Annotated in this window: 106 protein-coding genes and 1 pseudogene (2 of these 107 cut by a window edge); 70 read left to right on the top strand and 37 right to left on the bottom strand. The window is 39.9% G+C overall.

All coding sequences use genetic code 11. The annotated features are described in order from the left end of the window. The 3 genes from tal to C9J42_RS12090 all read left to right on the top strand — a co-directional run. A protein-coding gene (tal, locus tag C9J42_RS12105) for a transaldolase (RefSeq protein ID WP_107292530.1) crosses the window boundary here: on the top strand, positions 1–388 show its final stretch. 563 nt of this gene lie to the left of the window's left edge; the window shows 388 of its 951 coding nt (coding positions 564–951); its start codon lies off the left edge, out of view; its stop codon occupies positions 386–388. 77 nt (positions 389–465) lie between these two features. Then, complete coding sequence (gene tkt, locus C9J42_RS12100) at positions 466–2460, top strand: transketolase (RefSeq protein ID WP_107207344.1); 1995 nt, start codon at positions 466–468, stop codon at positions 2458–2460. Positions 2461–3044: 584 nt separating this feature from the next. Beyond that, positions 3045–3359, top strand: a complete 315-nt coding sequence (locus C9J42_RS12090) for a hypothetical protein (RefSeq protein WP_045083097.1) — start codon at positions 3045–3047, stop codon at positions 3357–3359. Between the two features lie 110 nt (positions 3360–3469). Here C9J42_RS12090 and C9J42_RS12085 read toward each other — a convergent pair whose 3' ends face one another. Next, positions 3470–3910 (bottom strand): bifunctional diaminohydroxyphosphoribosylaminopyrimidine deaminase/5-amino-6-(5-phosphoribosylamino)uracil reductase RibD, encoded by a 441-nt coding sequence (locus C9J42_RS12085; RefSeq protein ID WP_107246481.1) that lies wholly within the window; start codon positions 3908–3910, stop codon positions 3470–3472. A gap of 188 nt (positions 3911–4098) precedes the next feature. Here C9J42_RS12085 and C9J42_RS21440 point away from each other — a divergent pair, with 188 nt between their 5' ends. From C9J42_RS21440 to C9J42_RS12075, 3 genes are all read left to right on the top strand, one after another. Further along, positions 4099–4404, top strand: coding sequence for a hypothetical protein (locus C9J42_RS21440; RefSeq protein ID WP_146144065.1), 306 nt, complete (start codon positions 4099–4101; stop codon positions 4402–4404). Positions 4405–4758: 354 nt separating this feature from the next. Then, positions 4759–6084, top strand: a complete 1326-nt coding sequence (locus C9J42_RS12080; protein ID WP_107246483.1) for a peptidoglycan DD-metalloendopeptidase family protein — start codon at positions 4759–4761, stop codon at positions 6082–6084. Between the two features lie 316 nt (positions 6085–6400). Then, on the top strand, positions 6401–7453 hold the full coding sequence (locus C9J42_RS12075) for a succinylglutamate desuccinylase/aspartoacylase family protein (RefSeq protein ID WP_107207348.1): 1053 nt from the start codon (positions 6401–6403) through the stop codon (positions 7451–7453). 111 nt (positions 7454–7564) lie between these two features. Here the strand turns inward: C9J42_RS12075 and mrcB are convergent, their stop codons facing one another. Continuing rightward, positions 7565–9910, bottom strand: a complete 2346-nt coding sequence (mrcB, locus tag C9J42_RS12070) for a penicillin-binding protein 1B (RefSeq protein ID WP_107246485.1) — start codon at positions 9908–9910, stop codon at positions 7565–7567. Positions 9911–10340: 430 nt separating this feature from the next. Here mrcB and C9J42_RS12065 point away from each other — a divergent pair, with 430 nt between their 5' ends. Next, entirely contained in the window at positions 10341–10787 is a 447-nt protein-coding gene (locus tag C9J42_RS12065; protein ID WP_107246486.1) for an exoribonuclease R, read from the top strand. Positions 10788–10877: 90 nt separating this feature from the next. Here the strand turns inward: C9J42_RS12065 and C9J42_RS21620 are convergent, their stop codons facing one another. Continuing rightward, on the bottom strand, positions 10878–11039 hold the full coding sequence (locus tag C9J42_RS21620) for a hypothetical protein (RefSeq protein ID WP_198038485.1): 162 nt from the start codon (positions 11037–11039) through the stop codon (positions 10878–10880). A 224-nt stretch (positions 11040–11263) separates the two neighbouring features. Beyond that, on the bottom strand, positions 11264–12127 hold the full coding sequence (hdfR, locus tag C9J42_RS12060) for an HTH-type transcriptional regulator HdfR (protein ID WP_107207351.1): 864 nt from the start codon (positions 12125–12127) through the stop codon (positions 11264–11266). Positions 12128–12346: 219 nt separating this feature from the next. On the opposite strand from hdfR, the gene maoP reads away from it, so the two are divergent. From maoP to C9J42_RS12045, 3 genes are all read left to right on the top strand, one after another. Continuing rightward, positions 12347–12700: a DUF413 domain-containing protein gene (maoP, locus tag C9J42_RS12055; protein WP_107207352.1), complete on the top strand. Its 354-nt coding sequence runs from the start codon at positions 12347–12349 to the stop codon at positions 12698–12700. Positions 12701–12815: 115 nt separating this feature from the next. Beyond that, positions 12816–13841, top strand: coding sequence for a glutathione synthase (gene gshB, locus C9J42_RS12050; protein ID WP_107207353.1), 1026 nt, complete (start codon positions 12816–12818; stop codon positions 13839–13841). Then, positions 13828–15807: a flavohemoglobin expression-modulating QEGLA motif protein gene (locus C9J42_RS12045; protein ID WP_107207354.1), complete on the top strand. Its 1980-nt coding sequence runs from the start codon at positions 13828–13830 to the stop codon at positions 15805–15807. The genes gshB and C9J42_RS12045 overlap by 14 nt, the downstream gene beginning before the upstream one ends. A 345-nt stretch (positions 15808–16152) precedes the next feature. Here C9J42_RS12045 and C9J42_RS12040 read toward each other — a convergent pair whose 3' ends face one another. Continuing rightward, entirely contained in the window at positions 16153–16623 is a 471-nt protein-coding gene (locus C9J42_RS12040) for a glycine zipper 2TM domain-containing protein (protein WP_107207355.1), read from the bottom strand. A gap of 190 nt (positions 16624–16813) precedes the next feature. Next, positions 16814–17728: a DUF808 domain-containing protein gene (locus C9J42_RS12035; RefSeq protein ID WP_107207356.1), complete on the bottom strand. Its 915-nt coding sequence runs from the start codon at positions 17726–17728 to the stop codon at positions 16814–16816. Between the two features lie 709 nt (positions 17729–18437). Between C9J42_RS12035 and speA the strand changes: the two genes are divergently transcribed. Both speA and speB read left to right on the top strand, forming a co-directional pair. Then, positions 18438–20357, top strand: a complete 1920-nt coding sequence (gene speA / locus C9J42_RS12030; protein WP_107246489.1) for a biosynthetic arginine decarboxylase — start codon at positions 18438–18440, stop codon at positions 20355–20357. A gap of 95 nt (positions 20358–20452) precedes the next feature. After that, positions 20453–21385, top strand: coding sequence for an agmatinase (gene speB, locus C9J42_RS12025; protein WP_107207358.1), 933 nt, complete (start codon positions 20453–20455; stop codon positions 21383–21385). A gap of 357 nt (positions 21386–21742) precedes the next feature. On the opposite strand, the gene C9J42_RS12015 is transcribed toward speB, so the two are convergent. The 5 genes from C9J42_RS12015 to C9J42_RS11995 form a co-directional block, all read right to left on the bottom strand. Next, the gene (locus C9J42_RS12015) at positions 21743–22102 is read right to left on the bottom strand and encodes a diacylglycerol kinase (protein WP_008988692.1); all 360 of its coding nucleotides are present in this window, start codon (positions 22100–22102) and stop codon (positions 21743–21745) included. A gap of 43 nt (positions 22103–22145) precedes the next feature. Continuing rightward, positions 22146–23780 carry a phosphoethanolamine transferase EptA gene (gene eptA / locus C9J42_RS12010; protein ID WP_107207359.1) on the bottom strand — a complete coding sequence of 545 codons (1635 nt, stop codon included), beginning with the start codon at positions 23778–23780 and terminating at the stop codon, positions 22146–22148. A 467-nt stretch (positions 23781–24247) separates the two neighbouring features. After that, positions 24248–26908, bottom strand: a complete 2661-nt coding sequence (gene ygjK, locus C9J42_RS12005; RefSeq protein WP_107292531.1) for an alpha-glucosidase — start codon at positions 26906–26908, stop codon at positions 24248–24250. A 751-nt stretch (positions 26909–27659) separates the two neighbouring features. Further along, the gene (locus C9J42_RS12000; protein WP_107287961.1) at positions 27660–29063 is read right to left on the bottom strand and encodes a phosphoethanolamine transferase; all 1404 of its coding nucleotides are present in this window, start codon (positions 29061–29063) and stop codon (positions 27660–27662) included. A 198-nt stretch (positions 29064–29261) separates the two neighbouring features. Continuing rightward, the gene (locus C9J42_RS11995; protein WP_107207362.1) at positions 29262–31088 is read right to left on the bottom strand and encodes a sodium:proton antiporter; all 1827 of its coding nucleotides are present in this window, start codon (positions 31086–31088) and stop codon (positions 29262–29264) included. 383 nt (positions 31089–31471) lie between these two features. Here C9J42_RS11995 and C9J42_RS11990 point away from each other — a divergent pair, with 383 nt between their 5' ends. Continuing rightward, complete coding sequence (locus C9J42_RS11990) at positions 31472–31693, top strand: hypothetical protein (RefSeq protein ID WP_107207363.1); 222 nt, start codon at positions 31472–31474, stop codon at positions 31691–31693. A 274-nt stretch (positions 31694–31967) separates the two neighbouring features. Then, positions 31968–32186: a hypothetical protein gene (locus C9J42_RS11985; protein WP_107207364.1), complete on the top strand. Its 219-nt coding sequence runs from the start codon at positions 31968–31970 to the stop codon at positions 32184–32186. A gap of 98 nt (positions 32187–32284) precedes the next feature. Here C9J42_RS11985 and dbpA read toward each other — a convergent pair whose 3' ends face one another. Beyond that, entirely contained in the window at positions 32285–33670 is a 1386-nt protein-coding gene (dbpA, locus tag C9J42_RS11980; protein WP_045152533.1) for an ATP-dependent RNA helicase DbpA, read from the bottom strand. A 386-nt stretch (positions 33671–34056) separates the two neighbouring features. On the opposite strand from dbpA, the gene C9J42_RS11975 reads away from it, so the two are divergent. Then, positions 34057–34614, top strand: coding sequence for a type II secretion system protein (locus C9J42_RS11975; RefSeq protein ID WP_107246563.1), 558 nt, complete (start codon positions 34057–34059; stop codon positions 34612–34614). A gap of 58 nt (positions 34615–34672) precedes the next feature. Here C9J42_RS11975 and C9J42_RS11970 read toward each other — a convergent pair whose 3' ends face one another. Beyond that, a complete protein-coding gene (locus C9J42_RS11970) occupies positions 34673–36202 on the bottom strand; it encodes a sodium:alanine symporter family protein (protein WP_107207366.1) in 1530 nt (509 codons plus the stop codon). Positions 36203–36311: 109 nt separating this feature from the next. Between C9J42_RS11970 and C9J42_RS11965 the strand changes: the two genes are divergently transcribed. The 6 genes from C9J42_RS11965 (at position 36312) to C9J42_RS11940 (ending at position 42113) form a co-directional block, all read left to right on the top strand. Then, complete coding sequence (locus C9J42_RS11965) at positions 36312–36554, top strand: hypothetical protein (protein ID WP_107207367.1); 243 nt, start codon at positions 36312–36314, stop codon at positions 36552–36554. A 623-nt stretch (positions 36555–37177) separates the two neighbouring features. After that, entirely contained in the window at positions 37178–38194 is a 1017-nt protein-coding gene (gene trpS, locus C9J42_RS11960) for a tryptophan--tRNA ligase (RefSeq protein ID WP_107287962.1), read from the top strand. A 40-nt stretch (positions 38195–38234) separates the two neighbouring features. After that, positions 38235–39953, top strand: coding sequence for a VRR-NUC domain-containing protein (locus tag C9J42_RS11955; RefSeq protein WP_233219386.1), 1719 nt, complete (start codon positions 38235–38237; stop codon positions 39951–39953). A gap of 92 nt (positions 39954–40045) precedes the next feature. Continuing rightward, entirely contained in the window at positions 40046–40390 is a 345-nt protein-coding gene (locus tag C9J42_RS11950; RefSeq protein ID WP_107287964.1) for a hypothetical protein, read from the top strand. Between the two features lie 280 nt (positions 40391–40670). Continuing rightward, positions 40671–41243: a DUF2913 family protein gene (locus C9J42_RS11945; RefSeq protein WP_107207371.1), complete on the top strand. Its 573-nt coding sequence runs from the start codon at positions 40671–40673 to the stop codon at positions 41241–41243. A gap of 318 nt (positions 41244–41561) precedes the next feature. Continuing rightward, on the top strand, positions 41562–42113 hold the full coding sequence (locus tag C9J42_RS11940) for a DUF2799 domain-containing protein (protein ID WP_107287965.1): 552 nt from the start codon (positions 41562–41564) through the stop codon (positions 42111–42113). A 230-nt stretch (positions 42114–42343) separates the two neighbouring features. Here C9J42_RS11940 and C9J42_RS11935 read toward each other — a convergent pair whose 3' ends face one another. The 9 genes from C9J42_RS11935 to C9J42_RS11895 are packed head-to-tail and all read right to left on the bottom strand — an operon-like array spanning position 42344 to position 49240. Then, positions 42344–42787 carry a F0F1 ATP synthase subunit epsilon gene (locus C9J42_RS11935; RefSeq protein WP_005366515.1) on the bottom strand — a complete coding sequence of 148 codons (444 nt, stop codon included), beginning with the start codon at positions 42785–42787 and terminating at the stop codon, positions 42344–42346. 16 nt (positions 42788–42803) lie between these two features. Beyond that, the gene (gene atpD, locus C9J42_RS11930) at positions 42804–44189 is read right to left on the bottom strand and encodes a F0F1 ATP synthase subunit beta (RefSeq protein ID WP_107207373.1); all 1386 of its coding nucleotides are present in this window, start codon (positions 44187–44189) and stop codon (positions 42804–42806) included. 21 nt (positions 44190–44210) lie between these two features. Further along, the gene (gene atpG, locus C9J42_RS11925; RefSeq protein ID WP_107207374.1) at positions 44211–45083 is read right to left on the bottom strand and encodes a F0F1 ATP synthase subunit gamma; all 873 of its coding nucleotides are present in this window, start codon (positions 45081–45083) and stop codon (positions 44211–44213) included. 58 nt (positions 45084–45141) lie between these two features. Continuing rightward, positions 45142–46683 (bottom strand): F0F1 ATP synthase subunit alpha, encoded by a 1542-nt coding sequence (gene atpA, locus C9J42_RS11920; protein ID WP_107287966.1) that lies wholly within the window; start codon positions 46681–46683, stop codon positions 45142–45144. A 13-nt stretch (positions 46684–46696) separates the two neighbouring features. Continuing rightward, positions 46697–47245: a F0F1 ATP synthase subunit delta gene (locus tag C9J42_RS11915; protein WP_107287967.1), complete on the bottom strand. Its 549-nt coding sequence runs from the start codon at positions 47243–47245 to the stop codon at positions 46697–46699. 14 nt (positions 47246–47259) lie between these two features. Then, positions 47260–47730, bottom strand: a complete 471-nt coding sequence (gene atpF, locus C9J42_RS11910) for a F0F1 ATP synthase subunit B (RefSeq protein WP_107207376.1) — start codon at positions 47728–47730, stop codon at positions 47260–47262. A 52-nt stretch (positions 47731–47782) separates the two neighbouring features. Beyond that, positions 47783–48019 carry a F0F1 ATP synthase subunit C gene (atpE, locus tag C9J42_RS11905; RefSeq protein WP_004730405.1) on the bottom strand — a complete coding sequence of 79 codons (237 nt, stop codon included), beginning with the start codon at positions 48017–48019 and terminating at the stop codon, positions 47783–47785. Positions 48020–48072: 53 nt separating this feature from the next. After that, complete coding sequence (atpB, locus tag C9J42_RS11900) at positions 48073–48840, bottom strand: F0F1 ATP synthase subunit A (RefSeq protein ID WP_107207377.1); 768 nt, start codon at positions 48838–48840, stop codon at positions 48073–48075. 1 nt (position 48841) lies between these two features. Beyond that, the gene (locus C9J42_RS11895) at positions 48842–49240 is read right to left on the bottom strand and encodes an ATP synthase subunit I (RefSeq protein ID WP_107207378.1); all 399 of its coding nucleotides are present in this window, start codon (positions 49238–49240) and stop codon (positions 48842–48844) included. 1394 nt (positions 49241–50634) lie between these two features. Here C9J42_RS11895 and C9J42_RS11890 point away from each other — a divergent pair. Then, on the top strand, positions 50635–51696 hold the full coding sequence (locus tag C9J42_RS11890) for a helix-turn-helix domain-containing protein (RefSeq protein WP_107246522.1): 1062 nt from the start codon (positions 50635–50637) through the stop codon (positions 51694–51696). A 161-nt stretch (positions 51697–51857) separates the two neighbouring features. Then, positions 51858–52079 (top strand): VF530 family DNA-binding protein, encoded by a 222-nt coding sequence (locus C9J42_RS11885; protein WP_005366553.1) that lies wholly within the window; start codon positions 51858–51860, stop codon positions 52077–52079. A gap of 290 nt (positions 52080–52369) precedes the next feature. On the opposite strand, the gene ltrA (C9J42_RS11875) is transcribed toward C9J42_RS11885, so the two are convergent. Next, positions 52370–53842, bottom strand: coding sequence for a group II intron reverse transcriptase/maturase (gene ltrA, locus C9J42_RS11875; RefSeq protein WP_107288191.1), 1473 nt, complete (start codon positions 53840–53842; stop codon positions 52370–52372). 831 nt (positions 53843–54673) lie between these two features. Between ltrA (C9J42_RS11875) and C9J42_RS11870 the strand changes: the two genes are divergently transcribed. Together C9J42_RS11870 and C9J42_RS11865 are read left to right on the top strand one after the other, a co-directional pair. Further along, entirely contained in the window at positions 54674–55231 is a 558-nt protein-coding gene (locus C9J42_RS11870) for a DUF6402 family protein (RefSeq protein WP_146144066.1), read from the top strand. Further along, positions 55231–55614, top strand: coding sequence for a DUF6201 family protein (locus tag C9J42_RS11865; RefSeq protein WP_107302034.1), 384 nt, complete (start codon positions 55231–55233; stop codon positions 55612–55614). The genes C9J42_RS11870 and C9J42_RS11865 overlap by 1 nt, the downstream gene beginning before the upstream one ends. Before the next feature lie 382 nt (positions 55615–55996). On the opposite strand, the gene C9J42_RS11860 is transcribed toward C9J42_RS11865, so the two are convergent. Both C9J42_RS11860 and C9J42_RS11855 read right to left on the bottom strand, forming a co-directional pair. Continuing rightward, the gene (locus C9J42_RS11860) at positions 55997–56212 is read right to left on the bottom strand and encodes a DUF465 domain-containing protein (protein ID WP_107207383.1); all 216 of its coding nucleotides are present in this window, start codon (positions 56210–56212) and stop codon (positions 55997–55999) included. Between the two features lie 152 nt (positions 56213–56364). Further along, entirely contained in the window at positions 56365–57606 is a 1242-nt protein-coding gene (locus tag C9J42_RS11855) for an NAD(P)/FAD-dependent oxidoreductase (protein ID WP_107302033.1), read from the bottom strand. Between the two features lie 247 nt (positions 57607–57853). On the opposite strand from C9J42_RS11855, the gene C9J42_RS11850 reads away from it, so the two are divergent. Next, a complete protein-coding gene (locus C9J42_RS11850) occupies positions 57854–58732 on the top strand; it encodes an alpha/beta hydrolase (RefSeq protein ID WP_107288051.1) in 879 nt (292 codons plus the stop codon). A gap of 10 nt (positions 58733–58742) precedes the next feature. Here the strand turns inward: C9J42_RS11850 and C9J42_RS11845 are convergent, their stop codons facing one another. Both C9J42_RS11845 and C9J42_RS11840 read right to left on the bottom strand, forming a co-directional pair. After that, a complete protein-coding gene (locus tag C9J42_RS11845) occupies positions 58743–59810 on the bottom strand; it encodes a methyltransferase (protein ID WP_107288052.1) in 1068 nt (355 codons plus the stop codon). 127 nt (positions 59811–59937) lie between these two features. Continuing rightward, positions 59938–60336 carry a hypothetical protein gene (locus tag C9J42_RS11840; RefSeq protein WP_107246528.1) on the bottom strand — a complete coding sequence of 133 codons (399 nt, stop codon included), beginning with the start codon at positions 60334–60336 and terminating at the stop codon, positions 59938–59940. Positions 60337–60567: 231 nt separating this feature from the next. Here C9J42_RS11840 and C9J42_RS11835 point away from each other — a divergent pair, with 231 nt between their 5' ends. The 17 genes from C9J42_RS11835 to C9J42_RS11755 all read left to right on the top strand — a co-directional run bounded on the left by C9J42_RS11835 (position 60568) and on the right by C9J42_RS11755 (position 76149). Then, complete coding sequence (locus tag C9J42_RS11835; protein ID WP_107261735.1) at positions 60568–61299, top strand: beta-ketoacyl synthase chain length factor; 732 nt, start codon at positions 60568–60570, stop codon at positions 61297–61299. Next, complete coding sequence (locus C9J42_RS11830) at positions 61296–62114, top strand: 1-acyl-sn-glycerol-3-phosphate acyltransferase (RefSeq protein WP_107246532.1); 819 nt, start codon at positions 61296–61298, stop codon at positions 62112–62114. The genes C9J42_RS11835 and C9J42_RS11830 overlap by 4 nt, the downstream gene beginning before the upstream one ends. 5 nt (positions 62115–62119) lie before the next feature. Further along, complete coding sequence (locus tag C9J42_RS11825; protein WP_045148502.1) at positions 62120–62380, top strand: phosphopantetheine-binding protein; 261 nt, start codon at positions 62120–62122, stop codon at positions 62378–62380. A 15-nt stretch (positions 62381–62395) separates the two neighbouring features. Continuing rightward, positions 62396–62650, top strand: coding sequence for an acyl carrier protein (locus tag C9J42_RS11820; protein WP_107302032.1), 255 nt, complete (start codon positions 62396–62398; stop codon positions 62648–62650). 3 nt (positions 62651–62653) lie between these two features. Next, entirely contained in the window at positions 62654–63217 is a 564-nt protein-coding gene (locus C9J42_RS11815; RefSeq protein WP_107246535.1) for a hypothetical protein, read from the top strand. A 60-nt stretch (positions 63218–63277) separates the two neighbouring features. Then, complete coding sequence (locus tag C9J42_RS11810) at positions 63278–64675, top strand: AMP-binding protein (protein WP_107302031.1); 1398 nt, start codon at positions 63278–63280, stop codon at positions 64673–64675. A 14-nt stretch (positions 64676–64689) separates the two neighbouring features. Further along, complete coding sequence (locus C9J42_RS11805) at positions 64690–65064, top strand: 3-hydroxyacyl-ACP dehydratase (protein ID WP_107261749.1); 375 nt, start codon at positions 64690–64692, stop codon at positions 65062–65064. Next, positions 65057–66748 carry a glycosyltransferase gene (locus tag C9J42_RS11800; protein ID WP_107302030.1) on the top strand — a complete coding sequence of 564 codons (1692 nt, stop codon included), beginning with the start codon at positions 65057–65059 and terminating at the stop codon, positions 66746–66748. The genes C9J42_RS11805 and C9J42_RS11800 overlap by 8 nt, the downstream gene beginning before the upstream one ends. Continuing rightward, complete coding sequence (gene hutH, locus C9J42_RS11795; RefSeq protein WP_107207394.1) at positions 66735–68294, top strand: histidine ammonia-lyase; 1560 nt, start codon at positions 66735–66737, stop codon at positions 68292–68294. The genes C9J42_RS11800 and hutH overlap by 14 nt, the downstream gene beginning before the upstream one ends. Before the next feature lie 122 nt (positions 68295–68416). Beyond that, positions 68417–68857, top strand: coding sequence for a thioesterase family protein (locus tag C9J42_RS11790; RefSeq protein ID WP_107302029.1), 441 nt, complete (start codon positions 68417–68419; stop codon positions 68855–68857). Further along, positions 68841–69512, top strand: a complete 672-nt coding sequence (locus C9J42_RS11785) for an outer membrane lipoprotein carrier protein LolA (protein WP_107207396.1) — start codon at positions 68841–68843, stop codon at positions 69510–69512. Before C9J42_RS11790 ends, C9J42_RS11785 begins: the two co-directional genes overlap by 17 nt. Continuing rightward, positions 69496–71859, top strand: coding sequence for an MMPL family transporter (locus C9J42_RS11780; RefSeq protein ID WP_107261722.1), 2364 nt, complete (start codon positions 69496–69498; stop codon positions 71857–71859). Before C9J42_RS11785 ends, C9J42_RS11780 begins: the two co-directional genes overlap by 17 nt. Positions 71860–71874: 15 nt before the next feature. Next, the gene (locus tag C9J42_RS11775; protein WP_107288057.1) at positions 71875–72480 is read left to right on the top strand and encodes a DUF3261 domain-containing protein; all 606 of its coding nucleotides are present in this window, start codon (positions 71875–71877) and stop codon (positions 72478–72480) included. Between the two features lie 40 nt (positions 72481–72520). Next, on the top strand, positions 72521–73735 hold the full coding sequence (locus tag C9J42_RS11770) for a beta-ketoacyl-[acyl-carrier-protein] synthase family protein (RefSeq protein ID WP_107302028.1): 1215 nt from the start codon (positions 72521–72523) through the stop codon (positions 73733–73735). Next, entirely contained in the window at positions 73728–74204 is a 477-nt protein-coding gene (locus C9J42_RS11765) for a hotdog family protein (RefSeq protein ID WP_107207400.1), read from the top strand. Before C9J42_RS11770 ends, C9J42_RS11765 begins: the two co-directional genes overlap by 8 nt. After that, on the top strand, positions 74201–74926 hold the full coding sequence (locus tag C9J42_RS11760) for a 3-ketoacyl-ACP reductase FabG2 (protein WP_045152507.1): 726 nt from the start codon (positions 74201–74203) through the stop codon (positions 74924–74926). Before C9J42_RS11765 ends, C9J42_RS11760 begins: the two co-directional genes overlap by 4 nt. After that, positions 74923–76149, top strand: coding sequence for a beta-ketoacyl-ACP synthase (locus C9J42_RS11755; RefSeq protein ID WP_107207402.1), 1227 nt, complete (start codon positions 74923–74925; stop codon positions 76147–76149). The genes C9J42_RS11760 and C9J42_RS11755 overlap by 4 nt, the downstream gene beginning before the upstream one ends. A gap of 94 nt (positions 76150–76243) precedes the next feature. Here the strand turns inward: C9J42_RS11755 and C9J42_RS11750 are convergent, their stop codons facing one another. Next, the gene (locus tag C9J42_RS11750; protein ID WP_107207403.1) at positions 76244–76609 is read right to left on the bottom strand and encodes an STAS/SEC14 domain-containing protein; all 366 of its coding nucleotides are present in this window, start codon (positions 76607–76609) and stop codon (positions 76244–76246) included. Positions 76610–77157: 548 nt separating this feature from the next. On the opposite strand from C9J42_RS11750, the gene ectA reads away from it, so the two are divergent. The 3 genes from ectA to C9J42_RS11735 are packed head-to-tail and all read left to right on the top strand — an operon-like array spanning position 77158 to position 79392. Then, positions 77158–77715 carry a diaminobutyrate acetyltransferase gene (gene ectA, locus C9J42_RS11745; protein ID WP_107207404.1) on the top strand — a complete coding sequence of 186 codons (558 nt, stop codon included), beginning with the start codon at positions 77158–77160 and terminating at the stop codon, positions 77713–77715. A gap of 10 nt (positions 77716–77725) precedes the next feature. Then, complete coding sequence (gene ectB / locus C9J42_RS11740; RefSeq protein ID WP_107288061.1) at positions 77726–78991, top strand: diaminobutyrate--2-oxoglutarate transaminase; 1266 nt, start codon at positions 77726–77728, stop codon at positions 78989–78991. Positions 78992–79005: 14 nt separating this feature from the next. Further along, the gene (locus tag C9J42_RS11735) at positions 79006–79392 is read left to right on the top strand and encodes an ectoine synthase (protein ID WP_107294298.1); all 387 of its coding nucleotides are present in this window, start codon (positions 79006–79008) and stop codon (positions 79390–79392) included. A 95-nt stretch (positions 79393–79487) separates the two neighbouring features. Here the strand turns inward: C9J42_RS11735 and putP are convergent, their stop codons facing one another. From putP to C9J42_RS11710, 5 genes are all read right to left on the bottom strand, one after another. Next, positions 79488–80984: a sodium/proline symporter PutP gene (putP, locus tag C9J42_RS11730; RefSeq protein ID WP_107288062.1), complete on the bottom strand. Its 1497-nt coding sequence runs from the start codon at positions 80982–80984 to the stop codon at positions 79488–79490. A 69-nt stretch (positions 80985–81053) separates the two neighbouring features. Beyond that, positions 81054–81779, bottom strand: a complete 726-nt coding sequence (locus tag C9J42_RS11725) for an aldehyde dehydrogenase family protein (RefSeq protein WP_107207407.1) — start codon at positions 81777–81779, stop codon at positions 81054–81056. Further along, positions 81769–84951, bottom strand: a complete 3183-nt coding sequence (putA, locus tag C9J42_RS11720; RefSeq protein WP_107302027.1) for a bifunctional proline dehydrogenase/L-glutamate gamma-semialdehyde dehydrogenase PutA — start codon at positions 84949–84951, stop codon at positions 81769–81771. Before putA ends, C9J42_RS11725 begins: the two co-directional genes overlap by 11 nt. A gap of 228 nt (positions 84952–85179) precedes the next feature. Continuing rightward, positions 85180–85926 carry an AraC family transcriptional regulator gene (locus C9J42_RS11715; protein ID WP_107207409.1) on the bottom strand — a complete coding sequence of 249 codons (747 nt, stop codon included), beginning with the start codon at positions 85924–85926 and terminating at the stop codon, positions 85180–85182. 125 nt (positions 85927–86051) lie between these two features. Continuing rightward, complete coding sequence (locus C9J42_RS11710; RefSeq protein WP_158260210.1) at positions 86052–86612, bottom strand: hypothetical protein; 561 nt, start codon at positions 86610–86612, stop codon at positions 86052–86054. A gap of 789 nt (positions 86613–87401) precedes the next feature. Between C9J42_RS11710 and C9J42_RS11705 the strand changes: the two genes are divergently transcribed. From C9J42_RS11705 to C9J42_RS11635, 15 genes are all read left to right on the top strand, one after another. Continuing rightward, positions 87402–88838 carry an aldehyde dehydrogenase family protein gene (locus C9J42_RS11705; protein WP_107207411.1) on the top strand — a complete coding sequence of 479 codons (1437 nt, stop codon included), beginning with the start codon at positions 87402–87404 and terminating at the stop codon, positions 88836–88838. A gap of 12 nt (positions 88839–88850) precedes the next feature. After that, positions 88851–89774 (top strand): acyl transferase, encoded by a 924-nt coding sequence (locus C9J42_RS11700; RefSeq protein ID WP_107207412.1) that lies wholly within the window; start codon positions 88851–88853, stop codon positions 89772–89774. A gap of 36 nt (positions 89775–89810) precedes the next feature. After that, positions 89811–90875 carry an alkanal monooxygenase gene (locus tag C9J42_RS11695; protein WP_107207413.1) on the top strand — a complete coding sequence of 355 codons (1065 nt, stop codon included), beginning with the start codon at positions 89811–89813 and terminating at the stop codon, positions 90873–90875. Positions 90876–90923: 48 nt separating this feature from the next. Continuing rightward, positions 90924–91901 (top strand): alkanal monooxygenase, encoded by a 978-nt coding sequence (locus C9J42_RS11690; RefSeq protein WP_107246550.1) that lies wholly within the window; start codon positions 90924–90926, stop codon positions 91899–91901. A gap of 22 nt (positions 91902–91923) precedes the next feature. Further along, positions 91924–92610 carry an LLM class flavin-dependent oxidoreductase gene (locus C9J42_RS11685; protein WP_107207415.1) on the top strand — a complete coding sequence of 229 codons (687 nt, stop codon included), beginning with the start codon at positions 91924–91926 and terminating at the stop codon, positions 92608–92610. 96 nt (positions 92611–92706) lie between these two features. After that, positions 92707–93828 (top strand): long-chain fatty acid--CoA ligase, encoded by a 1122-nt coding sequence (locus tag C9J42_RS11680; protein ID WP_107207416.1) that lies wholly within the window; start codon positions 92707–92709, stop codon positions 93826–93828. Between the two features lie 13 nt (positions 93829–93841). Continuing rightward, positions 93842–94549: an NAD(P)H-flavin reductase gene (gene fre, locus C9J42_RS11675; RefSeq protein WP_233217699.1), complete on the top strand. Its 708-nt coding sequence runs from the start codon at positions 93842–93844 to the stop codon at positions 94547–94549. Between the two features lie 126 nt (positions 94550–94675). Then, complete coding sequence (locus tag C9J42_RS11670) at positions 94676–95335, top strand: riboflavin synthase (protein ID WP_107207418.1); 660 nt, start codon at positions 94676–94678, stop codon at positions 95333–95335. 32 nt (positions 95336–95367) lie between these two features. Then, entirely contained in the window at positions 95368–96465 is a 1098-nt protein-coding gene (gene ribBA, locus C9J42_RS11665) for a bifunctional 3,4-dihydroxy-2-butanone-4-phosphate synthase/GTP cyclohydrolase II (protein WP_107207419.1), read from the top strand. A gap of 59 nt (positions 96466–96524) precedes the next feature. Next, positions 96525–96995: a 6,7-dimethyl-8-ribityllumazine synthase gene (gene ribE, locus C9J42_RS11660; protein ID WP_107207420.1), complete on the top strand. Its 471-nt coding sequence runs from the start codon at positions 96525–96527 to the stop codon at positions 96993–96995. A gap of 98 nt (positions 96996–97093) precedes the next feature. Next, complete coding sequence (ribA, locus tag C9J42_RS11655; RefSeq protein WP_107207421.1) at positions 97094–97690, top strand: GTP cyclohydrolase II; 597 nt, start codon at positions 97094–97096, stop codon at positions 97688–97690. Between the two features lie 957 nt (positions 97691–98647). Beyond that, positions 98648–99697 (top strand): HlyD family secretion protein, encoded by a 1050-nt coding sequence (locus tag C9J42_RS11650; RefSeq protein ID WP_107246552.1) that lies wholly within the window; start codon positions 98648–98650, stop codon positions 99695–99697. A gap of 23 nt (positions 99698–99720) precedes the next feature. Next, positions 99721–100716, top strand: a complete 996-nt coding sequence (locus C9J42_RS11645) for a DUF2955 domain-containing protein (protein ID WP_107207423.1) — start codon at positions 99721–99723, stop codon at positions 100714–100716. Next, a complete protein-coding gene (locus tag C9J42_RS11640) occupies positions 100697–101155 on the top strand; it encodes a MarR family winged helix-turn-helix transcriptional regulator (RefSeq protein WP_107207424.1) in 459 nt (152 codons plus the stop codon). The genes C9J42_RS11645 and C9J42_RS11640 overlap by 20 nt, the downstream gene beginning before the upstream one ends. 23 nt (positions 101156–101178) lie before the next feature. Next, positions 101179–101964 carry a PhzF family phenazine biosynthesis protein gene (locus C9J42_RS11635; protein ID WP_107207425.1) on the top strand — a complete coding sequence of 262 codons (786 nt, stop codon included), beginning with the start codon at positions 101179–101181 and terminating at the stop codon, positions 101962–101964. Positions 101965–102028: 64 nt separating this feature from the next. Here the strand turns inward: C9J42_RS11635 and C9J42_RS11630 are convergent, their stop codons facing one another. The 3 genes from C9J42_RS11630 to C9J42_RS11620 form a co-directional block, all read right to left on the bottom strand. Beyond that, positions 102029–102457: a VOC family protein gene (locus tag C9J42_RS11630; protein WP_107246553.1), complete on the bottom strand. Its 429-nt coding sequence runs from the start codon at positions 102455–102457 to the stop codon at positions 102029–102031. Between the two features lie 104 nt (positions 102458–102561). Continuing rightward, complete coding sequence (locus C9J42_RS11625; protein ID WP_107302025.1) at positions 102562–104193, bottom strand: SgrR family transcriptional regulator; 1632 nt, start codon at positions 104191–104193, stop codon at positions 102562–102564. 17 nt (positions 104194–104210) lie between these two features. Next, positions 104211–104417, bottom strand: coding sequence for a hypothetical protein (locus C9J42_RS11620; protein ID WP_107246556.1), 207 nt, complete (start codon positions 104415–104417; stop codon positions 104211–104213). Between the two features lie 309 nt (positions 104418–104726). Here C9J42_RS11620 and C9J42_RS11615 point away from each other — a divergent pair, with 309 nt between their 5' ends. The 9 genes and pseudogenes from C9J42_RS11615 (at position 104727) to C9J42_RS21435 (ending at position 114201) form a co-directional block, all read left to right on the top strand. After that, positions 104727–106106 carry an endonuclease/exonuclease/phosphatase family protein gene (locus tag C9J42_RS11615; RefSeq protein WP_107302024.1) on the top strand — a complete coding sequence of 460 codons (1380 nt, stop codon included), beginning with the start codon at positions 104727–104729 and terminating at the stop codon, positions 106104–106106. A 624-nt stretch (positions 106107–106730) separates the two neighbouring features. Beyond that, entirely contained in the window at positions 106731–106880 is a 150-nt protein-coding gene (locus C9J42_RS21840) for a LysR family transcriptional regulator (RefSeq protein WP_370445017.1), read from the top strand. A gap of 333 nt (positions 106881–107213) precedes the next feature. Beyond that, positions 107214–107654 (top strand): redox-sensitive transcriptional activator SoxR, encoded by a 441-nt coding sequence (gene soxR / locus C9J42_RS11600; protein ID WP_107207431.1) that lies wholly within the window; start codon positions 107214–107216, stop codon positions 107652–107654. A gap of 423 nt (positions 107655–108077) precedes the next feature. Further along, positions 108078–108578 carry a GNAT family N-acetyltransferase gene (locus C9J42_RS11595; RefSeq protein WP_107207432.1) on the top strand — a complete coding sequence of 167 codons (501 nt, stop codon included), beginning with the start codon at positions 108078–108080 and terminating at the stop codon, positions 108576–108578. A 110-nt stretch (positions 108579–108688) separates the two neighbouring features. Then, positions 108689–109765 (top strand): hypothetical protein, encoded by a 1077-nt coding sequence (locus C9J42_RS11590; protein ID WP_107302022.1) that lies wholly within the window; start codon positions 108689–108691, stop codon positions 109763–109765. Then, entirely contained in the window at positions 109740–110186 is a 447-nt protein-coding gene (locus tag C9J42_RS11585) for a hypothetical protein (protein ID WP_107207434.1), read from the top strand. The genes C9J42_RS11590 and C9J42_RS11585 overlap by 26 nt, the downstream gene beginning before the upstream one ends. A gap of 786 nt (positions 110187–110972) precedes the next feature. Then, a pseudogene (gene ltrA / locus C9J42_RS11580) lies at positions 110973–112445 on the top strand (group II intron reverse transcriptase/maturase). A gap of 421 nt (positions 112446–112866) precedes the next feature. Next, positions 112867–113490: a hypothetical protein gene (locus C9J42_RS11575; protein WP_107294903.1), complete on the top strand. Its 624-nt coding sequence runs from the start codon at positions 112867–112869 to the stop codon at positions 113488–113490. 141 nt (positions 113491–113631) lie between these two features. Beyond that, complete coding sequence (locus C9J42_RS21435; protein ID WP_146144300.1) at positions 113632–114201, top strand: hypothetical protein; 570 nt, start codon at positions 113632–113634, stop codon at positions 114199–114201. A 355-nt stretch (positions 114202–114556) separates the two neighbouring features. On the opposite strand, the gene C9J42_RS11565 is transcribed toward C9J42_RS21435, so the two are convergent. Then, positions 114557–115343, bottom strand: partial view of an acetate/propionate family kinase gene (locus tag C9J42_RS11565; protein WP_107208282.1) — the 3' portion only. 419 nt of this gene lie beyond the right edge of the window; the window shows 787 of its 1206 coding nt (coding positions 420–1206); its start codon lies off the right edge, out of view; its stop codon occupies positions 114557–114559.

Below are 115343 nucleotides of genomic sequence, written 5' to 3'. Positions count from 1 at the left end.
GAAAGAAGGTCGTGATTTTGCACCACAAGAAGATCCAGGTGTGATTTCTGTAACGAATATCTATAACTACTACAAAGAACACGGTTACAATACCGTAGTTATGGGCGCAAGCTTCCGTAATACTGGTGAAATTCTTGAACTAGCAGGTTGTGACCGTTTAACGATTAGTCCACAACTTCTTCAAGAACTAGAAGAAGCACAAGGTGAGGTTGTTGAGAAACTAAAAGCAACAACTGATCTGAAAGATCGTCCGGCAGCAATGACACATGCTGAGTTCCTATGGGAACATAATCAAGATCCAATGGCCGTTGAGAAACTAGCGGAAGGTATCCGTAACTTCGCAATTGACCAAGGTAAACTTGAAGCTATGATTGCAGAGCGTCTTTAATCGCTTAATTAAGTATTCCAGAAAGCGGCCTTTGCCGCTTTCTTAAGTTTAAATCTCATATATTTGGTGGAAACACTATGGAACATAAAATGTTAGCGAATGCGATTCGTGCTCTAAGCATGGATGGTGTACAACAAGCAAATTCTGGTCACCCTGGCGCACCTATGGGTATGGCAGATATCGCTGAAGTACTTTGGCGTGGTCACATGAATCACAACCCACAAAACCCACAGTGGGCTGATCGCGACCGTTTTGTATTATCAAACGGCCACGGTTCAATGCTTATCTATTCGCTACTTCACCTTACAGGTTACGATCTTTCTATCGATGATCTGAAGAATTTCCGTCAACTTCACTCTAAAACACCGGGTCACCCAGAATACGGTTACGCGCCAGGTGTTGAAACAACAACAGGTCCTTTAGGCCAAGGTATTACTAATGCGGTTGGTATGGCACTTGCTGAAAAAGCAATGGCTGCACAATTTAACCGTGAAGGTCATGACGTTGTTGATCACTACACATACTCTTTCCTTGGTGATGGCTGTCTAATGGAAGGTGTTTCTCACGAAGCATGTTCACTAGCAGGTACATTAGGTCTTGGTAAACTGATCGCATTCTGGGATGACAACGGTATTTCTATCGATGGTCACGTTGAAGGTTGGTTCACTGACAATACGCCAGAGCGTTTTGAATCTTACGGCTGGCATGTCATCCCTGCTGTTGATGGTCACGATGCAGCAGCAATTAATGCAGCAATTGAAGCAGCTAAAGCTGAAACAGGTAAGCCAACACTTATTTGTTGCAAAACAATCATTGGTTTTGGTTCTCCAAACAAATCTGGCTCTCACGACTGTCACGGTGCTCCACTAGGCGCTGATGAAATTAAAGCAGCACGTGAATTCCTAGGTTGGACTTACGGCGCATTTGAAATCCCAGCAGAAATCTATGCTGAATGGGATGCGAAAGAAGCAGGTAAAGTGAAAGAAGCAGCATGGGATGAGAAGTTTGCCGCATACGCTGCTGCTTACCCTGAATTAGCTGCTGAATTCAAACGTCGTATGAACGGCGAGCTACCAGCAAACTGGGAACAAGTGACATCGGAAGTTATTGCAGATCTTCAAGCAAACCCTGCAAATATTGCTTCTCGTAAAGCATCACAAAACGCACTTGAAGCATTCGGTAAAATTTTACCTGAATTCATGGGCGGTTCTGCAGACCTTGCACCATCAAACCTAACCATGTGGTCTGGCTCTAAGTCAATCACTCCAACAGATGCTTCTGGTAACTACATTCACTACGGTGTACGTGAATTTGGTATGACTGCAATCATCAATGGTATGGCACTACACGGTGGTTTTGTTCCTTACGGTGCAACATTCCTAATGTTTATGGAATATGCACGTAATGCAATGCGTATGGCTGCACTGATGAAAATTCAGAACATTCAAGTTTACACGCACGATTCCATCGGTTTAGGTGAAGATGGTCCTACACACCAACCTGTAGAGCAGATTGCTTCTCTACGCCTAACACCAAACATGAGCACATGGCGTCCATGTGACCAAGTTGAATCAGCAGTGGCTTGGAAATACGCAATCGAGCGTAAAGATGGCCCAACATCGCTAATCTTCTCTCGTCAAAACCTAACACAACAAGATCGTGATGCTGCACAAGTAGCTAACATCGCTAAGGGTGGTTACATCCTTAAAGACTGTGAAGGTCAACCTGAGCTAATTTTAATTGCAACAGGTTCAGAAGTCGGTATTGCAGCCGAAGCTTACGCGCAACTAACGGCTGAAGGTCGTAAGGTACGCCTTGTTTCTATGCCTGCAACAGATCTATTTGACAAGCAAGATGCCGCATACCGTGAAAGCGTATTACCTTCAGATGTAACAGCACGTATTGCTATTGAAGCTGGTATTGCTGATTTCTGGTACAAGTATGTTGGTTTCGATGGCCGTATCATCGGTATGACAACATTTGGTGAATCAGCACCAGCTGAAGAGCTATTTAAAATGTTTGGCTTTACAACAGATAATATTGTTGAAACAGCAAAAGAATTATTAGCATAATCGCTTAATAATCATGAAAAAGCCGAGCTTTAAAGCTCGGCTTTTTACTTTCATAAAATGTACTAAATGTTACATATTCAAAGCAACTGATTAGAGACATTAAGCTGTAATAGCTCTTCCCCATTCACTTCAAAACGCAACTTTAAGTGCCCTTCAGTTGATAAGTCTTTAATTAATTTAATCCCTTTACCAGCAAATCTCCGGCTTATTAGTTCATGTATGTCATTGATTAAATTAACCTTATCTTCATTAGATAACACTGATTGTGATGTGACTTTATAGGTGTTAAAAAACATAATTTAAGCTCTGTTCAGACATTTAATCACCCTATGTCAAGTTGCATATTTTGACAATTTTATTTTTGTTTATACATGTAAAGATTAATTAATTTCTTACGTAGAACATTTAACACTTAAAATGAATAAACCTTAATTAATAGACCTATTTCGTTATATCAGCAATTACCAAAAACAAAACTTTTGATTATAAAAACGTGTATTGTTCAATATTTAAATTAAGCGTAAATTTAAATCCATAGACAGACACCAACTTATTTTTAACGCTGTTTATCAAAGGATTTAGTTATGGCACATTTTAATAGTCAAGAGCACAAAGGTTCACAAGGCGGTCATCAACATGGCGCTGAGTTCGAGCATGAAAAAATGGAACGTCGTTACGATGACGGTGCTGAGCATAAACATAACCGTGATCATCATGAAATGCGTGATCATGAGAAAAGTCACCCACATACACAACATGGTGGTGATCCTGTAGGTCATAAGCACCCAGAACAAACTCATGGCGATCGTCATGAACATGATGAGCATCGTCATCATAAAACTAAAGAGCATGACCATAAAGAGTCATCTCGTTTACACCACAAAACATCAACTAAATAAGACTATTTAGTTGAGATAAAGTTCTTATTTAAATAAGAATAATATAAAAAGATTAAGAGCCCAATTAATGAAAGTCTATTTTTATTAATTGGGTTTTTCTATTTATGTTATCAATTTCTAATTAAGTAAGGCTCAATAAAATCTAACACTTCATTTTCACAAAGCCCAACTTCAACCTCGATACCCGCCTCTTTTAAAACCGCGATACCTTTACCACTATTGCGACTGTCTGGATCCAGCGTTGCAACAACAACTTTCTTAATACCTCGTTCAACCAATGTATGTGCACAAGATGGGGTACGTCCGACGAATGAGCACGGTTCTAATGTCACATAAGCAGTAACATCCGTAAAAGGACCGTCATAATTAGCTAGCGCCATCGCTTCAGCATGGTGTTGCCCTGGCGGCTGAGTAAATCCTTCACTCACAACCTCACCATCTTTAACTAATACACATCCAACAGGAGGATTCGGGCGACAGGCTGGTAATGATTGATGAGATAATAAAAGTGCACGCATCATAAATGCTTGTTCTTGAAAATCGTGGTTCATGGTTTCAATACACCTTCGAATAAAACATCTAGTGTATGCTGAATCATAAAAAAAAGCATTTGTGAATAATAACGTATTTATTTTTAATAAAATGTCACTGAATTATGAATGAAATATGAATACTTGCATCATGCTTAATTCAGAGGAAATATCGTTTACTGTGTCCTTCTTAATATAGAGAGACAACCATGAAACGCGTTATCACGACTCTAGTCTTATCATTAACACTGCATTCGTTATCAGCTTTTGCCATGACCGCCAGTTCTCCACAATATACCCAACAGATCACAGATAGTACGATTAAGTATCTGGACCATACTCAACAATTAAATTCCAATCAGCAACAACAAAGCCATGTGTTGACGACAATAAATAACAATAATTACTTATCAACCACAGGGCATAAGGAAGGGCATTTAGAAAGAAACCGGTGGGAAGAAACCCGTATAAGCCGAAGCAACAACCGCTATCGAGAAGAACATAGAAATAAATAATCTCATTCATCAGCCCAAGTTTTGAATCATTCAGTTCAGCCTTGGGCTTTTAGTCAATAACGTAACGAATATTATATCAACACCAACACAAGAATGGTTTTAGGCCCATAACAATTGTCAATAAATCATCGGAACAATGTCTATCATTTAAACAGTAAAAATATAAAACATTGTAAAATAACTAACTTATGTAAGATATTATCTACTTTTAATAAAAATACACCGTAGAATTACTAATCACAACATTAGTTCATTTACGGTTCAGAAAAGCTATGTTTTTATACTCCATCGCAAAAATAAGCTAGTGCCGATTGCACTCACTAAAAATAAAAAACTGACGAGCATTCCAGATTTATGTCTACGTTAAAAACGACAATCTTGAGCAAATTTATTAATTTTCGCTATATTAGCCTTGCAGGTATTTCTCTTATTACTGTAGCTGCAGTTTTATCTATTAATACAACATCAACCCCTCATAAACAGACGGAAGTACAGCTACCCATTTCAACCACACCTGAAGTTGTTCTCCCTGCATTATCACCAAAAGCAATGCAAAAGACAGTCGACATACCGCCGAGTTATGAATATAAGATCAAAAAAGGCGATACCTTAAGTGAGATTTTTTCACGACTGTCGATCCCCTATTCTGATGTCCAATCGATTATGGAAGCCGATTTAAACACGCTTCAAATTGATAAGTTAAAACCCGGCGATATATTACGTTTTTGGATTAATGAAAGTGATCACCAGCTGAATAAATTAGAGCTTGAGTTCAGTTTAGCGCAGCGAATTGATTACATTCGTACTAAAGATGGTGATTTCGATGTAAAAGAGATCACATTACCTGGGGTATGGCGTGAAACAGTTGCGACTGGAACAATTCATGGCAGCTTTAGCGCATCAACTCGTAAAGCGGGGTTATCACACAGTGAGACTCTAGAAATCATGTCTTTACTAAAAGATAAAATGAATTTTAATAAAGACTTAAAAGCAGGTGATACCTTTGAAGTTGTCACTAAACGCAAATATATTAAAAACCAAGCCACCAATGATAGTGAATTACAAGCGATCCGCATTTATTCAGGTAAACGTTTAATTTCAGCCTATTTACACACTGATGGAAATTTTTATGACCAAAATGGTGATAGCTTACAACGTGCATTCCTTCGTTACCCTTATCCGGCGTCGAAGCATTTCCGTATCAGTTCGCCATTTAACCCAAACCGTATTCACCCAGTTACAGGCCGTCGCCAACCACATAATGGTGTGGATTTTGCGACACCATCAGGTACACCAGTACTCGCAACAGGTGATGGCGTTGTAACGTTAGTGACTAACCACCCTTATGCGGGACGTTATGTCGTCATTAAACACAGTGCTAACTACAGCACTCGTTACTTACATAACAGCCGTATTTTGGTTAAGAAAGGTCAACATGTTAAACGTGGTCAAGAAATTGCGCTATCAGGAAGCACAGGCCGTGTAACAGGCCCACACATTCACTATGAATTCTTAATTCGAGGAAAAGCAGTAAATCCAATGACAGCAAAAATTCCATTGGCAGCGTCTGTTCCTCGTAAAGAAAAGAAAGAGTTTGAAAGCGAGGTCGCTAAATATAATAGCTTAATTAAACAATCGGTCGAACAAGATAAAAACCAAATCGCAAGTGTGAATAAATAATACACCAAGCTTTAGTTCAATCATCATAAAACACACGAAAAGCACTTCTTAAATAGAAGTGCTTTTATTTCAGCTCAAACATAACAACTCGCAACAAGTATCTATTACGATAATAACAATTTAATATAACAACAAAGATACATTTAGAAACATTTTACTCGGTAAACATCACTATTTTTGTGACAATGTTATCTATTTATAAAATGAATTTACGCTTATTCTTTTGCCATTGTATGCGCCATGATTGACCTCCTTGTGTTATCGGCATCCAACAATTTTCTATTCTTATATACACTACCGAATACAGGAAGTATCTATGGCTAAGAAAACGCCACCTTTTGAATTTGCCGGCTTATCGATTGACGCGGGTAAACACATTAATTGTGAATTAGAAATTGCTCGTCTTTATACTCATTCACCTCTTTCGGTTTCTGTTGATATTCTTCATGGTAAACACCCAGGTCCCGTATTATTAATCAATGCGGCGATTCATGGTGATGAATTAAATGGTATTGAGGTTGTACGTCAAGTTATTGAAAAAATAGATTTAAACAAACTTCACGGAACGATTATTGCGGTACCTGTGGTTAACGTTTTTGGCTTTATTCATAAATCTCGCTACTTACCCGATCGTCGAGATTTGAACCGTTGTTTCCCTGGCTCTGAACGGGGCTCAATTGCAGGACGCATGGCTTACCAATATTTTAATCAAGTGGTTCGTCGTGCATCGCATGTTATCGATCTACATACCGCTGCAATTTACCGTACTAACTTACCTCAAATTAGAGCTAACCTTGAAAATCCATTAGCTAAAGAGATGGCAATGGCATTTGGCTCGCCGGTTGTCGTTGACGCAAGTCTGCGCGAGGGCTCATTACGAGCAGCTGCTGAAGCATTTAACATACCCGTGATCACATTTGAGGCAGGTGAGGCGTTACGTCTTGATCCACATGCAGTAGGATCTGGCGTTCAAGGCGTATTAAAGGTAATGCGTCATCTAAATATGCTGCGCACTAGCCGTAGCAAAAAAGTTATTGAACCAATGGTGCCAAAAGCGACCCGTTGGATTCGTGCCGACTATGATGGCTTGCTTCGATCCCATGTGGCCTTGGGGGAGAAGGTATCGAAAGATCAAGTCATCGCCACTATTAGCGATCCTGCTGGCAGCAGTGAAGCACCTGTTATTGCGCCACAAGGTGGGATCGTCATTGGCCAGCAAACATTGCCTTTAGTTAACGAAGGTGATGCTATTTTCCATATTGCTTTCTTTGAAGAGCCCGATGGCTTAGTTGAAGAGCAAGTGGAAAGTTACCTTGATGATGCCATCGAAGAATTAGATGATGAGCTAAAATGGGGTATGACAAACTGATTTAGCAGTTCGATCTTCAGTGTAAAACATACAGATATAAAAAAGGCTAAGTGCGAACACTTAGCCTTTCATTTTTATATTAAGCCAATAATGGCAAAACAAAAAATATCATTACCAATCAAACAACTTATCAAAGAAGCCTTCGACTTTTTTCTGCACTTCTTTCGCTTGTTGCTTCACAGCTTGTACCTGACAGTTTTGTTTAAGATCACCATTCGGATCCCAAATAGGCATTCGTGTTGTACCTGAACAATCTTCAATATAGGTACCGTTCGCCGCTACCGTATATTTCTCTCCTTCCAATTCTGAAGGTTGAGTTAAGATTAATGGCTCAGGTTTACGATGCTGAATGTAATCAGTATATAAACGCAATGCGCCTGTCGCACCCGTTAGGTGGGCAGTTTTATTGTCATCACGTCCCATCCATACTGTTACCACTTCACGCCCATCGATACCGACATACCAACTGTCTTTACCATCGTTTGTCGTGCCCGTTTTACCTGCCAAATGGCTATTTGGGAACAATTTATTCAATGAATGTGCGGTACCAAATTTTACCGTATCTTGCAGTGCATACATAGTTAACCATGCAGCCTGACTTGGCACTACCGATGAAGCTTTAGGCCAATTTTGGTAGAGTACTTTGCCATCTTCATCAACCACCGCATTTAATGCCGTTAATGGCGCTAAATAGCCATTATTACCAATGGCTTGGTACATCTGAGTAACTTCTAATGGCGACAAGGCGATCGAACCTAAAAATAACGACGGTACTTGAGGGATCTCTTCAAACGGAATCCCTAATTTTGTTAATGTTTTTGAGACTTTTTCAACTCCCAAAGCCATACCTAGATTAACCGTCGGAACATTGTACGATTTGGCTAACGCCACAAATAAAGGCACTTCACCACGATATTTACGATCATAGTTTCGAGGACTCCATACCGCACCATCTTGCATCTTAATAGAAAGAGGCTGATCTTTGAGTGAAGTTGCAAGCGTGTACTGCTCTGGGTCTTCTAATGCTGATAAGTAAATAGAAGGTTTCACTACCGAGCCAATTTGACGTTGTGCATTTATTGCACGATTATAACCAGGGAAATTAGGGTTACTTCCTCCAATCATAGCGCGAATTTCACCTGTTGTACGGTCAGCAATCACCATCGCGGTTTGTAAGTTTTTACCCGAACGTTTTTCCACTAACGGGATCATTTTCTCGACAGATTCTTCAGCCAACTTTTGCGATTGAGGATCGAGTGAAGTAAACAGACGTAAGCCTTTACCTTCTTCAAAAGCATCACCTACTTTTTGCTCTAACTCACGTTTAAGTTGATCAAAGTACGCAGGCTGACGTTTCGCAAGTTGTCCTTTTGATTGAACATCCAACGGTAATTTTATTGCTGCTTGATATTCTTTATCCGTTAACAATTTATTGTCTAACATGATTTTTAATACCACGTTACGACGATCTTTCGCGCGCTCAGGGTTGCGCCAAGGGTTGTAGTAAGACGGACCTTTTACCAAACCAATTAACAGTGCTAATTGATCAGGACGCAATTCCGACAATGGGCGATCAAAGTAATAACGAGATGCCAAAGCAAAGCCATGAATACCACGTCCACCATATTGAGCGAGATAAACTTGGTTCATGTAAGCATCAAGTACTTCTTCTTTACCATATTTATAATCGATGATAATCGCCATATAGGCTTCTTTAAATTTACGCCATAAACTGCGCTCACTCGATAAAAACATATTTTTAGCAAGTTGCTGTGTTAGCGTACTACCACCTTGAACTGTGTGCCCAGCTTTGATATTAGCGACAAAAGCACGAGCAATACCCACTAAAGAAATACCATCATGCTCATAAAAGTGACGATCTTCAGTATCAATCAGACCTTCGACTAATAACTTAGGCATTTTATCTTCAGGGAGATAAATTCGTTGCTGGTCATTTTTCGCTTCTAACATGCCCAACATTTTAGGATCAATATGAAGGAAACCAAGCTCTTTATTTGTATCAAGATCCTTGATTTGGCTGATCCCTTCGCTGTTGAATGTCACAACAACATGACGAGCACCTTCTGCACCCTCTTTAAAGTTAAATGGTCGACGAACAAATTCAACAGACCAGCCATTCGCTTTATATTCACCACTTTGATCAGGCTTCGCGACCTTTTGATAACCCAATACTTTTAACTCATTCACTAACGAGTTATAGCTAACTGGCGCTCCTGGTTGAAGGGCAAGCTCGCGAGCATAAACCACCGAAGGTAATTGCCACAGTTGACCTGAAAACTTCTCACTGATGGTTTTGTTTAAGTTATTCCCAAGATAAGCCATGCCCAAGCCACCAATAATGGCAACAGTAAGAATACTACGCTTAATTAATTTACGCGTTGATGATGGCTGTGGCTTATCCTGTTGATTATCAGGCTGATGTTTATTTGATGTCATTCATTTTTCCAATTTAACAACTACGACTTTACTAAAAAATAATTATCAAACAATAAGATAAATAAGATGGCTGTTAAATTACTACCTTATATAAAATCAATATAGTTGGGCTAAACATAATCCTAATTATCAATGATCATGTCATCCTAGTGTCAGTTCTATATTGTATGATTTTTTTATCAAGGCTGGCAAAAAACATTATTTTATATGGCGCGTTCGTTGAACATCTATCTCTGTAATAATGAGATTAACCTATCCTCAAAAGACAGCGTTTGATTTCGTATCATTAGGCATGACAAATGCTTTGTGGCGTAATAAGCGGTTAATTCATCTGGCTTTGGGTCGCAATTTATTCGCAAATCATCCACAATAACGCCTTTAAGAAAGCCAGCGATCAATTCCGATCGGGCACAGGTACCATGAGATAGCTATGCAACGTGATTATACTTTAAACTGCCTATTAACAATGCCTCGCCATGAGCTTGAAGAATTTAGCTTACGCGTAATCAGCCGCATGGTGCCGGAAGATGTAATGCAGGAAATATTCACTTTTGAACAAGAAGAAGTGGATAGTGAAGAACGCCTTAAGTCAGCACAATTTGATGCAATGCTACGCATGACAGCGGTTGCTTTGGGTGAAGTCAAGGAAGCATTTTCAGAATCGGATAACGCTAAGCAAAATATTGAACGTATGACACGCTTAATTCTTTGGCATTTTTACGCTATCTCATTCCAGCTAGAGGAAGCTGTCACATTAGAGCAGCACTGTGCTGAAGTTGAAAAGATTTTAGCCAATGCGCCTGACAACGCATTTGGTTGGATAAGTGTACTGACAGAATTACTTCATCGTTACGCAGCATTAAGCGAAGAAAAATAACCATTCCTCGCATCATTAATAGTTAAATAAAAAGGCGTACCCTTAGGATACGCCTTTTTTTAAATTTTTTATTGCCGATACTAAATACTATTAATAATCGAAATCGCTGTACTCCGGACTCTCAAAACGTGAACGTGTCATACGACGTTTCTTTTTGTTACGAGATTGATTCAAATCTTGAAAATCATCATTAAATTCAGAGTTGAATTTTGATTTGCTGCCCTTGTGAAACTTTTGGTCTAACTTAGCCATTTGCGATTCCTGAACTACATCCAGAGTAAGTAATTAATAAATAGAACACAGGCAATATTAATGCTCTATTGTGACAAAAATACGTCGCTTTTTTGTAAAATCAGTGACAACTGCCTTGTTTGTTTTCCACTTGATTTATTGCTTAATTCGTATTTTTTCTAAGACTAATTCAGGAACTCGCTCTCTGTACAACAAGATATTTTACTGCTTATCAGCAAAAAAACTTATCCATTGTTTTCGGTCACATTCTTAAAAGGAACTTCGACCAAAGCGTTGATCAAGTCCTCTTTTTCGTTATCTTCTCGCCATACTAAATATAAGCTTTGATCCATAACTGGCGCGTCTTTTACGACATGAAGTAAGCCTTTTTTCTTAGCACTTTCGACAACAGGCGATGGCAGATAACCAACTCCAGCATTCGCTAAAATATAATCAAGCGCCATTTTAACAGAATGTGTATGCATAATTGGTGTACGCTGAAGCTCAGCAATACGACTGTGCTCAACAGAAAATCGTGTGCCCCAATCTAAAAAGACAAGTGGAATATCACGCGTATCATGTAAGCAACAATTACTTTTATTAGTCACTAACTGTAATTGGTAATCTCGAACTTTACGTACATTGAGATTTTCAATTTTCGGTGGTTCGCTGGTAATAAAGAGATCGATGCTCTGATCAAACAAGCGTTTTGCCATCCCTTCACGTTTAACCGACTCTAAGCGTAATGCTAGCCCAGGCATATTGGCATAGATATGGTTAATCCAATCAGAAATCCCATCAAACTCCCAGAATAAAGGAGATGCACCAATGGCTAATTGGGTATTGAGGCTATCTGTTAATGCAACATCCTGCTTCGCACGCCCCCATGTTTGCAAAATAGCTTCAGCATAAGGCTGTAAACGCTCACCAGCTGCAGTTAGATGGACATTACCACGTTGACGAGAAAACAACGGGTTACCTAGCTGAGACTCAAGCTGTCGAATACGAAAGCTGACGGCAGACTGCGTTAAATATAAATTATCAGCTGCACGGCCAAAGTGACGAGTCTTAGTTACTTCTAAAAATGTTTTTAGTAATTCTGTATCCACAGCGAAATTCTCAAGAATAAGAAGGATAAGTTGCGTGATTATCGTGCTATTTAAGCATTATATATCTAATAAGCAAGAGCTTAATCTAGATCTTAAACGATATGATGATTTATGGTATCAAATCATTAAAAAAATTCATTAGAACGATAAAAAATGTTTGATTTACAACTCACCAAGTCTGGATAAATATCACCGCAAATCACATCAAGGACTTTATGAATGAGAAGTGAAGGTAAATTTTACGACGATAAAAATTTCCCACGTGGCTTTAATCGCTCGGGGGTTTTTACAATTAGTGAAGCCAGCGTCTTAGAAAATTACGGACGTATTATGCGTGCCTTACATGAAGGGACTACTCAACCAATCGATGAGTCTGAAACTCAGTTCCTTGCTGAAGTGTTAGGTCAGCAAGCAGCAGTGTCTGAATTTGGTAAGTGTTGGTTAAAATACCTGAACCACACCACTCATAAAGCACGCAGTTATACCTTATGCGTGTCGCAACGTCCCAACAATGGCGTATACGGCGACGATGATGATGCCGATAGTGGTAGTGATAGCGATTTAGACTATTAATTACTATCAGAGGGCTCACCTCTGTTTATCGAGTAACAATGAAGCCATCCCACTCTCGTGCGATGGCTTATTTCTTTTTAATAGCCTGTAAAACAGGCACTTTCTTGGTAGAGCTATGAAAATTTGTTTTGTTATGTATCCGTGGGACAAAGTTGAAGCCGAAAACGACTCCACACTACGTCTTATCCATGAAGCCGCAAGCCGCGGTCACACGGTTGCTATAACAACACCAAGTAACTTAACTATGCGTGACAGCATGGCTATTGCATTCTGTAACGTATTAAAAAAAGGTGATGTATCAAACAATATTCCAAGCTTTTACCGCAAAGCTGAATTTAACAAAGCCGAGCTACCATTAGCGGGCTTTGATGTTATTTTTATGCGTGCTAACCCACCTCTAGATACCATGGCACTTAATTTCTTAGATTCTGTGCGTGAGCATACTTTCATTATCAATGATATTGATGGTCTGCGTGTGGCTAATAACAAGCTATATACAGCATCGCTACCCGATCCAAACCATGAATATATTCCAGCAACACACGTATCAAAGAACCGTGAATACTTAGAGCGTGTATTAGACGAATCAACGCAAGATCGCATGATCCTAAAACCACTAAATGGTTACGGTGGTAAAGGCGTTATCTTGGTTGAAAAGAGTGCAAAATCAAGCGTTAAATCATTACTTGATTTCTACATTGGTGACGATGAAAACTATGTGATCTTACAAGATTACATTGAAGGTGCAGAACAAGGCGATGTTCGCATTCTACTGCTTAATGGTGAACCTATTGGTGCAATGCGCCGTGTACCAGCAGAAGGCGATGTACGTTCAAACATTCATGCCGGTGGCCGTGAAGTAAAACACGTACTAACAAAGCAAGAACTTAACCTATGTAAACACATTGGCCCTAAGCTTGTGCGCGACGGCCTGTTCTTTGTTGGACTAGACGTTATTAACGGCAAACTGGTTGAAGTAAATGTATTAAGCCCTGGCGGTATTACCCGTATCAATCGTCTTAACCGTGTGAAACTTCAACGTAATGTCCTGGATTTTGCTGAGAGCGTAGTAATGGCGAAAGAAGTCGGCATTGCACGTAAAAATGATTTTCGAAAGGTGATTGCTGATGCTGCATACTGAGTTAGAGGTTCTGGAGAAAATCCGCAGCCTGACTCCCTTTGAAGCGGAACTTGATGATGGCAGCTTGATAATTCGTGTTAGCGAATATCAGCCTTATATTGCTACAGCCATTCATCATGGACACAACCTTCGTGGCGAGTTAAAAGAAAAATGTGCGCTAACAGAAGAAGAGCGCTACTTTGAAGAAGATCCATTTACTGGCGATTTTATTTCATCTCTGCCAATCATTCTTCAGGGTGAAGATTCACGTTACGAATACGATCTTAACCGTGACCCAAGCAATTGCATCTATGACGATGCGTGGGGTAAAAAAGTATGGCTTGAGCCATTAACGGTAGAAGAGCGTGCGGAAACACATGAAAAACATAACCGCTACTATCGTATTCTTAAATGTCTTATTGAAACATTAGAAAAAGAATTTGGGTTATGTTTGTTATATGACATCCATTCATATAACTACCAACGTATTGACGAGAAAACACCAACATTCAATGTCGGTACTAAGCAAATTAACTGTCGTCGTTGGCGGAAAGAGATTGATGCCATGCTTGAAGGTTTAAATAGCATAGAGCTACCTAACCTTGAAGTAACAGCATTAGAAAACGATGTCTTTAAAGGCATGGGTTACCAAGCTACTTTCATTAAAGAAAACTTTAAAAACACATTAATCCTACCGATTGAAGTAAAAAAAGTATTCATGAATGAGGAAGGCGGCGAAGCGTATCCATTAGTGATTGAAAAGTTGAAAGAATCCATGAAAACCGTGATAACGGAACATGCTGCTTTCACTATCACTAAACGCACAAAAGCCAAAGGTTTAACAGGTAATGATCTGCTTGCTTCGAACTTATCCAAAGAAGTAGTCAAACTGGATCGACAGCTATATCGTATTGCTCGTGGTATCAATACGCTTAGCTACATCAACCCAACGAACCTTAAGCAAGAAAAGCGACGCTTTTTAAGTAAGCCGCATAGCTATCAGCCACAGTTCACTTATCGCCAACTTGATTTAGACCCATACAAGTTCCGTGAGCAACTTTACCGACTACCCGTAGAAGGTATCCGTGATGCTGACGTACAAAAAATGTATCGCAAAGTTATCGACCAATTAGCGGTACGTATTGATCTACTTTGTAGTATTGGTACTGATGAGTTCTTATATAATTCATTACGTTACTACGGTCAGCCTGATGAACGTGATATTGCTAATGCAAAATTTATTCTTCATGCTTGTGAATACAAAGAGCAGCAACCTGCCACAATCACAGCCAATGAAGCAATAGAAGCGTTTAAAGAAGCGGCGCAAGAGTACGACATTCCTTGTAAAATCGTTTCTTCTAAACAGCTAATTGCACGTGCAATGGTCAGTGGTAAAACGATCAAGGTGAACCCAAACAGTCGTTTTACACAAGGTGATTTAGATGCGTTAATTCATCACGAACTGGGAGTGCACTTAGTCACGTCAGTCAATGCTGAACGTCAACCATTGAAGATCCTACAACTGGGTTTACCTGGTAATACGCATACACAAGAAGGCCTTGCGATTCTTTGTGAGCACTTATCAGGTAGCTTCCCACTACACCGCCTAAAAACATTGGCGTTGCGTGTTGTCGCTGTAGAGATGATGGTCAATGGTGATAGCTTTAACGATTGTTTTAATAGTTTAAAACATGAGTATGGCATCAGTAATGATGAAGCATTTACCGTAACGGCACGTGTGTATCGTGGTGGTGGTTTCACTAAAGATTTCTTATATCTTCGTGGCTTAAAAGATGCGATTCAAGCGTATAAGAATGAAGATTTAACATCATTATTTATTGGTAAGACTGGCTTTGAATTTAAGCCCCTGCTTGATGAACTCATCGAGCGCGGGATCTTAAAACAACCCGATTACTTACCTAAAGCACTAGAGATAGATGCGGATATCGATCCAGTGATGGAGTTTATGCTTAACTCGATTCGTTAATCGACAAGCACATCAACCCTAAACAAAAAGCGACTAATCGGTCGCTTTTTTTATACGTTATTAACGCATTAACGTTACATTGGTAATGTAATTACGATCACCCCAGATAATCGTACAAATCAATAACACCAACATTAGGTAATCAGTCGTTTTTAGGCTTACCACGCATCAGTACAGCCGCGATAATGGCCTATACCACGGTAATAACAGCAGGGATGTAGAATGCGTAGCGTCTATTTCTCGTGTAAGCGATATAAATATTTATCCAACTATAATTTCACAACATATAAAAAAGGCAGCCTGATAGACTGCCTTTCAAATTGATAAACATTTCATTTTTAGCGATTAGTTGCCAGGCACAACGCGTGTCGTATTACCCTGCTGATAAATATCAACACGTTGGCCTACACGGAAAATCATATTTGGATCGACTTCCTGCACAACCGCAATGGTTCTACCGCTATCAAGTTTAATCACGATATTAACGCCATTGCGCTGACTAATTGCATCACCCGCTTTATTACCTAAAGCTGCGCCAGCTAAACCGCCGCCAATAGCCGCAATATCAGAACCACTACCGCCACCAACTTTCGAACCCAGAATGGCACCAATGGCACCACCAGCAATAGTACCAATCATATTTTCACCGCCACCACTCATGGTTACGGCATCTAATTTGATGATCGTACCGGTTAATACATTTTGTACTGTGCGTGCCTCACCGACATCATAAGCATTACCATATGGATTTTGCGCACAACCTGATACACCAAGTGCTGCGACTAGACATAAAGATGCTACTGTATACTTTTTCAATATAACCTCCGTCAATAAAGCAATCTGCTATTACAACGATATAAGTTTGGACGTTAAATTAACATTTTGCTCACAAATCCTGTATTTACACTGAATGGACTAATAAAAACAATATGTTACAATTTATTCGCGTAAGAAGAAGCAAAGCTTTACAATTAGTTTCTCTTTTAAAAGGTAAAAAATACTCAATCTAGTGTGTTTTTTTACCGCGAATTTTATTAATCAACGTCACCACAGCAACCACCGCGGCTCCCGCAATAACACCCACAATACCGTTCATTAATGGTGGTAGAATAGACGCTGAACCAGGCAAATTGACAGCTTGTACAATGTTCTCCACAATTTCATGGGAATGCGGCAATGTATGTACAACGATACCGCCACCGACAAGAAACATCGCAATTGTGCCGACAAACGCCAGAGCCTTCATAAGATAAGGTGCTATGTTCACCAATAGCGAGCCAAAACGGTTTTTCAAACTCGCTTGTTCGCTATGATTTACAAGATATAAACCCGCATCATCTAGCTTCACAATACCTGCAACCAAGCCATAAACACCTGCCGTCATAACCGCAGCAATTACGCTGACAACAATGGCTTGAGTTAAAAATGGATGATCTTGTACAACCCCTAAAGAAATCACAATAATTTCAGCAGAAAGAACAAAATCAGTACGAATAGCCCCTTTTATTTTCTCTTTTTCATACTCTGCGATATCAACATCACTTTGCGCTAACACATCAACTTTATCTTCCGTGTTTGCCTCTGAATGAAATAATTTCTCAACGATTTTTTCAACACCTTCAAAGCATAAGAATAAACCGCCTAATAACAGCATTGGTTGAATCAGCCATGGGGCTATTACGCTGATCAATAACGCTGCGGGAACCAAGATCAGCTTATTTTTAAATGAGCCTTTTGCGACACCCCATACAACAGGAATTTCGCGTTCAGCACGTACCCCCGTTACCTGTTGGGCATTCAATGCTAAATCATCGCCTAACACACCCGCTGTTTTTCGTGCTGCTACTTTTGTCATCACAGCAACATCGTCTAATACGGTCGCGATATCATCTAACAAAGTTAATAAACTTGCACCTGCCACAGGTTACTACTCCTTCCATTAAGAGCCTATTGCTCTTAAATACACAAACTAACAATATGATGTTAATACTAAACCGTTAATACTGACTTCATTCACATACAGTTAAGCATTATAATGCCTATACTGAAAAAATAAAAACCAGTGTTTTTTATCGCGCTTTAGCGCTCTTTTCAATTAAAGTCGGTATAAAGCCTAATGGCTAATCTTTCTTATCATAACGATAAATCTTTTTTGATTGCAGTTAGCCTCATTCAATTGTCTAATCGCCAAGCACCCTCTTTTCGGTTTGAGGTGTAGACTGAGATTGGAATTCCTCTCTTTACGTTATGTCATACCGTGCTAGTAGCAGCACGACCTGTTCGGAAATGACAATGAAATTATTCGCAGCACTATACCTACAAGCATTTTCTTGTCTGAATAAAGTATGCGACAACGCAGCCAACAGCACCAGACCAACCCAATCTAGACGATCGACACGTATATTCATTAATAGTAATGATGAAACGAACTCGGATAGTCCCAGTTACGTGTAATTAAATGCAACACACTACTGTTAGATGTGGACTGCTTTTTTATTAGCGTGACCTTTAGATCCTGACTTTTATGACGTCAGTAACCATAACCTTCTATTTTATTTATATTTTCTGCAGTTCTGTAGGGCTTTTGTTCGCCTTAAAAAACTGACGCGTACTTTGCAAGGATTAAGACTATGAGTGAGTGGACAATTAATAACGCACGTGACGTTTATAATACGCCTTACTGGAGCCAAAACTATTTTGATATTGCACAAGATGGTTCAGTGGTTGCACGTCCTAATTTACAAGCTCCCGGCAATACCATTGGTTTATCGCAACTTGCTGATGAACTGATTGCCGCAGGAGCCTCATTACCGGTATTGGTGCGTTTTCCAGAAATAATGCATCACCGTGTCGACAGCTTATGTAGTGTGTTTAACCAAGCTATTGAAAATTATGGCTATACTGGTGACTACCTTGCGGTTTATCCAATCAAAGTAAACCAACAGCAGGAAGTCGTTAGCGAAATTCTTAAAAGCCAATACGCTAAACAACAACGTCAGTTAGGTTTAGAAGCGGGCAGTAAACCAGAGCTTATGGCTGTGCTGGCTATGGCGCAAGAGGCGAGCTCAGTCATTGTTTGTAATGGCTATAAAGATAAAGAATACATTCGCCTTGCACTCATAGGTGAAAAGCTAGGACACGAAGTGTATATCGTCCTAGAAAAACTATCAGAACTACGCATTATCTTAGAGCAAGCAAAAGAGCTTGGCGTTACTCCTCGTCTTGGTTTACGCGTTCGTTTAGCCTCGCAAGGTAAAGGTAAGTGGCAAGCCAGTGGTGGTGAGAAGTCTAAGTTTGGATTATCGGCATCTCAGGTTTTAACTGTGGTAGATGAACTGCGCCAGCGCGATATGCTAGATTGTCTGCAATTGTTGCATTTCCACTTAGGTTCACAAATCGCCAACATTCGTGATGTAAGAAATGGTGTGGGTGAAGCCGGCCGTGTTTACGCAGAATTGAAAAAAATCGGTGTTGGTATTACAACTATAGATGTTGGTGGTGGTTTGGCCGTGGACTATGAAGGTACCCGTTGCCAGAGCAGTTGTTCAATGAACTACAGTATTAACGAATATGCAAACAACATTGTTTATGTATTAGGTGATATTTGTACTGAATATGATATTGCTATGCCACGCATTATTTCAGAATCTGGGCGTAACTTAACGGCGCATCACGCAGTCTTAATCACCGATGTTGTGGGTGTAGAAAGCTACAAACCAGAAAGCATTAGTGCACCTACTGAAGATGCACCACAAGTGCTACAGAACATGTGGATGTCGTGGAAAGAGCTCTCTGAGCATTCCGATCAACGCTCGTTAGTTGAGATCTACCATGATAACCAAAGCGATTTAGCCGAAGTTCACGCCCTATTTGGGGTTGGGATGATCAGCTTTATCGACCGTGCATGGGCAGAGCAAGTTAGCTTACGCCTATGTTACGAATTACAGAAAAAACTCTCAGATAAAAACCGAGCTCACCGCCCGATTTTAGATGAGTTGCATGAGCGTTTAGCGGATAAGTTCTTTGTGAACTTCTCTTTATTCCAATCATTGCCAGATGCATGGGGTATTGATCAAATCTTCCCTGTATTGCCTTTAAGCAATTTGGATAAAGCCCCTGAACGTCGTGCGATTATTTTAGATATCACCTGTGATTCAGATGGTGCCATTGATCAATATGTTGAAAGCCAGGGTATTGAAACCACACTACCGGTTCCAACATGGTCAGCCGAAGAGCCTTACCGTATTGGTTTCTTTATGGTTGGTGCTTATCAAGAAATTTTAGGTGATATGCATAACCTATTTGGTGATACCGACACCGCTGTTGTTCGTACTCGTGCTGACGGTGGTTATGAAATAGAAAAAATTGATCGTGGTGATAGTGTTGGCGATGTATTGCGCTACGTGCATTTAGACTCGAAAGAGTTTTTACGCCAATACCAAACAATGGCTGAGCAACATTTAACTGTTCACGAACGTGATGCAATTTTACAAGAATTAGCAGAAGGTCTTGAAGGTTACACTTACCTCGAAGATGTTCGTGCTATCTAATTAATTTATAGACTGAATAAGGTCCCTATCACGTCAATCCTGTGTGATAGGATGTCTTAACAGGGCTTTGCCCAAGATTGTTGTTGGAGAGAACCATGGCAACATTAGCTAACTACCCAGATTACTCACTATACGCAAATGCGTTTGGTTTTTTGCGTCAACCACTCAACTTCTCACCAATGGAGTCTGATGCTGATGTGGTGATCACTGGTATTCCATTTGATATGGCAACCACGGGTCGTTCTGGGAGTCGCATGGGACCTGGCGCGATTCGCCAAATTTCAACCAACCTAGCATGGGAAGGTAAACGTTGGCCATGGACATTTAACTTATTTAAAACTATCAAGATTGCTGACTGTGGTGATCTGGTATTTGATTGTGGTGATGCCGCACAAATGTGTGAGCGTCTAGAAGCACACGCAACCGGCCTATTAGAACAAGGTAAGGCAATGTTAAGCTTTGGTGGTGATCACTTTGTGACCCTGCCGCTGCTTCGTGCTCACGCTAAGCAGTTCGGTAAAATGGCATTGATCCACTTTGATGCCCACACTGACACTTATGATCAAGGCAGTAAGTTTGATCACGGCACCATGTTCTACCATGCACCGAAAGAAGGCCTAATTGACCCTCACCACTCAGTACAAATTGGTATTCGTACCGATCACTGCGACAGCTTAGGCTTTAACGTGATTGATGCTGGTACCGCTAACGATTGGTCGGTTGAGCAAATCGTTTCAACTATCAAAGAAAAAGTGGGTGATATGCCTGTGTACTTAACCTTTGATATTGACTGTTTAGATCCTGCGTTCGCACCGGGTACAGGTACTCCTGTGTGTGGTGGTTTAACATCAGATAAAGCACTGAAAATTATCCGTGCGCTAGAAGGTATTAACTTAGTTGGTATGGACGTGGTTGAAGTGGCACCGTCTTACGATCACGCTGATATGACATCCCTTGCAGCAGCAACAATTGCAACCGATATGCTGCACCTATGGGCATTAACTCATAAGAAAGCAGATATTAAATAAACGATAAAGCACATGCCTATACCCAAGTAACTTCAAGATGCAGTGTTCAGCGAGACGACCTTAGTTCTCAGGCGCAGCAACGATTCGAAGATATAGTGGTTCTACATTGAGAATCGTTAACAAAGTCTGAGAGCTAAGGACGCTCGCCCTTTGGGAGCGTGTCACTGAGCCGACTTCTTGCGTCAGACAACTTGGAAAGAGCTCGCTATTCCGCTTCGTTGCCTTCCTTGAATTCGACTCAGTGACCTCGCTCTGAATCAGGCACCTTGAAGCCACTTGGGTATATAAATACAAAAATGCCAGAGCTTTCACTCTGGCATTTCTTTAAGTGTGCTGTTTTATTATTTTGTGTCGTCGCTAGCTAATTAAGATCCCGCCCCACACAACAACAACCAGTGCCATCGCAACAAATACCGCTGCCGAACCAATGTCTTTCGCTCGGCCACTCAACTCATGGTGTTCAGGACCGATACGATCAACCACTGCCTCAATGGCTGAGTTAATCAACTCAACAATCATCACTAACAACAATGAAGCAATCATGATTGCTCGCTCTACCCCAGTCACCGGTAAGAAAAAGCTAATCACAGTCATTAGCACCAGTAGCACTGACTCTTGGCGAAATGCCGCTTCGTTCTTCCATGCAGCTTTCAATCCTTGAACAGAATAGCCTGCGGCATTAATAATTCGAGTTATTCCCGTCGCACCCGGTTTCATTATTATTTTTCTCTCTATTTATAATCAGTTAGCTAGCATTGCATTAATGGGCGCTAATACTACGACATTGTGAAAATATATCTAGTTTAGGTTCATAAACGTTGGTTTTTACGTCCATCATGCCAAGTAGTGAATGGAACAGATAATCTTGTGAATATCCACCGGCTTGTGCTTCTTTTTCTAAGCAAGCACGGTTAATGTGCTGATTTTTTTGGTATTCAGGTGATAACCATAATATCAGTGGCACAGTGGTTTGCTCTTTCGGTGCAATAGCATAAGGTAAACCATGCAAGTACACGCCATCTTCACCCAAAGATTCACCGTGATCGGCCATATAGAACATCGCTGTATTGGCATGATGATCATCTTGCTTCAACATATCAATCACTTGGCTCAAGATATAGTCGGTATAAACAATGGTGTTATCGTAGGTATTCTTTACCTGCTGCTGAGTACAGTTTTGCAAATCGCTGGTATCACAGGTAGGGGTAAACACTTTAAATTTAGCAGGATAACGATCGTCATAGGTTGGCCCATGACTACCTATAATATGCAGCACAATAAAGGTATCTTGCTTCGCATCATCAATGTATTGCTGCAGGCCTTTCAATAAGATTTGATCGTAGCACGAGCCGTTATGGCACAAGCTAGGATCAATTTCAGCACTCATCTCAACATGTTTAATGCGATCACATGCCCCTTTACAACCACCATCATTATCTTTCCATAACACATCAATCCCCGCGTGGTGCATCACATCTAATACGCCATCTTGGTGACGTGCGGTCATTGGGTTGTAGTTCGCTTTAGTCATATCAGAGAACATACAAGGCACAGAAGCTGCCGTTGCCGTACCGCAAGATTTAACATCTTTAAAGCTGATCACATTCAATTTTGCCAGCTCAGGGTTGGTATCACGATCGTAACCATTGAGTGAATAGTTCATCGAACGTGATGCTTCACCTAATACCATCACCACCACATTCGGTTTACCTGTTTTTTCAGAGATAACAGCGTGTTCATTTACCGCATCAGTGCCAATGTGTTTAAACGGCATCTTCGCTTCAATTAACTGGTACTGCGCATAACGATAAGTGGCTGACAAATAGTTAGTTGGGTTAATCAGCGCCTTAATTTCAGAGTGGTTACGAACCAAAGACGCATAATCTTTATAATACCCAGCAGCAATCAAGCCAATCACTAGCAACGAGACAACAATCGATCCTAATTTTGACAGTAATTCTTTAAAAAAGGGCTTAAATTGTACTTTCATCGACGTAAAGATGATGGCAGGAATAATCCCGATAACCAATAACCATATCCCACCACCGAGCGATAGATAACTGGTCGCTTCACCGGTATTCGTCTCAAAAATATTAACGATCATACCGTAATCGAAAAATACGCCATAGCTGTACATACCATAGGTTGCTAGTGCCGACAGAATAATCAGTACAGGGATCAAAACACGATATATCTTCGGCCAAATAAGTAAGGTAAAGATGATATTTAATGCCGCACAAATAAAGATCGGTATGGATATGGCAAAAATAAGACTATTTGGCGGATTGGCTTCAAATAATTCAGTGATATGTCGCCATAACGCAATATTTTGTATCGCCGTAAAAAACAGTGCGATTAAAAGCGTATATAGCACACTCGTTAAACGAAATTTCATGTGTCTATTCCCAAGAGTATTTATCATCATTTGGTATGGCGTGAACATTGGCATTCCAGTTCACAATTAACGTCATGCCAACCTTGGCGAATCTGTTCCATTTTGGCGGCGAATTATATCTATAAATTCATACAATTAACCAATAACTATATAAATTGCTTTATATCTTAAATGCAAACAAAGATTCAGCTAATGGATAGTGACGTTTTCATACCATCTTCTTTTCACCTTTTAGTAAATATAGAAGATGTACGATAACTGCACCCATGTCGAAAAAAGGTCAAAGCAATATATTCACGCGTTGAATTATGAATAAATAAGCTGTTTACATCCTGACAGGAGATAGAACAAGATACAGTTTTCACCGCTTTGATATAAAAAACGCCAATACGTTCTCTGTATTGGCGTTGGAGTTATCAACATTAGGGGGATTAATGCTGAATCAAATTAACTTTTCACTGAACGACTTATTTCAAAAAGTCGTTGTATAGCATGTAAAGGTGAGCAGAACTCCATGAGAAGTTATTTGCGCCCTGCACCGCCCCTGTTTCAGGGTTGTAATTTTCCTGAATCGGAAGCTGCTTAGTTAAACCTTCTGCATTAGTAAAAAGTTTATTTACCATCTCATGCGCTTCTTTGGTATAGCCATAATTCGCCATCCCCTTCACACCAAAATAAAACTGATCAATCCATACGCGACCACGCCAGTAAATATCGGCACCATAAGCTGGGTTATCAGCCGATGCAGTCCCCAGTGGCACTGTCGTATTAAACTTTCTGGTATCCATCATGTTTGCAACGACCGCTTTAGCTGTCACTTCTGTTGCAGCACCATTAAACAGCGGTGACCAACCTTCAGCACCCATGCCTCGTTTTACAATTGGCTTACCCGCGCAACCATTATTTAATTCTTTCGCTTCAGAACTATCAATATTGATGTCGTAGTAGAAACCAGTGTCAGTATCAAACATACATTTATTAATGTAGTCCCTAGTCTCTACTGCTTTTTGCGTAAAGGTTTCTGCGGCATCGCTATGACCTAATACCTCAGCAATTTGAGCAAGATATTTGTTATCGCTGTACCAGTATGAAGCTTGGTCGACCGATTCTTGCATCAGTGAGTAACCAATCACTTCACCAGATGCGTCTTTGTTCTCACTAAACTTCACCTGCCAATCTTTTTTCGCCAGATTCAGTTTTGCAGTATTAACCGCATCAGTATTACGGTAAGTCACAGCCTTAGCATTGATATTATAACTATTATCAAACTCGTACTTCTCTTTCGCATAACGACCTAGCTGATCGATGGTAGCAATTTCGTCAGAATCAGTCAGCCCTTGCGCATCAGCAATAGTGTCGATAAAACCAAATACCGCGGCATCATCACGACCTGACTCCCAAGACGCTGCAGTCTGTGCAGGGCTGCTTATAGCAACGTAATTGCCCGACTCTAACAGTGCATTGTAATTATCAATACCATAAGCAACTTGCCATTCTGTATCGCCTTCTAACTTATATTTGTAAATAAGCTGGCCATCTTTCGTGTGCTCAGGATCCACTGCCGCACCGTATTCAGGAATACCGTTCTTATTAGTATCACGTGCAGTTAACCACCAATCATGGTATGCCACTAACTGTGGGTACATCTCTTCAAGCCATGCTTTGGCATCACTTGGACGGTTATATTTATCTTTCAGCGCTGTGTAGACTTCCCATACCGCCCATGACGCCAGTGATGGTTTTGTATTACGCTCATTCCATGTTTGTGCATCATTAAATTCGGTTAAGCCCAATGCATCTCCACGTTGCTGAGACATGTTCATACCCACCACATCAAGCAAATAGCCTTTATCATATGGACGTAACACATCGTCAGCTTTCACTTGGTGTTCAAACACTGTGCGAATGTTTTCCATCGCAAGATCAGGATTGAAATGCGCCATTGCATACGCTTGTTTCCACGTATCCCACGGCCATGTTAAGTTACCAGAGAACCAACGTGCGGTTACCGATGGCGTTACTGTATCATGGCTTACCATACCAGCGGGGCTGCGCCAGTTACCAGTTAAGGTTTCAATCGCTTTCACTGCAACCCGCTCTTGTTCTGTCGTTGCATTGTCATTTACTAAACCATGACTTAAGTAACTTTCCCAACGACTAGTGGTCGCATTCATATATTTAATAGGATTTTTCAAAATATCAGCCACAACTGGCTGCTCTTGTTTCCACTCATCCGCCGTTAAAGTATGACTAAAGACGGTATAGATCTTGGTTTCTTTTTCATTACCAATATCTGACGTTGATTGATATTCCAAACCCTTTACTGTTGTTTTAGCGGCAATACTGCGATCAATATAAAAAGCTGAATCACCACGGGTTCTCACCCACCATGAATCACGCTCTTTACCAAACTGTAGAGTAATATTCCCATGATTATCCGTTGTTAAAGTACGCGTTAAATCAGGTAATTGTTCAGCGACTGTTGCTTCATAACATTCTTGCTTATCATCTTTATCTAATTCACTGCATACTGGCTTTTCAACACCATCTAGGGCGTAGAAACGTTCAACTAATTTGCCGTCCCACAATAACGTAAGATCTTGACCACTATTATTAGTAACGGCCGTCTCAACCAATGAGGAACGAGAAGAAACAAACTGCAATGTCATCTCAACACGAATATCATCGGCGGTTAATGTTTGAATTAACGCGCCAGGAATACTGTAAGCAACAGCTTTAAAATCAACAGGCTGACCATCTTTTAAAATAGATAATTTATCGAAATACTCTGCTACCGAAGTATTATATTCTTCAGCGATAGCCGTCACACCAAAGCCACCTTTATTTTCTGGATTTGCTTTTAAATCTGGTAATAGGTGACCATGCCACGCGCCGTCATCATGTAATGGCGTATAAGCCATGTGATTACCCGCTCCAACTTCTGCAAGGTGTTTTGGTGTACCTGTGCGATCAATAATGTCTTTAAACTGCAGGGCTAATTCTGGTTTCTTTTTCTCTTCAGACGATGAACTAGACGAATCATCACTATTACAGCCAGCAGTCAATAATAAAGAGCCGATCACTGCGGCAAGTAATGTTTTCTTAGTTACTATTGGATTATTCGTCATTGTTACACCTTTAATATAAAGAGACATTCCACATGGAATTAATATTATTTTTATGGGTAGAGTATTTTGGTATTGCGCTATAAGCGGAGGGAATATTAAAGACAAATAAAAACACTAAAATTGAAGTAAATCACATAAATAAACCTACTTAAATTCAGCTTAAGTATGGAATGTAACAATCATATACAAGTATAAGAAATAAAATCCATTATATTTTTGAAGTAAATTCACACTATTAATTTATATAGGTTGATTATCTTTTAATCTGAATAAAAACGATAAATAAAAATTAGATCTTCTCCTCAAATAATCATGTTAACTATGATATTTGTTCTACAAACATCCCTTATTAAAAATAAGTTATGTAACATTAGTAACAAGAACAAGGTGTAAAGTAACAATTGAAATTACTATTTTTTGTTTTATTTCTTGATAAATATCACAGTCATTTACTTACATAATATAAATATACTTCCTTAATTCTTTTCCATTAACTATCCAATCCTTTAATTTTTCGGAAAAAGCAGCAAAAATTAACTATTGATGTACAAAAAATTCTTCCTTTTTATTGCATTAATGCTCAAAAATAACCTCGTTGATAAATAGACTACATTTATAACAACATACATCACCATTTATATTTGACGATAAAAACCCTAATCAAGCGTATGAAAAAGGCCAAGTGTTACCCACTTGGCCTTCATTAAAATCATTAACCTATTAAAGAACGAAACATAAGCGAATGTTTACTTTATATTTTCACCGCAGGATCGGGGGCTAGATGATTGAAATCAACCATTTTGCTGTAATTAAACACACGAATATTTTTATCGTGTATCTGATCTAAAGTTAATGGCATTACTTTTTTTGATTCAATCCCAGTCCAATCTGAAAATAGTGATAAAAAGTGATAAGCACTAACTTGCTTTTTCAACATCTCATGTTGCTTACTATCACTTGATAAAATAAAGAATGGCACTTCATAATTTGATTTATGATCCGCTCCGTGTACTAAATACACATCTTTACCTTTGTTATTTTTATCGCTTAAGCCATGATCAGAGAAATACATTAATGAATATGATTGCTGACTATTTTTTAATATCCCTACCATATTTTTCATTAGCGCATCAAATTCTCGATATGTTGATAAATAACAAGACAGTTGTTTATCTTTTAAATGATAATCATCATGCTTTATTCGACGACAAAATTTTGCGTGTGATCCCATTAAATGAACAACAATCAACTTATGCTGCTTCGTTGGTTCCAGCAAAGCCTGTTTAAATAAAGGTAACAAATCGGAGTCTTGATAATTAATTGAACCATTAAAACTGCCATTTTTCAAAAAATGCGTTTCATTACTTAAAATTGCAAATTTTGAAATAGGCGTATCATAACGTCCTATTTTTCCTTGATTAGATAACCAGTACGTTTTAAACCCTGCGCTATTAGCAAGATTAATAAAGTTAATATTAGGCTTGAACGTTAGCCCTTGGCTTAAAGAAAGCGTACGTGGTAATGAAGTTGTTGTATTTGGTGCCGTTGAAATATAGCCATTTAAAAACAAGCCATTGGCAGTATCTAAGTACGGGGTTGTCTTCGCTGGATAACCATATAATGACATATAGTCACGACGCATACTCTCACCAATAACAACAATATAGTTTTGATATTGAGGTGTAACCTGCTGAATATCCAAATTCACTTTATGCGAGAAAGCAGCCTCAAGTGCCTTTTCTTGCACAAAGTAATCAGTAACAGATTGATAGCCGCGTACAAAAAGATGGTTATAAGGTGAAAAATAGAGAAGTACCAATCCAATGACTAACGGAATATCATGTTTAAGTTGATAAGATGTTTTCTTAAATGCAAAGACAAGAATTAAAATAAATAAGCTGGCTGACCAAGGAATAATATCTGATGGAATATTTGAAATAAACTCTAATGCTTCTTGCTTGTTCGTATCTAATAATGACGCAACAGATCCAATATTAGGTGAACCATAAATCATACCTACTGGTAAATAAAGCCAACTTATAATAAACAATGGTAATAACAAGCAGTATTTTACTTGCTTATATCCAGCGAGGATCATAACACCAACACAATACACCAATAATGATAACAAGTAATTGTGGTGCTTTGCTCCCATTGCAGTGGTCGATAATACAACAAGAAAAATTGATATTATAAGATCAAAGAGAAAGCGCTTATTTTTTATAAGCATTCTTATTTTTTGTTTCACGATAAGCCACGATATTCTAAAAACTAAGTGGAAGATATTAACATATAAGAAAAAGAAAAAGGCACGTTTAACGTGCCTTTATCATTATGATGATAGCTAGAAGAGCTAAACTTCTGTTTTTATATCTTTAACTTCTTCTGAAACTTTTAATTCTTTAATTAAAGAAACTATCGTCCATCCCGCCTTCACAGCAAATTCATCGTTAACCGTATATGTATAAATATAACCTTTAGGATCAATCGCAAACATTGGAATAAGTTGACTTGCTTTATACTGCGCGTAGTAATCTTCTAACGTAAAGTTATCACTCAACTTAGTATGTTTAATCTCACCACCTTGGTTAATCAAACTCGCTAATTTCTTATAGCTAATATCTTCACCAAATAAAGCAGCACCATTATGCGCTTGAGATGCTGAGTGTTTCTCTAAACCACTATTATGCCGACGTCCGTTCAAACGGAACACATTACGGCTACCAAAGTCACTTTCAAAGTGCATAGCTGCTACTGCATTAAAATGCTTATCTGGTGTTAACGCTAATAAATGGCCAATACCAATCACATCTAAATACTCATCAGCATGGCTTGATACGGCATTACCGTAATAGGTTTCAAGCCCAGCCATACGTGCGGCACGAATATAATCCCAATTAGAATCTGTCACCACGACACGGCAATCATATTTTTTTAATGCTAACGCAATAGTGCGCGCAACGTCATTCGCACCAACAATTATAAAGCCTTTAGGTGAAGGCTCCGCAACGCCCAGTAACTTAGCCATTGGTCGCGCAGTTAAACTTTGCAAGACCACTGTGCCAATAATCACCATAAAGGTTAGTGGGACTAATAGTTCTGCACCTGCTACCCCATCGTTTGAAAGCTTTAACGCAAACAACGCTGAAATAGCTGCCGCAACAATACCTCGTGGCGCTACCCAAGCTAAAAACAGTTTTTCTTTAAAGGCTAACTGACTAAACATAGTGGAAATGAAAATAGATACTGGGCGTGACACCAGTTGAATCACCACAAATACAGCGATAGCTCCCCAACCTAATGCATGGAAATCAGACATTTGAATGCGTGATGCTAGGATCAAGAACAAACCAGAAATCAGTAAGATTGTTAAGTTTTCTTTAAAGTGCAAAATATGCTGAATATTGACGTCTTTCGCATTCGCCAGCCACATGCCCATCACTGTAACAGCCAATAATCCAGCTTCTGGCTCTAACGCATTAGCCGCTGAAAATACTCCAAGTACTAATGCTAAAACAGCAAACGGTTGGAGATATTCTGGCAGTAAATGACGACGTAATACATGCGCTAATAGCCAACCTGCAACACCACCGAGCACCAGACCCACCAGCAACATAAGACCAAAAACTTCAACACTATGGATGGTGCTACTAGAGACGATAAACTCATAAACAATAACAACGAAAATTGCACCAATGGGATCAATTAAAATCCCTTCCCACCGTAAAATATTAGCAAGTTTGGCTTGTGGCCTAACGGTACGTAATAGCGGCACAATCACCGTCGGCCCTGTTACAACTGTCATAGAACCAAACAGCAAGGCTAATGGCCAACTAAAATCCAATAAGTAATGAGTAGCGACACTGGTGATCATCCATGTAATGATTGCCCCAACAGTGACAATAGATTTTACATTACGCCTTACATTTTTAATTTCATCAAAATTTAGGGTCAAGCTGCCTTCAAATAGAATCACAGCAACTGATAATGAAATTAATGGAAACAGTAAATCACCAAATAAAATATTAGGGTTAAATACTCCTGTCACAGGCCCTATTATTAATCCAGCCATCAATAATAATAAAATAGCTGGCAATTTCATTCGCCATGCTAACCATTGACAGCTCAGGCCTAAAACACCTAATCCCGCGATAGTTAGGCCAATCATTTCTTCATGCATGAGGTCATACTCTATAGCTTAATACACATCACATTATTTATGTGATTTTAAAATATAACGAATATAGCTCGCTATATTCTTATCTGCCCAATATAACTAAAGCTATTGTTTGCCACTACCTGACTAATAAATGGGTGCTGAGTTCAACCTTATCATTTTGTTGCTCATATTTAGAACAAATAGATGACAAAAATGAGGATTTCAAAACAAGGATAAGATAAAGAGACGAGACTATTTGTTGCCATTTTTACGCAAATAAGTCACTTAGAAACAAACAACCAAAAGTAAAAAATGAGATCTCAATAACGCTATAAACATAAATAATTGCCTGTGGGTATCTTAGGGCTATTCTTCTTGCACAGGAAGATTATAAGGTTATCAGTATGGCTACATTAAATATTACATTCGCTGCAAATGAAAAGTTCATTGCTAAGATCCCTCCAACTCACGAACTGCAACTTTGGAAGATGGTTGCAATTTCTTTAAAAGAAGAAGATGAAGCTAATGACATCTACAGCTTTTTAAGTATTGATGATCACTCTTTTAAAGTGCCTCAACACCTAGGTGAAACCATTTATGTTCAGTACCAACATTATTTTTTATAGCCTTTTCCTGAATCTCTAAATGAAGTTATTCAACCTGTTTTACAAAAGTCGATATTGCATCGGCTTTTTTTCTATCATCTTATCTTATTTAAACGGCTCTAATAGCTAACTCTAAATATTCATAACCTCAACCAGCTTATTTATAATAACTATTCAAAAAATTCTGATAAGCAAGCGGTATTTTGGGATATTAATGCCATAAAAACCGCATAACTATTGCTTAAAGGAATAATTATGCATATCATCGCTCAACTTTACCACTGTATTATTCCGCATGGCCATTTTAACAATAAATTTCAATAGTGATGAAAAACTCATCGCTGATATACCACTAAATCGTGAATTACAATTATGGAAAACAATTGCGATAGCTATCAACTCCATTGATGAGGATGAGCGTGACTGTACCTTGTGTATTGATGAACATTCATTCCAATTGACTTACTACCTTAGTGAGTTAATTTACTCTCAATACCAACACTACTTCTTATAAAACACTTTGTTATATCGTGATTTATTACTATTGAATTGGAAAAAAGCCGATATTACTATCGGCTTTTCTTTAGATTTTTTATTTGATTAAAAGTGCAGTTAGCGTAATTGACGAGAGCGGAAGTTACGACCTTTAATTCGACCGTTTTCTAACTTCTTCAATGCAGCACGTGCAACTTCACGCTTCACTGCTACATAAGCGCAGAAGTCAAAGACATTAATTTTACCCACATCACTACCAGCGATACCATTTTCACCCGTCAATGCACCTAAAATATCCCCCGGACGGACTTTCTGTTTTTTACCGCCATCAATCATTAACGTTACCATTTCAGGGCGGAACGTTGGTTGATCTAATAGATGCTCGGCTGGTAACGCTTCACCTGAGATTGGGCGATCTAGGTAATCTTCAAGTAATGCGATTTTATAATGTTCTTTATCGCTAAATAACGAACAAGCAATACCTTTACTACCTGCACGACCAGTACGACCAATACGGTGCACATGCACTTCAGTATCACGTGCTAAGTGATAGTTAATCACCGCATCAAGATTATCAATATCAAGGCCACGTGCAGCCACATCAGTTGCCACTAGAATTGAACGGCTTTTATTAGCAAACAATACTAAAGTGCGATCACGTTCACGCTGCTCTAAATCACCGTGTAATGCAATTGAGCTAAAGCCGTAATCTTCAAGATCATCAGAAATTTCTTGTGCTTCACGCTTGGTATTACAAAAAATCACACATGACTCAGGGCGATGCTGGCTAAGTAACAAACGTACAGCACGTAAGCGGTCATCATTACTCTCTACTTTATAAAAGTGCTGAGAGATGCTGCTATTATCGTGGTTAGATTCAACTTTCACTTCAACAGGGTTACGCATAATACGTTTTGCAATAGAAGCAATTTGAGTTGGATAGGTTGCACTAAACAGCAGTGTTTGACGATCGCTTGGCGCAACATCAGTGATTGCATCTAATGAGTCTTGAAAACCCATCTCTAACATTCGGTCAGCTTCATCAAGCACTAACGTATTTAGTTCATCTAAACATAGAAAGCCTTTACGAACGTGTTCTTCTACACGACCCGGCGTGCCCACAATAATATGTGCACCATGCTCTAATGAACCAATCTGTGGCCCAAAAGGTGTGCCGCCACATAATGTTAAAACTTTAATATTGTGAATAGCACGAGCTAAACGACGAATTTCTTTTGCGACTTGATCAGCAAGCTCACGCGTTGGGCATAATACTAGCGTCTGCACACGAAAGCGTTTTACTTTTAGATTCTGTAGTAATCCCAAGCCAAATGCTGCTGTTTTACCTGAACCTGTTTTACCTTGAGCAATAACATCTTTTCCCTCAAGAATTAAAGGTAGGCTTTGCGCTTGGATCGGCGTCATTGCGTCGTAACCTAATGACGTTAAGTTACTGAGCAAATCAGGGTTAAGGTTTAACGTAGAAAAAGCAGTCTGGCTCAAAATTATGTCCTGTATACAACTAACACACCATAGCGTGTTTTTAGAATATCAGCATGTTGATTTAGCAAGCATGCGTAAGGGGTGCGACACTAACAGCTAATGGGCATGCTGACAATCTACTTCAACAGGATCAACCCATTTGTTTATTTAGCGCTGCGCTAATATCTCTTTCCATTGACCGACTAAAATCAATGTTTCGTCACATCAAGGTTATCTTTTAAAACGTTAAGCAATTCGTATTCACTAGCATTCAACAAATAGCGCTTAAAATGAATAACAAACCAAAATAATACCCTATAATAGATAATTATATTGCCAAAATATCACCTAGGAATACAATCCACAAAAAACACCACTCAAGTTGAATGATGTATGAGTTATCCCCGATGAAAAAGAATGGTTTTACTTTAATAGAGCTTATCGTTGTTATTGTTATTCTTGGTATTTTAGCAGTAGTCGCTGCGCCTAAGTTTATGAACCTACAAAATGATGCCAGAGATGCCTCATTAAGAGGGCTTGAAGGCTCATTAAAATCCGTATTTGGAACAACGTATTCTAAACTAGCCGTTGCAGGACTAGAGAATGAGCCTTACGTTGCAACACGAAATAAAGGTAGTTATGACGGTGCGGGAGTTTATGCCGCAGATCTAAAAATCCCCGGCTGTTCGAGTAAACCTGGTCATGACTGTGTATTTGCTTATGGCTATCCGCTTAATGATAGCGGCACATTAAAGAACTTAATTGATAATTTTAATACTGACTGGCGTATTACCAATCATGCAGGAGAAAACAGAATCACCTTTAAACAATTTGCTGAACAAGCAAAGAATGATGAAGGTCACTTCATCGGTTATAAAATGAATCGTGATAACTGTTACCTAACCTATACGCCTGCATCATCAACAGCATCAGGTTATAAGCTAACGTTTACTCCTTGCAAATAGCCCAAACATAAAAATGCCGAGCATATTGCTCGGCATTTTTCTATTTAACAGCTATACCTTATTGCTTAGCAAGTTTCGCTGCAGCTTTACCTTGTTCTTTGATCTCACCGTTTTTCAAACGTAGTAGGTAATCTTTCAAATCACGTTTTACTTCTGGTGCCATGATGTATAGACCGACAATGTTAACCAGTGCCATTGAGAAGATCATTGCATCAGAGAAGTCGATAACAGGACCTAGGTTCATTGATGCACCGATAACAACGAAAGTACAGAACATCAGTTTAAACGCCATCTCCGCTTTCTTACTTTCACCGAATAGGTACGTCCACGCTTTAAGGCCATAGTAAGACCAAGAGATCATGGTAGAAAAAGCAAACAGAACAACCGCGACAGCAAGTACCAATGGGAACCAAGAAATTGAGCTACCAAATGCTGCTGAAGTTAATTCTACACCTGCAAGGCCTGAACCTAATTGACCCGTAATAATGATAACCAAGGCAGTCATAGTACAAATCACAACCGTATCGATAAACGGTTCTAACAGAGAGACATAACCTTCAGAAATTGGCTCTTTGGTTTTAACTGCTGAGTGAGCAATCGCCGCTGAACCCACACCCGCTTCATTCGAGAACGCTGCACGTTTAAAGCCTTGGATTAGCACACCAATCACACCACCAGTAATACCTTCACCGGTAAATGCACCATTAATAATTTGGGCAAAGGCATCATCAATCAGATTGTAGTTCATCACTAGGATAACGACTGCTGCACCAACATAAGTAATCGCCATGAATGGAACAACTTTCGCTGTTACTTTAGCAATCGACTTAATACCACCAATGATAACGAATGCCACCAATAGCGCGAGGATCAAGCCAAACAACCAACCTTTATCAGCAAAGAAAGATAAATCGCCACCCGTTACACCAACAACTTGCTTATACGCTTGGTTGGCTTGGAACATGTTACCACCGCCTAACGCGCCACCAATCGCAAAGATTGAAAACAGAACCGCAAGCGTACGACCTAATGCTGCATTGCCACGTTTTTCTAAACCTTGGCTTAGGTAGTACATAGGACCACCAGAGACAGTGCCATCTGGATTATAAGTACGGTACTTAACGGCAAGTGAACACTCAACAAACTTAGTCGACATGCCCAGTAAGCCTGCAAGGATCATCCAGAACGTTGCACCAGCACCACCAATTGTCACAGCAACAGCAACACCTGCAATATTACCTAAACCAACAGTACCAGAAAGCGCTGTCGATAAAGCCTGAAATGGGGTGACATCACCACTGTCTTTAGGATCAGCATAATCCCCTTTAACAATTTTAACGGCGTGTTTAAAACCACGAATATTGATAAAGCCCATGTAAGCGGTAAAAAATACAGCAGCGACAACAAGCCAAAGTACAATCCATGGCGCTTTAACATCCGTAAAAGGAAGCGGAATGGAAGAGAAAATCATTCCAACAAAAGGGTTAACAATCGGGGCAACAACCTCATTAATCTTCTCATCAAGAGAGCTAGCAAAGGTGCTACCTGATGCGCCAAGCATGGCTGCCGTCATTAAAATTTTATTCATACAACATCCTTGTTTGAATATACAAAATTCATATTTGTAGTTTTACATTTTGTTTACACTTTTAACATAGCAACATCCTAAATTTGAATAAAGCCCCAATCATAAGAGTATGAAACAAGCATTGCATATCGCAAAAATAACAATCAACTTACTTGCCAACAAAGAACAAGAAAATAAAAAACACAAAATAAACAACAAGATAAAAAACAATAAGGAAGGATATGACGCTATTTTTAGAATGGGAGTCAAACAAGCAGGTGAGAATAATCATCATATAAATCGCATATTTCTTACAAAAAAATCGCGAATTATGGAGAATATCTTACACAGATTAGTATTTTTATCTGCATAAATGAGATGACTATCGGATAAAGAAAAGAGTACTAGCACAAAATAAAGAATAAAAAATCAATATTAGTGAATATAATATCAACACAATCACCTAGGTAGCCTTGCTAGAGCGATTATTTACCATGAAATAATATTCTTTATTTTACCGGCCAGTCCCCTTTGAAATCAGAATAATCATCCAAAATAAAGAATAAATAAAACTTATTAAACGGAAACAGCAAGTAGCGGAATACCGATCCAAAGTACGGATGCAAAAATGAAGAAAAAGAAATAAGTAGACTTAAATGACATGATTTAGACCTCGATTTAATCTTTATGTACTGCATTTTATACCTTTTAGTTATTCTCGTATGTTCAAAAAATCAGTCGTTAGTTTTCAATTTTAGTAAACAAGATAAAGCATAAAATGCTTGCTAGAAAAAGATTAGAGGGATATTGTTTCCTCTATGGAATTACGATTAAGTTCACCTCACCTCTTTCTTTGTTGGTGGCGCTCTTACTAGAGCGGCGCTGAACTAACACACCTTATTTTTATGTTCATACGCTGCCGGAAGGTTTGCCATGAACAATTATGATCTTGTTTCAGTCCTCTCCGGTAGCAACAATTATTTTCTGGAGAAGACTATGACAACATCAGCACAAAGCACTAACGTGATTCTTACTGGCGATCGAGCAACAGGTCCACTTCACCTTGGCCACTATGTGGGTTCCCTTGAACAACGCATTCAACTACAACATCAGTACCAACAAACCATTCTTGTCGCTGATATGCAGGGACTGACTGATAATGGGCATAACCCACAGAAAGTCGCATCGAATATTTTAAACGTGGTAGCCGATTATCTCGCCGTTGGTATCGATCCCAACTTAACCACGATTTGTTTACAATCATCACTACCCGCATTGGCTGAGCTGACCATGTACTATTCAAACCTAGTATCGATTTCTCGACTTGAACGTAATCCAACCGTTAAAAATGAAATTCAATCTAAAGCATTTGGTCGTTCCATTCCTGCCGGGTTTTTAACTTATCCCATTTCTCAAGCGGCTGATATCACGGCATTCAAGGCTAATTTGATCCCTGTCGGTGATGATCAATTACCCATGCTAGAGCAAACCAACGAAATCGTTCGTAAAATTAACCATATCGCTGGTAAAGAGATCTTAGTCGAATGCCAAGCACTACTAAGTAATGTGGCACGCCTACCAAGTACTGACGGTAAAAACAAAATGTCTAAATCAATGGGAAATGCGATTACGTTAGGCGCAGGCAGTAAACAAATAAGCCAAGCGGTGAAATCAATGTACACCGATCCTAACCATCTTCGCGTTGAAGATCCGGGTAACATTGAAGGTAATGTTGTCTTCACCTATCTTGATGCTTTTCATCCAGATCAAAGCTATATCGCTGAACTAAAAGAGTATTACCAACGTGGTGGTTTAGGTGATGGTACAACAAAGAAAATCTTAGAGGCGTGCTTACATGACTTAATTACGCCTATTCGTCAACGCCGTGAAGAATACTTAAATGATAAAGCCTATTTAGTTGAAGTATTGAAAAAAGGCACCGAAAAAGCCAATAAAGAAACTCAGCTCGTATTACATGATGTGAAAAGCGCATTTGGGCTTAACCTTTTCTAATCGTCTCGGATATCTAAGTAACTTGGGTATAAAGACAGCTATGTTTATACTGACTCGATTTTCAGATAAACATAGCCGTCCAATCACACAGTGCAGTTATATGGCAACCATCGAACTCGAACAAGACTACTACCTTCACAACTTTAAGGCGTTACTTAAAACTGTAGAGCAGTATCATGCTTCATTATTAAGTACAGATGAAAAGCACTGGCTGCAATCTTTCCACCAGCTTTCAACCGATGCGCAAATGTTGCTGATCCGCTTACTATCACGTAAAGGGATCTTATTTCGTTTTAACAAACTTAATTATGACGAAATTACAAATATCGACTTAGCCAAAGATGCGCTGATTCATGCTCATTTTATTAGCCAAGAAATCACCGCTCTTCACCAGCAGCAAGTTATCAGCATCAGTGATATTTTCTCACTCTATACCAAACCTGAACTACAGCGTTTATTCCCAACCCTTATTGAAAAAACAGATAAGAAAGCTGAAATACTATTTAAATTAGAGAGCCATGATGATAGTGAATACTTGCTTAATGTCATTAGCGAGCCACTTGTTATGGTGCAACAACAAACACTGCTCGCAAAGTTTCTATTGCTGTTTTTTGGTAATAGCCATCAAGATCTTAGCCAATTTGTATTAAGTGATTTAGGGCTCCATAAATTTGAAAATTACCGGATTGATGCCAGCACGCAACTGTTCCACACCACAGAACAAGTCGACCAATGGCTGACACTAACCCAATTATCCGACTTATATTGGCGTGCCCATGAAACGAAAGACTACGATACTATTTCTTCCCTTGTACCACTATTGCCAAAGGCTACTTCATGGTTGCCTCTCGAAAATAAACGCCAAAAACTGATCAATCATATGGCGCGAGATTTAGAGCGAAACCATCAATATGACGCAGCACTTGCTCTATTTCGTCAAACTGAACGTACGCCAAGCCGTGAACGACAAGCACGAATACTCATGGCGCAGCAGCAATACCAAGCAGCCTACGATGTCGTGAAAAATATTCAGCATGATGCGAAAAATGAAGATGAATACGGCGTAAGTCTGAGGTTAGAGAAAAAGCTCGCAAAGTCAGTCAATCACATTTTTACAGCTCCAAAAACGTTTGCTCCAAAAGCGATACAACTGCAACTTGCGAATCCTGAACACCAAAGGGTTGAACACTGCACTGCTGGCTATTTTGAGTCTCAAGGTTGGACGGTGTTCTATCTTGAGAACCAATTTCTCAACAGCCTTTTTGGGTTAGCAATGTGGGATATTATCTTTGCCCCCATCAAAGGCAGCTTTATTAATCCTTACCAATTAGCGCCACTGGATATGTTCAATTCAGAGTTTTACCTCAAGCGAAAAGACGTAATTGATGAACGCTTACAAGCGATTGAACAAGGTCACTATGATGGCTGGCAAACACACTTTGAGACAAAGCAAGGGATCTCTAACTACTGGGTACATTGGGAGCTATTTAATCAGCAAGCACTTACATTGGCTTTAAGCCATATACCACCAGCTCAATTAGCGGTAATGTTTCGTCGATTACTAAAAGACTTACGCCACCACCGCTCAGGAATGCCTGATCTGATCATGTTTAATGACACGGGTTATCAGTGGGTAGAAGTCAAAGGACCCGGTGATAAACTACAAGACCACCAGTTACGTTGGCTCGCTTTTTTTGATCAACATAGAATTCCCGCACAAGTGGCTTATATTACATTTTCAGATCCTAACGAAGACTAAGCGAATAAATAGACGTTTTTTGCGTTAGCGTAATAAAAGCCTGCCGTAAATTCGATACCATGCTGCGATTAGCACTAACAGGTATGTTTATAATGAAAATAACTGTGGATGGCGGCTCATTTAAAGTCGCAATTGATACTGAGTACGAAGGCCTAGTCGCAGAAGCAATTGCGGTGTATAACGAAACATTAGAGCAGGCAAAAACACCAGATAAGGCTATACTGCGCTTTCTTCAAATCATTCTTGAACACCGTGATAATGATGACGCTATCGGTTATGCCGTATTAGGCTTACTTGGCTGGTATAACAAAATAATTAATCCTGTTACAGATAAAGATATCGAGCTAAATCTACCCAAAATTCTACCGCATTTGCTAAATCCGACGGGTGATTTAACCGCATTCAATCCCATGGAAAAAACGATGTTCGCGCATTAATCATCGTATTGTAAGTGCCTATTGCTCAATACCGATAATAGGCATTATTGCGACACTTAAAACCTTAACCTTACGCTATTTACTCATGTCATTTATCCTCTGTAAGCCCTACGTGACGCTTATAAATATAAACTTTTTATCAGTAACTGTTTGTTTATGACACGCTTATAACAAACATGCTAGTATATCGTCATTGAAAAAAAGTCTACTATATGACGCTACTATTACCTCAGTAATAGTATGATATTATTGTTAATACCTGTTTCAACTCGGTACTCGAATGAACCAATCAGAACTATTATTAGACGTTAGTACTCACGCTTTACTACACCTAGAATTCAAAAAACTAGATAAACGACTAAGCCTTGCAGAAAAAAATAATATATTGGTTCAATACCTAAAGCCAATCGTCAAATCTCACCAGTATCGACGAGTAAAGAAGACGACGAAAAGCTGGCTACAAATGGGTAGAAGGCTAAATACCGATTTCGAAGCAACATTAAATCAAGAACGCGAACGTTTGCAGCAAATGAGCTCAACCGATCTCTACCAGTTTATTGCCCTGATTCAAGAGATCGAAACAGAGCTGGACACGAAAGCGCAGTATTCATTGGCACATGCCATTGATCTTAATGCGCGTTATGGCAAAGTCTTGGTCTGTGTTGTCGATGAAGATCTAACATCAAGCTTTGATGAAGATGGTTTAATGACCAAAGCAACGCAAATACTCTTTATTGGCGACGAAAAGTTGAAAGATCAATTTTCTTCAATTGTCGATAAGAGCACAGGCTTCCAATCTGTCATTGCTTATGAAGATGAAAACCATTTACGTATTGAGCTATTTCGTCTTTAAACAGCCTATTGTCGCCTAGCCGTCAGCTTATAATTCATCGCTGTTAAGCCTTTTCGAAAGACAATCGTAAAGGCTATCTTTGCTGTCCTCCCCCCTTTTTTTTCCAATATCATTTCCGCTCACTTATTTACAAATAAAGTTTACTTTAACCATCCAGATCACCACGTTTTTAACTATTTTAGAGGAGATACACCTTTATCTTTATTAACGATACCTTTAGAGTATCCACCTTTATATTTTTGTAACAAGTTAGCTATGACGATAAAGAATTTAACAATAACACTCATGCTGTGTTCAACATTGAGCGCATGTTCTGTCATGAATCAACAAGAGTGCCAAACAGCTAACTGGCAAGCACTGGGTTACATGGATGGCTCTCAAGGTGCCTCTTCAACCCAATTTAACGAACGTAGCTCTGCCTGTTCGGAATACAATGTTCGCGCTGACTTTTCTCAGTATCAAGCCGGTTATCAAAAAGGCCTAATCAGCTACTGTACTGAAAGCCATGGCTTTTTTGTCGGATCTCATGGTAAGTCTTACCAAGGTGTCTGCCCGCAAAATACCGCCCAAGCGTTTGTAAAAGGCTATAACCATGGCCAGCAACTCTACACAGCGCAAGAAAATGTTTCTCGTGCAGAACGAGAATTGAGCTATGAGCAACATGAAATTGATAACCAAAAAGAGAAATTAAACGAGTTAAAAAACAGTTTAATTTATGACCAACTCACCCCACGTGAGCGCCGTGAAAAGCTTGATCAGATTGATGAAATAAATAATAGACCCAACGATCTGAAACGAAAGCAGCATCAACTTAACAAGTTAAAACAAGAACTTGAAAAAGTACGAGCACAAATGAATACATACTATTAAAACGGTATGAAAAAGCCCTTACTCTCGGTACAAAGTAAGGGCTTTAATTGTGATGGGTTTACTGGAGATACCATCAGCAATAAATAACATCCATTCTATCTATTACTTTTCCTTTCACACCATGATGGTTATGCAAAAGGAGTGCCTCCTTGATGGTATAAAACAATATCCGCTTATCTTTCTATGGTGATTTAGTCCAACAAACGGTCACTGTATTTATTCCATCAAGGTTAGCGGCGCATTTGTTTCTGGGTTAATTCAACTGCACGTAATTGTGCCATTGCTTTCGCCAGATCCATTTCCGCCATAGCGAAGTTAATATCATCAGCATGCTTGTTGATATTTTCTTCTGCGGCGCGTCGAGCTTCATCAGCGCGAGCCTTATCAATGTCCTTCCCATGCATTGCCGTATCGGCAAGTACAGTTACTACAGAGGGTTGGACTTCAACAATCCCGCCTGAGATATAAAGGATTTCTTCAGGATCCTTTAGATCAGTGACAAAACTCGCCACACCAGGTTTTAGTCGGCTCAATAAAGGAGAGTGACCAGGGCGTATACCCAATTCCCCATCAGAGCCAGAAATTGCCAGCGCATGAGCTGGGCCAGAAAACAATGGACCTTCTGCACTCACAATGTTGAGTTGGAACGTGTTTTCGGTTACGCCAATAGCCATGATGCCTCCTTACGCCTTAAAGATTTTTCGCTTTTTCAAGCACTTCTTCGATTGCGCCACAGTACAAGAATGCTTGCTCTGGTACGTCATCATACTCACCGCTGAGTAAGCCTTTAAAGCCTGCGATAGTTTCTTTAAGTGATACAAATACACCTGGTTGACCGGTAAACACTTCCGCTACGTGGTAAGGCTGAGTCAAGAAACGTTCAATCTTACGAGCACGAGATACTGTCTGCTTATCTTCTTCAGATAATTCATCCATACCTAGGATAGCAATAATATCTTTAAGCTCTTTGTAACGCTGCAGTACGGTTTGTACACCACGCGCAACATCGTAGTGATCTTGACCAACAACCAGTGGATCAAGCTGACGAGAAGTTGAATCTAGTGGGTCAATCGCAGGGTATAAACCAAGCGCGGCAATGTTACGAGACAGTACAACCGTCGCATCAAGGTGAGCGAACGTCGTTGCTGGCGATGGGTCAGTCAAGTCATCGGCTGGTACATATACCGCCTGAATAGAGGTGATAGAACCTGTCTTCGTTGAGGTAATACGCTCTTGTAGTACACCCATTTCTTCCGCTAGTGTTGGCTGATAACCTACCGCTGATGGCATACGGCCAAGCAGTGCTGATACTTCAGTACCAGCCAATGTGTAACGATAAATGTTATCGATAAACAGGAGTACGTCACGGCCTTCATCACGGAAGCTTTCTGCGATAGTTAGACCAGTAAGTGCAACACGAAGACGGTTACCCGGTGGCTCGTTCATCTGACCGTAAACCATGGCTACTTTATCAAGTACCCCTGCTTCTTTCATTTCGTAGTAGAAGTCGTTACCTTCACGAGTACGCTCACCGACACCAGTAAATACTGATAAGCCCGAGTGTGCTTTCGCGATGTTGTTGATAAGCTCCATCATGTTAACGGTCTTACCTACACCCGCACCACCGAACAGACCGATTTTACCACCCTTAGCAAATGGGCAGATAAGGTCGATAACTTTCACACCCGTTTCTAACAGTTCAGAGCTGTTAGATTGTTCTTCATAAGACGGTGCTTCACGGTGAATGGCATATTTGGTTTTTTCGCCAATTTCACCACATTCATCAATCGGTGAGCCTAACACGTTCATGATACGACCAAGGGTTTCTTCACCCACAGGGACAGTGATCGGTGCTTTGGTATTTACCACTTCTAGGCCACGACGAAGACCGTCTGATGAACCCATTGCGATACAGCGAACAACACCGCTACCAATTTGCTGCTGTACTTCTAATACTAATTCAGCATGCTCACTATCACTAAGGGTAAGCGCATCATATACACGTGGTACGCTATCTTGGTCAAATTCCACGTCAACGACAGCGCCGATGACTTTGACAATCTTACCAGTACTCATTTGATGTCCTCAAAATTCTATTTAAACGGCTTGTGCCCCAGCGACAATTTCACTTAGCTCTTGGGTAATAGCAGCTTGACGGGCTTTGTTATAAACCAGCTGTAAATCATTAATCAGCTCGCCCGCATTATCGGTTGCTGCTTTCATCGCAACCATTCGCGCTGCTTGTTCACAAGCGATACTCTCAACAGTGCCTTGGTAGACCTGTGATTCGATATAGCGAAGCATCAGTTCGTTGAGAATGGGTTTTGGATCTGGCTCGTAGATATAGTCCCAGCGGCTTGATTCATTAGCATCGGCTAACTCTTCTTCTTCAAGCTGAGGATTAGGTAGCAATTGTGCCACCTTCGGCTTTTGCACCATGGTATTTACAAACTCGTTGTAAACTAGGAACAAGCGGTCAATCTTGCCTTCGTCGAAATACTCCAACATGGCGTTAACTGGGCCTAAAATATCTTCAAGTTTTGGTTCATCACCAATACCGGATGTTTGTGCAATCACGTTGCCGAAACGATGGAAAAACGAAATCGCTTTTGAACCGATCAAGGTGGTATCAACCTCCACCCCTTGATCTTTCCACTGACGCATATCTGCCAGTGCTTTCTTAAACAAATTAATGTTCAAGCCACCACATAATCCTCGGTCTGAGGAAATAATGATGTAAGCGACACGTTTTACTTCACGCTCTTCAAGATAGGGATGCTTGTACTCCAACGAACCCGAAGTCACGTGTCCGATCACTTTACGCATGTTCTCTGCGTAAGGTCGGGTCGCTTCCATGTTCTGTTGAACTTTGCGCATCTTACTTGCGGCAACCATCTGCATAGCACTCGTGATCTTTTGCGTATTTTGCACGCTGGCGATCTTAGTGCGGATCTCTTTTGCATTTGACATGGTTAGCTCCTATCTACATTCATACTGCATCGTACTTGGACGGAAATGTTCTCGTCGCTTAGTACGACTGGGTATCAACGAATGTTTTTAGAAGCTGGTGCAAGCTTGCTTCGATGTCATCGTTGTAATCACCAGACTCATTAATTTTTGCTAGTAATTCAGCTGACTGACTCTTAGCAAATGCCATTAATGCTTCTTCAAATGCACCGATTTGAGATAACCCAACGTTATTCAAATAACCTTTCTCGGCAGAGAAAATAGCCAGTGCTTGCTCAGCGACAGACATAGGTGCGTACTGCTTTTGCTTCATTAGCTCAGTGACTTTTTCACCATGGTCTAGCTGTTTACGTGTTGCATCATCAAGATCCGATGAGAACTGAGCAAAGGCTGCTAATTCACGATACTGTGCAAGTGCGGTACGAATACCACCAGACAGTTTCTTAATGATCTTAGTCTGCGCGGCACCACCAACACGAGAGACCGAAATACCCGGGTCAACCGCTGGACGTAAACCTGCGTTGAACAAGTTAGTCTGCAAGAAGATCTGACCATCAGTAATCGAAATTACGTTGGTTGGTACGAAAGCTGATACGTCACCCGCTTGGGTTTCGATGATAGGTAACGCGGTTAATGAACCTGTTTTGCCTTTCACTTCACCGTTAGTAAAACGCTCAACATAGTTAGCATTTACACGTGATGCACGCTCTAGTAGACGTGAGTGAAGGTAGAAAACATCACCAGGGAAGGCTTCACGGCCGGGTGGACGCTTAAGCAATAGTGAGATTTGACGGTAAGCAACAGCCTGTTTAGACAGGTCATCATAAACAATCAGAGCATCTTCACCACGGTCACGGAAGTATTCACCCATCGTACAACCCGCATACGGGGCTAGGTATTGAAGGGCGGCCGCTTCAGACGCAGATGCTACAACAACAATGGTATTTTTAAGCGCGCCGTTTTCTTCTAACTTACGCACAACGTTAGCAATTGTTGATGCTTTTTGACCAATAGCCACATACACAGAGTAAATACCAGAATCTTTCTGGTTAATGATGGCATCAATCGCCATCGCCGTTTTACCTGTCTGGCGGTCACCGATGATCAACTCACGCTGACCTCGACCGATTGGCACCATAGAGTCAACCGCTTTGTAACCAGTCTGGATTGGCTGATCAACCGATTTACGATCGATGACACCGGGTGCGATAATTTCAACAGGCGCAAAGCCATCGTTGTCAATCGCGCCTTTACCATCAATAGGCTGACCAAGGGTGTTAACAACACGACCCAATAAACCTTTACCTACTGGCACTTGGAGGATACGACCGGTACCTGTTACTTTCATGCCTTCAGCAAGATCAGCATAAGGACCCATCACTACCGCACCTACAGAGTGACGCTCTAAGTTAAGTGCCAATGCATAACGGTTGTCTGGAAGTTCAATCATCTCACCTTGCATAACATCAGCAAGACCATTGATAACAATAATACCGTCGCTTACAGAGACGATAGTACCTTCATTACGTGCCTGACTGGTCACGTTAAAGGTGGCGATTCGTTGTCTAATTAAATCGCTAATTTCGTTGGAATTCAGTTGCATATCTAATTACCTATTACGCCTGAAGGCTTGTAGCAAGTCGGTTGATAGAGCTTTTTAGCGAGCCATCAATCACCATTTCACCGGCTTTGATTAGCATTCCGCCAACTAGCGACTCATCAATGTGACAATCAAGCTCAACACTGCGATTTAATTTCTTTTGCAGCGCCTGTATCAGGTTCGCTTTCTGCTCATCTGTTAACGGCTCGGTTGTTGTTACTATCGCTGTTACCATGCGCTCATGATCTTCTTTCAGCTCATGGAACAATTCAGCAACTTGCGCAATCACATTTAGACGTCCATTTTCAGCCATTACTCTGATCAGGTTCTGGCCATGTTCATCCAGCAGCCCCTCACAAACGCCCAAGAACATGTCAGTAAACGCTGATGAGTCATGCTCGCCAAACTGCTCGCTATCTTCAATTTGCTGAGCAATAACGGGTTGGCTAGCAACCGTTGCTGCGATAATTAACATTTGCTCCCATTGTTCCAATGCATCATTGGCAAGAGCGAAATCAAACGCTGCTTTGGCATAGGGCTGAGCAATAGTTAGTGGATCTGACATAATGTGCTCTCCGCTTACATATCCTTGATGAGTTTATTAACAAGATCGCGGTTAGCATCTGTGTCTAAGTTACGATTAATCAGTTTCTGCGCCGTTTCAATCACCATGTCAGACATTTCTGCACGGAGTTCTTGGCGAAGGCGATTACGATCACTTTCTACTTCAGCATTGCCCTGAGCAATAATGCGAGCTTTTTCTTTCTCACCTTCCGCTTGGGCTTCTTCGATAATTTGAGCGCGACGCTTATTACCTTGCTCGACTAATTCATTTGCACTTTTCTTCGCATCATCCAGAAGCTTTTCACCATTAGCTTTTGCTAATTCAAGTTCTTTTGACGCGTTTTCGGTATGAATCAGTCCTTCAGCGATTTCGCGCTGACGTTGGTCAATTAACGCAGATAGCGGTGGCCAAACATATTTCATACATAGCCAAACAAAAATCACGAATGAGATTGCCTGACCAAGCATGGTTGCATTTAAATTCATACCATCCTCACTATTTAAATAACGTTATGATTTATAACGGTAGTTCTGGCTATTAAGCCACAGCAAAGATGATGTAAAGACCGATACCTACACCAATCATAGGTACCGCATCCACAAGACCCATCATGATAAAAAACTGAGTACGTAACATAGGGGTTAAATCTGGCTGACGTGCAACACCTTCAAGGTATTTACCCGCAAGATTACCGATACCAGAAGCCGCACCTGCCGCGCCTAAACCAATGAGAAGCGCACCAGCAACGTAAAGAACTGCACTTACAATATCCATGAATGACTCCAAAAATTTATTTAATAGATAAAACTTAAATCGAACTTAATTTATTAATGTTCTTCAGTTGCCATCGCTAGGTACACAACAGTTAATACCATAAAGATGAAGGCTTGAAGGAACACAATTAAAATGTGGAACAATGCCCACGGCACGCTTAACGCCCACTGCATCCACCACGGCATTAATGCAATCAGGATAAAAATCATTTCACCTGCATACATATTTCCGAAGAGTCGAAGTCCAAGAGAAATTGGTTTTGAAATTAATGTCACCAACTCCAAAACGAAGTTCACCGGATACAACAATGGGTGTTCAAATGGTTGTGTTGTTAACTCTTTAATAAAGCCAACAAGTCCCTTAGTTTTTAAGGTGTAACCAATGATTAAAATAAACACACCTAACGCCATCGACATCGGTACGTTCACATCAGCAGAAGGCAAATCACGGAAATGTTCAAAGCCCAGTGCTCGTGCTAATGCAGGAACGAAGTCGACCGGAATTAAGTCGATCATATTCATTAAGAAAACCCACACGAAGATAGTTAACGCTAAAGGGCCGACTATCTTGCTTCTCGTCTGAAAAATTTCCTTAACAAGGTTGTTTACAAATTCATAAGTGATCTCAATAAAACATTGCAATCGACCTGGAACCCCAGAGGTTCCGTGGCTAACAACATATTTAAAGACACCGATGAAGAGTAAACCTAACACCCATACCATAAACATGGAGTCTATATTTAGGCTCCAAAAACCGTGGCCTACAGTAAGGAATGTTAAGTGGTGCTCAATATATTCGTGAGCGGTAGTTACTGCTTCCACCTTACGTCATCCTAAATTGAGGTTTGTTAAGTATCGGGGTTAAAAAGCATCCTAAAAATGTCACGCTATAAGCTAATAACATAGCTACATGATTTACTGGAATAAAACGAACAACAGCTAAAATCATTACCGCGGTATATACCCACTTAATAAAACTATTAAGTTTGGCTAAATATCGAATACTAATGTCTTTATTTGTTTTTATTTTAAAAGCAGCGGCACTTAATCCTAACAATGAAGGAATAACTGCAATAGCCACCCCAATAATTGAAGATTTAACGCCAAACCAATTAGTCGTAATAGAAGCAAAAAAAATAAAAAGTAAACCTAATATTATTTGCCCAATCACTATTACTTTTGCTGCAGATAAAATATCGCTAGAACCAGATTTCGTATTCATTTCTAATCCTCTTTATTTATGCAATAACCTGCTAACCCCCTCCATTTCAACTTGTTACGGGTTATTTCAACTTGTGATTAAATTTACACAAACATAAGGAATGAATAATATCGCAAGAGAAAACTCCCTCACCAAGAGCAAATATCTCATCAACTAAAATGTTAAATAAATATTAAATACCGAAGCAGAAAAGTGTTATTTATATCAATGCAACTTGCAACACATTTAAAATCAATAACTTTGACGCCACCTCTTGATGATTAAAATTTACGTGATCGTTATCACTAACGCTATTAAAAAAAATGAAATCAATGTTTTTCATTTTTGAGTAAGTAAATGATTGCAGCCCGAATGGATTATATTGTAAGCAAAGCGAATAATTATGTATTAACATCGATAATCAAAATGAGCGAAATACAAAACTCACGGCGTATTAATAATTATTATCAACCATAAAAGTTGACGGTTATTTGCTATTTATTGTCTTTTTTTGCAATAAATTTCAATTTTAAAACGGCAAAATCATGCGATTTAAGCTTGTCTTCTTGCTCTTTCACTGCGAGTTCAAGGAAGAAAAAACATAACAATCAGCACTGGCAGGACGCTCTCTGTGGCGAAAAAAGAAGAAAAGGGAATAAAAATAGTTGACTGTATATATAGCCAAATTATTTTTTAAAAGAAGGTATCGGTACAGCGTTATTAATAAAATTCCGATATCACAGAATGAAATAATAAGATGCTGATTAACAAAGGTAATAAAAGCCTTTAACGGCACCCAAAAACGTTCACCTCTAAGCTCAATAAATATAAACAAACGCTCATTAAAAGCGATTTTCAACGTTGTAAATGACAATATGAAGTCATAAAAAATAGACAACATTATATTTAAAATATCGATCACTACGAGCGATAATATGCCCTAAGAAAAGAACACAAATAATACATTAAAATTAAAATATAAAAGTCAATATATGCATCCAATGCTATATATAAAATAGAGACGTTAAGAATTGCTAAATTCAGCCATTATATTTACCAATTAGGTTATATATAATAAAAATGAATCGTAATAAAAATAGAGCTATCCGACAAAATTTATCGACTGTTTGATCTATAATTATAGATTAACAATTTTTCCATACGTAGAATTAGCACAAAATAAACAATATTAATGTGCTACAAATATTGCTAATGTAAATAAACCAAACAACGATGATACATATTTACTGATAAAAAAATAAAGACAAAGACACATAGCTGTTACTTTAAAGACACATTATCAACTAACTGATAACTGCATTTAGTGACATTAATTTGTACCCTCTATTTAATCTTGTCTTTTAATACGCTGGTATGTTTCTGAGATGTAACTTTTATGAGGTATATAAGTAACAATGGAAGTCAAATCTCAACTCTCATCATTAAAAAATACAATCTCTTCAGGTTGGAAAAGTGTCATTCCTTTTGCAAACTTCAATATTGAAGAGAATCACACCTTTGACATGACACATTTTGAAGGTCTATGGCTAAAACAATACCTCTCAACAATCACGCCTGAGTATCATGCTTTATCCACCCAAATTACAAAAATAGCCCAGTCAGTAAATCCCTTAACCTTTAACTTCTATAGTTTAGCGCTATGGACGAGCCCTGATCGCTACACGCAATTACATACGCTGTGCAACTACAGCGCATTACTCAATAGCTCTATTCGTTTTCATTTAGATGAAAATAAAGGTGACAACATCAATCTGTGGCTATTAAGTAATGAACCCATCGCAAAACATTCAACAGAAAGCCTATCGTTATTGGCTTTACACTTTGCGCTATTATTGAATGTCATCAAGCAAACGTGGGGCACAACGACACTTAAAGGTGATGCGTATTTACCCTCGCTGACCAATTTACGCATCGAACAGCCGTTATTTGATAACTTGATTGCGTCATCTGCACTGAATATAAAGTGCCATTATAGCTTTCCCTTGATCCGCCTTACTTTTAGTAAAAAGTCGTTATCCTTACCGTTAACCGATTCTGATCCCGTGATCCATCAAAACAGCTTATGGCAGTTAAAGCATCAGCTAGTAAACTACCAGCAGAACAATGTGATTCATCAAGTTTATCGTGCGCTTAGAAGCCTACCTGATTTAGAGGCCGCCTCTGGCAACCATATCGCAAGTTTAATGGACATCAGCTTTCGCACCTTAAATAGACGTTTAGCATGTTTATCAACAAGTTATCGTGGGGTTTTAGAAAACTATAAATTAGAAATGGCGTTATCCCTGTTAGATAATTCAGAGTTAGGGTTAGCTGACATTGCACAGCAATTAGGTTTTTCTGATCTCAGTACCTTTTCACGCGCGTTTAAACGCTGGACAGGACTATGCCCGTCTCAGTTAACCAGTAAAAACCAAACAATAGCACCGCGTGTGGTTTCACATTGGGAACTCATTTAAGACTCGTTACTTCACTATTGTTCAATTAGCTGCTAAATAGGTAGCTGATTGTAGTCGATAAGCTAACGAGATAGGCTTTAATTTTGTGAAAACCTTAAACCAGACCAGCGCATTCTGCTAAACTCCGTCGACAGATTTCGCGATGGTAGGAACACTCAATCATGAGCCAAGAACAAATCAACAACCCATTACACGGTTTGACGTTAGAAAAGATCCTTGTACGTTTACAAGAGCACTACGGATGGGAAGGGCTAGATGCAAGAATTAAAATTAACTGTTTTTACAGCGATCCCTCTATTAAGTCGTCTTTAAAGTTTTTACGCAAAACCCAATGGGCAAGAGACAAAGTAGAAGCCTTATATATTGAGACTTTTTGTAAGTAACCCGATTGGCATACGCACTTTAACTAATACATAAGTAAGGTATGCCATTTCTTCTTCGCTGCTCACCTCTCCCTTTCTTTAAATAACCATCACAATCAACAGTCTTACTATATTGTTTAACCAATCCGAATAATGATATCGATGTCATTAAATGTGGTTAGTTGTTCTAGCGCACTTCTGTCGAGTAGACGACACCTGTTACCAAGTGTCGTCCCTCTAAGAACCCAGCGTGCAACTTTCACCGCACTAGGCTCAAGCCTTCACGAAGGCACCGATTGGCACCCAGCAACTTATAAAGCAGCGAGAGCAGGCTCATGCCAAGAGTTACGGCATTGCTTCTTTGATTTTCTCTTTGCCAAGTATTCTTGGTATTGAGGATCAAAAGGCGTAGCAGCGCTCCTGATTTTCACATGTCTCTCTATTGGCACCTTGGCTATTTGAAACAGATTGAACTGACAGTCCATATTCATGATCTTCTGCCAACCGTGAAATTGCCATTGGCCTTGACGGTTGATGAAGTACTTAAGGGCGATCCAAGTTCTGGATTTTGTTGGATGACGCCTTTTTGCCCAGTGCCATAACGTATGGAATAGCTTGTGACCTACATATCCGAATACCTGTTTAGCCACGCAGTGTCGATAGTAATTCGACCAGCCCCTTAGTTTCGGATTTATTAACTTAATTAAATCGTTAACGGGGATAGTTGCGTGCTTTTTGATGAGTTCGCGCAAGTTGGTCAAGAACAGTAGTGTATTGGATTTGCTCGGTTTAATGAGTAATTTCCCTTTGTATTTCCTATGGTTAAAACCTAGAAAATCAAAACCACGACTGATATGAGTCATGTGCGTTTTCTCTTCGGAGAGTGTTAGGCCTCTTTCTGCTAAGAAATCAGCAATCAACGGTTTGATATCGTTCTCCAGCACTTCCTTTGAAGCACAGGTGACGACGAAGTCGTCGGCGTATCCAATAAAGTTGGCTCTAGCACCCTTTTTAAGTGCGGTAGGCTTTATGTGCTGCTCCAGCCCCGCAAGAGTCATTAGCATCAAGGTTGGGGATATAACCCCTCCTTGAGGTGTTCCCTCATCAGTACGATAGAACAGCCCTTTATCCATAAAACCAGACTTTAGCCATTGTTCCAACATGCGTTTATCGACGGCAATGTTATCCATTAACCATTGATGTCCGATCTTGTCGAAACAAGCTTTGATATCTCCCTCAAGAACCCATTGTGCAGATTTCTTTAGCGCCAGACATTTGAAGCACTGAGCGATTGCATCGGCAGTACTACGGTTTGGTCTAAATCCGTAACTATTAGGGTCGGCAAGTGTTTCTGACACTGGCTCTAGTGCAAGAAGATGAAGCGTTTGCTGCGCTCTATCGACCATACAGGGGATACCCAGTGGTCTAAGCTTGCCGTTTTTCTTGGGGATGTAGATACGCTTGAGCGGTTTGGCTTTATAATCTTTTCTGCTCAATTGATTGACTGCTTTCATGCGGCGCGTATCTGTATTCCAGATAACGCCGTCAATTCCAGGCGTTTTACTGCCTTTATTTTGTGATACCCGCTTAACAGCAAGAAGTTTTGCTGAGCGTGAGTGAGTCAGTATCCACTGCACCGCTTTCGCTTTGCCGTGTTTACCTTCTCGTGTTGCCTTTGCAATACGCATCTGAAGCTTTAAAACATGGGATTCAACGGCCTTCCAATTGATGGATTGCCATTGAGCACTGTCAGGAGAGGCACTAATCTCTTTTGAAATCATCATTTGCGTTTCTCCTTGAATAAAGTTCTTCAAATTATCTTGCAACGGAAGACCAGTTAGAAGTCAGCTCACTTTCGTGCCAGATAGAGACCTGTATCTGCATCGTTACAATGCAGCCTTCGCTTTTTCCAACATCCTCTACCTGCATCACTATCGGTCGCAGAGACTTTCCCAGTGGGAGTGATACAGGCTTACCGTGTTCCGTATGTCGCGCAATGTCAGTTTAGATGCCCGCTATGGTGCGGAGAGTTCAACGATCACGAAAGAGCATGGGGCAATCTCTTTCCGACTCTCGTGCCTTTTGGCTACAGCGTATTAACCACTTCCGCTGTTTCATAATATAACGCACCTTACGCGGATTCACTTATGTTCATCATGCTGACTACCTAGCACTCACCCGATGTTGTGGTTATCAGGAGGATCGTCCTCTCACGACTTCAATCCCGATTGGAAAATACCAACCTTCGTTACATTGTCAGAGCCGCTACTTTATTCAGGCTCCTAGGTTCATCTGGTGATACAGATGGTTCACTCGTTGAGCGGTGAACAGCGCTTCATACGACATCACGTCGCACGCCCCTTTATGAGTTAGACCTAATACTCATTCATATCGTATTAATGTGATTTTGGATTAGTTTTATTAGGCCAACTTTATCTGTCAGTAAAACGTCACTTTTAGGTTTTCATGCGCAAACTCCGCCCCTGATTGAATACTTTGAAACTAGTAACATCATTAACAAAACCACAATGTCTATTTTTTGTTTTTCCTATGCTTTTTCTTATGGCGATGCATGCTTTGCTGTACAATCACCTTGGGCTTCAATCATGATATGCGTGAAAGATCAATTAAAAGCAAGATTAAGAATGCACGGTTGGGATGGTAAAAATAATGTTTTTCTAAGAAGAAGTGAAGATGTCTTAGAAATTGATGCAACCTCTCAGGTTAATATAAGAACTATTGGCAGTTTACTTGACACCATAGATGATTGGTATGGTGCGATTGGTAATGCCACTTTAAAACTAGCTGTCTCAGGATTCACAACAACATTTGATAATGAACCGTATTTTATCGTTGAGAAAATAGGTTTTTATTTAAAGGATACTTACGATTTTTTATCGGATAGTAAATGGACTAAATTTGGTTTATCAGAACCACTAGGTATATGGAGTAAATCGGGAACTTTAGATAAAGCTAAAGCATCAATCTATATTAGTTCTTATACACAAGGGCTATTTGGATTATTGGCAAGAGAGTTTTCAGATTATGTTCCTGTTGAAAATGATGATTTTAGGTCATGGCAGAAAAAACATAATTCGGGTGGTGATTATATTGTTTTCTCTGACATTATATGGATGGAACCTTTAAATAAGGATAAATCGGTAAAATTATAATGGCAAATTATTTAAAATTAACTTTAATATTAATAGTTCCGTTTTTTTTATTTTGGTGGGCTGTGTTGTCACCAGTTTCCTTCATTGATGATAGTCATTCTCATACAATAATTAGTCCAGATAAAAAATGGAAAATAGTTTTATCACCGGTAACAATGACAACACCATTATCTTTAATTCAAGGATTGGAAGGTAAAAGATATATAACATTATTTGACAAAAATGGTAATTATATAGGACAAAGTACACCTTTTTGTATTATGAGGATGGAACAATATAATATATTATTCCCGTCAAAGGACAGGCCGTATCTTGGTGTTTTACCAGAGAATTGTGATTATGATATACCGATTAATAAAAAAAATGGTGGAGTAAGATCATAGGATTCATTTCTTATTGATATCACTGCTATATCTTTTGATGATTTAACTTTATTAGTACGCATAAATAGCTTTATTGTTAAATGACCGTCCACAGTGGCAGTCTTTTTGTTCCCTAAAGATACTTTGTGAAGAAGTTACCAATACTTTCTCTAATGCTTATCAGCCTAAATAGAATAGAAAGCCTAAGAAGGTTTTGTCCAAAAGTGTGTTAGGCGAAGCTATGATCGCAGTGTGATAAATACAGATTATCTAATGAGTCACGCACTCTGTTCACTATAGCCATTCGTTATTGGTTGCTATATTCAGACAAATAAAAAACAGAAAAGAAAAGCTCTCACTTATCTTTTCTGTTTCTTTTCACTTATTGTTGATTAATAAATGATTATTTAGCTTCTACACTTTTTAAATAAGCCAAGATTTCATCTTTAAGCAATAGTTTTTCTTTTTTAAGCTTATCAATAACATCTTCGTCGTAACCGTCTTTCGCTGTCATCTTTTCAATTTCAGCGTTAAGCTCGCTGTGTTTATTGTATAGACGATCAAAAGCAACTTCTTTGCCTTTTAAAGAATCGATTAACTCTTTGTATTCTGGAAACATCGGAACTCTCCTTATAAATAGCTTATGTCTTAGTTATACGCCTTCTATCTAATTAAATTAAGACAAAAATCATGTTTTTGCTGCGCTATTTATGAAAACCAATATTACTATTTCAAGCCATTGAATATGGCTTGAAAAAGGCGCAAGGCGACTTAACTACAAATTTCAGCGAGAGTTCTTAAGCGGCGTTCAGATTGAGCAACAAACGGGTTTTTCTGATCCCATGCGTAACCTGCCAGTATCGAGCACACCATTTGTTTTATTTTAGGATCGGGATCGGTATAGAAAATCACTTTTTGTAATTCACCAGAGTACCAACCTTCGACATAGGTACGGAAAGTATTTACCCCTACCATTAATTTATCGGCATATTCTTGCTGCCAATTAACGTCATCGCCTGCTAATTGCTTCAATAAGGCGCTAACAACCAAATCTGCCGATTGCATTGCAATGGTCACGCCTGATGAAAATACAGGATCTAAAAACTCCCCTGCATTGCCTAATAACGCATAGTTGTTCGTCGCAAGGTGTTTTACATTGGCAGAATAACCGCCAATTTGCGCAGCAGGATTGGCGTATTCAGCTTTGCTGAGCAGCTTATTTAATGTTGGCTCTTGCGCCACAATTTGTTGTAGTGCGGTTTTTTCATCAGCATCGTATTGGGCTAAAAATGCAGGCTCAGCCACCACCCCTAATGAGCAAGTCCCGTTGCTAAATGGAATAAGCCAAAACCACACGTCTTCATTGGTTGGGTGAACGGAAATTAAAATCTTTTCACGATCGTGCTCAACACCGCTGTCTTCAATATGATCCACTACATGGGTAAAAATCGCATGACGTACAGGTAAACAAGACGGCTGCTCTAAATCGAGTAAACGCGGTAATACACGGCCAAAACCACTGGCATCTAGAATAAAGTCTGCTTCGAGCGCATAGCTTTGCCCTGATAACTCATCTCGTACCGTAATCACTGAGTGAGTGTCACCACATTCAATGGCTTCTACGCTGTGTTGATAGCGAATATCAACCCCTTGCTTGGCTGCTTCATCGGCTAACACTTTATCAAAATTACCACGCTGTACTTGGTAAGTCGTACCGGCGCCAGCTGTGAATTTATCGCGAAAATCAAACGCCGTGTAGGTATCTCGACGGCGAAATGCCGCGCCATTTTTATATTGAAAATTAGCGCCTGTTACGGCATCGAGCATATTGGCTTTTTTAATCACTTCCATACAGGCAGGTAACAAGCTTTCGCCGATAGAAAAACGAGGAAAAGTGTTTTTCTCTAAGACAACAACATCAATATTATTTTGATTGAGTAACGCTGCTGCAACAGAGCCTGATGGGCCTGCGCCAATAATCGCAACTTGGGTACGTTGTCTACTGTTCAACATCTTTTTCCTTTTATTAACACTGTAAATGTCTTACCTGACGAGTGTGAGATAAGAAGCAACAATCTGTTTAGAAACATTATCAGCGCAGAGTTTAACAAAGTTATTTATTCACACCATACAACGGGGATCGCTTTATCTTAAAAAACAGCAATTAGGGACATTGTTTTATTTTCTCACAGGAGAGATCACATTTTCGTTTTAAGACGTACACACTGTAAATACGTCATGAAAAATCAGGAAGATGCCCATGAACTCTTTTTTGCTTCTGACTCTGTTATTACTTCCTGTAATATCTGGTTGTGCCAACCAAGCATTTTTCTCACCATCAAATAATGATATGCCAAGTAAAGAGGTCGTTTGGCTTGATTCGCTCTCTGGCAATAAAATTGCTTATCGCTATTATCATCCCACGAATACTTCTTCTATGTCGTCACCTGATCTTCGCGGTACTGTGGTTCACTTTCATGGTAACAGTGGGCAAATGGAGCAAACCCAAGAAAAAGTCGCATGGCTGACAGATTATGGTTTTAACGTGATCACTTTCGACTATTCAGGCTTTGGTCACTCAACAGGGACGGCAACAGACAAAGATGCGTACCTTGATGCGATTTCGATCCTTAATTACATCAATCAATATAACCACCAGCCATTATTTGTTGTCGCTACTTCTACTGGAAGTAATATCTTTTTACGGGCTTGGGCTGATAATCCGATTGAAATTGACGGTATTATTCTCGACTCCCCCTTTACCAGTTACGTTAAAGAAGCGCAGTTTGTTTTAAGCCAAAGCCCTTTTGGTAAACTCTATGATTGGTTTGCACTGGTAATTATGCGAGATGATTATGCCGCAGAGCAGAATTTGCATCGTGTGCCGGAAAGTCATGCCTTGGTAGTACACTGTGAAGAAGATAGCGTTGTGCCGTTTGAATTTGGTGAGACCCTCTATCAACAGCTCAAGGGGAATAAAGAATTTATGGCTTTCGATGATTGTCGCCACGCGAGAGCCATGACAGGCGACCATCCTCGTTATCAGCACAATATTGCCCAGTGGTTAGTTAACACCGAGCAATATGTGAGACAAAATAACCGAGAGCAAGTCACGCAAATGATCGCTTATAATGAATAGTTCGGTTCGTTTATGCGGCTGATAAGGTTAATAAGGTATGACCTAAACCAATATTGTCTTCGCGCTCTGTCACAATAAAGCCCGCTTCTTTGACTATTTCTAGAAAATCATCACTGCGATAGAAACGGCTATTACCGTTGGCTAAACAAGTGAAATATAACGAGGTCGCATTCAAGCTATAGGTCGCCGCTTCGTAACGCTGTGCATCCCAGAAAAGCTCTAAAATATACACCACCGCATCAGGTGACATCGCTTCACGTACGCGACGTAAAATACTCAGTATTTCCATCGGTGAAAAACAATCTAAAAACTGGCTCATCCACCACACATCCGCTCCTTGCGGTAATGCTTGAGATTTATCCAGTAAGTTAGTGCTTACACCCGAAATGCGTTCTGCCAGCCCTTTTTCTTTGGCTTGCGTGAGTGCCATCTCAACTTGTTGTGGTAAATCGATAATAGTAACGTTCACATCAGGATCATACGCACAACACTGTTGCGCCCACTTACCCGTGTTGCCACCGATATCAAATAAGCGTTTAGGCTTTTTCGCAAAGACACGTTCAAGTAGTAACGGAAATGAACGATCAGAATAGAAATGGTCGAAATTAAACCAACTTTCTTTGGCGGCCATAGGTAGTTGAGATAGCCCTTGATAAATGGTTTCCCAATCGCCTAATTCAACAAGGCCTGCGGGTTTGCTTTCTTTAATAGATTGAGAAAGGTGCATCATCGCGGCGTAACAAACATCTGCGGTAAAATCGATATTTGCTCGAGTCATACCATCGTGCAGTAAATAATGTCCCAGATTGGCTAAACGATATTTTGGCGCGTGCCAAGTGACAATATGTGCGCTTAGGCCCATATCTAATAACACTTTTACACCATATTCACTGATCCCTGTTCGCTTTGAAATGGCTACAGCATCCAACCCATCTTTTTTTACTTCATCTAATGCGGCTAAGATACCAAGATCACGCAGAGATTTAGCGGTTTGAAATACGATAGGAGCGAAAGCAAGTTTTTGCGCTTCTGTTTTTGCATCAAGAGCATTGAAAGGATCTACAGAATAATCGGTCACACGACACCTACATAGGTTAAACAGTTGCCGCTTATTCTATCGACCCTTTACTCACTCTTATTGTTTTAAAACAAATTATCAGTCATTAGTTAATATCATTCGCTATGCACTTATTACGATAATTTTATTAATAGTTCTGAATAGTTACACCAAGTTGTTGTTGGATAGAACGAGATAATTTCATCACCCAGTTATTGTAATTGCGGTGAATATCTGTGCCGTCATAATCCAAATTTTGACTATTTTTATAATCAATACTGTAACTTAATGTTGAATACGAAATGTCGACCGTTGCGGTATGAGTTCGAACAGAAAGGGTTGCCACAATCAAGCCAGGTTTTATTACTCGAGCGCTCCATCCTCGTTGCTCTGCTGCGGTTAATATCGCTTTTTGCACATCATCAATAGAATGTTGTTGCCCAGTGACAGTGCTCGGCACATAGACATCGTTTAAATTCATGACAGGTTTGCTGGTACAACCTACAATCAGCAAACTCGCCATTATACTAACTAGGGTCTTTTTCATTTAACGCTCGTCATGGTTTTAATTAATCGTCAATAAAGATTATCATCTAGATTGATAGCAGCAAACAAGATAGACATTCCATTTTGGAATGAATGACACCTTGAAAACATTACATAATATTTTTCATGGTAGATGCCATAAACAACACAAATATGTTTTTCAATCACAGGTAGACTTTATTATCATAAGCCACATTCATTAGAACACGATATTTATTGCAAACGGTTAACCATGAACTCTGTGCACTTTACAATCAACCAGTGGGAAGCTCGCTCACTCGGCTTGTCATCTCTCGCTGAGTGGCAGCAATGGGCAATAACCCAAGACTGGCCTCAAGCACCAGAGCCTATCGTGTTTGATAAAATACCGCCGATGATGCGACGCCGTATGAGTAATTTAACCAAATTGGCGTTACAAACAGCTTTGCATATCTCAGAACAACAGCAGATTGATTACATTATTTTCTCAAGCCGTCATGGTGAATTACACCGCACTGTTAATTTAGTTGAATCGATCATTGAGGGTGACGATGCATCCCCCATCGCCTTCTCGCAATCGGTTCACAATACAGCAGCAGGGCTTTATACCATCATCACTAAACAGCCAATCCCTGTGACATCGTTATCGGCAGCAGAGCACACGCTTCACTCTGCACTCATCGAAGCGGCGTGTTATCTAAGCGAAAATCCAGACCACCAGGTTTTATTAGTCGATTTTGATGAACCATTACCTGAACAATATCAAGAATTTGAAACCCAACCTCATCAAGGTTATGCATTCAGTGCTATCTTATCTGCAGGTAATGGCTACACGCTACAGTGGAATGAAACAGACAGAAGCAGCAAGGAAGTCGCTATGGGATATCCACAAACATTAGATGTCATTAAACATCTCGCTTTAGATAACGAAGCGTTTAACCTGTCAGATCAACGTAACCACTGGCATTGGGTACGAAACAAGTGACAGCATCAAGACTCACTCTGTCACAACAGCTGAATAAATATTGGCGTATTGTTGCAACCGGATTTTGCTTTAGTTTATTTGGTGTTGGCGCACTTACCTTAACCTTCATTATTTTCCCGTTAATGACGCGAACGGCAAAAAATACCCAACAGCGCGAATTTAAAATACAGAAAATTATTCAACAATCGTTTGATTTTTTCTGTCGCACCATGCGTTTTTGCGGCACGATTGATTACCGCTTTGAAAACACAGAATTATTAGAGAACGATAGAAATTGCCTTATTGTGGCCAATCATCCCAGTTTAATTGATTATGTTCTGATCGCTTCTCGACTTCCTCAGTGCGACTGTTTGGTAAAAGCGGCTATTTGGCATAATCCATTTATGAAAGGCATTGTTAAAGCCGCTGGCTATATTCCCAATAGAGATCCAGAAAGTTTGCTCGATGACTGTAGTGAACGATTAGGTAGCGGTAATGTCTTATTAGTTTTTCCTGAAGGTACCCGTACTACGCCGGGGAAAAAATCAAAATTACAACGTGGGGCTGCACAAATAGCAGTTCGCACAGCGTCGGATCTCCGTGTTATTCATATCACGGTTGAACCTAGCTTTTTAACCAAAGAAAAAAAGTGGTATCGCGTTCCCGACAGCAAGCCTTTCTTCTTAGTCGAAGTAAAGGATAAAATAGCGGTTGGATCATTTCTTGAAAGTAGTGATTCCGCCACAACAGCAGCACGTAAGCTCAACCGTTATCTTGATGATGCTCTTTTTCCTGCTCAACACACTGTTCAGCATCATGATAACAATCACAAGTAGGTACTATGGAACAACTACATAACGAATTAAAAACACTCATCATTGATGCATTAAACCTTGAAGACATCACCATTGATGATATTGAAACAGATGCCCCGCTATTTAATGATGGCCTAGGTTTAGATTCTATTGATGCGCTGGAATTGGGTTTAGCGATTAAGAAAAAATACAATATTGTTATTGATGCAGATGACACCAATACTCGTGAACATTTTGCATCAGTTGCTAACTTAGCAAACTATATTTCTAATAATAAAAACTCATAAAATAGCGTAAAAAAAATGACAGAAGCGAATCGTAACCAAATTTTTGACCAAGTGAAAAATGTTCTTGTGGAACTGTTTGAGCTTGATGCAGATGACATTCAACCGCAAACCAATCTATACACTGAACTTGATTTAGACAGTATTGATGCCGTTGATTTAGTCGTTCATTTACAAAACATTACAGGTAAGAAAATCAAACCTGAAGAGTTCAAAACTGTCCGTACCGTTGATGATGTGGTTGATGCAGTGATCGAGCTTATTGAGGAATAATTGATGATGCGTTTGCTGACAGGTGTGTCAGCATTAGCGTTACTCGCCTACCCCCTTGCGGTTTACTATGGTTTAAGCCGTTGGGGGTTAGGGGTGGTTGCTGGGTTACTGGCAGTATTGTTTTTACTCCGCATTATCGCGGCGAAGCAGACTCAGCTTCGTGAACTTAAGTATATTGCATGGCTCAGCGGTGGTGCGGGATTAATCCTCGCTTTACTCGGCAGCATTTTTCGTGAACATGGCTGGTTTCTTTATTACCCAGTGATCGTCAATATTCTTATGCTTGGGCTGTTTAGTGCCAGTTTATGGCAAAAACAGAGTCTCATTGAACGACTAGCACGACTGCAAGAGCCAGATTTACCACCAGATGGCGTTCGCTATACCCGCAATGTCACTAAAGTATGGTGTGTATTTTTCATTGTTAATGGTTCAATCGCACTGACGACCTGTTTTCTTCCACTGCAAATATGGACGTTATACAACGGTTTGATCAGCTACCTTCTTGCGGGCAGTCTGTTTGCGATTGAATGGGTTGTACGACAATTTGTTCAACGTAAATCACAGTGAGAAATCAATCTCTAATTATTGCTCCTCTCTACTTGTTCTACCTTCAACACCGGAATTACCATGAAACCATTAATACTGCCGACAACAATGATTCCGTTATCTCAATTAATGCAGCAGTCTGATCGCCAATCTCCGGTGTCTGTCGATCCATCAGGTCATCAATCATGGCAGCAGTTTCACAATGATGTTGCTTTGCTGAGTGAAAAACTAAACAGCTATGAACAACAACAATGGGCAATATGTTGTGAAGATAGCTACTTCTTTGCTGTTGCTTTTATGGCATTAGCCCACAGTAAACAGCACATGGTGTTACCAGGTAATCACCAGCCAGCAGCACTTGCAGAGCTTAGTCACCATTTTGATGGCTTACTCCACGATAACAATATTCAATGCCCAGCATCGTGTATTAGCCTTAAGCTGAATACTATAAGCTGGCAGTCCTCACTCAATGTTCCTATTGTATTTGAACCACTAACGCTCGCTGATATTCAACTGACGCTATTTACGTCTGGCTCTAGCGGAAAACCTAAAGCCATTCTTAAAAACCTCGCATTATTAAATAACGAAATTGCCCAGTTAGAAATGCTATGGGGACAACAATTAGCGCAAACCACGATTGTGAGTACCGTTTCACATCAACATATCTATGGCTTATTGTTTCGTATTTTATGGCCGCTGTGCTGCGATCGTAGTTTCAGTCGTTTTGATTTGATCTACCCAGAGCAGGTAATGGCACAAGCCAGTGATGATTGTGTGCTCATTAGCAGCCCTGCGTTGCTAAAACGCCTTGATAATGAGGAAAAAACACAACACTATCGCGCCATTTTCTCTTCTGGTGGGCCGCTACCCTTAGCGGCAGCTCAACAATGCCAAACACTATTTAACCAGTTACCTTTTGAAGTCTTTGGTAGTACGGAAACCGGAGGGATTGCTTATCGTCAGCAACATGATGCTTCGACGCCGTGGCAACGCTTCCCTGTCATTGACATCGCACTGAATGCAGAGCAATGCCTTAAGATCTTATCGCCGTTTATTGATCAAGAACGGTGGTATCAAACCAGTGATCATTGTGAACTAATCGATAACGATCATTTCATTTTAAAAGGTCGTACCGACCGCATTATTAAAATAGAAGAAAAACGTATTTCGTTAACCGATGTTGAGCAGCGCCTGTGTTCGTTACCATGGATTGAAGAAGCCGCAGTATTACCCTTAGAGCAAAATAATCGTCTTATTTTAGGCGCAGTGATTACACTCTCAAGTGAAGGAAAAAAAGACATTCAGCAACGTGGAAAAGGGAAATTTTGGTTGTTCCTGCGCCAACAACTTCGCCAATGGATTGAGCCAGTTGGTATTCCACGCAGCTATCGCCTTGTTGATAGCATTCCTTTAAATACGCAAGGAAAGCGTTTAGTTAGCGATCTAGAATCGTTATTTACTGATGACGCCTCGACATAGTAAGCATAATAATGATGACCAATAGAACTCCCACATTACTCGCTCAACATATTGATGGTTATAAGGCCGAGATCACCTTGCGCCCTGACAATCAACTCTCTGATTTTCAAGGGCACTTCCCAACTTTTCCGTTATTACCCGGTGTGAGCCAAATTGACTGGGCAGTACATTTTGCCAAGCAATGCTTTTCTGATATGCCGACCTTATTTAACGGTATGGATGTGATTAAATTCCAAGAGCCAATCTTGCCAGATAGCACCATCACGCTCACACTTGAATGGCGTGACGATCAGCAAAAACTGCATTTTAGCTATACCTCAATCGATGCTAGTAACACGCTACATAAACATTCATCAGGTAAAATTAAGCTAGGTCGTCAACATGTGTGAATTTAAGCCCTGTTTTCTGATCCCTTGCTATAACCATGGCGCAACGGTGCCTGCCGTTGTAAATGGGTTGATTAATTATGGTTATCCCATTGTCATTGTTGATGACGGTAGTGAATTAGCCACCCGTAAAATTTTATCGGAACAAGCCAAACGCCCCAATATCAACATTGTTACTTTGCCGCAAAACCAAGGTAAAGGGGGGGCAGTTATCGCTGGCATAAAACAGGCACAAGCACTTGGCTTTACCCATGCAATTCAAATTGATGCCGATGGTCAGCACGATTTATCTGCGTTACCTAAGCTGATCAATGAATCAAAAAACTATCCTGATTCACTGATTTCAGGCCAACCGATCTACGATGAATCAATCCCTAAATCGCGACTCTATGGCCGTTATGCCACCCATATTTGGGTCTGGATTGAAACCCTTTCGTTTGCTATCAAAGACAGTATGTGTGGTTTTCGCTCATACCCTATCGATGCCGTGATGAATGTGATTAATCACAACAAGCTTGGTTTAAGAATGGATTTTGATACTGAAATCATGGTGCGTTTTTACTGGGATAACGGCGATATTCGTTTTATTGATACCAAAGTTATTTATCCAAAAGATGGCATCTCTCACTTTGATGCATTGTGGGATAACGTCAAAATTAGTTGGATGCATACCAAGCTATTTTTTGGCATGTTGCCACGTATTCCTAAACTAATTAAACGCAAATCATCCGATCAACAACATTGGTCATCCCATGCCGAGCGCGGCACCATTGTAGGGATTAAGACATTACTTGCGGTGTATTCTCTGCTCGGGCGAAAAGCATTTAATCTGATCTTAAAAGCTGTGATGGGCTATTACTACTTAACGGGGAAAGCGGCTCGTAAAGCATCTGAAGATTATCTAGAGCAACTTGAACATTACGCCAGTGAGAATCAGCTTTCCTTGCCGAAAAAACTCAACAGCTATGATCATTTATTATCATTTGGTCATACCATGCTCGACAAACTTGTGGCATGGAAAGGAGATTACTCAGAGCAACACTTAACCATTCATGGTAGTGAACATTTTGATGATCTCGCCAAGCGAAAACAAGGGGCCATCATTTTAGGCTCTCACCTTGGAAATCTAGAACTTTGTCGTGCGTTAAGTTCTCGTCATCCCGATATAAAAGTTAATGCTTTGGTCTTTACCGAACACGCAGAGCGCTTTAATGCGGTATTAAAAGCCATTAACCCTGATTCCGATCTGAACCTTATTCAAGTCAATGAGCTCAGCGCAAGTACTGCCATCATGTTGCAGCAAAAAATTGAGCAAGGCGAATGGGTGGTGATTGTCGGTGATAGAACGTCGGTCACCAAAGAGCAACGTGTGGTATGGGCCGATTTCTTAGGTAAACCCGCCCCGTTTCCACAAGGCCCGTTTATTCTGGCTTCGGTCATGAAAGCGCCCGTTTATTTACTCTTTGGTTTACGTGATGACAGCCAAGCAGATCCCCATTTTGATATTTACTTCGAACCCTTCAGCGATGCTTTGATCTTACCTCGTAAAACACGAGAAACGGCATTACAACAAACAGTTCAAGACTATGCATCACGGCTAGAATCTTACACAATTCAAGCCCCATTGCAGTGGTATAACTTTTTTAATTTTTGGCAGCTTAGTGGAAAAAACAATGACAACGACTAATTCAACAACAACTCAACAAACCATTAAGTTTGGTGCTGAACGCCTCACAATTGAAGATGTTTGCGCGATTGCCAATGGTGCTCATGCAGAAATGAACAACGACACTGCATTTAATGAAAAAATTGATCGTGGCGTGGCATTTCTTGAACGCTTATTGAAAGATGAAGGCGTCATTTATGGTGTAACCACAGGCTATGGCGACTCTTGTACTGTGGCGATCCCACCTAAACTGGTTGACGAATTGCCACTGCACCTTACACGCTTTCATGGTTGTGGTTTAGGTGAAGTGCTACAGCAACCTCAAGCTCGCGCAGTCCTTGCCACACGTTTATGTTCTCTGTCACAAGGCGTTTCAGGCGTGAGTCATGAGTTGCTCAACCAGTTAGTCACGCTGATTAATCATGACATCGTGCCACGTATTCCAGAAGAAGGCTCTGTGGGTGCCAGTGGCGACTTAACACCATTGTCTTATGTTGCAGCGACCTTAATTGGTGAGCGTGATGTTATCTACAAAGGTGAAATTCGCCCCACCGCTGAAGTGTTTGCAGAGCTTGGCATTTCGCCAATCCAATTACGCCCTAAAGAAGGGTTAGCGTTAATGAATGGCACATCTGTGATGACCGCATTGGCCTGCCTCGCCTACAAACGCGCCGAATATCTTGCGCAAATGGCAACCAAAATCACCGCGATGGTTTCTGTCGCCATGCAAGGTAATGATTTCCACTTTGATGAGGCACTGTTTGCGGTAAAACCTCACCCGGGGCAACAACAAATCGCAAGTTGGTTACGCTCTGATCTGCAAGCTGAACGTCCACCTCGTAACAGTGATCGCTTACAAGATCGCTACTCTCTCCGTTGTGCGCCCCATGTTATTGGGGTTTTACAAGACAGCCTGCCTTGGCTACGCCAAATGATTGAAAACGAACTCAACAGTGCCAACGATAACCCAATTATTGACGGTGATAACGAGCGTGTTCTGCATGGCGGTCACTTCTATGGCGGTCATATTGCGATGGCAATGGATACGCTAAAAACAGCCGTCGCTAATATTGCCGATCTACTCGATCGTCAAATGGCTCAGTTAATGGATTATAAGTTTAATAATGGCTTACCCTTTAACTTAACCGGTGCCGTTGGTGAACGTAAGCCGATCAACCATGGCTTTAAAGCCGTGCAAATTGGGATTTCAGCATGGACCGCAGAAGCATTAAAACACACCATGCCAGCCAGTGTTTTCTCTCGCTCAACGGAGTGTCATAACCAAGATAAAGTCAGTATGGGAACCATTGCATCACGCGACTGTTTACGTGTATTACAGTTAACAGAGCAGGTGACTGCCGCTTCGTTACTGGCAGCAACCCAAGCCATTGAACTGAGAAAACGTGATGATGAACTTAACGCTTCACACCTCAGTCCTGCATTAACAAAGATGAATCAATCCGTGTTAGAGCACTTTGAACCTGTGATTGAAGATCGCCCGCTTGAACATGATTTACGTCTGTTCATTGATATGATTCAGCAGCAGCACTGGGCGTTGTATTACTAACCTCTATCACGTGTAAAAAATTAACCAAATACTCACTCTACATACAGAGTGAGTATAGTTTTTTAAACTATCATCTTGATAACTTATATTTTCTTATTTTATGTGTGTTGGGAAATCAATAAATGACAGTAGGTAAACCGATATTGATTAGTGCAGAGCTATCACTCATCACAAACTTTCAAGATGCCGATCCAATGGGCGTTATTTATCACGGTAACTACTTTCGCTATTTTGAAGAAGCACGTCATCAGTTAATGAACAAATTGCACTACAGTTATCGTGAAATGGAAGCATCTGGCTATGTTTGGCCTATCATTGATACCCGAGTGAAGTACGTAAAAGCGATTCCCTATGATCACCCCATTCGAGTGACGGCAACATTAACTGAATGGGAAAATCGTCTGCGGGTTGATTACGTCATTTATGATGGTGAAACTGGCGCACGTATGACGAAGGGATACACCATGCAAGTGGCTGTTAGTATAGACAAACGTGAAATGTGTTTTGTTTCGCCTAAAATATTTACCGACAAAGTGGAGGCATATCATGCCAACAATGTGTAGTCATTCTCGCTTTAGTGCCCATTTAAAACGCGTGGTAAAAGCATCCTTTACTATGTGTATGTTAGCACTTACCAGCATTTCAGCTCATGCAATAACGCTAGAACAATTACAAACAAAGTTATCTTCAGAGCCTTTAGTGCGCGGTGATTTTAGCCAACAACGTGAAATGGCCATGTTTGATCAACCACTCATCTCTAGCGGTCAGTTTCTCTTATCAGCCAAAAAGGGATTATGGTGGCATCAAACAGCCCCTATGCCAGTTTCTTTAGTGCTAACACAAGATAAACTCAGCCAACAATTTGATAATCAACCTGCACAAGTGCTGGCTGCCAGTAAAAATCCAATGGTATTTTACTTTAGCCACGTATTCTTATCACTGTTTAAAGGCGATACTTCACAGCTTAAAGAGCAGTTTGATTTATCACTGAAAACCTTAAAAGACAGTAAAACCCATGAACAATGGCAGTTAGTGCTTACGCCTAAAGCAGCCCCGTTAAATAAAGTCTTTAGTCAAATTTCAATTGAAGGTGGTCAGTTTATTAATAAGCTAGAGCTAGACGAAATTCGAGGAGATAAAACCCTCATCACCTTTAGCCAACAAACCACCACCCCAACGACTCTGACATCAGAAGAAAAACGTGTTTTCCAATTCTAAGTTAGCCAGCTTATGGCTCGCGATTATGTTGATTTTGGTAGCCGCACTTGGCTACCAACTTACCGCGCGTAAACAGCTCCCTATCGAAACGAACATCTTGGCACTGCTCCCTGAAAATCGCCAAGATCCTATTGCTCAACAAGCGTTTGATCATATCGCCACCAGCATGAGCGACAAAGTCGTCTTTGTTGTCGGCAGTAAAAACAGCGATACCATGATTAAAGCTGCCAACGATTTTAGCCAAGCACTACCTTCGCTAAAACTCTTTAGCCATATTGATGCCAAAGTCAGTCAAGATCAGCAACAAGCATGGGCCAAACTGTATTACCCCAAACGCTTTCAATTGCTCACGCCAGAGCAACAAACGCGACTGCGAGAACATCCCGAGCAACAAACACAAAACGTATTAAATGCCATGTATAACCCGTTTTCTGGCATTACAGGCACAGAGCTTACTAACGACCCATTCTTATTATTTCGTGAATACCTTACCGATCTCACTGCCAAAGCGGGAAAATTCAGTCTCAAACAAGGTTTTCTCACCACGGAGTATCAAGGTAAGCATTACGCGTTAATTACCGCTAATCTCGCTGGCTCAGCCTATAACATTGAATTACAAGATAAACTTCCCGCGTTACACGCCTTAGAAAAACAAATAGAAAGTAAGTATTCACTTGCAGGTTCCGCATTAGATATTCAGCAAACTGGCGTGATTTTCTATGCCGCCCACGGGACAAAAAGTGCTGAAGATGAAATCAGTACGATTGGATTAGGCTCACTACTGGGCATTATCGTGTTACTGATCGCGGTATATCGCAGCACCTTGCCATTAGCCCTTGCCCTGTTATCTATCACCTGTGGTTTAGTTGCCGCTTTTGTCACAACCGTGGCTATTTTTGGCAAAGTGCATCTGTTTAGTTTGGTGTTTGGCGCAAGTTTAATTGGGGTATCGATTGATTATGCTTTTCATTACCTCACCGACAGGTTAGCCGCAGGTAAGCACTGGAATTCACAGCAAGGCTTAAAACATATCTTTAGCGCGATAACGCTCGGTTTAATTACGAGCCTAATTGGTTATTTGGGTATGTTGGTCGCCCCTTTCCCAGGGTTGCAGCAACTCTCTTTATTCTCAGCCATTGGTTTAACTGCCGCCTACGCCACTGTGGTGTGTTGGTATCCAACCCTTGCCGCTAAACCTAGCCCACCTCGGTCGATTCCCTTTGCTAGCGTATTAGGTCGCTGGCTACATATTTGGCAACAGCCGAGTGTTCGCTGGGTAACACCGATCCTATTAGCACTGTTAGCCCTCTATGGTTTAACTAAAGCGAGCTACAACGATGACATTCGCCAGCTACAAGCGCTTCCAGCTTCATTACAACAACAAGAAGCCACCATTAAAGCGATTACGGGAGTAAGTAGTAGTCAACAAATGCTGTTAGTGAAAGCGGATAGTGAACAAGCGCTGCTTAATAAAATTGCCTCAACCGATCACACCTTGGATGGATTAATTCAACAAGGAGCATTAAAAAGCTACCAAAGCCTTGGCCAATATATCCCCACACTTGACCAACAAAAAGCCAATTTCGCACTAGTCAAACAGCTTTATCAGGAACAAGGTGCAATACTAAGTCAACGCTTAAACCTTGCGAAACCTGTTACGTTTTCAGCAACCTTTGAACCGTTAACGATGACGCACTTCCTCGCCTCATCTGTTTCTGCCCCTCTTCGCTTCATGTGGTTAGGTTCACTCAAAGATCAGCACGGTGTAAGTAAATATAGCGCTGTCATTTTACTGCACGACATCAAGCAACAGCACACCATAGCAGAGTTAGCACAACACGATAATGGGTTAACATATCTCAATAAAGCCGATGAAATTTCATCGCTCTTTGGTCAATATAGAGAACATGTCACATGGCTACTGATTGCGGCAAGCTTTGCCATTTATCTGTTACTTGCATGGCGTTATGGCATAAAGCAAGGGGTAAAAATGATCGCGCCATCATTAATTGCAGGGATAGCAGGCATTGCGATCACTAGCTTAACAGGCACCCCACTTAACTTGTTCAACCTATTAGCCTTGATATTAATTTTGGGTATCGGTATTGATTACAGCCTCTTTTTTGCTGAACTAAAACCTAACACAGGACACCAACAAGGGATCACGACATTGCTCGCGATCACCTTGTCAGCATTAACAACGGTCTTATCGTTTGGCTTATTAGCACTGAGTGAAACCCAAGCCATCCACAGCTTTGGTATCACGGTGTTAACAGGTATCATTATCGCTTGGCTACTCGCGCCACTGGCAATGACTCGAGTAAGAACACCACAAACACCCAAATAAGTAAGGCAACGAGCGATGAAAAACAGAAAAAAACGTACAACCAGTATGCTTACTTTATTAATAGCTAGCCTGATGTTAGTGGGATGTGCGAGTAAACCAATGGTGCAACAAAACCAAGTTGAGATTGCACCTAATACGCTTGTGACCTTACCGACGCCTGCCCAACTGGGTTACTCATTAACGGCGAGCCAATTAATCACTGCGACATGGAATAAAAAAAGCCATCAACTGCCCGTCCAATTACAAGTTGATCCTAAACGTGTCGCTTTAGCTGGTTTTTCCTCGTGGGGAACACGTATTTTAAGTTTAGATTACCAAGATCAGAAAGTTGAGACGTACGTGATGCCAGGGCTAGGAGCAACATTACCCGATCCCAAACAAGTATTATTTAATATCATGATCACGCTGTGGCCAATCAATGCTTGGCAAGCCCCATTAGAGCAAGTAGGTTGGCAATTAAAACAAACACCAAACCATCGACAACTAATTGATAGTAAAGGTGATATAATCGCGGACATTGATTATAAAAATGCCAATCCTTTAAAAGGTGAGATTATCTTCACCCATCATCAACAGCACTATACGATTGACATTAAAACACTACAATCGACGCAAAAATAACGAACTCTCAGCCATCATTGAATAACCGAATACGAGCACTATGCAAAAGATAGCCGACAAACAGCCAATCTATATTCGAGGGTGTGGGTTTAACTCAGCGTTAGGCTGTAGTAACGACATTATCCACCAACGCTTACGTCAGGGAATGAGCCCTGATATGCAACCAGTTCAGGGCTGGTTAAATGACGGCTCTGAGACTGTCATAGGTAAAGTATCATCACCATTACCTACCATTGATGACAACGTTTTCCCGCATCAGAATACGGAAAATAATCGTTTAGTTTTATCGGCCTTACAGCAAATTGAAGCTGATATTCATGCCGCAATTACCCAGTATGGTCATGATCGTATTGCCGTCATTGTTGGAACAACCACCTCAGGGATCAGCGATGGTGAACAAGCGTTAACCAGCCAAAAAAACACCCAAAATTTTCCAACCGACTATCACTACCACCAGCAAGAGCCTTCTAATACAGGGCAATTTATCGCTGACTATTATCAGTTAACCGGTCCTTGTTACACCTTATCAACCGCTTGCTCGTCTAGTGGGCGGGTATTTTTATCTGCCAAGCGTATGTTAAAAGCTGGGGTAGTGGATGCTGTTATTGTCGGTGGCGCAGATACTCTCTGTCGTTTAACGCTTAACGGTTTTCATGGTTTAGATTCACTCTCTAGCACCTTATGTAACCCCTTTAGTGATAACCGTAACGGCATAAATATTGGTGAAGGTGCCGCTTTTATGTTGCTAGCTCGCACGCCTGATGAACGCCAACCCGCTCCTCATATTGCATTACTCGGTATCGGTGATAGCTCTGATGCTCACCATATTTCAGCACCACACCCAGAAGGTACTGGTGCAGAAATGGCAATGCGAAAAGCCCTTAGAGATGCCAAACTTACCCCTGAAGATATTGGTTATATCAACGCCCATGGAACAGCAACCCCGTTAAATGATGCAATGGAAGCAAAAGCGATTGCACGCGTTTTTGGCAATCAAGTCCCTGTAAGTTCAACCAAACCATTAACAGGACACACGCTAGGTGCTGCAAGCGCAGTTGAAGCGGCCATTTGCTGGCATTTACTGCGTTACGACTTACCGCTACCAACACAAATTAATGATGGTGTTGTCGCAGACGATCTGCCAATCCAATTAGCACCAGCAGATACGGCATTCACTAAACCTGTCATGTTAAGTAACTCATTTGCATTTGGTGGTAACAACATCAGCCTTATTATTGGACGTACCGATGACTAATTGCCCTCCATTACATCAACTTTTACCCCATGAAGCACCGATGATCCTTGTTGATGATCTGATTGATGTGGGCGAAAAACATATTCATTGTCGTGTCGCGATCAGTCGCCATTGCCTCTACTTTGATTCAGAAACACAGTCGATCCCCGCTTATGTTGGGATCGAGTTTATGGCGCAAACCGTCGCAGGTTGGTCTGGTTTCCACGCATGGAAAAAAGGTGAAGATGCCCCCATTGGTTTTCTACTCGGTTGCCGTCGCTACCACAGTGAATGTAGTGCATTTCAAGAACACGAAATTTTAGACATTCATGCCGAACAAATTATGGAAAATAACGGTATGGCTGTTTTTGACTGCAAAATCATTTGTCATCAGCAAATCGTCGCAAGCAGTCAACTCAATGCCTTTGTTCCCTCAAAATCACAATTAGAACAAATGCAACTAGATAACAATAATAGGAAAAACGCATGACTCAACACGTACTCGTAACAGGTGCCAGTAAGGGTATCGGTCGCGCAATTGCTATTCAGCTCGCTAAAGATGGTTTCACTATCGCCGTTCACTACATGAGTGATAAACCAGGCGCTGAAGCAACATTAGCCTCAATTACTGACGCTGGCGGTCAAGGTCGCCTTATTCAATTTGATATCAGTGATCGTCAGCAATGCCGCGAGCAGCTTGAAGCCGATATCGCCGAACATGGTGCTTATTACGGTGTCGTCAGTAACGCGGGGATCACCCGAGATACCGCCTTCCCTGCGATGACAGAACAAGAATGGGATGGCGTGATCCATACTAACCTTGATAGCTTCTACAACGTGTTACACCCTTGCGTAATGCCTATGGTGCAAAAGCGTAAAGGCGGCCGTATTGTAACCTTAGCATCGGTTTCAGGGATCACCGGTAACCGAGGGCAAACCAATTACAGTGCCGCAAAAGCGGGGGTGATTGGCGCAACTAAGTCATTAGCGCTAGAGCTTGCTAAGCGTAAAATTACAGTTAACTGTGTCGCGCCCGGCCTGATTGATACCGGTATGGTCGATGAGCACGTAAAAGAACACGCACTCCCACAAGTGCCTCTTCGTCGTATGGGAGAGCCTGAAGAAGTAGCAGGACTGGTGAGTTACTTAATGTCTGATATTGCAGGCTATGTGACTCGCCAAGTGATTTCGGTAAACGGAGGTTTAGTATGAGTCGTCGCGTTGTTGTCACTGGTATGTCGGGTGTAACAGCCTTTGGTAACGATTGGGAACATATCGAACCTAAACTTCGTGCTTGTGAAAACGCCACTATTTATATGCAAGATTATGAGCTTTATGACGGCTTAAATACCAAACTTGCAGCTCCTATTGAAAATTTTACATTACCGAAGCATTACACCCGTAAAAAAATCCGTTCAATGGGGCGTGTTTCTAAACTATCAACACTGGCGACAGAAAATGCACTGACTCAAGCTGGGTTACTGAACAATGAGGTACTGACAAACGGTCAAACGGGTATTGCCTATGGCTCATCAACCGGTAGTACGCCTGCAATCAGTGCATTTGGTGTAATGCTAAATGAGAAAAGTACCCGTGCTATCACCGCGACAACTTATGTTCAAATGATGCCACATACAACAGCTGTCAATGTCGGCTTATTTTTTGAATTACGTGGCCGTGTTATTCCCACAAGTAGTGCATGTACTTCAGGAAGCCAAGCGATTGGTTACGCCTATGAAGCGATTAAACACGGTTATCAAACCGTGATGGTTGCTGGTGGCGCAGAAGAGCTTTGCCCAACAGAATCGGCGGTATTTGATACCCTGTTTGCAACGAGCCTTAAAAACGATGAACCAAAATCAACACCACGACCTTATGATACGGATCGTGATGGCTTGGTAATTGGTGAAGGTGCTGGCACATTAGTGTTAGAAGAATACGAGCATGCCGTTGCACGTGGCGCTAAGATCTATGCCGAAGTGGTAGGATTTGCGAGTAACTGTGATGCCGCCCATGTAACACAGCCACAAAAAGAAACCATGCAGCTTTGTATGGAGATGGCACTGCAACAGGCAAATTTATCGCCAAGTGAAATTAGTTACATTTCAGCACATGGTACTGCAACCGAAAAAGGTGATATTGCAGAAAGCCAAGCAACAGCGAGTATCTTTGGCAACAACACTCCAATTAGCTCTCTGAAAAGCTATTTAGGCCATACCCTTGGGGCCTGTGGTGCGATTGAAGCGTGGCTAAGTTTAGAAATGATGCATGGCGGCTGGTTCAGCCCAACGCTTAACCTTGAGAACGTTGATCCTGAATGTGGTGATTTAGACTACATTCGTGGCGAAGGTCGCAACCTTGATTGCCAATATATTATGAGCAACAACTTTGCGTTTGGCGGGATTAACACTTCCATTATCTTTAAGCGAATGTAACTTAAGATACTCTAACGATACCGTATCTATACCATTATAAATAACCATGCTTGAACATTTTATCACTTCTCAAGCATGGTTAATTTCAATCGTATTATTGCTGTTTTAAAAACGTAATTGCCTGATCTTTTTCTTCTGGCAGGAAGAATTTAATGTCTATTTTACGAAACAGCTTATCTTCCACTTTTACGATTTTTTCTATCCATTTTTTCTCTGCAACAACAGCCACTTTTGCTACATGTGATATTCCCGCATGAAACAAATAGCGCACTTCTTCTAGCAATGCTGAAAATTCAATCCCATCAAAATTGTCAATCTGCTCAAAGATAACAACTTTACCGTGTAATTCTGTCTTCGCCTGAGCATCAAACAAAATACGTTTCATATCATCTTCAGTCACTTTGCCATCAATTGAAAAAGCCACGGCATTATCAATATCTAAGTTAATCATAGTTAACATTATAAGTTTCCTTAATCCATCAAGAAATGATGAAAATACTATGCGCTTTTTAAATGAAAACGACAGTAATTAAAGAGCATAATTAAGGGAAATGAAATTTCAGAAAGATCGTATATTCAAGAGAACGATAAACGTTAAATAGAATAGTAAATATTCAATAAATACCTGAAGGTATATATATCAATATAAATGCACTCACAGCGACATATAAATATCAACATCATAAGTATAATCACTATTTATTATTTATATCCCCATCAGTAAATAACGACACAAACTGTCACACCATGCCGAGCTTAGTTACAGCAGAATAATAGAAAACAAGATGCATAATATTACTTTTAAGTCTTTAAAACGGTTCTTCGTGAATACTTTAACAACCAAAACAATTTAGAGCTCTAACCACTTAACTTTCATTTATGTACATCAGTAAACGAGATCTTGCTCAAATAAATTACGATTATTCAACTTTTATTCAGATAATTATCATCCTGATAGGTAATAATACCCACCAAATTATTTAGAGCTCAAAGGAATAGACTCTTAATATGGACATATCAACACCTTCGGTAATGACTTCCGATACAGGTGAAGACCAGATACAAAAGTGGACTTTTTCAACACCAACAGCTCATGATGGCGATGACGTTTTTACGTTGATCGCAAACAGTCCCCCTCTCGATACCAATTCATCTTATTGTAATTTTCTTCAAACAACTCACTTTAGTAATACGTGTGTTATAGCAAAAGATGATGGTGGTGAAATAGCAGGTTTTATCTCTGGTTACCCAAAACCTAATCAGCCAAATACTTTATTTATATGGCAAGTTGCCGTTGCTCCTCAATTTCGAGGAAAAGGGCTCGCCTTTACCATGTTAGATAACCTGTTAAGTCGAGACTCTCTAAATAATATTACCGCTATAGAAACAACCATTACAGAAGAGAATAATGCTTCGTGGGCGTTATTTAATAAACTTGATGCACGTAATGGTAACAATGGCGAAGTCAGTACATTTTTAGACAAGAATATACATTTTAAAGGCAAGCACGATACGGAATTGTTGTATCGCATCCCTTTAATTCAAATTAAACAGAAAGGATTATAACGGCCATATCATGGATATTTTTAAGAAGCAGGAATCTAAAGTTCGTTCTTACTCAAACAGTTTTCCCGTCGTTTTTACTAAAGCAAAAGGGAGTTGGCTTGAAACCGAACAAGGAGATCGTTACTTAGATTTTCTAGCCGGTGCTGGATCACTGAACTACGGCCATAATAACCCTACTTTAAAACAGGCTTTGCTCGACTATATCGAACAAGATGGGATCACTCATGGTTTAGATATGCACTCGACAGCAAAGGCTAATTTCCTTGAAGTATTAGAACGCAATATTTTAGCTCCTCGTCAACTTAATTACGTTACTCAATTTACCGGCCCAACGGGTACTAACGCTGTAGAAGCGGCACTAAAACTTGCGCGTAAAGTGAAAAAACGTAGCTCTATTGTGGCTTTCACCAATGGTTTTCATGGTTGTACAGCTGGAGCGCTAGCTGCAACAGGCAATCAACATCACCGTCAAGGTGCAGGGACAAGTTTAAACAATGTTACTCGTATTCCATTTGAAGGTTATGCGGACATTGATGGCCTTAAATTGTTTGAAACTATGCTAGCGGATAATTCAGCAGGTATGGACAAGCCAGCCGCTGTCTTGATTGAAACAGTACAGGGCGAAGGCGGCTTAAACGTTGCGTCTAACCAGTGGTTACAACGATTAGAAAAAGTCTGTAAACAAAATGATATTTTATTGATTGTTGATGATATTCAAGCAGGCTGTGGCCGTACTGGTACCTTCTTTAGCTTTGAGCCGTCAGGTATTAAACCAGATATGGTTACCCTCTCTAAATCAATTGGTGGTTACGGCTTACCAATGGCAATCGTGCTATTCAAACCAGAGCTCGATATTTGGAACCCAGGTGAGCATAACGGCACATTCCGTGGCAACAATCACGCATTCATTACAGCAACGAAAGCACTCGAAACCTATTGGGCTGATGACCAACTAGAAAAGCACGTTGCAACATGCTCAAACATTATTGCTAACGTCATTGATAAATGCCTACACGACCATCCTGATATGTTTGTGCAAAGAAAGGGGCGAGGTATGATGATTGGTATTGAGTGTAATGATGGCGATCTGTCTAGCCAAATCACCAAAGCCTGTTTTGAAAATGGATTAGTGATTGAAACCGCGGGTCCTAATGATGAAGTCGTGAAGTTCTTTAGTCCACTCACCATTACAACGGCAGAGCTTGAGCAAGGCTTAGCGATTTTTGAAAATGCGGTTGAGCACGTTGTTGCTAAAAACTTTAGAAAAGCATCGTAATTTAAGGACGAAAAATGATTGTTAGAACATTAGCTGAATGTCGAGACAGTGAACGCCGTGTAGCTTCTGAAACTTGGGAAAGTGTTCGTATGCTGCTTAAAGATGACAAGATGGGGTTTTCTTTTCACATCACGACAATCTTTGAGAACACTGAAACCCATATTCATTATCAAAATCACTTAGAGTCTGTTTACTGCATGAGTGGTGAAGGTGAAATTGAAGTTGTTGGGGGCGAAACTTACCCAATTAAACCAGGTACACTATATATTCTTGATAAACACGATGAGCATTATTTACGTGCTTATAAAGACAAAGAAATGGTGATGGCTTGTGTGTTTAATCCGCCAATCACAGGCAAAGAAACACATGATGAAAACGGTGTTTATCCACTCGTTGACTAAAACATTACGTGTATAACCAGTGCACTTTCAGCGAAAAAAAATCCCTGTATAGCAAAGCTGATACAGGGATTTTTCTTGCGTGATATTAGATAATATTAATCAAATTCAACCAGATTTTTTTGATATTGCTGATGTTGCTGTTGTACCGCTTCTGACGGACGACCCGTTGCTTTACTTACCATCACAACCGCAACAGTGGCAAAAATAAAGCCAGGAATGATCTCATATAAGTCAAACATTCCACCTGTTAGTTGCTTCCATACCACAACGGTGACCGCACCTGTCACGATACCTGCAATCGCACCATAACGGTTCATCCCACTCCAGTACAAACTTAATAGCAATACAGGGCCAAATGCCGCACCAAACCCCGCCCAAGCATAAGACACAAGACCTAAAACGGAGCTATCAGGGTTTAATGCTAAAACGAAGGCAACAATTGATAATGCAATAACCGCAATACGCCCAACCATAACAATTTCGTTGCTTGACGCTTGTGGACGAAATACTTGTTTATAGAAATCTTCAGCCAATGCCGATGAAGAGACTAACAACTGAGAGTCCGCAGTACTCATGATCGCCGCTAAGATTGCCGCTAGTAAAATACCGGCCATCACGGGATGGAAAATCGCATTCACTAGCAACATGAAGACTTTTTCACTATCCGCTAACTCACCACCAAGGTTGCCATCAACATAAACAATACCCGTTAAGCCGACTAACAACGCACCAATCATCGACAGAGCCGTCCACACCACGGCAATACGACGCGCCGTACCAATGTCTTTATTTGAACGTGTCGCTTTAAAACGCGCAAGGATATGAGGCTGACCAAAGTAACCAAGCCCCCAACCTAATAGTGACAAAATAACCATAAATGATAATGGCTGGCCTTTAATATCATGCCAGAGCGTTAATAATTCAGGGTTCTTGTTATGAAGCGTTTCTATTAGCTGAACGGGATCGGCATTCATCGCTGCGATCGGCACAATAAGCAATGCAGCTGACATCAATAGGCCTTGCACTAAATCAGTCCAAGATACCGCCAGGAACCCCCCAAATAAGGTATACGTTACAACACACAAAGTACCGATAAATAGCGCGAGCGTGTAATCTAAACCGAAGACGGTTTCAAATAGTTTTCCGCCTGCCACTAAACCAGCACTGGTATAGAAAAGGAAAAAGAGCAAAATAAAGAAGGCGGAAATCGTTTGGATAAGCTTTGAATTATCATCAAATCGACGTGATAAAAACTCAGGTAAAGTCAGTGAGTTGTCTGCTGTTATACTATAAGTGCGCAGGCGTTTAGCACAGATCAGCCAGTTCAACCACGTCCCCAGTAATAGGCCACCAGCTAGCCATAATGACTCAAAACCAGCGATATATGCATATCCCGGTAATCCTAATAATAACCAACCACTCATATCCGATGCTCCTGCAGATATCGCAGAAGGCCAAGGACCTAATGAACGCCCACCGAGAAAGTAATCACTGGAGCTCGATGTGCGTTTATAGGCGATATAACCAATCGCTAGCATCCCTAGTAGATACGCTACAAAGGTCGCTGTAATCGCGAAGTTATTTTCAATCATAAGTTGTACTTCCTGTTAAGTGGCCTTTGTTCATGGCAAAGGCCTATTATCATATTAAGCAAGGTCTGGTCAGTCGGTTTCTCCACAACCAAGCTCTAATAACGTTGCATTACCGCCGACGGCTGTAATATTGATGGTTCTGGTACGTTCAGTGATAAAGCGTAAACAGTAACTTGGGCTACCAATGACAGGTAGATGATCAAAATCGGTTTCTGCCACTAATTGCGCTAACTGTCCGCTTCTCGCCGCTAATTGACGCGCTAAGCTCAACGCACGTTCAGCAGTACCGCTATAAGCAACTGCTGCAACCTCTTCACTTTGAATTAACGATTCAAGCTCAATGTCCTCAATAACACTAAGTACATTGGCGACACATCCTGCCGGCTCTAGCTGACTGAGAATGGCACCAGTATTTAAAGGGTGATCAGGCGATAAACACAACATAACGCTGTTACCACACACCAATGCAGTGGCGATTTGAGCAATCACCACATGGTTAGCGACGTCATCGCTTGCAGTGACAACAAATACGCCGCGTCCAACACAATAAAGCGTGTTACTTTCACCTGTTGGCCCTGGCATTACTTGCATTTCAGCCACCATTTCCAGTGCATTGTTACACTGAAAATTCACCATCATCGCAGATTGATTATCTAGCGATTTTGCCCAGCGGCGTAGAATAGCGATTCGCGTTTCAAAGTCCAGATCATTCCATACCGAAAACGCAAAAATGCTACTTTGTAGTGATTTTTGTAATTGCGGAGATAACGCCATTAACTGTGAATTATTTTTCATCGTTTACTCCTTCCATCTCGCATTGATGAGTAACATTGATTGGCGCAATCGTTGACTGCATAAAACGATACAAATAATGAGGCCCGCCCGCTTTTGGTCCTGTTCCTGATAACCCTCGACCACCAAAAGGCTGGACGCCAACAACGGCGCCTACTTGATCGCGATTGATATAACAATTACCGACTTTGGCGCGTGACGCTATTTCACTATAGGTACGCTCATTTCGACTATGTATTCCCATTGTTAAACCAAATCCTGTTTGATTAATTTGATTAACGACTTGATCAATCTCGCTCGCCTTAAAACGCACAATATGCAGAATTGGGCCAAAGTGCTCTTGCTCTAATAGGTTAATATGTTTAATTTCAATGGCCGTCGGCGGAACAAAATCGCCATTCGCACAGTTTTCTGACAGCGGCGTTTGGTAAATCAATCGTGCTTGGTTTTTTAACGATTCAATATGAGTAAGCAGCTTTTGCTTTGCCGCACGATCAATGACAGGCCCCACATCGGTAGCATGTAATTGCGGATCCCCAACCTTAAGTTCAGCCATCGCCCCTTTGATTAACGTGATCACACGTTCGGCAATATCTTGCTGAATAAAGAGGACGCGTAATGCTGAACAACGTTGACCGGCAGAGGCAAACGCGGAACGTAATACATCACGTACGACTTGTTCCGGTAGTGCTGTACTATCAACGATCATTGCATTTTGACCGCCCGTTTCGGCAATGAATGGGACTGGCGCACAGTCACGTGCCATTAAGGTACGATTAATCAATTGCGCTGTGGGTGTAGAACCTGTGAAGGCGATACCAGCAACACGCTCATCTGACGTCAACTGATGGCCTATCTCACGACCCAATCCTGTTACTACTTGAATAACACCTTGTGGAAGACCAGTAAGCAGTAGTAATTCAATAGCACGACAAGCAATTAATGAGGTTTGCTCTGCAGGTTTCGCCACGACGGTATTACCTGCAACTAAAGCGGCACACACTTGACCTAAGAAAATGGCCAACGGGAAATTCCAAGGGCTAATACAAACAAAGACACCACGCCCTTGATAGGTCATCTCTTGATCGACACCATCAAAGCTAGTGATGCGTTTAGGCTTAGCAAAATTAGTTTGTGCCTGCTCTGCGTAATAACGACAAAAATCTACCGCTTCACGAATTTCATCAATGGCATCGTGGATAGTTTTACCTGCTTCACGGTGACACAACGCCACTAATTCTGCTTGATGTAATTCAAGTTTATCGGCCAATAGCAATAAGTAATTTGCACGATCGCTTGCAGAACGTTGTGACCAATCAGCAAAAGCGTCATGGGCAGATGCCATTGCGGTATCCACTTGTGATGATGTGGCATAGATCAGTTCACCCACCACTTCCTCACGATCATAAGGTGCCGTCACGCAAACTCGCTCGGCAGCTAAAATAGCCTTTGGTTTTCCATTCAAAATAGGCGAGGCTTTCCACCTCACCTTATCAAAGGCACGTACCGCCTGATGAAATGGCTGCCACTGTGATTCAATATCAATATTAATACTTGATGAGTTTTTACGTTCAGCGCCAAAAATATCTATCGGTAATGGGATCAAGCTATTGTGCAGTGTCTTACGTTGCTTAAGCACATCAACCGGATGTTGTGTGAGCTCAGCAATTGGACAATTCGCATCAACTAAGCGATGAACAAACGAACTATTGGCACCATTTTCTAATAAACGACGAACAAGGTATGGCAGTAAGTCTTTATGGCTTCCCACTGGTGCATAAATACGTACCTGTGTTTTATGCATATCCATCACATGGTTATATAGCGCATCTCCCATGCCATGCAGGCGTTGGAATTCAAAGTAAGAATGCTTCGCCATCGCGACAATAGCACTGATCGTGTGAGCATTATGAGTCGCAAATTGTGGGTAGATCAGCCCTTTTAAAGGCTCAGATAGTAGAAATCTCGCACAGGCTAAATAAGAGCTGTCTGTCGCTTCTTTACGAGTAAAAACTGGGTAGCCATTGAAGCCTGCTTGCTGACAAAGTTTCAGTTCACTATCCCAATAGGCGCCTTTTACTAATCGAAGTGGAATCACATCACCTTGTTGTTTAGAAAGGGCAGCAAGCCACGTTAATACAGGTAGAGCACGTTTCGAATACGCTTGTACAACTAAACCGAAACGCCCCCAACCTTTTACTTCTTTTGCGCGATACAGTTTTTCAAATAGCTTTAATGATAATTCTAATCTGTCTGCTTCTTCAGCATCAATCGTGATCCCAACGTTATGCTCGCGGGCAAAAATTAATAGCTCAAGTACGGAATGGTACATTTCCTCTAACACACGCGCTTCATTGGCGACTTCGTAACGAGGATGCAAAGCAGATAACTTAATGGATACGGTAGGATCTGATGATTGACCAGCCGATTGAGCTGAAATGGCACTATTGACCTTGCCTACCGCTTTAATCGCCGTTAGGTAGTCTTGGTAATATTTTTCGGCATCTTGAGCGGTGAGTGCCGCTTCACCTAGCATGTCGAATGAATAAGTAAACCCTTGCTCTCGTTTAGGTTTGCCGTTTTTCATCGCCTCAGAAATATCTCGCCCTAGAACAAATTGATGCCCCATGATTTTCATCGCTTGGTGCATAGCTTGTCTGATCATTGGCTCTGACATTTTATTAACCAAGCGGTTAATTACATTCGTAGGTGTACCGTCTTGTTTTGCATCTAACGTTACTACTTTCCCTGTTAGCATGAGCCCCCATGTTGAGGCATTCACAAATAATGAATCAGAGTTTTTAAGGTGAGATTTCCAATCAGCAACACTTAATTTATCGCGAATTAGGGCATCAGCAGTAGCCGGATCAGGAATACGCATCAGTGCTTCAGCTAAGCACATTAATAAGATCCCTTCTTTGGTCTCTAGGCTATATTCCAATAGCAGTGCGTCAATCATTTGCACCGCATTTTTATCGGCACGGACACGAGCAATAAGCTCACTGGCTTGCGCTGCACTATACGTACGTTCTTCATCGGTAGGTTCTGCTAAGGGTAGCAACTGTGTTAACCACTCAGACTCATCAACAGCATACAGTGGTGAAATTAATGCCCATAATTGAGCTAACGGCTTCTCTATAAAGGAAGAATGGAGTACATCAACGGCTTTAAACATCAGGTTTCCTCTATGGCATCTCAGTGAGATGATAATAAACAACACTGTCATGTTATTAATCTGTTATTGCCTGTAGATAGTATGGATAAAATTTTATCTCGTCTTATGAATTCCTACGGGATGTTTTATTTTTTCTCCAACAATGAATAATACGAGATCTCACACATAAAAAAGCGCTATATAGTTAACCCATATAGCGCGATATTACTGCTAAGTGCTACTTATAACTTATTGAATAAAGAACTGATATCGTATGGGAGATGTCCCGTATAGACGGCGAAAAGCTTGACTAAAGCTGCTTTGACTTGAGAATCCGCATAATTGTGCAACTTCCGATAACGGTTTTTGAGTTTCTGCAATCAATTGCTTTGCTAACTCTAATCGTTTTCGCAATACATATTGATGTGGCGTTATCCCCATTTGCTTTCTAAATAAGACATAAAATTGGCTTTGTGCTAAAAAAGCAATGCTGGATAGATCAGCCACTGAGATCTTCTTCTGAATATTCTGCTGGATATAACTATCAATAAGCGCCATATTTAGACGTGTTACTTTTTTTTCATCAAAGCTCATTAAGCTACGATTAATTAAGCACTGTAAGGTGTTACTGATCGATTGTGATAACACACTATCCTGAGCATGTTCTTTTAATTCAATCGCTAACAATGAAATAAGCTGATGAGTACGTGCATCTAAGCTGAAATTGCCATTACTGAACTGTTCCACATCAGTCATTGATATCAATGGTGGTAAATTCATCACTAAAACTTGGTTGTTAGGTCCGCCACAAAAACCATGGTTAACATTGGCATTAATTCGGCATCCCATACCAGAAGAAAGACAAAGTGAACTATCTTCTATCGACAGTTCACTTTGCCCCATTAATCCTATAATAATCTGAGGATAATCATGATGATGGTATGTTTTTGATTCGTCTAACGTTTCGACATGGAATGTCGGCATTTTTTTTTCCATACACCACCTCCTTTTTTTGTACACCACAAAGTATGTGGTACTTATATACTGCGCCAACTGCTTTAAAATAAAACAAATAAGCGCATTAAAATAATGCGCTTATATTTAATAGCAGAATTTAATCACTACCATTCATTTAAAATTTCAACGTTCACTTTCACGTCTTTTTTTAACATCGCAAGGTTAGTATTGGCTAGTAAATCACGAGGGTAATGCAATGTAATAACACTGTTTGACATATCAGTGATCGGCGAAGAAACGCCATCGATACCAATGTCGTCTTGTACCATTAAGTTTTCAGATAACGATTTAGGAATATCAATAAATACTGAAAAACCCGCTTCATTCTCTTCTACCCCAGTCACTAATGCCGTGCTTTTAATGTTCCCTGTTAATCCGCCACGACCAACCACTTCACCAAATTTAGGGTGGATCTCAAGATTTACCTGATCACCTTCTTTTAAACTCTCAAATGTTGTCGTACCCAATGCTTGGTCAATATCAAAGTACACCGTATCGTTTAAAATACGCACGACAGTCAAGGAGCAACCATTTACTAACATTACAGTATCTATGTCAACAAGCCCAATCATACCCTCAGGGAATACAATGCCATGTCGTTGACTATCTTCACTTTTTGATATGGATTTAATAACACCACGACCTTGAACAATACCTCTAAACATCAATGTCTCCTTTTCTAGACTCTTATATTTTTTCTTAATGTATGCCAATAGATTCATCAAGAGTTTAGTAATTTGAGATTAAAATACAAATAAAGCACAAGATTTTTTTTAATATCATCACAAAAATTTAAATATAGAAATATAATTCACACACTTGTATTAATTATAAACCACCAATAACATTAAAATGGGAAATATCAATATCACCCATTTATCACACCGCTTTTTTACACATTTAAATATCAGAGCATGATAACCCCCTCAACCCCACAATATGCACACTAAGCAAAAACAAACCCTAACAAAACATATATTTAATAAAAAACAAAGCAATAAAAAGCAGTGATTATTGGCAAAATATTGCTTTTTTATTTACTTGTAGCAATATTTATCCCCACAAATACAAACCTATCAACAAACAAAAAATGAAATACATTTCAATTCGATAAATATCGGAGTAAAAATAAAAAAAATAAAATTTCAACGATAAAAAAACACAAATAAACATACCTAAACTCACTCCGTAAAAATATTAAAAACAAAGAAATGAGCAATTATTGACCAAAAAAAAGACGGAAAAAATGTAGAAAAAGCTAGACATAATAGATGTGGATATGAAGAGTTAAAAATAATTGTTTTTATAGTGTGATCAAAATCTCGAATATTTATAAACAAATAAAAATCAACTTACATGGTAATAATTATTCATCTAGCCTTATTTTTGTTCCTAAGGGACATTAACGCATCCCTAAAAGGAATAGAATTTAACAGCATGTTAACGGAGATTGCATGATTAAGAAGATCCCATTGATTATTGGAGGCGAAGTTCGAGACACGTCAGAACATGAAGTCCGCGAACTTACGCTTAACAATAACACCGTCAATGTACCTATCATTACAGACATTGATGCTGAGGCGATCACCTCACTAAAAATAGAAAATAACTTAAATATCAACAAGATAGTTAACTTCTTGTATACTGTAGGGCAAAAATGGAAGAGTGAAAACTATAGCCGTCGCCTTACTTATATTCGCGATCTAGTCAAATTCATGGGCTACTCTCCTGAGATGGCAAAACTAGAAGCGAACTGGATTTCGATGATCCTATGTAGCAAAAGTGCGCTGTATGACATTGTTGAAAATGATCTCAGTTCTCGCCATATCGTTGATGAATGGCTCCCCCAAGGTGATTGCTATGTCAAGGCGCTGCCAAAAGGCAAGTCTATCCATTTATTAGCGGGTAACGTTCCGCTGTCTGGTGTGACATCTATCCTGCGCGCTATTCTAACTAAAAACGAATGCATCATTAAAACATCGTCTGCTGATCCATTTACCGCAACCGCACTGGCTTCAAGTTTTATTGATACCGATGCCGACCACCCAATAACTCGATCTATGTCAGTCATGTATTGGTCACATAGTGAAGATATCACTATTCCACAAAAAATCATGAGCTGTGCAGATGTGGTTGTGGCTTGGGGGGGTAACGATGCAATCAAATGGGCAACAAAACATACCCCAGCACATGTTGATATTCTTAAATTTGGTCCAAAGAAAAGTATTTCGATTGTTGATAACCCAACAGATATTAAAGCAGCTGCCATTGGTGTTGCTCACGACATCTGTTTTTATGATCAACAAGCTTGTTTCTCTACCCAAGATATCTATTACATGGGTGACAATATCGATACTTTTTTTGCAGAGCTAACTCAGCAATTAAACATCTATAAAGACATACTGCCCAAAGGCGATCAATCTTTCGATGAAAAGGGCGCATTTTCTTTAACAGAAAGAGAATGTTTATTTGCCAAATATAAAGTGCAAAAAGGTGACGAGCAGTCTTGGTTATTAACGCAATCTCCAGCGGGTTCATTCGGTAATCAACCATTATCTCGTTCTGCGTATATTCATCACGTGAAAGATATTTCGGAAATTACTCCCTATCTTCAAAATAATGTAACCCAAACAGTTTCAATTACACCATGGGAAGCATCATTTAAATATAGAGATACATTAGCGGCACACGGTGCGGAACGTATTATTGAATCAGGTATGAATAATATATTTCGAGTGGGTGGCGCACATGACGGTATGCGTCCACTTCAGCGTCTTGTTAAATATATTTCACATGAAAGACCATCGACTTATACCACTAAAGATGTCGCAGTCAAAATAGAACAAACGCGTTACCTAGAAGAAGATAAATTCCTCGTTTTTGTACCATAAAAGAGAAATATTATGAACAATACTCAAACCTCAGCACCTATTGATCACGTTATTAACCTAGGTGATAATCGTCACATCCGCGTATGGGAAACTCTACCTAAAAATCAAGAGGTTAAGCGCAATAATACGATTGTTATTGCAGCTGGTTTTGCCCGTCGAATGGACCATTTCGCTGGCCTTGCTGAATATTTAGCAAATAATGGTTTTCATGTTATTCGTTATGATTCATTAAATCATGTTGGCTTAAGTAGTGGTGAAATTAATCAGTTTTCTATGTCTGTTGGCAAACAAAGTTTATTAACAGTCATTGATTGGCTAAATGATCGTGGTATTAATGAAATTGGACTAATTGCTTCAAGTCTTTCTGCTCGTATTGCCTATGATGTTGCTACTGAGATTAAATTATCATTCCTCATTACGGCTGTTGGTGTTGTTAATTTAAGAAGCACACTTGAGAAAGCACTTGATTATGATTATCTACAAATGGAAATTAATGATATCCCTGAAGATTTAAATTTCGAAGGTTATAACTTAGGCTCAAAAGTCTTTGTGACTGACTGTTTTGATAATAGTTGGGATACTTTAGATTCAACAGTAAATAAAACTAAAGATCTAGATATTCCTTTTATTGCCTTTGTTTCAAATGGCGATAATTGGGTCTGCAAAGAAGAAGTGAAACACTTAATCGGAAATATCAACTCAGATAAAACCAAAATTTACTCATTAATTGGTTCATCACATGATTTAGGTGAGAACCTGATCGTCCTCCGTAATTTCTACCAATCGGTAACCAAAGCCGCAATAGGCTTAGACAGTGAAGTACTCGATTTAGCGGACGATATTAGTGAACCAAACTTTGAAGATCTCACCATTATTACAGTTAATGAACGTCGTTTAAAAAATAAAATTGAAAACGAAATGTTCGCTAGCGCTTAAACCAATACATATTTTATTCATTAAAAGGAAAATATAATGAAATTTGGCAATATTTGTTTCTCATACCAGCCACCAGGTGAATCTCATAAAGAAGTCATGGATCGCTTTGTTCGACTTGGCGTTGCTTCAGAAGAATTAAACTTCGATACCTTCTGGACGCTTGAACACCATTTCACTGAATTTGGCCTAACCGGTAACCTATATGTTGCTTGTGCCAATATTCTTGGTCGTACCAAAAAACTCAACGTTGGCACAATGGGTATCGTACTTCCAACAGCTCACCCTGCCCGTCAAATGGAAGATCTAATGCTACTGGATCAAATGTCAAAAGGTCGTTTTAACTTTGGCGTAGTCCGTGGTTTATACCATAAAGATTTCCGGGTATTCGGTGTTACGATGGAAGATTCCCGTTCGATCACTGAAGATTTCCATAAAATGATCATGGACGGCTCAAAATCAGGTGTTTTACACACTGATGGTAAAAATATTGAATTCCAAGATGTAAATGTCTATCCAGAAGCCTACTCAGACAAAATCCCTACTTGTATGACAGCCGAATCTGCCGCGACAACAACTTGGTTAGCAGAACGTGGTTTGCCTATGGTGCTAAGTTGGATCATCACGACCAGCGAGAAAAAAGCACAGATGGAACTGTACAATGAAATTGCAACTGAACATGGTCACGATATTAAGAATATCGACCACAGTATGACCTTCATCTGTTCTGTTAATGACGATCAAGAAAAAGCAGAAAGTGCATGTCGTGACTTCTTATCAAACTGGTATGACTCTTACACAAATGCGACAAATATCTTTAAAGACAGTAACCAAACTCGTGGCTATGACTACCACAAAGGTCAATGGCGTGACTTTGTATTACAAGGCCATACCGATAGCCGCCGTCGTCTTGATTACAGTAATAACCTTAACCCTGTTGGCACACCTGAAAAATGTATTGAAATCATGCAACGCGATATTGATGCAACAGGGATCAAAAATATTACCCTTGGTTTTGAAGCAAACGGTTCAGAGCAAGAAATCATTGCTTCTATGGAACGCTTTATGACACAAGTGGCACCATACCTAAAAGATCCGAAATAAACCACTAGATTTAACATCTTGAATTAAATGATAAATAAGGAAAATAACATGAATTTTGGATTATTCTTTCTAAACTTTCAGCTTAAAGGTATGACATCTGAAGACGTACTCGACAACATGATCAACACTGTTGCATTGGTCGATAAAGACGAGTACCACTTCAATACCGCTTTCATTAACGAACACCATTTTTCTAAAAACGGTATCGTAGGTGCTCCTATAACAGCTGCAAGTTTTTTACTCGGTTTAACCGAACGTCTTCATATTGGTTCATTGAATCAAGTTATCACAACTCACCATCCGGTACGTATTGCAGAAGAAACAAGCTTGCTTGATCAAATGTCTGATGGACGTTTTATTCTAGGATTAAGTGATTGTGTTAATGATTTCGAGATGGACTTCTTTAAGCGCCAACGCGATAGTCAACAACAGCAATTTGAAGCTTGTTATGACATTTTAAATGATGGTATTACTACTAACTACTGTCATGCTAATAATGACTTTTATAACTTCCCAAAAATCTCTATCAACCCACACTGTATTAGTAAAGAAAACCTAAAACAGTATATCTTAGCTACAAGTATGGGCGTGGTTGAGTGGGCAGCGATCAAAGGCCTGCCGCTGACTTACCGCTGGAGTGACACCCTAGCTGAAAAAGAAAATTACTATCAACATTATTTAGCTGTCGCGGCTGAAAATAATGTCGATATTACTAATATTGATCACCAATTCCCATTACTTGTTAATCTAAATACAGATAGCGATATTGCTAAACAAGAAATGCGTGACTATATCCGCGATTATATTGCAGAAGCTTACCCAAATGCAGATCAAGAAGAAAAAATTGAAGAGCTAATTAAGCAACACGCGGTAGGTACAGAAGATGAATATTATGACTCCACTAAATATGCTTTAGAAATAACAGGTTCAAAGAATGTATTGTTATCTTTTGAATCTATGAAAAATAAAGCAGCTGTCATCGACCTTATTAATATGGTTAATAACAAAATCAAGAAAAATCTATAATAATAAGTCTCAGGATAATAAAATGACAAAATGGAATTATGGCGTCTTCTTCCTTAATTTTTATCATGTAGGACAGCAAGATCCATCATTAACCATGAATAATGCGTTAGAAACATTACGTATTATTCATGAAGATACATCCATCTATGATGTTGTTGCATTTAGCGAATACCACATAGATAAAAGTTATCATGATGAAACGAAACTAGCTCCACTTGTTAGTATTGGTAATAACGTTCATATTTTAGCCACCAGCAACGAAACCGTTGAAAAAGCAGCTAAATATGGGGTGCCACTTCTGTTTAAGTGGGATGATAACCAAAAAAAGCGCATTGATTTATTAAAACATTACGAGACAACCGCGGCTAAGTTTAATATCAATATCACCGATATTCGTCATCGATTAATGTTATTTATCAATGTGAATGAGAACCCAACGCAAGCCAAAGCTGAGCTAAGCATTTACTTAGAAAATTACCTCTGTTACACCCAAGCAGAGGCATCGATTGATGAAATCATCAATAGTAATGCAGCAGGAAATTACGATACGTGCTTATCTCACGTTGTTGATATTGCTCAAGGTTTAGATAATAAAGTCGATTTCTTATTTTGTTTTGAATCAATGAAAGTTCAAGAGGATAAAAAATCATTAATGATTAATTTTGATAAACAAGTTATCAATTATCGAAAAGATTACAATCTTAACTAATTAAGTTAATTTAAATTAAGACTTCGCCAATCATTGTCATTATAAATGGCAGTGTGATTTATTACACTGCCATTATTTTTTTTATTAAGGTTTAATATGACTACATTATTAAATGTTGATACTAACGATATTATTGTTAGTTCAGAACTTGATGATATTATTTTCTCATCATCACCACTTAACTTAACCTATGATGAACAAGAAAAATTAAAGCAGAAATTTATAATGGAATCATTCCACTACCATTATAAAAATAATGAAGATTACCGTTATTATTGTAATGCCCAAGGTGTAGACGAAAAAATTACATCAATCGATGATATTCCGGTATTCCCTACTTCGATGTTCAAATACGCTAAGCTACATACTGCCGATGAAGCTAATATTGAAAATTGGTTCACCAGTAGCGGCACAAGTGGAATAAAAAGCCATATTGCCCGTGATCGCCAAAGCATCGAACGCCTGCTTGGCTCTGTAAATTACGGCATGAAGTATCTAGGTGAGTTCCATGAACACCAACTAGAGCTAGTTAATATGGGACCTGATCGCTTCAGCGCCAAAAATGTTTGGTTCAAATATGTCATGAGCCTAGTTGAATTGTTATACCCAACGACGTTTACAGTAGACGAAGATGAAATTGATTTTGAACAAACCATCACGTCGTTAAAGGCTATTCAACGTAAAGGGAAAGGCATTTGTTTAATTGGCCCTCCATACTTTATTTATTTATTAGCGCTTTATATGAAAGAGCACAACATTGAATTTAATGCTGGCGCTCACATGTTCATCATCACTGGTGGCGGCTGGAAAACAAAACAAAAAGAAGCACTTAATCGTCAAGATTTTAATCAGTTATTAATGGAAACTTTCAACCTTTTCCACGAAAGCCAAATTCGTGACACCTTTAACCAAGTAGAACTAAATACTTGCTTCTTTGAAGATAACCGCCAACGCAAACATGTTCCACCATGGGTATATGCTCGTGCACTTGATCCTGTCACTATGACGCCTGTTGAAGATGGTCAGGAAGGCTTAATGAGCTACATGGATGCATCATCGACGAGTTACCCAACCTTTATTGTTACAGACGATATTGGCATTGTGCACAACATCAAAGAGCCCGATCCACACCAAGGAACAACCGTGGAAATTGTTCGCCGTTTAAATACCCGTGAACAAAAAGGCTGTTCATTATCGATGGCGACCAGCTTGAAATAAGTAGCAGGACTGAATGATGATTTTTAATTGCAAAATTACAAAAATTGAAGCATCTGATAGCCATGTTTTTAAAGTGTTTATCAAACCAGACCAATGCTTTCAATTCAAAGCCGGGCAATACGCTATTATCTATTTGAATAATAAACAGCTGCCTTTTTCTATTGCTAACAGCCCAAACTGTAATGAATTAATTGAATTGCATGTTGGCGGCTCAGTCAAAGAAACTGCTATAGAAGCAATTTCGTATTTTAACGATGCGTTTATTCATCAAACCGAGTTTAAGATAGATTCGCCACATGGTGATGCTTGGTTACGTGATGAAAGTGAATCGCCGCTGCTACTTATCGCTGGCGGCACAGGCTTATCATATATCAATAGTATCCTTCATCATTGTATTGACAAGCAACTATCACAACCTATCTACCTTTACTGGGGTGTGAACAATCGCCAATTGCTTTATGCAGATCAAAAACTTAAGTCATTAGAAGCCCAGCTTCCCAATGTGAAATATGTGCCCGTTGTCGAGCATGTACACACAGAGTGGGACGGTAAAATCGGCAATGTTATTGATGCTGTAATGGATGATTTTGCCGACTTATCTGAATTTGATATTTATGTTTGCGGGCCATTCGGTATGAGCCGAAATGCAAAAGATATTTTTACAACTCAGAAAAAAGCCAATGTCGGGAAAATGTATTCTGATGCGTTTAGTTATATGTAGTTAAAAATCGTTCATATCATTACTGATGGTTTTTATCTAAATCAGTCATTACTCATTATATTTACTCTATTTATTGGGTAACAGTTGGCTTGCACCTGATAAATAGAGTTTTTTTGTAGGTATAGTATGTTTACAGGAATAATAGAAGCAATTGGAAATATCAGCGCCATTATTCGTAATAATGACGATATTTCAATGGTTATCAATACCAATAAGCTTGATATTTCGGACGTAAAACTTGGTGATAGCATTGCTAGTAATGGCGTTTGTTTAACCGTATCTAAATTAACTCCAACTGGGTTTGTTGCCGATCTTTCAAAAGAGACGTTAAAGCGTACCGCATTTCACAGCTACCACGTCGGACAAAATATCAACCTAGAAAAAGCCATGTTACCCACTACACGCTTAGGTGGTCATATTGTTTCCGGACATGTTGATGGTATTGGCGACATTATTGAGTTAAAGCAAAAGGGTCGCACCATTGAGGTTTGGATAACTGTACCAATACACCTGAAGAAGTTTGTTGCAGAGAAAGGTTCAATTTGTATTGATGGAACGAGCTTAACCATCAATGCTGTCTATCAGAATGTCATTAAATTAACCATTATTCCTCATACGTTAACCAATACAACACTTGCTAATGCAACCATTGGTCAAAAGGTCAATATTGAAGCTGATATGGTGGCACGCTACCTCGAACGATTAGTCAGCATTGATAAACAAGAATCCAAAAAAAACACTAACGTCTCTATGTCTTTATTAGAGAAGCACGGTTTTATCGTATAACTCATTTACGCTGTTGATAAAAAGGACCAGTTATGACTTTAAGTAGCGCCCAAGAAATCATTAATGATATCCGTCAGGGGAAAATGGTTATCTTGATGGATGATGAAAATCGTGAAAATGAAGGCGATCTGATCATTGCCTCTGAAATGATTACTCCCGAAGCGATTAATTTCATGGCAACACATGGGCGTGGGTTGATCTGCTTAACGTTAACCAAAGATCGCTGTAAAACGTTAAATTTACCGCTAATGGTACAAAATAATCACGATAAATTCTCAACTGCATTTACCGTTTCAATAGAAGCCGCCACCGATGTTACGACTGGGATCTCTGCCAGTGATCGTGCGAAGACAGTACAAGCAGCAGTTGCTCCTAATGCCAGTGCTGATAATATTGTTTCGCCGGGGCATATTTTTCCATTAATGGCGCAAGATGGTGGCGTATTAATTCGTGCCGGTCACACTGAAGCAGGCTGTGATGTTGCACGCTTAGCAGGGCTTGAAGCCTCTAGTGTTATTGTGGAAATTCTTAATGAAGACGGCACAATGGCACGCCGACCTCAACTTGAAGTGTTTGCGCAAAAGCACAATTTAAAGCTGGGGACAATTGCCGATTTAATCGAGTATCGAACCCAACTAGAAAGTCATATTGAACGTTTATCAGAGAGTGAATTATGCACTGAATATGGTGTGTTCAACTTGATCACCTACCGTGACACCATTGACAATCAACTCCATTACGCCTTATGTAAAGGTGATATTAACCCTGATACTGAAACCTTAGTCCGTGTGCATGTCAAAGATACACTGAAAGATATTTTACATACTGGCGCCACACAATGGTCCCTACAAGCGGCCATGCAGCGTATTCAAGCCGACGGTGGCGTATTAGTGATCATCAGCCAAATAGAACCCTCTACGATGATCATCAATCAAGTAAACCAGTTAGCTTCAGAGCACCAAGCGATTGCTCCCTTGCCTACCACACCGCAGTCCCGACAAATTGGTTTAGGATCGCAAATTTTATCTGAACTAGGGCTTCGCAAAATTCGTTTACTGTCTTCACAAAACCAACAATATCGTTCTTTATCAGGATTTGATCTTGAGGTTGTTGAATATATTTGTAACTAGTAAACACTCAAATGTTATTGATTCATCGCTCGTTTTTATAAATACACTTAGGAAGCTTCATGAATATTATTGAAGGTGCGATCACAGCACCCCACGCAAATGTTGTCATCATCGTTTCTCGTTTTAATAGTTTTATCAATGACAACCTATTGTCTGGTGCATTAGATGCCCTACAACGCCAAGGTCTTGTTAAAGAAACCAATATTACCATTGTACATTGTCCAGGGGCTTATGAGCTGCCTTTATTGGCTCAACAACTTGCGAAACAAGGTAGTTATGATGCCATCATCGCTTTAGGTTCTGTGATTCGTGGCGGTACTCCACATTTTGAATATGTTGCAGGTGAATGCAATAAAGGTTTAGCGCAAGTTGCATTAGAACATCAAATTCCAGTCGCGTTTGGTGTCCTTACGGTAGATTCCATCGAACAAGCCATTGAACGTGCTGGAACAAAAATGGGAAATAAAGGTGCAGAAGCCGCCCTCAGTGCACTCGAAATGATCAACGTGTTAGCAGAGATAGAACCTTAGATACCTTATCTTCACACATTATGATGGCTATTATACCTACTGAATCATAGCCATTTTCCTTCCAAAGTAATTAACTCAAATAGAAGTACGAGGATATTATGGTCACAGTAAGAGCCCGAGTTCCTTTTAAAATAGGGCAACGAAGTGATATCCCTGCTGAATTATTGTCATTTCATGGCTTTAACTCAGGTAAAGAACACGTCGCAATTATTTTTAAACAAGCAGATACAGCGGCAAGCGTTCCTTTAGTTCGTCTGCACTCTGAATGCTTAACCGGTGATGTTTTTCATTCTTCTCGCTGTGATTGTGGTGAGCAGCTCAATGAAACGATAGAAAAAATGCGCCAATCTGGTGGGATTCTTTTGTATCTACGTCAAGAAGGCCGTGGGATTGGTTTATACAATAAACTCGATGCTTATCAATTACAAAGCCAAGGCATGAATACCTATGAAGCAAATAACCATTTAGGTTTTGATGATGATCTTCGTGATTTCAAGGAAGCCGCCGACGCATTACACGCACTGGGTATCAACAAAGTCCGCTTAATTACCAATAATCCTAAAAAAGTTAAAGACTTATCTCAACATAATATTCAGATAGTAGAAGTGATTAAGACTCAAGTACACATCAAAGAAGGTAATCAAGAATACTTACAAGCAAAAGCCTTATACGGTCATCACAACTTATCTTTATGACAATTCACACTTACCTTTACTCGCCATACGCATCGAGATTTCGCTCCTAACTATTACGCCATTTAACATACTAAAATTGTCATGTTAAATGGCAAAAAAACAACCACCTTAAACAACCACAGTTCAGAGTTACCCACTGAATTTGTGGATAACATTTATTTTAAGTTTATTTTCAATATCTTATAATTTTCAATAGGAAGAGTTAATAATTATTGTAATTTTATGAATTATTAATAAGTCGCTAAACATAAAAAGCCGCACTATTGCAGTGCGGCTTGGTGTTGCTATTAGTGTACTTACTCGGCACACCAATATTGTTACGCTTCGCCACTCATTACGTTGAGCTTGCCGTGTCCCACAATATTTGTGCGGACCGCTATATATTGGCGAAGAAGCAAATTTTTAAAAGGTGTCACTTACCAAATTGTTAACAACTAAGTAGTCACTTAGAAGCTTTTACATGTGTAGCTTTTACGTATGTAGCTTTTACGTGTGTAATTTTTACGGTGTTACTTTGTTGCTCTTACATGTATTACTTTGTCTACTTTTCACATGTTGCGCGATGCAACTGAGTGACTACCAATAACGGGTCTAAGAGGTCTATTAATAATCACTGATACCTGTATCCGTGAGTCTTTAAAAACAGCTCCAATCCTCCGTAAGCTCGAGTAACTATCTCAATACAGGTTAAGTTAAATATGGTAGATAAACGCCAATTAGGCAAATTCACATATAGAAAAAAATGCAAAAATAAACTCAAACGCTATTAACGTCCTATTTATAAAACAAATTACCCAATTAAATATAGTAGCTAGAATCCTATTTATTACGCCCCCACACTCAAAAACTCCTCTTTCAACACCATCACTAAAATAAATAACACTAATTAATGTTGCACATACAACATTACTAAGTATACAATCGCCTCATAGTTTTGTTGTATAGGTAACAAAAGTGATGAAAACGAACATTTACTCTATTCTCTTATATACCGTAATCGGCTTCGCTTTATCATTATCAGCTTTCCTTTTAATGGCTGATAATGTGTCGCCATTTACCACACAAGCCACTTTCTATAAATCAGTGGTGAACATTGCTCCTGAAGTATCAGGAAATATCACCCATGTTTATATCAGTAACGGTCAACACGTTAATGCTAACCAACCTTTATTTTCTATTGATCCAAAGCCTTATCAAATTGCAGTCGATCAAGCACAAGCCGAATTGCAACAAGCAAAAGAAGCCAATATAGGAACATGGCAGCAACTCGTCGCTGCACAGCAAGTGGTACTACAGAAAAAAACATTGTGGAAAAATGCGCAAATTAAATTGGATCGCTACCAAGCATTAAGCCGTAAAGGGTTAACGACCCAACAAGAGCTTGATGATGCGATCAGTACTGCTGATGTCGCTAAAAGTGCTATTTCTGCCGCACAAGCTGATGTGCTAAAAATCAAAGCGACACTATCAGGTAAGGAAAACACCGCAGCCGTTGAACTCGCACAAGCAAAATTAGCACGCGCTGAATGGGATTTATCCAATACTACAGTTGTTGCACAGACAGCTGGCACTGTGAGCAATTTACAATTAGATGCAGGGACTTATGTTAATAAAGGTACCCCGATCCTTTTTCTTGTGAATGCAAAAAACAGTTGGCTAAGTGCGGACTTTAACGAAAAAGGCATTGCCCATTTACAACCTAAAAATCATGTATTGATCAGTTTTGATTCTCAACCTGGTCGAGTATTTAAAGGCGAAATCGAAAATCAAGATCGTGCTATTTTTGATGCGAGCAATCCATTGACACAACTATCAACCGTTACTAATGACACACGTTGGATCCGCGAACAACAAAAAATCCGTACTCGCATTGCCGTCAACGTACCACAGCAAGATGTGATTTCAGGCTCTCGCGCAAGTGTCATTGTGCTTAATGGTAATCCTATTTTAGATGTGCTTAGCAATGCTTGGATCCATCTCATCGCCCTATTCCGCTACATCTACTAAGAAGCAACTCAGGTGAGTAAAGTATGAAACAGTTAATCAGTACAGATGCACTACGCACTAGCTTAATTGTGTGTATTTGTATGATGTTCGGAAAGCTTTTCCATGTAAATTCACATGTTTACTTTGCTTTATTTCCGATCATCATCGCAACGAAAGTAAAAGACTACAGTTGGAAAGGATTAAGCAAAACGTTCGCTTTGGTATTGCTCTCTGCTTACAGTGCGGTTTTCGTGTCTGAAGTTTTTAGTGATCACCCTTTTATTATTTGGACGATCAGTATCGTACTGTTCGACCAACTAAGAAAAAGGGCAGATTCTCCCGCTAAAGTGGGCGCATTGTTTATGCCGACAATTAACTGGATTTTAAATATTGTTTTTGCGCTACACACCAATATGGATATGCCGCAACGTTTACACGAAGTGGGGTTAGCGATTGTGGTTAGTATCTGTGTAACTAAGCTGTTTTTTTGGCTACTACCACCGAAACCAAAATCGGGCTTTTTCAAACCGAAAACAACCCCTGTCACCGCTCAACAACGCTTGATATCAGTGAGTTTGATTGGTTTAGGACTGGGTTTTTTAATGATTGTAAATCTAATTTCTGGCGCATTTTGTATGGTGCCAGTCATTGCAGCAGCAACTCAAACCAGTCGAGAAGCCTATTTAAAAATCGTTAAATCTCGTTTTATTACGCAAGTCGGCGGGTGTGCTATTGCGGCGATATTTATGTTACTTATCGCTGGTTATCAAAGTAATATTATTGTTTATGGTTTGGGGTTATTTGTACTGATTTACATGATCAGTCACAAAATTTATACCGATGAAGGGCCACACCAAGAGTTACATCCCGATATTTTGCTCGCAACCATGCTACCGATCCAACTTTATATGACCAACAGTGAGTTAGGATTAAGTAGTACTTTCCTTCGAGGATGGGAACTTAGCTGTACTTTAGGTATATTGGCTCTGTTTTATTTCATTACTACGGCGAAGAAACGTCATGTCACAGAACTACACTGATATCCCTTCTCTTAATGAGAGTGTCTCTTTTACGATGGGATTAGCCTACAAGCAATTTCGTAGTATTGCCAATTCAGCCTTGGCGACGGAATTTGATATTACGTTAGAAATGTTAGGTGCACTACGCGTGCTCAGTTATTTGGGCGAAGTGCCGCAGCAAGCTGTCTCCGATGCACTACACCGTGAACGTTCAGTGACTAAACGTTTAATCGATAACTGTATTAAACGTGACTTAATCACCGTGCATAAATCAGAGCAAAACAAAAAAGCCCGCTATCTTGTGATTACTGATAAAGGTAAAGATATCGAGCAAAAAGCCACCGTATGTATTGCTAATCTCAATCAAGACTTCTTTGCGCCACTCACAAATGAAGAACGCGAACTTTTATTTAAAATTAACAAAAAATTGATCCGACAAGACATACTGGTCAATTCTTAACGCACACGCAGGATAAACACGATATGGATATTTTCGTTGTCGATACTTTTACCGACCAACATTTCAAAGGCAATTCTGCGGCAATCATGCCCGTTGCCACTTTTCCAGACGTCTCATTAATGCAGCGTATTGCTGCTGAAAATAACCTGTCTGAAACGGCGTTTATTAAACCAACGGGCGATAATACTTATGCGATCCGTTGGTTTTCTCCTCTGACTGAAATTGACTTTTGTGGTCATGCAACGCTTGCCTCTGCTTTTGTTCTGTATCAGTTTTACCAGCTTAAAGGCGAGATCACTTTTACCACAGAGCAAGTTGGCACACTGACAGTAAAACAAGCCCCAAATGGCAATATTGAAATGAACTTCCCTTGCCAACCTGGTGAAGACGTTGAACCACCAGCCGCCTTACTCAAGGGATTATCTATTACGCCCACCAAGGTGCTAAAAAATCGCCAGGCCTATATTGCTGTTTTACCCAATGAACAAGCAGTACAAAATGTGGTTTGCGATGCAGAGCAGCTTAAACAGCTCGCCCCTCACGATATCGTTGTCACTGCACAATCGACACAATACGATTTTGTGTCTCGTTATTTCTGGCCAGCCAATGGCGGTTATGAAGATCCAGTGACAGGTTCAATCCACACAGCTTTAGCGCCATATTGGGCTAAACAGCTTGGTAAACGAGAATTAACCGCTTACCAAGCCTCACAACGAGGTGGGGTTTTACAGTGTAAAATGATCGATAATGATCGCATTATTATTGCCGGATCAGCGGTTTTATATCTGCGTGGAAAGGTATACTTATAGCGCTTGTATTCAATCTATAAAGGAGAGCAGGCGCTCTCCTTTCTTGTCTTATTTCATTTCGCCATTATTGGCTGTAATCGTTTCTAAGTGCACGATCATCGGTCAAATATTCAATAAACTCGATCTCTAAATTGTTATCATCGATAAAATAAGCACTGCGACGATAGGGATGCTCTGCACTCCAATGATCCACTTCATAACCGGCACTTTTCAGCTTTGCAACCGCATCATCAATACGTTCAACCACAATACCAACATGCTTAATGCCTGATGCATTTCCCTGCCAATCAGGCACCTGACCTTCCCCCCCAGATCCTATCGCCACATAGCTCTCTTGATCGCCAATGTGATACCAATGCATTGGTTGACCAAACCAGTTATCAATTTTCCCTTCCCCGCGAATCGTCCATTCAGGTAACGCTGTTAATAAAAAATGAATCGTTTTTTCTGGCTGAGATACTTTTATATTGATGTGCTCTACATATCCTTTCATTGTTTTTTCCTTCTTTTTTGAAAATATGTAAGCACTCTAATTCCTCAAGTAAACTTGAGGTCAAGAAGAAATAATGATGTATTGATTACTCAATAACTCGTTGATTAATATTTAGCAATCAGACTTTCCATTGACGCAGTGACATCCGATTTCACTTTCATGGGTTTGATCCAAAGCTTAGAGAAATCGCACCACCCATTGGCATTGATCTCCACACCTCGTATTTGCTCTGGTACCGAGAGGGTTAATCCTTCACGCTTTATTTCAAATAAAATATGCTGTTGCTCTAACCACGTCATTACGTGACTAATCAGTGCTTGTTGACGTAACACATCCTCTTCAATACGGATCGCAGCGATCTGCTGGTGTAAATAATCTTGCTGGGTAAAGGTCAATACCGATGGCCAGTGCGGATATAACGTTAAAAAAGCAAACCAACTGGTGTACTTATTATCTTCCTTTCGTATTCCTAAAATCGACACATCAACGCCATCAAGAAACTGACCAAACTTTACTTCTTTCGTCTGCAATATTTCAGGCTTATCAAAATAGGACATTAACTGTTTTGAATACTCTCGACATTCTCGATTATTCTCATGACTTATCGTATAAACAGGGTATTTTTTACCGGCTTGATTATGATCGCCTAACAATGCCGCTGCTAGATTTTGTTTAACGTCTTGCGTTTGTAATTGCTTATTTGTAATCAAGCAATAAAACGATCCGACATAATCACAGGCCGTCTCATACACGTTTAAACTGTCATTTAAAAAGAAAAAGTTCTGATAACACTTCTTTCTTTCTGCCCAACTCTCGTGGATCCAAAATTCAATTTTCTCAATTAATGCTGATGTACGGTTATATTGTGAAAAGCGTTGCAAGCGTAATAGTTTGTTCGAATTTACGGCTAACAAGAAAGGTCCCGAGCCAATGGCTCTAAAATGTGATTCATTAGCAAATACGAACTGTTTTGGCATGATCGCGGTTTCAGCACGACACAGTAATTTAATAAAAAGAGGATCTGGGGTAGATAAATGAATTTCAACCACATCAAAAGAAACAGCAATAACCTTTTCGATATGATCATACAATCGTTGCCATTGCGCTGAATGGATAAGCCCTTTAAAACTTGCAACAACATCATCTGCCGTCAGAACAGATAAATCATGAAACAGGGTTTCAGGCCGAAGATAGAAAGTCCAAACGGTATGATTGCTATTACTTTCCCAAAAATGAGCAAGATTACCTGTCAGCTTATTCGCTTTATCTTCAACTAACGTTTGGTAAACCTCAGAGATAAAGTGGCGCTCAGTACGCTCGGTAATAAAATGGGGATGTAACGTTTTCATACAACGATGAAAAGGCGCCAGGATCGTGTTGTGTTTCTCTGTCACCGCTTGTGATAAATATTGCCATAAGCCAGCGGCGGTATCTCGTCCATTAAACCCTACCAGCTTATAAACCAAATCGAGATTGCTGTTGTCATTCGCTTTATCAATCTCTTTGTGGCACGCCTGTATCGGTTCCTGTAAACAATTGAGGATCCCTTTATTACCTCGCCCCACAGTCGGAGACCAGGTTAACCAACCTAATGTTGTCATTTGATTTAATAAGGTTCTCGCATGACGCTCACTGCAATGAAGGTAAGCGGCGATCTCTACAATAGTGACCTTGCTTTTACCAGGACCGACACGATTAAATATATTTTCATATAGTTCCAGTTTTCGTCGGCTCATACAGAGAGATCCTTACATTACTTTAGATAATTATCATTAAACTTCTTTTGCTGGCTAAGCGTTAATGGTCTGGCTTTAGAAAACTGATCTGAGCCAAAAATAGTGTTCAGCCTTTCTAATCGCTGTGCAGGACTAATATATATCAAACGAGCAAGCCATCCTGTTTTTTTATCGTGACGTTTTGATGAGTTAATAATTTCTTTAATTTGGTTATAAAATTTCATGATTTAGCTCCTGTTATTTGATGATTTTATTTTAGGAGCTTTACGCCATTTAAAAACGGAACAAAAAAAGAGACTGTTCCGGTTTTAAACGACACAAAATATTTATCTCTTTAAGTATTCGAAGACGCACATACTATCCCCCCTCACAACATTTTTGAGATATCGAGCATAATTTAAGAAAAAACAAAGCAAATCATCACTATTAGTTACATAGTATCGTGCCCTTGTCACACTTATTTATCACTAAATAGGTACTATGCTGCTCGACGCTTTACCGCCTAAATTCCTTTCAACAATATGGATTATTGAATGAAACTAATTAAGACTCTTGCTGCTGTTGCTATTTCATCTGCTCTTCTTACAGGCTGTGTATTTGAGAGCAATGATGATGTTATCCCTGTTAACAACGTTTCTATTGCTACATTCAACTTATCATTCGACCGTTTTACGTTTGAACAACTGGTCGATGAAATGCTAACCACGCCTTCGGAGCAACAAACATTAGTCGATGGGTTTAATGCAAATACGCTAAGTGAAGACGACAAAGCGAAAGCACTAAAGATCATTCAAATCAGAAACGTTGCAGCCATTATTCAAAGCCAACGTCCTGATATTATTTTACTGGCTGAATACAATAACGACGGTACAGGCGATGATCTTACCGCTTTAAATGGATTCCAAGCTAACTACTTAGCGGTAGGACAAAGCCTAAATAGCATTGATGGTGGTGATACGTTATCTCCCATTCACTACCCGTTTAGCCAAAGTTATGCCACGAACACGGGTTTAATGAGCGGCTTAGATCTTAATAACGACGGTAAAGTAAATAGCGGTCCAAATGATGCGTGGGGCTTTGGTCAATACCACGGGCAGTATGCATTTGCGCTAATGTCTCAATTTAAAATTGATGATGCGAATACCCGTACATTCCAAACCTTTAAGTGGAAAGACTTACCAACAGCAACGAACCCAACCATTACTAACTGCAACGATGACAAAAATAAAATTCCTGCAGGTATGCGTTGTGGTGATAGTTGGTACACCGATGCTGAATGGAATCAAGTCCGTTTATCATCGAAAAACCATGTTGATGCACCCGTCATAATCCCAACTGCATCAGGCGAACAAGTGGTACATATTTTAATGTCGCACCCAACGCCACCGGTATTTGACACAGTGACTGAAAACAATAAACAAAAAAACCGCGATGAAATTCAGTTCTGGACAGATTACATTGATGGTGCAGAGTTTATTTATGATGACAAAGGCACAAAAGGCGGTTTATCTGATAATGCCAAGTTTGTTATTGTGGGTGATCTTAATGCCGATCCTGAAGCGGGTGACGGTTTTATCGAAACCATTGATACCCTATTAAAGCACCAGCGTGTGAATCAAGAAGCCACTAATGGCGCTTACGTTCCGACAAGCTTTGGTGCTGAATACTGCTTCCCAAGTGGTGAATGTCGCCAAGATAACCCACACCCAGAGCGCATAACCAGTACGTTTGGTTTACAAGTGGATCACGCTATCCCATCAAGTAATCTAAACATTGTTGATTCTGGTGTTTACTGGCCAGCACCGAATGAAGCTGGATACTTACTGATGAACGATGAACGCATTGGTAAAGGAAAAGGCAAAGATATTTCTTCCGACCACCGTATGGTGTGGCTAAAGGCAAGCTTTAACTGATTCGCCCTTTATTTAAAAAGCCGATCGTAAGATCGGCTTTTCTTGTCAACATGGTTCTGACGAGAAACAATCAAAACATAAGAAATACCCTCGATTAACGCCATTCACTCTTATTTGATATTTACTTAGATAAAGTCAATATTTCCGTAGTACGAGTTTATAACTTCATTTCTTAAAATAAGTTGCGATAGCACAATGCTCATCTATATTTTTCATATTTTGACGGTTTAGGCATCAAGCCTATTAATAATGAAAGCTAAAGCTATTTAAAAAAATTAATTTTTATGTTTGCACTTTTACAGTAAATATAAACTAACATTATTATATTTATCTATTATATTAAATGATATTCACTTTAATTTAATGAGGTAAAGCAATGAGTAACGATGAATTACTTCCACTCTATATTGTTATTTCTTTGGTGTTATTCCTGTTTTTCATCATATTTTTATATATTCAACTTTCTATTAAAGCGAAAAAAGACGGCGTGATTGGCAACTGTTGTGTCAATCAGATAAAAAACAAGACAACGAATCTGTCTGAAAAGAGCAAGAAAAAAAATAAGGGGTAATACTCGCTGTTGTGCAATCCCAGCATCGACTATCACGATTGAGCAATAAATAAATGGCAAATATTCATGTGGTTAATATTGCTGCCAGAGAGCTCTGTTTTACCAAAGCGGCATCATATTTAACTGTATCTCAAAGTGCGGTAAGCCATCGAATTAAATATTTAGAGTTAAGATTAATTAAAAAAGATATAACGGGCTTATAAGCTGCAACATTTATACATCGAACACAATCGAAAGCGTGGCCCTCATAGCTAACAGTAAATAATAGTGATATTGATTATTACCGAAAAACCTATCGCTTTAATCACCGTAACTTGTATATAAGAGCAGCAATAAACTTATTAGGCATTACTATTGGACGCCAACAGTTAATAAAAAACCATTAGCAACAGGCCAACTTGTGACCCCCTTTTCAGCGATAGCATCAGATTTAAGCTACTATATTGCCTATATGAAAGGAATGGAAACACGGCCTAAATATCGAGCCTTTAAAAGCTGGCTGCAAGAACAAATAACGATGTAATGTGGAGAATCAAATGGAATTGAGTGTAGGACAAGTTGCGAAACGCGCAGGCGTGAGTGTTTCGGCATTACATTTTTACGAACAAAAAGAACTCATTCTTAGTTATAGAACCGCGAGCAATCAGCGCCGTTATAAGCGCTCTGTTCTGCGCCGTATAGCGGTAATTAAAGCAGCGCAAAATGTTGGTTTAACATTACAAGAAATCAAGCAAGCCTTGGCGCATATTCCCTTAAACGAAAATGTGAAAAAAGAACAATGGGAACAACTTTCAACCCTTTGGCATCAAAAGCTTGAAGATAAAATGCATGAGTTAAAACAACTTCAAACTCAGTTAGGCAGTTGTATTCAGTGTGGCTGTTTATCAATGGAAAGTTGTGCGCTATATAACAATAACGACAGCAATGGGATCATGACGGCAGGCGCGAAGCTTAGCATCCAACACACCTCTGACTAGCCCATATTGATAGTCAAAGAATTACGTAAAGTGGAGACCGTCAATTCCCCTCGGTAATAAAGCAAGCGCAAAGTCGCTTGGTAGTTAGGGGACGACAGAATCGCTTGGTGATCACAATGCACCGTTGGCACTTCATAAATCAGAAGTGCCCCATTTCTTGTTAGAACTATTACTCATTCATATTGTATTAACGTGATTTTTGATTAGTTTCTATTGTTTATTTTTTATCTCATATAACGAATTATGCTGATTTTATCTATTGAATTTCGTTTTTAATAAGACTGAATAAAGGCATTTCTTAATTTCAAAAAGCGTTATGAGCCGAAAATAACATCGAGCTTATATTTAAAAGGAATTAATTGTTGCTGATAGTTATGAGCTCATGTAAAAAATAACTCAAATTATAATATGGAGTTGAGTTATATGGGATTAGTTGTACGTCAGGTGACTTTGGATGATGCTGAAGGGATCACAAATGTTCTCAACCCAATCATTGTTGAAGGTTTATACACTGTATTGGATACGACCTTTACACCTGAAGAAGAGAAAGATTTTATTACTCACTTCCCAGAGAATGGAGTGTTTACAGTTGCTTTTTCCGAGAGTGACTCAAAGGTTATTGGATTTCAAAATATCGAGCCGTTCGCACAATATACAAAATCTTTTGATCACGTAGGCATTATTGGTACTTTTGTTTGTGAAAGTGCTCGTGGTAAAGGTATCTCTAAACAGCTTTTTAACTCGACTTTCGAAGTTGCAAAACAAAAGGGTTATGAAAAGCTATTCGCGTACGTTCGTAGCGATAATGAGCGAGCTTTAACTGCTTACCTTAAACAAGGGTTTGAAGTTGTTGGTACTGCAAAAAAACATGCAAAAGTTCGTGGGGAGTATGTAGATGAAATCCTTATTGAAAAGTTTCTTTAGGCTTTGAGCTGTAAAGAAAAAGAGAAGGATATGTGTCGCTCAGCGGCACATATTCGAAGTGAAATGTAAGCCTAAATAGAGCAAATCACCTAAGCAGTTTCTGTCCAAAAATGAGCAAGTTATCATGGCTATACCATGCATTAATTAGCTCAAATCTTTCTAACATTAAAATTTTGGGCAAATTATTGCCTAGCCACTTTATTCTTTATAATGATTCAAATTCAACAAACTTCTCAATTTACATGGCTAACTCCCTCACATGGCTATCTCCGCCAACAGAATTTAATCGTCATGACAGCTTAGTAAAACAGGCTGAACGCGCTAAGCAATCTGAACTAGCCAAAGAAGCTAGGGCGAAAAAAACACTTGAAGAAATTGAGCGAATCAATGCTAAAAGTTCACTCAAGCATGAACAACTAATGAATGATATCTCTGGGAATGAAGTGTTTACTGGGCAATGTACACTTCAAGAAGAATTAGAAAAGAATCATCAAGCTGTGTTGCTTCTCACTGAAGAAGATTCATTCCATACCATTAAAAACTTGATTGATGATCGATATCATCAAAAAGGTCAAATACCATCAACATTGATTCTGAAAGATATTGATAAAACGAAAACATGGGCCGAATACTTAGCAACTGGTTTTGGGGCTGTTAAGTTAGCCCAAGCCTTTGGCGATTTTGGTGTGACAGCGCGATATTCAGTGATTAAAGGGAAAACACGTGTATCAATTGCCACTCGAAATAATGGACAGCAGATGTTACGGCATGTTCTTATTAAAGGAATGCGTTTCAAGGTTAATGGAAAAAAGACCTATGCGATAGATAATCCGAAAGTTGTTCAATTAGGGATAGCGCCAACGCAGCGTATTAGTGCGGGTTTAAAAGCTGGTACTATGACCATGATTATTTCAGCCGCTATAAATACTAATGATCTAATTTTTAATGATGATTATGATTTTTATGATTGGTTCGGAAATGTAGGGACTGACTTCATTAAAACTGCTATCGCACTTTATGGAGCGGAATTTATTGTTGGAATGTTTGTTGCTGTTGGCAGTGGAGCAATTGCAATTGTAGCAATTGCAGCAATTTCTATCGGTCTAAGTCTTATTCTTGATAGATTCTTTGAAGTTAAAAACGTATCAGAAGAATTGACTAATGCGCTTAGAAAAATGCAATCATAATGATGAAGTGGTATCGATAATAACCAAGATAAAATTTTTCTTTATCTGTGTTTTTTTTACTGCTGGGTCTTGTTGGTTGTTATCTTCATGGATAGATACATTAAGTTCTGCTTATAACCTATCTCCTATCATTAAGTTATCAATTGGAGATGCACTTGGTGGCATCATGATTATTGGTTTAGTGATACATGCGTGGTCTATGTTTTTTACTATAATAAAAACAGGAAAGGCAACAAAATACTCATGGTCAAAAAGAAAAATAAAAGTACAAAACCGAATAATGTTATTTTTCTTTATCGTCAGTTTTATTGTTACAGCCCTCACCTATTTTATTATCAATGATCGACTTTTGTCTGAAGGGTACTCAGTCAAAACGAAGTACACTAATATGGGCGTATATAAGACCTATACAAAGAACTAAAATAACCAATGAGTACTGTAAGAATAAATACAGTATTCTTTTCGCCACCACGAATTAGATCTCTTTAATAGAATTACTGTTAAATGACCGCCCATAGTGGCGGTCTTTTTATACCCTAAAGTTACTTCATTAAAAAATTATCAATACTTTTTCTAGTACCTACCAGCTTAAAGAGGGCAAATTGACTAACTCGTTTCTGTCCGTGCGACCTGAAGTCGTATGAAGCGTTGTTCACCACGATAAGAGTGAACCATCTGTATCACCAGATGACCCTAGGATTCTGAATAAAGCAGCGAATCCGACAATGTAACGAAACTTGGTTGTTAGACCGAGTGGGAACTGAATCGTGAGAGGACGTTCTTCCTGATAACCACAAATCGGGTAAGTGCTAGGGTGTCAGTATGATGAACGTAAGTGAATCCACGTAAGGCGCGTTATACGATGAAGCAGCGGAAGTGGTTAATACGCTGTGGCCAAAATGGCAATGAGAGTCGGAAAGAGGTTGGACAATACTCTTTCGTGATCGATGTACTCTCCGCACTATAGTGGGCATCTAACCTGATATTTTTCGCGACATACGGAACAGGGTAAGCCTGTATATCTCCCATTGGGAAAGCAGTCTGCGAAGATTGCCGATAGGTGTGCAGGTAAAGGAGGTTAGAAAAAGCAAAGGCCACCTTGTAATGAAGTGGATACAGGTTTATATCTGGCGCGAAAGCGAGCTGACTTCTAACTGGTCTCCCGTTGCAAGATGATTTGAAGAACTTTATTCAAGGAGAAACGCAAATGGTGACTTCATCAGAAGTTAGTGCCTCTCCTAATGGCACTCAGTGGCAATCCATCGATTGGAAAGCCGTAGAGTCGCACGTGTTAAAGCTTCAAATGCGCATTGCAAAAGCAACCCGAGAGGGAAAACACAGTAAAGTGAAAGCTTTGCAGTGGATTTTAACGCACTCCAGAACAGCGAAATTACTGGCTGTGAAGCGAGTGTCCCAAAACAAAGGCAGTAACACTCCTGGAATAGATGGTGTCATCTGGAATACGGATGCTCGTCGAATGACCGCAGTTAATCAATTGAACCGTAAAGGTTATCGAGCCAAACCCCTCAGACGTATCTACATCCCGAAAAAGAATGGCAAACTCAGACCTCTAGGCATTCCATGCATGATAGATAGAGCGCAACAGGCGTTGTATTTACTTGCTTTGGAGCCGATATCGGAAACGACAGCAGACCCAAATAGCTATGGTTTTCGCCCCAATCGCAGTACGGCAGATGCAATTCAACAATGCTTCAAATGCTTGTGCCTTAAGCGTTCAGGCCGTTGGGTTTTAGAGGGTGACATTAAAGCTTGCTTTGACAAGATTGGGCATGAATGGCTACTTGATAATGTTCAAATAGACAAAAGGATGCTGAAGCAGTGGTTAGGCTCTGGTTATATCGATAAGGGCTTGTTCTACCGAACATCGGAAGGAACTCCGCAAGGCGGAATTATCTCCCCAACGCTTATGTTACTGACACTTGCGGGTTTAGAAAAGCTCGTAAAAGAAGTGGCTAAGAAATCGGGAGAACGAGTTAACTTTATAGGTTATGCGGACGATTTTGTGATAACGGGTTCATCAAAAGATGTTCTGGTTAACGAAGTCAAACCACGACTGATTGATTTTCTAAAAGAGAGAGGGTTGGCACTCTCTGAAGAGAAAACGCACCTTACTCATATAGATGATGGCTTTGATTTTCTGGGTTTTAATCTCAGGAAGTACAAAGGCAAGCTGCTCATCAAACCGAGTAAAACTAACGTTCTCTCCTTCTTGGGAAACTTGCGTGAACTCATCAAGAAGCACGCAACAATGCCAGTCAATGATCTTATCAGACTATTGAACCCTAAACTGAAGGGTTGGGCGAATTATTATCGCCACTGCGTTGCAAAACGTACTTTCGGTTATCTCGGTCATCAAATCTTCTGGTTGCTGTGGAGATGGGCGGTAAGACGTCATCCCACCAAACCAAAAGACTAGGTAAGGCGCAAATACTACATGAACAGAAGTGGTGGTTGGCAATTTCATGGTTGGCAGAAAATCGCGAACATGGACTGTCACTACAACTTGGCTCAAATAGCGAAAACGCCAATTAAAAGACATGTGAAGATCCGAAGTGCAGCGACACCGTTCGATCCTCAGCACCAAGATTACTTGGCAAAGAGGAAGCCGAAAAAGGAAAGCCGTCACTCTTGGTTTGATCCTGCTTTAACTGCTATCTAGGTTGCTGGGTAACGTAATACGCCTTAGCGGAGGCTTGAGCCGTATGCAGTGAAAGTTGCACGTACGGTTCTTAGGAGGGCGGCACTCGGTAACGAGTGCCGCCTATCCGACAACAACGAGCTAGCTATCATGGCTAGCTCAGAAATGTCCAAGAATGAGCTAGGTCTCTTGACTATATCAAAACGGTTCAAAGCATTCACCAGTAGCAATTCATAAACCAGAAGTACCCTATTAAACTTGTTAGACTAAATGCATTTCTTACTTTTCACCTCTTCTTACAAAGCACTAGGTATAAAAAATCGCCATCAACATTATGATATATATAGATTATTTTCGAGTATAATAAACGTATTTATAAGTATGTTTTTGCGCATAAATAAGAGTGTTTATTAATATACTGTTATATTTTTCTGAGGTTTTGATGGACCATATATTTTCTCGGTCATTTGATGAAATGATATCAACCTATACTCGAACGCTAGAAAGTTTTTATCCTGCGAGAGGAAGTACGGGCTTTACTGAAGCTAATCAAGTTCATATCTACGTAAATGCCTTAATGAAATGTCTGGACGATGATATGGCAGTCTCTTGGCTTGAGTTTCCTTGGGTTGAGAAAAAAGAGCATATTGATGGTTTTGTTTTCTCTCCTAAGCATAAAGCTGTTTTTTTCATCGAGGCAAAGCGCTTATCTCATACAAAGAAAAAGAAAGAAATTATAAGAGATATAAAGCGTCTTCATCATGATGATAAGCAGTTCCTCAATGATAACGGGGTTACTGAGTATGAAAGTGAATATGTGGTAGCTTTATCTGACGTTTGGTTAGAAACAAAATGGAAACGGTCGATGCCTGAATGGTGGTGTGGACGAAACAATGTTCCAGAACAAGTCACTGCTCATGGTTTGCTTACAACGCCTGATAGTACGATCCATAGCAGTTTAGTCGGTACTAATTGGCAAAAAAGTACCTCATTTGCGTATTGGATGGGTGAGCACTGTAAAAGCGTTAAAAATTACTGTTTACTGATGGCCGTATTAAAAATATAACAAAGCATTATAAGAGCGATTTGCAGCGCGTAGCATTTTTACTATTCGGTGCGTTTAGTGTGTAAGGTAGTATGCAGCGGCATTGGTATTGCGTTGCTCACATTAACAGGGCGTTATATACCAAGGAAGCTGAGGAGTATTATGGAACTGGTGAACATTACTTTACAGGTAATTGTATTAATTGCGATTGGGTGTCTATTTCTATTTAGGAAGTTATTGTTTAGCTATTCAAATGAAAAAGGAAAAAATATAGCTACAAAAGAAGATATTGGCGATATTACTCAGAAAATTGAGGATGTTAAAATTGATTATGCTACTCAACTTGAAGAAACTAAAGCGGCATTAATGTCTAGAATTTCTACTCACAGCTATCGTTTCGAAAAAGAATACGAAGTACTTAGCCAATTGACAGAATGCTTGGTTGAGCTTCGTTCCGCTACGCTGCAATTACGTCCGATATTTGATCATGTAGACCTAAATGAATCTGAAGATGAAAGAAAAAATAAACGTTTAGACCGATTATACGAAGCTCGAAAAGCTTTGTTTCAGGTACGCGAAACGAAACGACCATTTTTTACCGAAGATATTTATCAATCAATTTTAGAAATCGATAAGACAGCTCATCATGAATCTATCGACTATGAACTACGTTCTCCTAACGATCTAAAAAGAGACTACTGGGAAGATGCAGAAAAAACCAAACAGTCATGACTCAATCTGTAGAACAAGCTATGGCAAAAATTCGTGAACGAGTCAGGTCATGGGACGCATTGCAATAGGCATGCAAAAAATAAGGATATGTGTCGCGCAGGCGACACCTATCCATACTTTTTCTAATATCTACTTAACAGAATAGAGCAATTAATCTAAGCAGTTTCTGTCCAAAAATGAGTTAGCTCATGGATATATAACTTCAGAGAATTGATGACACCTTCTGGTAACAACCAGAGAAAAAACGGCTCGATGCAAAAGCAAAGAGCCGTCTTTCCGTTCCATATACTTTGGGGTTCCAAACCAAAGTATCGTCCGAGCCGTTCCACTCGGAAATCTAGTACGTCATTGTCACTTATGCGTGCAATAGCGCCATTGATTCTTTTGCAATTACCCACTCTTCATTGGTTGGGATAACCATTGCTAGTGGTGTATTTGGCTTAGTGATAATACCCTGTGCGCCAAAACGTGCAGCGGTATTACCTTCTATATCTTCTTGGTAACCAAAGATCTTCATTAAACGTAGAATTTCACTACGAATTGGCATTGCGTTTTCGCCGATACCACCAGTGAAAATGATGCCGTCTAGCTCATCAAGTGCCACCATGTATGATGCAATGTATTTTGCTACGCGGTACGTAAATAGCTCAAACGCGAGCTTAGCACCGTGGTGGTGAGGATGGCTTTCATCTTCCATTGCTTCAATAATGCCGCGACAGTCGCTTGTAAAGCCAGAAACACCAAGGAAACCAGAATTCGTAACGAGTTCTTTCTCTAGGCGCTCTTTACTCCAGCCTTTCTTTAATAAGTACTCAAGTATACTTGGGTCGATATCACCACAGCGTGTCCCCATCATTAAGCCGGCAAGTGGCGTGAAGCCCATTGATGTATCAATACTTTCACCGTTTTTAACCACACATACTGATGCGCCGTTACCTAGGTGAACAGAAATAAAGCTTGATGCGTCAACTGGCTTATTCACGACTTTCGCTGCTTCACGCGTTACAAAGTAGTGGCTTGTGCCGTGGAAGCCGTAACGACGGATGTTGTACTCTTTGCTAACTTCTTGAGAAATTGCGTAAGTATATGCTTTTTCAGGCATTGTTTGGTGGAATGCAGTATCGAAAATTGCATACTGAGAC

Source organism: Photobacterium sp. GB-56, from assembly GCF_003026105.1.
Taxonomy (GTDB): Bacteria; Pseudomonadota; Gammaproteobacteria; order Enterobacterales; family Vibrionaceae; genus Photobacterium.
This window is presented reverse-complemented; position numbering and strand designations above follow the sequence as displayed.

What these genes read in the sequence shown, in the direction of transcription:
- ltrA (WP_107288191.1), bottom strand. Translation starts at nt 53,842, where the DNA reads ATGATGATTTCAAAAGAGATTAGTGCCTCTCCTGACAGTGCTCAATGG.
- C9J42_RS11820 (WP_107302032.1), top strand. Translation starts at nt 62,396, where the DNA reads ATGACAGAAGCGAATCGTAACCAAATTTTTGACCAAGTGAAAAATGTT.
- atpD (WP_107207373.1), bottom strand. Translation starts at nt 44,189, where the DNA reads ATGAGTACTGGTAAGATTGTCAAAGTCATCGGCGCTGTCGTTGACGTG.
- C9J42_RS12085 (WP_107246481.1), bottom strand. Translation starts at nt 3,910, where the DNA reads ATGAACCACGATTTTCAAGAACAAGCATTTATGATGCGTGCACTTTTA.
- C9J42_RS11945 (WP_107207371.1), top strand. Translation starts at nt 40,671, where the DNA reads ATGAACCAATCAGAACTATTATTAGACGTTAGTACTCACGCTTTACTA.
- trpS (WP_107287962.1), top strand. Translation starts at nt 37,178, where the DNA reads ATGACAACATCAGCACAAAGCACTAACGTGATTCTTACTGGCGATCGA.
- C9J42_RS11590 (WP_107302022.1), top strand. Translation starts at nt 108,689, where the DNA reads ATGAGCAAGTTATCATGGCTATACCATGCATTAATTAGCTCAAATCTT.
- putA (WP_107302027.1), bottom strand. Translation starts at nt 84,951, where the DNA reads ATGTTTAAAGCCGTTGATGTACTCCATTCTTCCTTTATAGAGAAGCCG.
- putP (WP_107288062.1), bottom strand. Translation starts at nt 80,984, where the DNA reads ATGATTGAAAATAACTTCGCGATTACAGCGACCTTTGTAGCGTATCTA.
- C9J42_RS11855 (WP_107302033.1), bottom strand. Translation starts at nt 57,606, where the DNA reads ATGTTGAACAGTAGACAACGTACCCAAGTTGCGATTATTGGCGCAGGC.
- C9J42_RS11585 (WP_107207434.1), top strand. Translation starts at nt 109,740, where the DNA reads ATGCGCTTAGAAAAATGCAATCATAATGATGAAGTGGTATCGATAATA.
- C9J42_RS11990 (WP_107207363.1), top strand. Translation starts at nt 31,472, where the DNA reads ATGGCTACATTAAATATTACATTCGCTGCAAATGAAAAGTTCATTGCT.
- C9J42_RS11770 (WP_107302028.1), top strand. Translation starts at nt 72,521, where the DNA reads ATGCAAAAGATAGCCGACAAACAGCCAATCTATATTCGAGGGTGTGGG.
- C9J42_RS11625 (WP_107302025.1), bottom strand. Translation starts at nt 104,193, where the DNA reads ATGAGCCGACGAAAACTGGAACTATATGAAAATATATTTAATCGTGTC.
- C9J42_RS11760 (WP_045152507.1), top strand. Translation starts at nt 74,201, where the DNA reads ATGACTCAACACGTACTCGTAACAGGTGCCAGTAAGGGTATCGGTCGC.
- C9J42_RS21840 (WP_370445017.1), top strand. Translation starts at nt 106,731, where the DNA reads ATGGCAAATATTCATGTGGTTAATATTGCTGCCAGAGAGCTCTGTTTT.
- C9J42_RS11805 (WP_107261749.1), top strand. Translation starts at nt 64,690, where the DNA reads ATGACCAATAGAACTCCCACATTACTCGCTCAACATATTGATGGTTAT.
- mrcB (WP_107246485.1), bottom strand. Translation starts at nt 9,910, where the DNA reads ATGACATCAAATAAACATCAGCCTGATAATCAACAGGATAAGCCACAG.
- C9J42_RS11735 (WP_107294298.1), top strand. Translation starts at nt 79,006, where the DNA reads ATGATTGTTAGAACATTAGCTGAATGTCGAGACAGTGAACGCCGTGTA.
- C9J42_RS11810 (WP_107302031.1), top strand. Translation starts at nt 63,278, where the DNA reads ATGAAACCATTAATACTGCCGACAACAATGATTCCGTTATCTCAATTA.
- maoP (WP_107207352.1), top strand. Translation starts at nt 12,347, where the DNA reads ATGAGAAGTGAAGGTAAATTTTACGACGATAAAAATTTCCCACGTGGC.
- speB (WP_107207358.1), top strand. Translation starts at nt 20,453, where the DNA reads ATGGCAACATTAGCTAACTACCCAGATTACTCACTATACGCAAATGCG.
- C9J42_RS11940 (WP_107287965.1), top strand. Translation starts at nt 41,562, where the DNA reads ATGAATCAACAAGAGTGCCAAACAGCTAACTGGCAAGCACTGGGTTAC.
- C9J42_RS12015 (WP_008988692.1), bottom strand. Translation starts at nt 22,102, where the DNA reads ATGAAACCGGGTGCGACGGGAATAACTCGAATTATTAATGCCGCAGGC.
- C9J42_RS11800 (WP_107302030.1), top strand. Translation starts at nt 65,057, where the DNA reads ATGTGTGAATTTAAGCCCTGTTTTCTGATCCCTTGCTATAACCATGGC.
- C9J42_RS11575 (WP_107294903.1), top strand. Translation starts at nt 112,867, where the DNA reads ATGGACCATATATTTTCTCGGTCATTTGATGAAATGATATCAACCTAT.
- C9J42_RS11895 (WP_107207378.1), bottom strand. Translation starts at nt 49,240, where the DNA reads ATGAATACGAAATCTGGTTCTAGCGATATTTTATCTGCAGCAAAAGTA.
- C9J42_RS11975 (WP_107246563.1), top strand. Translation starts at nt 34,057, where the DNA reads ATGAAAAAGAATGGTTTTACTTTAATAGAGCTTATCGTTGTTATTGTT.
- C9J42_RS11995 (WP_107207362.1), bottom strand. Translation starts at nt 31,088, where the DNA reads ATGCATGAAGAAATGATTGGCCTAACTATCGCGGGATTAGGTGTTTTA.
- C9J42_RS21620 (WP_198038485.1), bottom strand. Translation starts at nt 11,039, where the DNA reads ATGGCTAAGTTAGACCAAAAGTTTCACAAGGGCAGCAAATCAAAATTC.
- C9J42_RS11710 (WP_158260210.1), bottom strand. Translation starts at nt 86,612, where the DNA reads ATGTTTAGAGGTATTGTTCAAGGTCGTGGTGTTATTAAATCCATATCA.
- C9J42_RS11685 (WP_107207415.1), top strand. Translation starts at nt 91,924, where the DNA reads ATGACAAAATGGAATTATGGCGTCTTCTTCCTTAATTTTTATCATGTA.
- fre (WP_233217699.1), top strand. Translation starts at nt 93,842, where the DNA reads ATGATGATTTTTAATTGCAAAATTACAAAAATTGAAGCATCTGATAGC.
- C9J42_RS11750 (WP_107207403.1), bottom strand. Translation starts at nt 76,609, where the DNA reads ATGTTAACTATGATTAACTTAGATATTGATAATGCCGTGGCTTTTTCA.
- C9J42_RS11790 (WP_107302029.1), top strand. Translation starts at nt 68,417, where the DNA reads ATGACAGTAGGTAAACCGATATTGATTAGTGCAGAGCTATCACTCATC.
- C9J42_RS11620 (WP_107246556.1), bottom strand. Translation starts at nt 104,417, where the DNA reads ATGAAATTTTATAACCAAATTAAAGAAATTATTAACTCATCAAAACGT.
- gshB (WP_107207353.1), top strand. Translation starts at nt 12,816, where the DNA reads ATGAAAATTTGTTTTGTTATGTATCCGTGGGACAAAGTTGAAGCCGAA.
- C9J42_RS11630 (WP_107246553.1), bottom strand. Translation starts at nt 102,457, where the DNA reads ATGAAAGGATATGTAGAGCACATCAATATAAAAGTATCTCAGCCAGAA.
- C9J42_RS11915 (WP_107287967.1), bottom strand. Translation starts at nt 47,245, where the DNA reads ATGTCAGATCCACTAACTATTGCTCAGCCCTATGCCAAAGCAGCGTTT.
- atpG (WP_107207374.1), bottom strand. Translation starts at nt 45,083, where the DNA reads ATGTCAAATGCAAAAGAGATCCGCACTAAGATCGCCAGCGTGCAAAAT.
- C9J42_RS12080 (WP_107246483.1), top strand. Translation starts at nt 4,759, where the DNA reads ATGTCTACGTTAAAAACGACAATCTTGAGCAAATTTATTAATTTTCGC.
- C9J42_RS11615 (WP_107302024.1), top strand. Translation starts at nt 104,727, where the DNA reads ATGAAACTAATTAAGACTCTTGCTGCTGTTGCTATTTCATCTGCTCTT.
- speA (WP_107246489.1), top strand. Translation starts at nt 18,438, where the DNA reads ATGAGTGAGTGGACAATTAATAACGCACGTGACGTTTATAATACGCCT.
- C9J42_RS11595 (WP_107207432.1), top strand. Translation starts at nt 108,078, where the DNA reads ATGGGATTAGTTGTACGTCAGGTGACTTTGGATGATGCTGAAGGGATC.
- C9J42_RS12090 (WP_045083097.1), top strand. Translation starts at nt 3,045, where the DNA reads ATGGCACATTTTAATAGTCAAGAGCACAAAGGTTCACAAGGCGGTCAT.
- C9J42_RS11885 (WP_005366553.1), top strand. Translation starts at nt 51,858, where the DNA reads ATGAGCCAAGAACAAATCAACAACCCATTACACGGTTTGACGTTAGAA.
- ribBA (WP_107207419.1), top strand. Translation starts at nt 95,368, where the DNA reads ATGACTTTAAGTAGCGCCCAAGAAATCATTAATGATATCCGTCAGGGG.
- C9J42_RS11840 (WP_107246528.1), bottom strand. Translation starts at nt 60,336, where the DNA reads ATGAAAAAGACCCTAGTTAGTATAATGGCGAGTTTGCTGATTGTAGGT.
- atpF (WP_107207376.1), bottom strand. Translation starts at nt 47,730, where the DNA reads ATGAATTTAAATGCAACCATGCTTGGTCAGGCAATCTCATTCGTGATT.
- C9J42_RS11695 (WP_107207413.1), top strand. Translation starts at nt 89,811, where the DNA reads ATGAAATTTGGCAATATTTGTTTCTCATACCAGCCACCAGGTGAATCT.
- soxR (WP_107207431.1), top strand. Translation starts at nt 107,214, where the DNA reads ATGGAATTGAGTGTAGGACAAGTTGCGAAACGCGCAGGCGTGAGTGTT.
- C9J42_RS11815 (WP_107246535.1), top strand. Translation starts at nt 62,654, where the DNA reads ATGATGCGTTTGCTGACAGGTGTGTCAGCATTAGCGTTACTCGCCTAC.
- C9J42_RS11635 (WP_107207425.1), top strand. Translation starts at nt 101,179, where the DNA reads ATGGATATTTTCGTTGTCGATACTTTTACCGACCAACATTTCAAAGGC.
- ribA (WP_107207421.1), top strand. Translation starts at nt 97,094, where the DNA reads ATGGTCACAGTAAGAGCCCGAGTTCCTTTTAAAATAGGGCAACGAAGT.
- C9J42_RS11965 (WP_107207367.1), top strand. Translation starts at nt 36,312, where the DNA reads ATGAAACAAGCATTGCATATCGCAAAAATAACAATCAACTTACTTGCC.
- C9J42_RS11680 (WP_107207416.1), top strand. Translation starts at nt 92,707, where the DNA reads ATGACTACATTATTAAATGTTGATACTAACGATATTATTGTTAGTTCA.
- hutH (WP_107207394.1), top strand. Translation starts at nt 66,735, where the DNA reads ATGACAACGACTAATTCAACAACAACTCAACAAACCATTAAGTTTGGT.
- C9J42_RS11705 (WP_107207411.1), top strand. Translation starts at nt 87,402, where the DNA reads ATGATTAAGAAGATCCCATTGATTATTGGAGGCGAAGTTCGAGACACG.
- C9J42_RS11645 (WP_107207423.1), top strand. Translation starts at nt 99,721, where the DNA reads ATGAAACAGTTAATCAGTACAGATGCACTACGCACTAGCTTAATTGTG.
- C9J42_RS11755 (WP_107207402.1), top strand. Translation starts at nt 74,923, where the DNA reads ATGAGTCGTCGCGTTGTTGTCACTGGTATGTCGGGTGTAACAGCCTTT.
- atpE (WP_004730405.1), bottom strand. Translation starts at nt 48,019, where the DNA reads ATGGATATTGTAAGTGCAGTTCTTTACGTTGCTGGTGCGCTTCTCATT.
- C9J42_RS11715 (WP_107207409.1), bottom strand. Translation starts at nt 85,926, where the DNA reads ATGGAAAAAAAAATGCCGACATTCCATGTCGAAACGTTAGACGAATCA.
- ribE (WP_107207420.1), top strand. Translation starts at nt 96,525, where the DNA reads ATGAATATTATTGAAGGTGCGATCACAGCACCCCACGCAAATGTTGTC.
- C9J42_RS11725 (WP_107207407.1), bottom strand. Translation starts at nt 81,779, where the DNA reads ATGAAAAATAATTCACAGTTAATGGCGTTATCTCCGCAATTACAAAAA.
- C9J42_RS11785 (WP_107207396.1), top strand. Translation starts at nt 68,841, where the DNA reads ATGCCAACAATGTGTAGTCATTCTCGCTTTAGTGCCCATTTAAAACGC.
- C9J42_RS11765 (WP_107207400.1), top strand. Translation starts at nt 73,728, where the DNA reads ATGACTAATTGCCCTCCATTACATCAACTTTTACCCCATGAAGCACCG.
- C9J42_RS11835 (WP_107261735.1), top strand. Translation starts at nt 60,568, where the DNA reads ATGAACTCTGTGCACTTTACAATCAACCAGTGGGAAGCTCGCTCACTC.
- atpA (WP_107287966.1), bottom strand. Translation starts at nt 46,683, where the DNA reads ATGCAACTGAATTCCAACGAAATTAGCGATTTAATTAGACAACGAATC.
- C9J42_RS11850 (WP_107288051.1), top strand. Translation starts at nt 57,854, where the DNA reads ATGAACTCTTTTTTGCTTCTGACTCTGTTATTACTTCCTGTAATATCT.
- C9J42_RS12075 (WP_107207348.1), top strand. Translation starts at nt 6,401, where the DNA reads ATGGCTAAGAAAACGCCACCTTTTGAATTTGCCGGCTTATCGATTGAC.
- C9J42_RS11670 (WP_107207418.1), top strand. Translation starts at nt 94,676, where the DNA reads ATGTTTACAGGAATAATAGAAGCAATTGGAAATATCAGCGCCATTATT.
- ectA (WP_107207404.1), top strand. Translation starts at nt 77,158, where the DNA reads ATGGACATATCAACACCTTCGGTAATGACTTCCGATACAGGTGAAGAC.
- C9J42_RS11860 (WP_107207383.1), bottom strand. Translation starts at nt 56,212, where the DNA reads ATGTTTCCAGAATACAAAGAGTTAATCGATTCTTTAAAAGGCAAAGAA.
- C9J42_RS11985 (WP_107207364.1), top strand. Translation starts at nt 31,968, where the DNA reads ATGGCCATTTTAACAATAAATTTCAATAGTGATGAAAAACTCATCGCT.
- C9J42_RS11640 (WP_107207424.1), top strand. Translation starts at nt 100,697, where the DNA reads ATGTCACAGAACTACACTGATATCCCTTCTCTTAATGAGAGTGTCTCT.
- C9J42_RS11865 (WP_107302034.1), top strand. Translation starts at nt 55,231, where the DNA reads ATGGCAAATTATTTAAAATTAACTTTAATATTAATAGTTCCGTTTTTT.
- C9J42_RS11950 (WP_107287964.1), top strand. Translation starts at nt 40,046, where the DNA reads ATGAAAATAACTGTGGATGGCGGCTCATTTAAAGTCGCAATTGATACT.
- C9J42_RS11890 (WP_107246522.1), top strand. Translation starts at nt 50,635, where the DNA reads ATGGAAGTCAAATCTCAACTCTCATCATTAAAAAATACAATCTCTTCA.
- tkt (WP_107207344.1), top strand. Translation starts at nt 466, where the DNA reads ATGGAACATAAAATGTTAGCGAATGCGATTCGTGCTCTAAGCATGGAT.
- C9J42_RS11970 (WP_107207366.1), bottom strand. Translation starts at nt 36,202, where the DNA reads ATGAATAAAATTTTAATGACGGCAGCCATGCTTGGCGCATCAGGTAGC.
- C9J42_RS11935 (WP_005366515.1), bottom strand. Translation starts at nt 42,787, where the DNA reads ATGGCTATTGGCGTAACCGAAAACACGTTCCAACTCAACATTGTGAGT.
- C9J42_RS11650 (WP_107246552.1), top strand. Translation starts at nt 98,648, where the DNA reads ATGAAAACGAACATTTACTCTATTCTCTTATATACCGTAATCGGCTTC.
- C9J42_RS11700 (WP_107207412.1), top strand. Translation starts at nt 88,851, where the DNA reads ATGAACAATACTCAAACCTCAGCACCTATTGATCACGTTATTAACCTA.
- ectB (WP_107288061.1), top strand. Translation starts at nt 77,726, where the DNA reads ATGGATATTTTTAAGAAGCAGGAATCTAAAGTTCGTTCTTACTCAAAC.
- ygjK (WP_107292531.1), bottom strand. Translation starts at nt 26,908, where the DNA reads ATGACGAATAATCCAATAGTAACTAAGAAAACATTACTTGCCGCAGTG.
- C9J42_RS12000 (WP_107287961.1), bottom strand. Translation starts at nt 29,063, where the DNA reads ATGGGAGCAAAGCACCACAATTACTTGTTATCATTATTGGTGTATTGT.
- C9J42_RS21435 (WP_146144300.1), top strand. Translation starts at nt 113,632, where the DNA reads ATGGAACTGGTGAACATTACTTTACAGGTAATTGTATTAATTGCGATT.
- C9J42_RS12065 (WP_107246486.1), top strand. Translation starts at nt 10,341, where the DNA reads ATGCAACGTGATTATACTTTAAACTGCCTATTAACAATGCCTCGCCAT.
- C9J42_RS21440 (WP_146144065.1), top strand. Translation starts at nt 4,099, where the DNA reads ATGAAACGCGTTATCACGACTCTAGTCTTATCATTAACACTGCATTCG.
- eptA (WP_107207359.1), bottom strand. Translation starts at nt 23,780, where the DNA reads ATGAAATTTCGTTTAACGAGTGTGCTATATACGCTTTTAATCGCACTG.
- C9J42_RS12045 (WP_107207354.1), top strand. Translation starts at nt 13,828, where the DNA reads ATGCTGCATACTGAGTTAGAGGTTCTGGAGAAAATCCGCAGCCTGACT.
- C9J42_RS11825 (WP_045148502.1), top strand. Translation starts at nt 62,120, where the DNA reads ATGGAACAACTACATAACGAATTAAAAACACTCATCATTGATGCATTA.
- C9J42_RS11775 (WP_107288057.1), top strand. Translation starts at nt 71,875, where the DNA reads ATGAAAAACAGAAAAAAACGTACAACCAGTATGCTTACTTTATTAATA.
- C9J42_RS11955 (WP_233219386.1), top strand. Translation starts at nt 38,235, where the DNA reads ATGTTTATACTGACTCGATTTTCAGATAAACATAGCCGTCCAATCACA.
- C9J42_RS11690 (WP_107246550.1), top strand. Translation starts at nt 90,924, where the DNA reads ATGAATTTTGGATTATTCTTTCTAAACTTTCAGCTTAAAGGTATGACA.